This is a genomic window from Emticicia agri, assembly GCF_004168285.1.
Classification (GTDB): domain Bacteria; phylum Bacteroidota; class Bacteroidia; order Cytophagales; family Spirosomataceae; genus Emticicia; species Emticicia agri.
Genome location: NZ_SEWF01000018.1, coordinates 1 through 115,343 on the forward strand (window position 1 = coordinate 1; position 115,343 = coordinate 115,343).

Here is a 115,343-nt window from a genome sequence, read left to right on the forward strand (position 1 = left end):
ACGAGGAGGAGGAAGAAGAAGAGGACGAGGAGGAAGAAGAAGAAGAAGAGTACGACGAGGAGGAGGAAGAGGAATATGACGAGGAGGAAGAAGAAGAAGAAGAAGAAGAGGAATATGACGAGGAGGAAGAAGAAGAAGAGGAATATGACGAGGAAGAAGAAACTCCAAAGAAGAAGAAAAGAAAATAGTTTATATCGTGGAAAACAAACACCGATGCATTTATGGTGTTTGTTTTTTTGCAATAATGACATTGCCATCGTTCGGCTGATTGTTTAAACAGCCGCTGCGACAGCCTGGGGCGCCCAGCCGTTCTCTGAACGGTATCCTATGGGCGGCGTATATAAGCCACCTGTTTTAGTACAAGCGAATGACTATGACCCCTGGGGGTTAGATATTAATAGTTTCCAACAACATAACCAGGATAATTTTAAGTATTCAGGTAAAGAACAATACAAAGAGTTTGGATTAGATTGGTATGACTTCGGGGCGAGGATGTATGATGCTCCCATTGGTAGATGGCATGCAGTTGACCCTTTGGCTGACATATCAAGAAGATTTTCACCCTACGTATATGGGAATAATAATCCTATAAGATTTATTGACCCAAGTGGAATGACATCAGAAGAGGCAAAAGATTTTACTTATTCTGATGGGTATAGTACACAGAGTTACCAGAATAGTTCTGGGGTTGTAGGCGTGAGTGGGAGTTATCAAGATAATGAAAAAGACCCTCCTGGGTTAATTCAACGATTACTGGATTATTTTGGATTCAATATAAAACCTCAATCACAGGAGGAGGCAAAAACTTATGCCGATAGAAGGCAGTCTTTATATGAATTAAACGAAAGAAATGAGAAAGCTAAAGAAAGAATATTAGAAGGGACAGAAAAGTTACCAGTGCTTGGTAGTGCAGCACAGCTAAGTGATGCAATGATGAAAAAAGATGCAACCGGCGTGGTGATAAGCAGTGTGTCTTTTGCCTTGGATGCTACTGGTGGTGGGGGTGTCGCTCCTAAACTTACAAATGGTGGCAAAAAAGTACTTGGAAGTTTAATTAATATGATAGAGATGACCCTATCAGAAGGTGTTTTACAAAGGGGTGGAAAAATTGGCAATCTTAGCGTAGTTGACGACGCCTTAAAAGGCATGAAAATTTTAGAGGTTGCGAACTTGGCAGCCACAGGAGATCAAAAAGCTCAAACAGCAATAAAAATATTAAAACAAGCATCATCTAAGGCCCAAAAATATTAATCATGGAAATAGAAGGACAAATTATAAATGATATTATCGTTAAGCCATCAGAAATAAATGCAAATCTATATAGTAAGGTTTTTATTTGTTTTGATGAATTCATACTTCTGATTCAAGCGGATGATTCAACTGATGAACTGCAATTGAAAAAATTGGACAAGGTGTACTTCAATAACCAAAAGCTGTACGAAAAGTTTAAATCCATAAATGCTGTAGTTGGGAAACAAATTGTTTCATTTTGGTCTTGTAAGAATCAAAAAGGATATTTTGATTGTTTTTGTATCGGATTGGATGAATTTATTCCAACTATTATTTTTACAAGTATCGTATCTCATATTACTATTCGCTTAACTATTTCGTCCTGAAAAAGGTTATTAACTTGAATATTTCATTTTTTAACAAAGCCCATCCAATAAATCACTTATTATTGGGTGGGCTTTAATTTATATGCTTTATTAGACAGTTTGTGTGTAAGTTTCAGAGATAGCTTGGCTTCCCTATAAGTAGGTCATTCGACCGCATGCGTTGGAGCACAAACCAAACCTACCAAGGCAAAATTTACAGTCTCAAACCTATTTATTTATGGCTCAATTAAACAATTTCTCAATTTTTTCAATCAGTACTTCATTGATTCTTACATAAGATTCATGTGTCCAGCCTGCAATGTGAGGGCTGAAAATTACCTTATCCGATTTTATTAACTGGTCAAAAGTTTCTTTCTGTTTCTGATTTAATTGGCTTAGTTTTTCATTTTCCAACACATCAAGGCAAGCACCCTTAATCTTGCCTGAGTTTAACCCCTCTACAATAGCCTCTAAAACCACCACTTCCCCACGAGAAGCATTGACAAAGTAGATATCATTGGCAAATGAATTCAGAAAATTTGAATTTACTAATTGAAAAGTTTCCTTCGTAAGCGGGATATGAAGGCTCAGAATATCAGCTTTATCAAAAATTTCCTTCATGGTAGCCTCTGTGGCGTACGCATCTGAAAAGCCAACTTTATATTTATCATACGCAAGCACCTTACAACCAAAGGCAGAAAGTCGTTTGGCTGTTTCAGCGCCATTATTGCCGTAGCCTATAATACCAACCGTTTTACCCAAGAGTTCGTATCCTCTGTTTTCCTCTCTCAGCCACTTGCCTTCTCTTACCTGTCTGTCGGCTATCAGCAGGTTATTCATTAATACCAGTAACATGCCAATAATATGCTCGGCTACTGCTACCCTGTTGCCCTCATTTGCGGCAAAAACAACAATGCCTCTTTCTTCGGCAACCACTTCGTCAATCAAATCAATGCCGGCTCCTGCCCTACCTATAAATTTTAATTGTGTGGCATTTTTTAGCAATTCGTCGTCAACTCTCGTTTTGCTTCTGATAAGCATGCCTTCATAATTACCTAAAATATCCATAATTTCCTGTCGCTGGATTTTTGGCTGATAATCGGGCACATAACCTATTTTTTCGAGCATGGGCAACAGACTCACGTGCATTTCATCTACTATTAAAACTGAACCCCGGTTGCCGGACGTAATTGTATTCACAGTATTTTTTTTATCGTATGTTTGTCAGTAAATTGCGGCAAAATTACGTTTACAGGTAAAATTGTCCAATATATTTTTAAGAATAAGCGTTGAAAGTTCAAAGATTCTCTTGTTCTGAATGAGCGCATATAATTTAAGCAAGAATTGAAATAATTAAATCAATAGAAAAGTGAGCGAACAACATAAACCTGTGATAGGAATCAGTATTGGTGACTTCAATGGAATAGGCCCGGAAGTAATACTAAAAGCCGTTGGAGGCAATCGTTTAAATAAAATCTGTACTCCTGTTATTTATGGTTCCGGTAAAATCATTAACCGCTATCGCCAGCAATTGGAACTGAAAGACTGGCAGTTTTCTACAATTCAGAAAATTGACCAGGTGAATCATAAGCAGGTAAATGTGCTGAATTGCGTAAACGACCAGAACCTGGAAGTACAACCGGGAAAAATAACACCGGAAGCCGGAAAGGTAGCATTTGAAGCACTAAAAAGAGCCGTAGCCGACCTGAAAGCAGGCAAAATAGATGCGCTCGTAACGGCCCCTATCAACAAGCATAATATTCAGAGTGAAGAATTTAATTTTCCGGGTCATACAGAGTATCTGGCCAAAGAATTTGACACCGAAGATGTATTGATGTTTATGGTAAGCGAGCAACTGAAAATAGGTGTGGTAACCGGACACTTGCCTATTGAACAGGTGAAAAGTAAAATCAGTAAAGAATTAGTTATCAAAAAGATTGAGCAGATTCATACTTCGCTCAAAAGAGATTTTAATATTCAAAAACCCCGTATCGCTGTTTTAGGGTTGAATCCGCACGCCGGAGAAAACGGGCTTTTAGGTAACGAAGAAAAAGAAATCATTCAGCCTGCCTTAAATGAAATCAAGAAAAAAGGCACGCTGGTTTTCGGTCCATTTCCTGCCGATGGTTTCTTTGGTACAGCCGCATGGAAACAATATGATGCTGTGCTGGCCATGTATCACGACCAGGGTTTAATGCCTTTTAAAATGATTGCTTTTGAAAACGGCGTAAACTTCACGGCAGCGCTTCCGAAAGTTCGCACCTCGCCAGACCACGGAACAGCCTATGATATTGCAGGTAAAAATCAGGCTGATGAATCTTCGATGATTGAAGCCATTTATACGGCAATTGATGTGGCCAAAAACCGGGCAGAGTTAAGCGAATTAGAACTGAACTCTCTGAAAAAGAAAACTATTGTTTTAAAAGAAGCAAGTATGGAGGATTAAGTAACAATCCCAACAAAACTTTTACATTTTGTTGGGATTGTTTTAAATTAACTCCAAATCTTCAAAGGGGCTTCTGATATTAGCCAGGTCTATCTGGGCTATCTGGTAATACATAGAGGTTGTCTGCAAGTATTTGTGTCCCAGAATTTCTTTTAGCAGGTGTATATCTATCCCTCTCTCTAAACAATGCACAGCGTAGCTGTGCCTGAGGGTATGAACTGTAGCATTTTTATCAATTTTCGCTTTCATAAGTGCCTGCTGAAATACCAATTGCACACTTCTTGGGCTATAAGGTCGCCCTTTTTCTCCTACAAATAATAATTCTTTCGGATTATGTTTTTCAAAATAAGCCATTAGAATCGGAATCAGTTTTCGGGGTATTTTCAGTTTTCTACCTTTGTCTGTTTTAGACGGCGGAACCATAATAAGCCTCGTGTCCAGATTCAGGTCATTTACTTTCATCACTAAAATATCGCTCAATTTTAGACCCATTGCATAAATAGTTGCCATTAAGGCTTTATGTTTCGGATTATCTAATACGCCTATGATACTTTCTACCTCAATTTCTGTCAGAATCTCCGGTAATGTATCCTCTTTTATTTCGCCAGAGGCCTTAATACCAAGTTTACGCTTGAAAATTACCTCATAGAAAAGTTTTATTGCCTTGCCCGCCTGCTTTGCCGCATCTGTTGTTCCACCTTTTTTTTCACTTAAGTCTAACAGGTAATTTGAAATTAATTCTTCAGTAATTTTACTTTGTGGTAAATCACGGAAGTGATTATAAAAAACAAAAATGGCATTACGGTAAGCAGCAATAGTCTGGGAGTTATATTTCCCTTTTCTTAATATTTCTGTAAATCTCTCAATAAGGTGGGTCACAGTTGCGCAATTTTTAGTTAAAAATAGGATTTAACGAATATTTGTCAATTTGGACTTAAATTAAAAAACAAAGTCACAAATTTTAAATTAAAAAAACTTATTTACGGTCTTTTCTCTAACGAAATTTTAAACTTGGTAAACAAATTGCTATAAAAATTGCAGTTCTTCGGGAATAAAAAGGAAAATTTACTATTTTCAAAACTTTAAAATTATTTAATTAATTCCTTTACCTAATCTATGCTTCTGACATTTATTATTCTGTACCTGTTAGGCACTATGCTTGTGGGGTGGTTTGCATCTAAATTCGTAAAAACAGCGAATGATTTTGCCGTTGCGGGAAGAAAAATGCCAACCTATGTAGTAGCATCAGGGCTTTTTGCTACCTGGTTTGGCTCTGAAACGGTCATGGGTGCTTCTTCAGAATTTATAGAAAATGGTTTAATAGGTGTTATCGAAGACCCGTTTGGGGCATCATTATGTTTATTATTGATTGGCCTTTTCTTTGCACGACCCTTATATAAATTAAATATACTTACTTTCAGCGATTATTTTAGTATCCGATATAATAAAAATGTAGAATGGATTTCAGCACTTTTTCTGATACCCTCCTATTTTAGCTGGATTGCAGCCCAATTAGTAGCATTAGCCATTGTCTTGCAAGCTATTGCCGGAATTCCCTTCATTTATGGTATTCTCATTTGCGCTTCTGTGGTGGTCTTTTATACATACGTAGGGGGTATGTGGTCGGTGGCTATTACTGATACCGTTCAGACAGCTATTATTATTATTGGCTTACTGATTCTGATGGTCGAATTAGTAAGTCAGATTGGTGGCTGGGGACAGATGTTTGCCAGAACACCACCGGATTTTTTCCGGTTTACACCCAAAGAACACTCCTTTGTCAATTGGGTTACTTATTTCGGTGCATGGATTACCATTGGCTGGGGCTCTATACCACAACAAGATGTGTTTCAAAGAGTACTTTCATCAAAATCAGAGAAAGTTGCTGTCAGAGGTGCCTATTGGTCGGCATTTATGTATCTATCTATTGCCTGTATGCCTTTAGTGATTGCCCTGTGCGGTTCTTTAATCTATCCTGACATCAAAGAGGGAGATTCTCAAATGACAATCCCGGCTCTGGTGCTTCGTCATTCGGGCTTGGGCATGCAGATTCTATTTTTTGGAGCCCTGCTTTCTGCTATATTAAGTACTTGCAGCGGAGCTATTTTAGCCCCTGCAACAGTTGTGGGGGAAAATCTCTTAAGACCGCTTTACGGTGAAAAGATTTCTGATAAAAGATTACTTCAGGTTATGCGTTTATCAGTCATTGGCATTACTGTTATCAGCGTAATACTTTCGCTGAATAAATCAGAAATTTATGAATTAGTCGGAGAATCTTCCTCTCTAAGTTTAGTGGCATTATTTACTCCCTTGGTAGCAGGACTATACTGGAAACGGGCAACGGCTTTAGGTGCCATTTTATCAATGGTAGCCGGAACAGGCGTCTGGTTGTATTTAGAGTTTTACCCGACCGAAATTCCGGGCATGATATGGGGTTTGCTGGCAAGTATCACAGGTATGTTAGTAGGTTCGTTCATAAAAAAAGATGATAAAGTATCTGTCAGTTGAGGAATACATAGACCATCAACCGCTGCATCTGCAACAATTGATGCAAAGGCTCAGAGTGTTGATTCTGAAAGCTCATCCTAAAATGCGTGAGCATCTTGAAATCAACACACCAATGTTTACCATCAAACAGCATGTTTGCTATTTTGGTAAAGTGCATCCAACCACAGGGCTTGAACTTTGTTTTCTGAGAGGCTTCCAGCTTTCAAATGAGCAAGGCATAGTAGAGTCTAAAGGCAGAAAATACATACACGGAATAACGTTTGCTAATATAGCCGACTTCAAAAGCAAGGAATCGGCCTTTCTGGAAGTACTTAATGAAGCATTAATCTTAGATGAGATTAATGAAAAGTCTGTCTTTACAGAAATGCTTCAGGCAGCTAAGAAAAAGAAAACCTCATAGATGCTGGGCGGCAATCCAGGCACCTGTCCATGCCGCCTGAAAGTTAAAGCCTCCTGTAACAGCATCAATATTCAATACTTCTCCTGCCATATAAATATCAGGGTATTTTTTTAAAGAAAATTTTTCAAAATCAACTTCAGCTAACTCCACTCCTCCTGCTGTTACAAATTCTTCTTTAAAAGTGCTTTTACCATTGACACTGAATCGGCTTGCAGTCAGTTGCTCTACCAATCTGCTTATATGTTTTTTTCCGGTTTCTGCCCATTTCTGGTATTCACCTATCCCTGATGCTATACAAAGGCTTTTCCACAGTCTGATAGAGAGTCCAAACTCTGCATTAGCCAAAACATTCTTTTTAGGTTGATTGCCAATTTGCTGATGAAGGTGTTGTCTTATCTTTTCAATATCAGTTTTTCCAAGCCAGTTTACGATTACTTCAAAATCATAGTTCAATTCACGCAGTTCTCTGGCCGCCCAGGCCGACAACTTTAAAATAGCCGGTCCCGATAAACCCCAATGCGTAATCAGGATTGCGCCATTTGACGAAAAAGTAGTAAGTATTTTGTTTTTTGCACTACTTAACTGACAAACTACATTTTCAACACTAATTCCCATTAAATCCTGAATCCTTTCGTCTTTGATATTAAAAGTAAAGAGCGATGGTACAGGCGAAACTAAACTCACGCCAAGATTCTCTAAAAGTTTCCATACTGCGGTATCACTTCCAGTGGCAATCATCAATTTTTTAGCCAGGTATTGTCTGTTACCAATGGTATGCAATTGCCATTGTCCGTCTTGTTTTTCAATACTTTCAACACGGGTATTGGTAATAATTTCGATACAGTTTTTCCGACAGGCATCTAAAAAACAATCAATGATGCTCTGCGACGAATTACTTACAGGAAACATTCGTCCATCAGCTTCTTTTTTAATCCTCACTCCTCTGCTTTCAAACCATTCAATGGTATGAGTAGGGTTAAATTGTTGAAAAGGTTGCAGTAATTCCCGATTTCCTCTCGGATAATAGTTCACTAACTGCGTAGGCTCAAAACAGGCATGAGTAACATTGCATCGCCCACCTCCTGAAACCTTTACTTTTTGTAAAACCTCTCTTCCCCGGTCTAAAATAGCAATCTTTAGATTTTTGTTTTTCTCTGCGGCGTTAATCGCCGTAAAAAAGCCTGCTGCTCCACCGCCAACAATAATAAGGTCGTACATAAATAGAATCGGTTTATTGAAATAAGCGCAAAAAAAATCACCTTAGATAGTTATTATCTAAGGTGAAACTGCCTTTACAAAGCAAGCTTATCAGTAGCAGATTTCAAAATGATAGTGATAGATTTTATGAAACCTATCGACAATTTTTAAAATTTGTAAACTGTGCAGAAAAGAAATTAGCAAGTTCCTTAATGGCATCAGGAGGTCTGTTATAGTCAAATACAACTTTATGGCTTTCGCCTGATTTAACTATTTCTATCCACTGGGCACCTCCATCAGCACAATCCGGGCAGCCAATTACCATCGGTAGTTTTCCAAATTCGTCAAAGTCGATTGCGGCTTCCAAATCTGAAATAACCCTGGCTGATACCTTAGCAGAACATTGCTTTTCAGCATTGTTCTTACTATTATCTTTTCCAGTGTATTTTACAGTAGTTCCTATAATTTCTACCGTTGCCTGACAAGTCCCAAAACATTCTCCAAAAAAATAGCCCCCTTTTATGATTATCTCTTGATTCATTATACTGTCTGCCTCTTTATTTGAACAGGCAGTAATAAAGGCCAGTATCACAATTAAATAAAAGAGTTGGCACTTCATCAGTAAAAGGGTTTGAAATTATGGCTTCACATATTTTTCTTCAAAATAAATTCTCTTCTCACGAAGCAACTTCAATAGTGGGGCAATTTCTTTAATATCATCACCAAACTCAAAAGTTACTTTATGTCTCGAATCATTTTTGGTAATTTCTACCCATTCTGCACCGCCATCAGCACAATCAGGACAACCTATTACTTCCTCCAATTTTTTAAATGCTTCAAAATTAACAGTTTTTGATACTGCCGAGATATAATCGGCTGTCAGTTTTTCTGTATAGGTTTTTGGTTCACCACCTTCTGTTCCTCTTCCACCATTCAGGTAAACAGTAAATGCGGCTTCATCATTTACGAGAGTCATTTCTTTTTTACATGGGCCAAGGCACATACCAAAACTTGTACCATATTTAATAACAGTTGCATCTAAACTGGTTAAGTTCTGTTTTTCGTCAGGAATCTGCGATTCTTGTTCACAAGCCATAAAAGAAAATGTGGAAAGAATGATTGCTACAAACAGTTGAATTTTCATTTTATTAATAGATTTTTGCGTTTTGATTTTTCGATTTTATAATTAGGATTCCTTTTAAATTAAAAAGGTTGGAAACATGACTACAAAACAAATACAAATTATAGTCCATGCTGTAAGTGCGACAGAAAAAAGCGTTACTAATACCATAACTTTGTTAGAAGAAGGGGCAACTGTACCGTTTATTGCCCGATACAGAAAAGAAATGACGGGAAGCATGGATGAGGTGCAGATAGCTTCTGTAAAAGACTTATACAGTAAGTTTTCAGAGGCCGATAAACGCAGGGAAGCCATCATTAAATCGATAGAAGAACAGGGCAAAATGACCCCTGAATTACTGAATAAGCTACAAAATGCCTTGTATCTGAATGAGTTAGAAGATTTATATCTGCCTTATAAACAAAAGCGCAAAACCCGTGCAAGCATTGCCATTGAAAAAGGGCTTGAACCATTAGCTAAAATTATTTTTGCCCAGAAAGACCGTAACATTGAAGCTATTGCTGAAAAATACCTTACTGACAAAGTAGAAAGTGTGGAAGATGCTCTACAAGGCGCACGGGATATTATGGCTGAGTGGATTAACGAAGACATTCAGGCAAGAAACAGCATTCGTAAGATTTTTGAAAGAGAATCAATCGTAAGTGCTAAGGTAAAGAAAGGTAAGAAAGAAGAAGGTGCCAAGTATCAGGATTATTTTGAGTTTTCAGAACCATTGTCAAGAATTCCATCTCATCGACTGTTAGCCATCAGACGTGGGGAAGAAGAAGGAATCCTTTCAGTAGATATATCTATTGAAGCAGAAAGAGGAACCGATGCCTTAGACAGAATTTACCTCAGAGGCTTGCCGGAAGCCAAAGAACAGGTGGCCGATGCCATTACAGATGCCTATAACCGCTTATTGAAACCGAGCATTGAAACTGAGTTTTCAAACCTCTCGAAACAGAAGGCAGATAGCGAAGCCATTAAGATATTTGCCGCTAATCTTCGTCAGCTATTATTAGCCTCACCATTAGGACAAAAAAGAGTATTAGCCATAGACCCGGGATTCAGAACAGGCTGTAAAACGGTATGTCTGAACGAGCAAGGTGATTTATTGTATGACACTGTTATTTATCCGATGGATAAAAAGATGGAAGCAGAAGGTGTAATCAAGAAATTGATTTACGATTACAAAATACAGGCCATTGCCATTGGAAATGGCACTGCCAGCCGTGAAACCGAAAGTTTTGTAAAATCCTTGAAGTTAGATAAAATTCAGGTGCATGTGGTTTCAGAACAGGGTGCTTCTATTTATTCAGCTTCTGAAATTGCCCGTGAGGAGTTTCCAAAAAAAGATGTAACTGTAAGGGGCGCTATTTCGATTGGCCGCAGATTAATGGACCCTCTGGCAGAATTAGTAAAAATTGACCCGAAATCTATCGGAGTGGGGCAATATCAACACGACGTTGAACAGAAAATGCTCAAAGAAAGCCTTGATTCAGTCGTAGAAAGTTGTGTAAACCTGGTGGGTGTTGAATTGAACACAGCCAGCAAACACCTATTAAGCTATGTTTCAGGCTTAGGGCCATCTCTTGCACAGAATATTGTAGATTACAGAGCTAAAAATGGAGCTTTTGGTTCAAGAGATGAATTGAAGAAAGTCCCTCGCCTCGGCGCAAAGGCCTTTGAACAAAGCGCAGGTTTCCTGCGGATTAACGGTGCAAAGAACCCTTTGGATAATTCGGCCGTACATCCGGAAACTTATGCGATTGTTGAAAAAATGGCAAAAGATTTAGGTTTGAAAGTAGCTGATTTAGTGAATAATGCCCAGATAAAATCAAAAATCAATCTGAATAATTACGTAACCGCTACCGTAGGTTTACCAACCTTGAATGATATTCTGTCGGAATTGCAAAAGCCTGGCCGTGACCCTCGTGAGGCTTTAGAAGAATTTGAATTTGCCTCTGATGTTCATAAAATAGAAGATTTAAGAGAGGGAATGGTTTTACCAGGCATTGTTACCAACATAACCGCCTTTGGTTGTTTTGTAGATGTAGGCGTCCATCAGGATGGACTGGTGCATGTGTCGCAAATGGCGAACCGTTTCATCAAAGACCCCAATGAGGTAGTAAAAGTACATCAAAAAGTTCAGGTAAAAGTTACAGAAATAGATATTCCAAGAAAGCGGATTGCTTTGAGTATGAAGTTGTAGTTTCTACTTCTCATACAGTTGTGGCTTCAGCCGTATGGCCGAAGCCACTTGCCAGAATGCTATAAATTATTTTTCGTTAAGACGAACTTTTCAAAACTGATTTTTGTAGTATTATGACCAGCAATCATGGGGACGACCGGTTTTGACGGCGTGAGTGGTTGCGAGTAAAAGCATGTCGGGAGTTGGTAGAATCTCCTGTTAAAAATTCTTCCGAACAATAACTGGCAATACTTCGTATGCCATGGCTGCTTAATTCCGGAGTGAATTAACCTTTTAGCCACATTCCGCCTCGGCTAACCTCTGCCGTTGGGGAGTTCGGAGTGTCGAACCGCAGAGGCGATTAAGTGCGGGTAACTTGTACTTAATTAGTATTTAGGTTTCTAAGGAAAAGGCTCGGTATGTCGGACACCTATCTTTTCCCGAAAATCAAGACCGAATAAACATGTAGAAGGCTCGACAAGTGCCATGTTCGGACCAGAGTTCGACTCTCTGCGTCTCCACAAAGTACCTCAAAAGGGTACTTTTTTTTGTTTTTATCACTAAATACAAATGGCTTGCACAGAAAAAAAGAAAGAGATTTTATAAATGATTGGGGAACTGGTTTTAGCAGGGCAGTATATTCTATCAGGTTCTGAGACTCTTAACGCACATCAAGGCAGATTTTTAACATATATAAGTTTTTGAAATGTTTCTTTATTTTAACACAAAAACTCGCTGTTTTAACGAGCTTTTATGTCAATTATCTGATTATGCAATTACAAACGACTCAAATTTAGGAGGAAAATAATCAGCTTTATTCAAGGTTAAGATTTTAGTGAGTATCTTGACAAAATGCTCTTTTTCGGTGGGCTTTAAATAAAATAAATTTGCTTCGGCGTTGAATGATTCTTCTTTCTGACTTAGATAATCAGTACCTGAGTGAGTTACACAGAATAAATTTCTCAATATCTGATTACTTCGAATAGCCTCTAAGTATTCTCTACCTTGGGTAAGACATTCAAGAAAAAGTATATCTGGTAAAAATTTTTCGAGAGTTTGAATATTAGAACGAATAGTTTCTTTACACTCTAAAATTAATAGATTTGATTTGATTGAAGTCATTTTTAGTGAAACGAAAAAAAAGCTGATCGTCTTCATCTTGGTCGATGAGCGCAATGTTTACTAACTGTGCTAACATAATGTTTGAGTGATTAGAGATTTTAACACTATTAGCAGTTAAGAATCAAATGTTATTATAGGAAGGTTTGCGCAAATAAGAAAGTCTGTAAAAGTAGGTCATTTGTTTGGCTAATTCCCAGCTTGAGCAAAATATATTTTTAATGCTAACAATATAACATGAACAGTCAATTATTATTGACCAAACACCTGACAACTTGCTATAGACTAAAAAATCCTGTATTATTGCATCAATCGTTTTCACTATAAATCTGTGTCTAATCAAGGCAAAAACAAAATCATGAAACATTTATTAATCTTCGTATTTACGCTCGTTTCCTTCGTAAGTTTCAGTCAGACCAACGATGAAAAACTGAAAGATATTAAAAGGCTGTTAATTGTAAGCGGTACAGCAAATAATGCCAAAGCAGGAGTTGAGTCAATGGCACAAAGCATGAAAGACAAGGCTGACCAGAATGGTTTACCTGAAGGTTTCTGGGATGAATTTTTAAAGTCTATTAATTATGACGAAGTAGCAGAACTCTATGTGCCTATTTATGATAAAAACTACACACACCAGGAAATTAAAGACATGATTGCCTTTTTTGAAAGCCCTACAGGGAAAAAAATGGTTGAAAAAACACCAGCAATCATAGCAGAATCATCGAATATAGGAAGAGAATGGGGACAAAAATTGGGTATGAAAGTTTACGAAAAAATGACAAAGAAAAATTAAGAAGTTGTTTGAGTTAATCTTATTGAATCAAAAATCGCTCTTTTTTACTTTCAAAATTTAACTCAAACAACTTCTAAGACTATTCCAGTTTAAAACGTAAAAAACCATTCCTCAATGGTTTTTTACGTTTTAACTACTTCGCAAATTATTTAAACTTGCTCTCGTCCAGATTAAAGAATCTTACGGCATTATTAAAGAAAATATCTCTCTTCTGCTCTTCTGACAGGTAATTGGCGCTTTCTATCACATTGATTGAAGTTTCTAAGAGTTTAGGCCATATCATCAGGTCGGTACCATACATGATACGTTTACCGAAACCTGCCTGAATTAAACGTTGCAAATAAGCATGGATTTCTTCTAACGGATAACTCCAGATAAATCCGGCTAAATCTACATATACATAGGCATTAGCCCCCATTAAGGCAATCATTTCGTCTATCATGGGGTATCCTGCGTGCATAACCCAGATTTTTAGTTTAGGATGGCGAGCCAGCATATCTTCTAATAAAAACGGACGTCCCAAAGAGGCACGGTACTTAGGTGCGGTAATATTAGCCATACCATTCCCCCCTGTACCCATGTGGATACCCACCGGAACACCTAATTTTTCGGCCACCCCAAAGTATTCATCTAAACTCATATCGCTTGGAGACATGCCCTGGTATTGAGGAGCTACCTCCCCCATTACCTTATAAAATCCTTTAGACAAGGAGTCTTCAAAAGCCTTTACTGTCATTTCCTTAGGGTTGCTGATTCCTATTGAGGGAATAATTCGGTTAGGTGCAGCCTTGTGCCAATTATGAAGAATAGTAGCATCTCCACTGGCAACCATAATTATATTTAATCGTTCGGCTGTTCCTAAAAGAGCATCCTGCATTTCCTTGTCTGATTTGGCTGCTTTTAAAGGGTCGGCGCATCCGTTACTTAAAAAAGATGGTGCAGGTTGTTTAGGGTCACTCCCCGGCATGTTTTTTAGAAACCACGGACAAAGGTCGTTGGCAAATGCAGGGTTCACTTTCATGGCATGTACGTGTACATCAATAATAGGTAAGTGTTTTTTAGTTTCCTGTGCATGACCCGAAAATGTCAGTGATGCACAGGCAAGCATTATGAACAGTGGCTGAATGTTTAGTTTTTGTCTCATATAGTTAATAATAATCAGATGATTGAAAAGCTAAAATAATCAACAAAAGGTCTTTTCCCAAAAACATTCGACCGAACGGGTTATATTATCTATTATTTAGACAATAATCCTGATTTTACCCGATTACCGGGTTAATAAAAAGGTTTTGAAACTTCTTACCGCCAACAAGCGTTAGGATATTTTAATGGCATCAATAATCAATCTGCCAGTACCCGTATAATTTACAGCCAATGACTTTCGAAGATTTAAATCTGAATAAACCTTTACTCAATGCCCTAAACGATTTAGGCTATACAACTCCTACCACTATCCAGAAAAATGCTTTTTCTGTCATCATGTCAGGGCAGGATGTATGCGGCATAGCACAAACCGGAACTGGTAAAACCTTTGCTTATCTGCTACCGAGTTTAAGACAATATCAGTTCTCGAAAGAAAAGAATCCGCAATTGCTTATTATTGTACCTACCAGAGAGTTGGTAGCACAGGTAGTAGAATCGGTGCAGCAGTTAAGTAAATACATAAACCTGCAAGTAGTTGGGGTATATGGGGGGGTAAATATCAAGCAACAGGTGGCAGAATTAGCTAATGGTGCCGATATACTGGTTGGTACACCCGGCCGATTGATAGATTTACTGGCGATGAATGTGATAAAAACCAAGTCTATCAGGAAACTTGTCATTGATGAAGTAGACGAAATGCTGAACCTCGGGTTTCGTCCGCAATTAGTTAATATTCTGGATTTATTGCCGCAAAAAAGACAAAACCTATTGTTTTCTGCTACCTTGACAGATGAGGTAGAACAGATTATCAAAGACTTTTTCAATCAACCTATCAGAATTGAAGCGGCACCTGCAGGAACCCCATTAGATAATATCTCACAAATAGCTTACCAACTCCCCAATTTTTATACAAAGGTCAATCTATTAGAAACACTATTGGCAAAGCCAGCCGAAACAAGCAAGGTTTTGGTTTTTGTAGCTACCAAACAATTGGCCGACCAATTGTTCGATGAACTTGAAATGGAGTTTGCTTCTCAATTGGGAGTGATTCACTCCAATAAATCACAGAACAATCGTTTCGATACCATCAATAATTTTCAGAATGGCACTTACCGGATTCTGATAGCTACTGATATTGTAGCCAGAGGACTGGATATTTCGGAAGTATCGCACGTCATTAATTTTGATATGCCCGAGGTGCCTGAAAACTATATTCACCGTATTGGTAGAACCGGGAGGCAGGATAAAAAAGGGATTGCCATCAGTTTCTTTACCGATAAAGATGCTGAAATCAGGCAGGCAATTGAAGCCTTAATGAATTATCAGATTCCTGTATCAGCACTACCTGAGCAACTCGAAATATCAGACGAACTGATAGAAGATGAAATGCCGAAGGTTTTTATGAAAGAGCCTGCTTTAAAACGACCTAAAAAAGAAGAGGTCGGACCTGCTTTTCATGAAAAATCCGAGAAAAATAAAAAGGTAAATGTGAGACGAGATTACGAGGCTGAAAAGAAAAGGAAGTATGGTAAATCGTATGAAAAGAGGTCAAGAAACTAAGTATTTCTAACTATCTATAATTTTCTCATACTAAATCTGCGACATTTTAAGTTTTAATATTTAAGTTTGTATGGTTTTACGACAATTAAATATTAAAATAATTATGCAAAGGCGCAATGCGATTAAAAGCTTATCGGTAGCATTCGGAAGTTTGGTAGCACTCCCCTCTTGGGCAACCAACTGGACACCAGAATCTATTGGTAAAATCTCCAAATTAACCTATAATGATGAAGAACTATTGGGCGAAATAGTTGAAACCATCATTCCCGAAACCTCTACCCCGGGTGCAAAATCTTTGAAAGTACACCAGTTTGCCATGCGAATGATTAATGATTGTTATGGCGAAACTCAGCAGAAAACTTTTAAAGATGGCCTTAAAAAGACTGAAGAACTGGCACAACAAACTTATCAGAAATCTTTTGTGGCATTGGATGCTACGCAAAAGAAAGAACTGATTAACAAAATGCTTGACTCTTCAGATAGCACTTCGAAGCAATTTGCTAATATGATTAAACGCCTGACCATTCAGGGGTATACTAACTCTGAATTCTACATGACTAATGTCTTGAGGTTTAATATGGCTCCTGGCTTTTATCATGGTTGTGTGCCTGTAAAAGCTTAACCGAGGTAATTAATTACAATCTATTCAATACTCTATTCTTCAGAAGCTATTATGTCATTTTTAAATATAGATTCAGTCAAAGACCGTACCTTTGACGCAATTGTTATAGGCTCAGGTATTAGCGGTGGCTGGGCAGCCAAAGAATTAACCGGAAAAGGACTTCGCACTTTAGTACTTGAACGTGGTCGTGATGTACGCCACGTAACCGATTACCCAACAACCATGATGCAACCCTGGGAATTTGAGCATTTAGGTCAGATTCCGAAAGCACTCAGAGATGCCAACCCGATTGCCAGCCGTTGCTATGCTTTCAACGAAGACGCTGCACATTTTTTTGTAAAAGACAACGAACATCCTTATATACAAGATAAACCTTTTGACTGGATTCGCGGGTATCAGGTGGGTGGCAAATCATTGATGTGGGCCAGAGGTACACAGCGCTGGTCAGACTATGATTTTACAGGCCCTGCCCGTGATGGTTTTGCCATCGACTGGCCTATCCGTTATGCAGATATTGCTCCGTGGTATAGCTACGTAGAAAAGTTTGCCGGAATTTCAGGCAATAAAGATGGCTTGCCGCAATTGCCCGATGGTGAATTTTTACCTCCGCACGAACAATCGTGTGTAGAAAAACATTTTACCAACGAAATGGCAAAGCATTACAAAGGTGCCCGTCCGGTTATCATTGGCCGTTGTGCCCACTTAACACAGCCTAAACCTATTCATACACAACAAGGTCGTGGACAATGCCAGAACCGTTCCCTCTGCCAGAGAGGTTGCCCGTATGGTGGTTATTTCAGCAGTAACTCTTCTACCCTACCCTGGGCAGCTAAAACAGGTAAACTAACCCTGAAACCTGATTCAGTGGTTCATTCTATCATCTTCGATGAGAAGAAAAATAAGGCAAGTGGCGTGAGGGTAATTGATGCACATACCAAACAAATGACTGAATACTACGCAAGAGTTATTTTTGTGAATGCGGCAACGATTAATTCTAACTTGATTTTATTAAACTCAACTTCTAACCGTTTCCCGAATGGTTTAGGAAATGACAATGGTTTATTAGGTAAATATATTGCCTTCCATAATTTCCGTACTACCATTTCGGCAGAATATGAGGGATTACTGGATAGCAAAACTGAAGGTATCCGTCCGAATGGAAGTTATATTCCTCGTTTCCGAAATTTAGCCAAACAGGAAACCGATTTCTTACGTGGTTATGCCGCCGGATTCAGTGGCAGCCGTATGAATTATACCGATAACAACGGTATTGGTGAAGAATTAAAAAATAACCTGTTCGACAGAAAATACGGCAACTGGCGTGTAGGTTCACACATGATGGGCGAAACCATTCCGAAAGAAAGCAATTTTGTTACTTTAGATAAAGACCAGAAAGATGCCTGGGGTATTCCGTTAATCAGAACATCGGTAGCTTATGATGATAACGATGAGAAAATGATTAAGGATTTTCATGAGCAAATGACTGAAATGTTGACACTTTCAGGCTTCAAAAACATTCAGACACATGATAATCCTAAAAAGGCTCCGGGTCTGGATATTCATGAAATGGGTGGTGTTCGTATGGGAAATGACCCTAAAACCTCATTGCTTGATAAGTGGAATGCCATGCACCACTGCAAAAACGTATTTGTAACCGACGGTGCATGTATGACTTCAAACTCTACACAGAACCCATCGCTTACTTTCATGGCTATCACTGCCAGAGCAGCAGATTATGCGGTAAAAGAATTTAAGAAAGGGAATATTTAATTTGATTAACTCTAACTTGAAAGCCTGATATTCGAAGGAGTATCGGGCTTTTTTATTACCTGATTAGGTAGAGAGGTAATGGTTTACGTTTCACAGGGCTATACAATCTAATTAACGCTTTTAACAAAGTGATTTTAAAGAATAGATTATTGATTCAGCAAGAAAGATTTCTAAAAAATATCCTAATCAGTAATTAGTACCATAGATTCTATATTTGCTACCAGAGTTTAAACAGCGCAGATTTTACCTTTGTATCATTAAATAAATACAATCATGAACAAAGTTGAAGCCGCTATAAAAATGAAATGCCCTCGTTGTCAGGAGGGTGATATGTTCGAAACCAAAAACCCTTTTGTATTAGGCAAAATGACAGCCATGCACAAACATTGCCCGGAATGTCATCTGAAATATGAAAAAGAAGTTGGTTTTTTCTATGGCTCTATGTTTATTAGCTATGCGTTTAATATCGCACTGTTTGTAACAGCAACTGTAGCCTATTACCTTTATTTCGAAAACAGAGTGGACTGGCGTTTATACATTAGCTTATATTTATTATTGACATTTATTTTATTTCCTGTGTTTTATCGCCTGTCTCGTTCGTTATGGTTACAGTTTTTTAATGATTACAAACCTGAATTTAAACAGGCTATTCATTAGTATTCAATGTCTATGAGTCCGGCAAATCATATTCCGATAGTTGATATATGTAATCTGACAGATTTCAGAGATGACGATATTCTGGTGAGCCGATTTGCTGAATACCTGCAGGCACACCATAACCTGATAAAGCCGCATAGACATACTTTTTATCATTTGTTATTATTTACCAAAGGAGGTGGAAGCCACACCATTGATTTCAGTAGCTTTCCGGTGCAACCTTACCAGATATATTTTATGGTACCCGGACAAGTGCATAGCTGGGATTTTGCAGGAGAAGTAGATGGCTATGTTGTCAATTTTTCCACTTCCTTTTTTCAGTCTTTTTTGCTCAGACCCGATTACCTTGAAACCTTCTCATTCTTCAATGGTATTGCAGAAGACAGTGTCGTTAATCTATCAGCAGAACTACAAGTACCTGTTGCAAAGATTTTTGAAGAGATTCTTCAGCATTCTACCCATAACAATACTTTTCGCTGGGATATTGTCAGGGTCTTACTTCTACGGGCTTTTTTAGAAATAGACAAGCACACACATAGCAATAAGCTACCTTCGATTCCTTTCTTCAATTATACCTTACTCAAAAACTTCCAGAAACTGGTTGAGAAGCATTACATCAGTCTGAAAAGACCAATGGATTATGCAGAATTGCTGTATATAACGCCTAATCACCTCAACGCACTATGCAAAGAGCATTTAGGCATCACGGCAGGCGAAGTAATCAGAAACAGGGTCTTATTAGAAGCTAAGCGAATGTTAGTCAATCAAAACCTAAGTATTTCTGAAATTTCCTATACACTCAATTTCAGCGATAATTCCTATTTTACCAAGTTCTTCAAAAAATACGAGCATATCACACCTGAAGATTTCCGCAAAAAAAGTAGCTGAATCAGCTATGATTTATCACTTCTCACAGCCTCTAATCCTACACTATCACCACTCATAGCACAGAATTGTACTTTTATAGGATATTTCAAACAAAATCAAACTTTCTCTGAAAATATTTGGTTCTCTTATTGCAGAACCAAAAAAACTATTTACCTTTGCACCGTTACGCAAAACAGAACATGGACATTATAAAATTAACAGACAGACAATTAGCGCTTATTGAGAAACTCGGCCTTATATTCGAAAACGGTTTACAACCAGCCGCAGCAAGAATAGCAGCTTTATTGTTAGTTTCAGATAAATTAGAATTGACCTTTGATGAAATCCGTGAGCAATTGAATTTAAGCAAAAGTGCTACCAGTAATGCACTGAATTTATTACTTTCAATGGATAGAATCGAATATATTACCAAACCTGGCGATAGAAAACGCTATTTCAAGAGTAATCTGTCAGATTGGAAAGAAAATATGAAGGTTAAATTCTTGGAGTTTGATAAAGTGCATAAAACCATGCGTGAAGTGCTTGACCAGAGACCTCACTCGACTAAAGAGTTTAATCGGGGACTTGAAGATTTCATCAATTTCATGGAGTTTATGAACAGAGAAATTCCGGCTCTTTTCAAGAAGTGGGAACTATCTAAAAAGTAGTTTTTTTTTTGACATCATTGGTTCTTTTAATTCAGAACTAAAAAAATTTAATTAAATCTCAATATAGTACAAAATAATGAAAAAAGTACAAGCATTACCGATAGCAGTATTCCTTTTAATGGTATCGGTTATCACACAAGCGCAAGAACCGAAACCAGTTTTATTCAGTCTGAAAGAAAGCATTGCTTACAGCCTGAAAAACAATCCAAGCAGCACTATCTACAAAAACGAAGTATTGATTGCTAAAGAAAAAAAGACAGAAGCGCTGGCAGGTTATTTACCACAGGTAAATGGAACAGCCACTTTTGACGACAACCTGAAACGTCAGGTAACGGTGCTTCCGGCGGGTGCATTCAGTCCGGAAGAAATCAGAATTCAGTTCGGTAACCAGTACAATACCAATCTGGTAGCACAAGTTGACCAGGTTTTATTTGACAGAACGGTTTCCGTAGCCAAAGAGGCTAATAAAGTAAACACGCTGATTGCTGATTTGAAATTATTGCAGAATAACGAAAACATTATCTATAACACAATTATGGCTTACTACCAGATTCTTACTTATAATGAGCAGGAAAAATTACTGGTAGAAAACCAAAAGAAATACGATGAGTTGTTGAGAATCCTGCAATTACAATACGAAAAAGGTGTAGCCAAGAAAATTGACTACGACCGCATGAAAGTAAGCCAGAACAATATCAAGTCGCAATTAGCATTATTGAAAACCAATAAGGAATTAGCCCTGAATAAATTGAAGTATGCGATGGGTATGGAATTAACCAATAACATAGCCATCAACGATTCATTAGATTATTCAATGCAGGTAAGCATGCCGGTTGGCAATCAGTTAGATACCAAGAATTTGCTTGATTTTAAGATTCAGTCTAACAATATTGCCTTACAGCAATTAGATGTAGAGCGTAAGAGACTGGCCTTCTATCCTACTATGGGAGCTTATGCCCGCTATGGTGCACAAACCTTTGGCAATGAATTTGGCAAATCGTTTGGTAACTGGTTCGATTACTCTTCTATTGGCTTAAAACTGAATATTCCGATTTTTGATGGCAACAGAAAGAAAAGCCAGTTATCGCAAAGCAAGTTAAGTTTATTGAACGCACAGGAAAACTTAAAATTAAGCGAAAGAAACTACGCATTACAATTCCAGAATGCCAATACAGCTTTGTTCCGTTCTTATACCAGTATGAACGACAACAAACAAACGCTTGACCTTGCCGAAGAGATATTGAAAAATACAGGTTTGCAATATCAGAAAGGAACTGCTTCATTGACCGATTTTCTTAACTCAGATTATTCGTACAAAGAAGCACAAAGCAATTACATTTCATCATTATTAAATTTCTTAACCGCACGTGTTGACCTGGAGAAATCGCAAGGAAATCTTTCTACTTATGTCAATCAGTTAAAATAATTTCAGAACATCATTTAAATTAATCGAAGGCTACAAAGCTTTTAATATACAAAACAATGAAAACAAGAATCATCACAATAGCTATTATTATTGGCGTTATAGGTGCCATATCATTTAAACTGGTAGCCAACAAAAAGAAAATTGACGAAAGTAAAAAAGTAGTTGACCGTAGTCAGGTAGCCATATTTGTAACAACCACCAAAGTAGCTTTACTTCCAGTAAGTGGCAATTTATCCTTACCTGCGGTTTTAGAGCCTAAAGAAAAAGCAACGTTAACAGCCAGTACACAAGGCAAAATTGAAATATTGAATATCGAGTTAGGTTCAAGAGTTGCCAAAGGTCAGACTATTGGTACGGTTGATACGAAAATCAAACAAATCAATCTGCAATCAACTGAACTGACAATCAATAAGGCCAAAACAGACTATGAGCGTAACAAAGAATTACTGGCCGGAAATGCAATTAACGAGACTGCGGTTACAGATGCCAAGTTTAATTACGAAAATAATAAAATTCAGGCAGAGCAACTGAAACAACAAATTGCCGATGGCAAAATTATTTCACCTATCAGCGGTATCATCACCGACAAAAAATTAACAGCCGGAGAATATGCCAATATCGGAACCCCTATCGCTTCAATCGTAGATGTAAGTCAGTTAAAAACTGTGGTGTATGTCAACGAAAAAGATGTATATGAATTGAAATTAGGACAATCGGCAAGCATCACTACTGATGTTTATCCTACCAAAACATTCAATGGCCGTATCATTTATATCAGCCCGCAAGGCGACGATAACCACAACTATAAAGTAGATATCTTATTAGCCAATGGCAATTCGGCATTGAAAGCAGGTACTTATGTAAAAGTTGAATTTAACCTGAACAAAAGTGCCAATGCTTTGCAGATTCCTAAAAAGGCTTTAGGCGACGGTATGAAAAACCCTTATGTGTTTGTAGCAGAAGGCAACAAAGCTGTACTACGTAAAATTGTATTGGGCAGAGAAGTAGGCGAAAACGTAGAGGTTTTAAGCGGCTTAAACGAAGGTGAGCAAATCATCACAGAGGGTATCATCAACATTGTAGATGGTAGTAATATTCAAATTGCACCTAATAAATAATCAGAAGCCATGTCAATAACAGAATTATCAATTAAACGACCATTACTGATTACAGTAATTTTCGTTACCCTTATACTCTTCGGTTTTATCAGTTATAAAACATTGAACTATAACTTATTACCGAAATTTGAAACAAACGTGATTATGGTGCAGACTACTTACAGAGGTGCCGCCTCTGACGAAGTAGAAAGTAGTGTAACCAAACCCTTGGAAGAAGCCGTATCGTCTATTGAAGGCGTTGATATGATTTCTTCTTCTTCACAGGAAGGTCTTTCTTTAATTACCGTAACACTGAAATCAGGTTTTAGTGTAATCAATGCCCAACAGGATGCCGAGCGTAAAGTAAACCAGATTAAGGCCAGACTTCCTGAAGATATTGACGACCCGGTTGTATCAAGATTAAGTCTTGACGACCTGCCGATTCTGAAAGTGAGTGCAACCTCAAAAATACCTCAGACCGAATTATATGATTTTATTGATTTGCAGGTAAAACCTTTACTGACAAACGTAGCGGGTGTAGCACAGGTAAATATTATTGGTGGCAACGAGCGTGAGATTGAGGTGTATTTAGACAATGACAAGCTGCAAACCTATAATATTTCATCGGCAATGGTTAATCAGGTCATTGCAAGCAGTGGCGTATCATATCCGGCAGGTAATATTAAAACAGACCAGTCTCGTTTCTCTTTACGTTTAGATGCAAAACTGAAAAAAGTAGAAGACCTCAGAAATCTGGTTATTCGTGAAAATGGGAATGGCAGCCGTATTTTGTTGAAAGATGTAGCTTCAGTAACCGATTCTCAGACAGACCCGAGTACCCTTAACCGGATTAATGGTAAACCGGCAATTGGTATTCAGATTATGAAACAAACCGATGCCAATGCAGTAGAGGTAAGTGCAGGAGCAAAAGCTGCCTTGGCTAAAATCAAGACAAGTTATCCGTCTAAAGATTTCAATTATGAGATTGCCGCTGACCAGTCGATATATACCTTAGCCTCTGCAGATGCTGTAATGCATGACTTATATCTGGCTATTTTTATTGTTGGTATTGTGATGGTGCTTTTCTTACACAGTATCAGAAGTTCATTGTTTGTATTGGTGGCTATTCCATCTGCCATGATACCAACCTTTATTCTGATGTGGGTCTTTGGATTCTCACTTAATCTGATGACACTAATGGCCTTATCATTGGTAGTAGGTATTCTGGTAGATGATAGTATTGTGGTACTGGAGAATATTTACCGACATCTGGAAATGGGTAAAAACAAACGTGAAGCTGCCCTTGAAGGTAGAAATGAGATTGGATTTACAGCGATGGCAATTACCTTGGTTGACGTTGTGGTATTCTTACCTTTAGCTTTGGCAGGTGGGTTAATCGGTAATATCCTGAAAGAATTTTCGCTGGTAATTGTGTTCTCTACCCTGATGAGTTTGTTTGTATCATTTACCTTAACACCTCTATTGGCCTCAAGATGGGGTAAATTAGAGATTCTGAAGAAAAACACGCTTTGGGGGAAACTTAATTTAGGTTTTGAGAGTATTATAGATAATATACGTGATACTTATATCAGTGCTTTGAAATGGTCTTTAGGCCACAAACGCTATGTATTTATAGGCATTATTCTTTTGTTTGTAGCAACTTTCACTCTACTTTCCAAAGGTTTTGTAGGTGCTTCATTCATCGGTAATGCTGACCGTGGTGAGTTATCGATTCAGCTTGACTTAGCCCCAGAAACCCCATTGGTACAAACCAATCAGGCAGTGGCAAAAGTTGAGCAAATGCTCATGGCAAGACCGGAGGTAACCAATGTTTTCTCAAACGTAGGTACACAGGCGTCAGTTATCGGAAACTCATCTAACAGTAACCTGGCTGAGATTACAGTTACGCTGGTAGATAAACACGACCGCAAGATTTCGACAGATGAGTTTGGACAAATCATGCGCGATACGATTTCAAGAATACCGGGTCTAAGTGTGAATATCCAACCGATTACGGCTACCGGTAACGCACAGGCTCCGATTCAGATTGCAGTAAAAGGAACCGTACAGGAAGATGTAGTGAAAGCCGCTGCGATTGTGAAACAGATTGTAAAGAAAGTTCCGGGAACTGACTATGTGAAGTATAGCACCAAAAGCCCTAAAACAGAGGTAGCGATTAATATTGATAGAGATAAAATGTCAAAATTAGGTTTGAGTATTCCAGATGTGGGTTCGGCGGTTCAGATAGCTTTCCAAGGGAACAACAATACCAAGTATAAAGATAAAGGTGAGGAATACGGTATCAATATCATTTTCGATAAATCGGATAAACAGAATATTGAAAGTGTAAGAAACCTGACGCTTCGCAATAGCCGTGGTGCGATTGTAAAACTGACTGACTTTGCCAATATTACAGAAATTGTAGGTCAGTCGATTTTAGAGAGAACAGACCGTTTGAGTTCAATTAAAATTAACTCTGCGGCAGTAGGTCGCCCATCGGGTACTATCAATGAAGATATTAAAAAAGAAATAGCCAAAACAAAATTACCTGAGGGAGTAATTATCGACTACTTAGGTGATGCCAAAAATCAGGGAGATGCTTTCGGCAGTTTAGGTCTGGCAATGGGTATCGGTATCTTGTTAGTATATCTGATTATGATTGCCCTTTACGAAAGTGTCGTGTATCCTTTTGTGGTACTTTTCTCGATACCAGTAGCGATGATTGGAGCCATATTAGCCCTGGCACTGACGATGAACTCGTTCACGATCTTTGCTATCTTAGGTTTGATTATGCTCCTGGGGTTGGTGTGTAAGAATGCGATTTTAATCGTTGACTTTACCAATCACCTGAAAAGTGAGGGTATGGGAGTAAAAGAGGCTTTGATAGAAGCAGGTAAAGAACGTTTACGTCCGATTCTGATGACTACATTGGCCATGATTTTCGGTATGTTGCCAATTGCTTTGGCATCGGGCGCAGGTGCTGAAACCAAAAATGGTATGGCCTGGGTAATTATCGGAGGTCTGACAAGCTCAATGATTTTAACCCTGATTCTTGTTCCTGCCGTATATATGGTGATTGAAGGATGGAGAGTAAAAGTGAACAAATTGTTCAATATCGGCGGAAAGAAAAAAGCTAAAGCTAAAATTGAGGTTGAAACGGTTTAAATGATGTCAAATAATAGTTGAATGAATAAAGCGTGTGGTTTCCACACGCTTTTATTTTTACATTTGCTGAAATTAAAGTTTATCATTCCATACTTATACTTTGATTATTACCAAGGTATTTCACCTACTTCAGGATTGGTTTCTTCACTAAAAAATTTACCTGTAGGACCACTTTCATCAATTAAAGCATATTTAATAATCCGGTTTGCTGCCACGTCAACTTCTCCACCATTAAAATTAGTAAAATCGGTTTTGGTAAGACCAGGACAAACCGCATTTATTTTGAATGGGGTAGCACGCATTTCATAAGCTAAATGAATGGTATACATATTCATAGCGGCTTTTGAGGAGCCATAAACTACATACTTTGCATAATCAAAAGCGGGCCATTCCGGATTACTTTGCAAAGCGAGAGACCCAACACTGGTACTTACATTTACAATTCTTGGTTCAGCAGATTTTTGTAACAAACTAATGAATGTCTGTGTTACCCTTATCACACCATATAAATTGGTATCAAATACTTCTTTATAGGTATCAATGTTTGTTTCAAGTGAGTTTTGGGGAACAATACCACTAATACCTGCATTGTTTATCAGAACATCTAAATGTCCATACTCTTTTTGAATAATGCTATAAGCAGATAAAATAGTTTCAGGCTTGGTAACATCTATTTCTATGGGCCTGATATTTACAAATCCGTTCATGGCTAATTCATTTGCAACTACATTTCCTTTTTCAATATCACGACTTCCTAAATAAACGAAAAAGCCTCTTCTTGAGAGTTGTTTTACTGTTTCTAAGCCAATACCTTTGTTGGCACCTGTAATTAAGACTGATTTCATTTTTACTTTTTTTTAATTAACAATGCAAAATTGTTAAGTATAAGAATGAAATCATTTACCATTTGTTAAAAAGCGATTCAGCGAATGTTTTTCCTTATGCGGCTCAATGATTGTTGCGTAACACCTAAATAGGAAGCAATATAACTTAATGGAATACGGTTAGTAAGTGAAGGATAATTTTCTATAAATTCCAGATAACGAGTAGTAGCATCTTGTGAAATTATCGGCCCTTTTCTGCTTTTTTGATACATACATATGTATACCATCCTGTTTTTAATCTCGTTCCAACCTGATATGGTATAAGAAAGTTCTTCCCATTTTTGTTTAGAAAACACAATGAGAGTGCAATCTGTACAAGCCTGCAAGTATTCTGAAGATACATTGTTCGATTCAAAATTCACATAATCCACCACCAGATTATTTTCAGTAATAAAGCATCGGGTGATTTCATCACCTTTATTATTATAATAACAACCCCTGATGACCCCTTCAACAACAAAACCAACTTGTTTTGGAACCCTCCCTGCTTCAGAAAAATACTCATCTTTCACCAGTTTTTTCTCAATTGCACTTTTTCTGATTAGTTCTATTTGTTGTTTATTCAGGTTACCAAATTGCAAAATATATTCTATCAATTCATTCATAGACGCAAGATATTCATCACAATCCTATATATTTTTACCATTTGTTAAAAATAACAATTATCACTTTTTATACCTTATCAAGATACATTACTATAAGATTTTTGCCTGTTGTACTAATCTTCCACCTGCTTCATCCTCGAAAACGGAAATCCATTACAACCTTTTCTTGGGTTAGCTCTATCCGCAATTTTCACAGCTTCGGCCTGTGCTTCTGTTTGAGCATTATAAGCACTTAAACAAAAACCCCACAAGAATGGACTCATATTCTCAAATGTCATATAATCAATGCGTGTATAAAGACCGCCATCAGCCGGATTATTTTTATCATTTCTGGCAATGAGATATTGTTCCTTTTCATTCCACTTAATGATATGATATTTGGCGTTTGGCTTTTGTGTCCAAAGGGTATCGTTGATAGTATAGGTGATTTTGTAATCATCCATGAAATTGCCTTTCAGCATTTCCGGGGCTTTGGTTTGGGCTTGAAGGTTTGTAATGAATAGCACGAACAGGAAAAGTAAACTTAGTTTTTTCATAAAGTGTATACTTTGTATTAATCAAAATTGAATTGTATTAACAATATTTGGACGGAGATTTGAAAAGCCAGAAAGATATATTAAATTTTGAAAATATTAAATTACAACCTGCTTGATGGCTCTTATTATTTTTCTTATAACCTGGCTAATAAACAGTTATTTTATTGCTCATTTGAAAACGGTCTACTTCGAACGCAAAGCAAGAAAAGCCAATGCCTTGTGGCGTTATAGTGTGATTGCCACAATTGTGATTCCCATTGTTCTTTCATTTGTTGTAGCCTGGTTTTCAACCTAAAGAATAAGATTTCTACTAATTTAGGACACCTGACGTAGAGAAAGGTAGAAATATCTATTAAAATCATTTTATGCTAAAATATCTCTTACAACTTTTCCATGAACATCTGTCAAACGGAATCTTCTTCCCTGAAATTTAAAACTTAATCTTTCGTGGTCTACCCCCATCAGGTGCATCAAAGTAGCCTGAAAGTCATGTACATGAACCGGGTCTTTAATAATATTATAGCTAAAATCATCTGTCTCTCCATAATTAAATCCTGCTTTTACCCCTGCTCCTGCCATCCACATCGTAAAACATCTCGGATGGTGGTCTCTTCCATAATCATCTTTTGTCAATTTACCTTGTGAATAAACTGTGCGACCAAACTCACCACCCCATATAACCAATGTTTCTTCCATAAGTCCTCTTCTCTTCAAATCTAATATGAGTGCTGCGGTTGCCTGATCAACCTGTTTGCATTGGTTTGCTATGCCCTTAGGCAACCCTCCATGCTGATCCCAACCCTGATGATATAATTGCACAAACTTTACATCTTTTTCTATGAGTTTGCGAGCCAACAAACAATTGGCCGCATATGTACCTGTATCTCTGCTATCCGACCCGTATAAATCAAAAACCTCATCAGGTTCTTTTGAAATATCCATTACCTCCGGCACAGAAGTCTGCATCCGGTAAGCCATTTCATACTGCGCAATCCTATTATCCACCTCCGGGTCGCCATACGCTTCGTTTTGTAACTGATTCAGTTTTGATAGATAATCCAGCATTTCTTTTCTATCATTTCCATCATACCCTTCGGGATTATTCAAAAACAAAACAGGGTCTTTGCCTGACCTGAATTGCACTCCCTGATGTTTAGATGGCAAAAAGCCGTTTCCCCACAAACGAGCATATAGAGGTTGGTCTTTGGGCGCATTCTTAGATACCAGCACGATGAAAGTCGGCAGGTTATGATTATCAGAACCTAAACCATAGCTTACCCAGGAACCGATAGAAGGTCTGCCGGGCAACTGATTTCCGGTCTGGAAAAAAGTAATAGCCGGGTCGTGATTGATAGCTTCTGAATAAATAGACTTAATCACACAAAGCTCATCAACAACGCTGGCTGTATGTGGCAACAATTCACTTACCCATGTTTGGCTTTTACCATATTGCTTGAAATTAAATAGAGAAGGCACCATTGGCAAAACGCTTTGGCTTGCACTCATACCTGTTAAACGTTGGCCTTTTCGTACAGAATCCGGCAGATTCAAGCCAGCCAGTTCAACTAATTTTGGTTTATAATCAAAGGTCTCAAACTGAGAAGGGCCACCACTCATAAACAGATAAATTACCCGCTTGGCCTTGGGGGCAAAATGTGGCAATGCTTTAAAAATTTGCTCCTCCAGATTCTGAGGTCTCTCAACCAAAGGTTTGCCATTTTGCCCAAAGATTGCCTTAGACCCCAACAATGAACCCATAGCCAAAGCACCCAGACCCAAAGAAGTTTTGGTCAGAAAAGTACGTCTGTCTAACTGCTTGTTCAACTGATTAAACTCCGGTGTGTTTAATCTGAACTCTTTATGATGGTGGTCTGACATGCTATCGTCTGGTTAAAGTTGCATCAGAATTCATTATTGTACTTGCTACAACGGCATTGGCCGCCACCAACGACTGGTCTGAGGTTTCTGAAACCTGGTATTGTCCGGCACTTAACCAGCCTTTTGCCTTGTCAGGTGAGTTTTTAAATTTGCTTTGTTCAGACTGTTGTAGCTTTACAAGTAAATTCAATTCTTTATCCGATGGTTTTCGTCCGGTCAGTTTTCTATATGCCTGCCTGATGCCCTCTTGTTTATCAGAAGTTTTGTACATCTGCTCCCCTATCACCTTGGCCGCTTCAACAAAAGTCGGGTCATTCAGCGTTACCAAAGCCTGTAAAGGTGTATTGGTTTTCTGACGGCGTACCACACAAAAACTACGGGTAGTGGCATCGAATGTTGCCAGCGTTGGATTGGGTACTGCTCTTTTTGCCACAATATACAAACTTCTTCTATAAACTGTTTCGCCCGAATCTGCCTTGTAATTGGCACTATTAATCTGCCAGAGTCCATCAGGCTGATAGGGTTTGATGCTTGGTCCCCCTATTTTTTTATTGATTAACCCACTCGCTACCAACGCATTATCCCGAATCATTTCGGCAGTCATCCTGAAAACAGGGCCATGCGCTAATAATCGGTTTTCCGGGTCTTTTTCTCTTTGTTCTTTGGTGGCTTTTGAGTCCTGCCTGTAAGTAGCTGACATCACAATCAATTTATTGATTTTCTTTATGTCCCAACCAGATTCTCTGAAATTGACAGCCAACCAGTCTAATAATTGCGGATGGCTCGGCATTTCACCTTGATTACCAAAATCTTCGGTTGATTTCACCAAACCTACTCCAAAGAAATTCTGCCAGAAACGATTAACTGCTACTCTTGCTGTCAACGGATTATCTTCATGGGTAAGCCATTGCGCTAAACCATACCGATTTTTTGGCAGGTTATCAGGAAACTTCAGAATAAAATCAGGTGTGTTTGGAAACACCTCCTCACCCAAAGCATCATAATTTCCACGTTTGAGAATATAAGCTTTTTTACGTTTTGGCATTTCCTGCATCACCATAATCTCTTTTACTTGAGCCATTGAATCTGATAATGCGGTTCTGGTTTGTTTTAAATCTTCTCTGGCCTTTGTCGTAGCAAGCGATATGGCCGAGAAATAATACTCTTTTAATTCGTTTTTATCAGGTTGTTCTAACACATTTTCCCAGCTGGCTTTATCAGCTAATATTTTAAGCTCAAACGGAGTAAGTACTCTGTTATATACCACAATATCATCTACTTTTCCGTTTGTAAAACCAAATCCACGCCACCAGGCACCCACCTGTAACCCGGGTTGAGGAGACCCTCTCAGCAAAATATCTTTGGTAAGCTGGTCCATCCCTGTTTCCATCAGCAACTCTCTTCCGTTCTGATACAAGCGAAAGCCATTAGCTTTAGATGAACCATCGTAAGTCATGGTCAGTTGAATCCAGTTTTCACGGGTAACCGCTTGTTTGGTAATTCGAGTGATGGCATTGGAAGGCGCCGTATGCGCCATATTAATTTCAAGCCTGTCGTTTTTCAGATATAAATGGAAACCTCTGAAATTATACAACCTTTCTGCCTGACTTTTATGAATAATAACGCCCTCTTTTAAATCTTTCGGGATATATACCCACAGACCCACTGTAAAAGGCTCCGATTTTCTGAACACTCCCACACCATTCAAATCGAGGTAATTATCGCCGTCCATCACCATTGCCTTCCCCTTGTCTCTTTTCTCAAAAATAGGCTTGTCTCCTTCTGCTCCCGACTCCCGTTTCATACTGCCAACCTGTTTGCGATTAATAGCATTTTTCAAAGTGCCGTCGTCGAAACTATATTGTGCTAATAAGCCCGCCTGTGGTATTTTTTCTTTCGTCAGCTTTTTATATGCACCCGTTTTCAGCCAGTTTTCAAAATCAGGGGTAGCAGTCAATTTAGTTTTCTCCACTATACTTTCCTGCTGTTTTATCTGATTATTAATAAAGCCAATTATTTTTTCCTGTTCCTGTGTGGGCAATAGTAACGTTGGTGATGGCAAAGCATCATCCCATGAAATCTGTCCGGCTTCTCGCACATTATTGAAAAAGCTAAAGAGTTCATAGTAATTTTTCTGTGAAATAGGGTCGTATTTATGGTCGTGACATTTGGCACAACTTACCGAAAGTCCTAAGAAAGCATCACCAAAGGTATTCGTCCGGTCAACTACGTATTCAGTCTGAAATTCTTCTTCAATAATTCCTCCCTCCATATTCTGCTGATGATTGCGATTGAAAGCCGTGGCAATAATCATATCTTTGGTGGGTTTGGGCATCAGGTCACCTGCCAGTTGCTGATGAATAAACTGCTTGTACGACATGTTTTTATTAAAAGCATTAATCACCCAATCACGGTAGGGCGACATATCTCTTAATCTATCCACCGTATAGCCATGAGAATCGGCAAAGCGGGCTAAGTCTAACCAGTCAACTGCCATTTTTTCGCCATAATGCGACGATGCCAACAACCTATCGACCTGCTTTTCATAAGCATCGGCGCTATGGTCCTTCAGAAAAACATCTATCTCCTGTAAGGTAGGCGGTAGCCCTGTGAGGTCAAGAGATAATCTTCGTAGGAGTAATTCCTTTTCGGCTTCTTTGGCAGGTGAAAGTTTTTCTTCTTCGAGTTTAGCCAGAATAAAATGGTCAATAGGATTCTTTACCCACTTTTCATTTTTTACATCAGGCAAATCGGGTTTTTCGGGTTTGATAAATGCCCAGTGCTGTTGATATTCGGCTCCGTCTTCTATCCACTTCACTAATACCGCCTTTTCTCTGGCACTTAGTTTCAGGTGCGAATCCGGCGTGGGCATCATGTAGTCTGCCTTATTTGATAAGATTCTATAAAAAACTTCGCTATTTTTCAGACTTCCAGGGTCTATTGCTACCTTATCCGGGTTTTCAGGAAGATTGGCATACGCAAATTCTGCAAAATCAAGTCTTAACCCGGCTTTTTGCTTGGCTTTATCAGGTCCGTGGCAGGCAAAGCATTTATCAGAAAGAATAGGTTTTACATGCAGATTATAGTCAAGTTTGTCTGGCAGTTCCTCATAAGCAACAGCTACTTCTTCAGGCAAATCAGGTTTACAGGAAAACAACAACAGATTTGCCGCCAATACCAAAAATAAAGATAGATTGGGTACCTTCATGGTAGCGATAAAATTAAACCTTACAAATATAAAGTTTAGCTTATTTAAACGCTATTGAAAAATTGATAAAGGTTAAAAACAAAGTACAAAATTTATTTATAGGTTGAAAATTATTTCAAACATTAATAGTAAGATTCTGAAGTAGTTAAAGCACTTTTGGCTCATTCAAAGTAAATAAATATTACCAATTGCTTTTAATCCTTCAGTTAAACCCTCATATAATCAGGGGTCCAGTTTTTGATTGATTGTTTGATTTCTTTTGCCGAAAGGTTAATGGCGGCGGCTTCTTCAATTAACTCAGGTAGTTCTTCATCAGAAGCAAATCGTAAGGCTAATAGTTGTTTCAAAGTAAGTTTATGTTCTATCAGTTCCAGTCTTTTTTTAGTCAATAAATAATAGCGAAAACGCAACTCTAACCTCACAATTCTATCCTGATTTATTAAAGCATAATGCTGGCGAAGCATATAAGAAAGCCAGATTACCAGAAAAACCACACTGCTCATCACTATCCAGATTAATTGTTGTTCCTGATATTGGCTACTGAAATAAATACATAACCCCATCAGAAAGCCTGCAACCGGATAAAAGATAAAATGATGCAGCGGATAATATCTTACATGGTTTTGATAATTCTGTTTTTCCATATTTAATTGATTGACTAATGAACGGTTGAAACTTTAACCAAAGGTAAAAAAAAGAGTATTTACTCAAACCTTATTTGAATAAATACTCTTCCTAAATGACAGACAACCTTAAAATTTAATTACCTCCCAATAGGCGGGTTTAGGTTTAAGCTCTGTATCAAATAATAAAGGATAATCTTTTCTGCCCGGAAAAGGGAATGAATCTAACCAGGTAGATTTATCAGATAGATTCCAGAATGTAACCCCGGTAAGTTGACCTCTATGCTTACGGAAAACCTCAAACAGTTTCTTGTATTGTTCGGTTTGTTTCTGTTGGATTTCAGGAGGGAAAGACGTAATATCTGTTGGCTTTTTTTCCCTGCGCTCATGTTCTTTTACATATACCGATACATCTAATTCGGTTATTTGTACCTGCAAACCTAAAGAAGCAAATTTACTGATTGATTCGTCAAGTTCCTGCGCAGTAGGCTCATACACAGACCAATGCCCCTGCAAACCTACGCCATGAATAGATACACCTTTCTCTTTCAGTTTTTTAACCAACTGATAAATCCGGTCACGCTTTGAGGCATTTTCGGTATTATAGTCATTGTAAAAAAGCAAAGCATCCGGGTCAGCTGCGTGGGCATATTCAAATGCTTTTTCTATATAATCCTCCCCAATGATTTCGTAAAATTTCGATTTCCTGTATATTTCATCACCTTTATCGGGTACTGCTTCATTGACAACATCCCATGCATACAGTTTACCTTTATAGCGGCTTACCACATCAGTAATGTGTTGCTTCATGCGAGCCAATAATTCTTCTCGGGTAACCTGTTGCTCATTTTTAGTAAAGAACCACTTAGGTGTCTGATTATGCCAGCAAAGGGTATGCCCTCTCACTTTCAAGCCGTTTTTCTGTGCAAATTCCACAATTTTGTCGGCAGGTTCCCAATTATAACGATTTTCTTCTGGATGGATAGGACCCATTTTCATTGCATTTTCAGGGGTCATGCTATTAAAGTGCTGTACTATCAAAGTCGATTCAGCACCGGGCTCCATCATTCTGGGATTTACGGCTACACCTATCAGAAAATAATCTTTATAATAATCTTTCAAGCCCTTTTCCTGTGCCTGCAAAAAAGCTACTGAAAGAAGAAAGATGAATAAACCGGAATATATTTTTTTCATTTTGCTTTTATTTATAGGCATCAACCGTAACTATAGTACCATCAGGGTTATATTTCAGTTCAGCTACTTTTATATTTCTTAAATGTGTTTGTCCGGATAATTGTACGTCATGATAAAACAAATACCATTTCCCTTTGAACTCCACAATAGAATGGTGATTTGTCCACCCCTCAACAGGTTTCAGCACGACTCCTTTGTAGGTAAAAGGGCCATAAGGACTGTCTCCTATGCCATAACAGATAAAATGCGTATCGCCTGTTGAGTATGAAAAATAATATTTGCCATTATAGTTATGAACCCAAGCCGCTTCAAAGAAGCGTTTATCATTATTGCCTTCCAAAAATGTCTTTCCGTTTTCATCAACAAGTTTCACATCTTTGGGGGCTTCAGCAAAACTTAACATATTATTGCTCATTTTGGCTACTTTAGGTAACAAAGCTTCTTCGTTAGCCGTTCTTAGTTTAGCATTCGCATCGTACGAGCCACTTGCCCATCTCTGCAATTGACCACCCCAGATACCCCCATAATACATATAGTAGCTGCCGTCAGTGTCTTTAAATACACAGGGGTCAATACTAAAACTCCCGTCAATCGGTTTGCTTTCGGCTTTAAAGGGTCCTTCAGGCTTTTTGCTTGTGGCCACCCCGATTCTGAAAATATCCTGTTTGTCTTTTACCGGAAAATAAAGGTAATAAGTGCCATTTTTATAAGCAGCATCGGGTGCCCACAACTGACGGCCTGCCCAGCTGATATTTTTAATATCTAATGCCACCCCGTGGTCAGTAACTTTGCCTGTTGGACTATCCATTGATAAAATATGATAATCTTTCATATCGAAATGACTACCGTTATCGTCCTGTTTTATGCCTGACTCAATATCATGTGAAGGATAAATATAAATTCTGCCATTAAAAACATGTGCAGATGGGTCAGCAGTATAAATATGACTTACCAATGGCTGTGATATGGGTTGTTTTTTTCCCTGAGCAGCACCTGCAACTGCCGCAAATAGTGAGACCGAAAGTAAGATGAGTTTTTTATGGGTAAAGCAATACATTTGTCTGATAAATTATGGTGATAAAAAATTATTAGTGTTCGAACTGCTGCATAGTGCATGAGAGATTAAATCCGGTACATGGTTAAACCCTGATACAATACTAATTAGTCTCTTATTAAAATCCTACGGAGTTTCCTCCATCTACCGGCAAAGATGCCCCTGTAATGTATCTGGCGCCTTCTGATGCCAAAAATACTGCTGCCCAGCCCACATCATCAGGCTTGCCGAATTTGCCCATTGGCGTGCGATTCAATGCCTTGTTCATCCGGTCGGGGTCGCTACTCATAGCGGTCTGCATCATAGCTGTTTCTATAAAACCAGGAGCAATGGCATTAATACGGACATTGTATTTTGAAAACTCAGAAGCCAATACTTTTACCATACCCTCAACCCCAGATTTTGATGCCGCATAGGCAACCACACGGTCGATTCCATAGTAGGCGGCCATTGATGAAATCATCAGGATAGAACCATTCCTACGTTCAATCATGCGTCTGGCACAAGCTCTGGTTAAGGCAAATACTGCATTGAGGTTCGTATGCACAATTCGCTGGAAGTCTTCATCTGATACCTCCAAAGCAGGTTTTTTCATATTGATTCCGGCATTGTTTACCAGAATATCAATCGGTCCGATATGTGTTTCAATATGTGCAACTAACCCTTCTAATAAACTTAGTTCGGTTACATCATTTACCACATATTGCGCTGACTCTCCCAATGCTTCTACCGATTCGGCAAGTGCATGTTCCCGCCTTCCGGTAATCACCACTCTGGCGCCTGCCTCAATCATACACTGGGCTATATTAAAACCAATTCCACTCCCTCCTCCGGTTATCAATGCTAATTTACCTTCTAACGAAAACACGTTTTTTTTCAGATGAGCAGCTTCGTGGCCGTTCAGTTTTTGTTCTCCAATCATCTTAAATGGTATATTTCTACTAATTTTTTAACTTCGTCCAGACTTCGTGCGGGTGGAACTAATGGTGCCGGAATCGGCATTTTTGCATAGGTAATAAAATATAAAACACAGGCATCTCGCCACCATAATGCCTCCTTCTCCTGTATTTTCAACCGACCTTGCACGTTTTCAAATGTTTCGGTATCAATCTCATTTTTCAGGCTCTCCCAGTTGGTTTGCATTTTTCTTACCTGTTCAACGCCATCATAATACCTGAAACACAGTTCGTCCCAGAGTGTTCTTCCTGTACTCAGTTTCTTTGTCCAGGGTACATGATGAAACCATAACAAATAGTTTAAATCGCATTCGTCAGCATTACCCCATTGCTTTCGCACTTCGGGTTTATACAGACTTAAAGCATTACTTACTTTTCCGGTTCTGTCAAAACCTAAACCGACTGAATCGGCTCTGTGGTAATAGACCGATGTCCAGTCTGGTCTTCCGCTTTTAGCCAGCCAGGGTTCAGGCCCATAGTGGTGCCCCTCGCCCATCATATGTGCTGTACCTAACGGATAAGTGTAGCTGATATAAACGGGTAATGACTGCATCATTAGGGTATTAATTTTGTCTTGTGCAGTTTTGTTTTTTGTCAGGGTCATGGCAATCCATTCGGCAGCTATCTGCTCCGACGACAGGTTATAATCCCAGGCTAATCTGCCGAAAGCATACCAGTTGGCCTGATTAAACGGGTGGGCGGTCCAGTTTACATCTGACCCTGTATTGGCTACGCCTGCCATCAATGAGTTTTGATGCGACTCTAAACTACCATCAATTACTCTGGCAACAGTTGACCCCTTCCCTTGTGCGTAGGTATCACTATCCAGACACTCTTTAAACATGGGGGCAAGATAGGTCAGGTGCGTCGATTGCCCTAAATACTCCTGCGTAATCTGAAACTCCATACCCAAAGTAGTTTTAGGAAATGCCCCAAACATCGGATGAAAAGGCTCACGTGGCATAAAATCAATAGGGCCATTTTTCACCTGAACAATCACTTTCGGGTCGAAAGTACCATCTAATGGTTTAAACTGGTCGTATCCTTCTTTAAAACGGTCGCCATTGGGGTCGGCTTTATATACAAACGCGCGCCAGATTACAATACCCTTAAATGGGCGCATGGCTTCAGCCAACATATTAGCACCGTCTGCATGTGTACGACCATAATCCTGTGGCCCCGGCTGTCCCTCCGAATTGGCCTTTACCAAAAAACCACCAAAATCATGAATATATTCATGAATCTCTTTTGTTTTATCGTTCCACCATTTTCGTACTTCAGGGTCAAGCGGGTCAGACGTTTTTAAACCGCCCAAGGTTCGTGGCGAAGCAAAATTGACAGAAATAAATACACTGATGCCATACGGTCGTAATACATCTGCTACTGCTTTTATTTTTTCAAGGTATTCAGGCGTCAGAAATCTTGAACTGGCATTCACATTATTAATAGAGGTTGCATTGATACCAATAGATGCATTGGCTCTGGCGTATTGAATATACCTCGGGTCAATTCTAAAAGGCAGTTCCGTCCATTTCCACATAGAAGACCCAGCGTAACCTCGTTCTACTGTACCATTGGCATTGTCCCAGTGATTAAGCATACGGATTTTTACCTTCGGATTATTGGTAATGGCAATTTTACTGATATTTTTTCCCGTCTGTATATTTCTTAATAACTCAAATGCTCCATACAATACCCCCGACGGTGTTTTTGCACTGATTACAATATTTCCTTTTAGATGATTGATAGCAAAACCATCATCGGCTAAATTCTGCACACTGGCACCATCTGAGTTTACTTCAAGAACAATACCGCCTGTTTTACCGCTTATATTTCTCAGAAACGATACTTTTTTACCTAAAAGCCCCTCAAATCCCAACTGTAATTCATTAGCTGCTGTGGCAACAATTGGTGAATCATGTGTGAATGAAATATATTTTGTAAGGGCAATATAGCTTTCTCTTTGTTGAGTATCTTTCAGTAAATCATATTTAAGCCATAACCGGGAACCATCGTCAGCAAATGTATTACAAGAAATAATCCATAAGACTAAAATTAATTTTCTAAACATATATTGAGGTTTTGTTTAATTTATCAATCATTCTCTACGATTTTACTACTCCTACTAAACCTTCCCTTTTCTCCGGATTCGTTTTTGTATTTTCTGAAATACTATTCAGTAAAATTATACAAGTTCTTCTGCTCTTTCAATCGCCATTTCCAATCCTCTCAATTCTGCTAACCCTTTCAGACGGCCAATAGCCGAATAGCCCGGATATGTCTTTTTATGCAAATCGTCTAAAATCTGGTGTCCATGGTCTGGCCTCATCGGAATATCCCAGTCAGCTTTATCGTCCTTTTTCCTTTTACGGGTTTCGACTACGATGGCTTTTATTACTTCATACATGTCCACATCGCCTACCAGATGAGCCGCTTCATGGAAATTCAATGGATTCTCTTCTCTTTTGGTAGTTCTTAAATGCAGAAAGTGAATCCTATCGCCAAACCTTTCAATCATTCCTGCTAAATCGTTATCTTCTCTTATGCCCAATGAGCCTGTACAAAAAGTAATCCCATTGTTTCTGATATTACACGCCTCCATCAATTGTTTTAAATCGTTTTCCGTACTTACAACCCGTGGCAAACCTAACAATGGCTTCGGGGGGTCATCGGGGTGAATACATAGATTAATGCCTACTTCTTGTGCCACCGGGGCAACCTGTTTTATAAAATAGTAAAGATTTTCCCTTAATTCTTTGTCGCCGATAGTTTTATAATTATCTAATAACCCTTGAAAAGTATGCAAATCAAAGGCTTCTTCTGAGCCGGGCAAGCCTAATAAAACCGTATTTGTTAAAGTAGCAATTTCTTCGGCCGACATCTGATTCATTCTGTTCAGTGATTTTATCTGCACTTCGTTTGTATAATCTTTTACAGCGCCGGGGCGTTTCAGAATATACAAATCAAAAAGCGCAAAATCTTCCCAGACAAACCGCAGGGCTTTACCACCATCAGGCATTTCGTAACTTAAATTTGTTCTTGACCAGTCTAACACTGGCATGAAATTATAGCAAACCGTATGGATACCACATTCAGCCAGATTCTGTAATGAAATTTTATAGTTCTCAATTAGCTGGTCTCTGCCCGGCAAACCTTTTTTGATGTCTTCATGCACCGGAAGGCTTTCTACAACCAACCAATGCAAAGGCACAAACTGAGCGTTATCTGCCTCAATCAGTCTCTTTCTTTCTTCAATCGCCTCAACAGACCATACTTCACCTACAGGAATCTGGTGCAGAGCTGTTACCACACCCGTGCAACCTGCCTGCCGAATATCCATTAATGAAACCGGGTCTTTTGGCCCAAACCATCGCATTGTGTGAATCATACTTGTTAATTTCCTATTTATAACTTATAATCCTTTATGACTTATTTTTTATCTGTTCTAAACGGTGAAGCAGGTAACCCTTCTCTGTTATATAAATTGGCTGTATCGGGATTATCAGCCCAGGCATATCTGATGGCTACCGGATTGGGAATATGCTCATTCCAGACCTCAATTTTGTTTCCTTTGATTCGGGCTTTTGCCCAGACAAATTTCTTATCAGCCCCTGCTATTGCAAAATGTTTTAACTCGTCTCCACCTTTTGCCATTAGCCCGCTGCCAGTATTCGAAAAACTCAGAATAATTTTATGTTTTTTCACTTTCATTGATTCATAAGTAGGCCCTGAAAATACGATATTTTTATCTTGATATGCCAGTTTCTCAGCCGCTAATGCCAATCGTTGGCCTACAGTTTCTTTGTTCAACGGATGAATATCATTCCATTCACCACTATCAATAATGGTGGCCATTGCTGTTTCAGGCACACCCAATGTCTCCGACTGCGCTTCTCTTAGCTCTGCCCATTTACTTTCTGAGGGTAAATCTTTAGGCTCCATAAAATTTGCTAACTGTACAAACAGGAACGGAAAACTACCCTGATTCCATTTCTGCCGCCAGTTCATAATCATAGTCGAAAAAAGCAGATGATAATCATCGGGCTTATCTGCATTCGATTCCCCCTGATACCATATTACGCCCTTGATTCTATAGTTAATCAGAGGAGCTATCATGCCATTGTATAGTCCTACAGGCTTGTACTGGAAAAACGTAGTAGCAGGCAACGGCTCTGAAGCTCCCCCTAATTTATATTGCCAGTTTCCTTTTAAATCTATTACTTCATTGCCTACAATAATCTGATAATTTTTATCTTTAATAAAACCGCCTTTACCTGAGGTATTGATTACCCGGGCTACAATAATATTTTTACCGGGCTTTAGTATATCCTTGGCAATTTCGTACCTCCGTGGTGGATATTGGTAACCAATTGTACCTACAAACTTGCCATTTACATACACTGAATCGCTATCTACAATGCGCCCTAAATAGAATTTAGCCACTTTTCCGGTCATCGACTCCGGCACTTCTATTTCTTTTCTGAACCATACTACCCCGTTGGTATTTTTTAGCCCGGCATCTTCCCAGAAGTTTGGCAGGGTCATGGTTGGCCATGCCGAAGCATCGTAATCATTTTCAAACCATTTCTTAGGTCCGTTCATGCCTGCATCATTCTTCCTGAGATTTGAATACCATTGGCTGGTAATAGCTCCCTCGGTTCTGCGGACTTGATTCACATACGCACTGTCTTTTACCTGTCGGGTTAAAGACAGATATTGGGGAAATGCTTTTAATCCATCTTCGCTAATCCATGCTTCTACCGGAGTGCCGCCCACACTTGCATTAATTAATCCGATAGGCACTTGGTATTTATCAAAAAGTTTTCTGGCAAAAAAATAGCCTGTTGCCGTAAACCGCATGATGTTTTCAGGTGTGGCGGCCTCCCATTTACCCGACTGAAAATCTTCGAGTGGTTGATTAAAGTTGTAACGTGTGGGTATAAAAAAATGGCGGATTAATGGATTATTTGTTTTTGCAATTACATCAGCATATTTTTCTTTCACACGTTCCATTGGCAAAACCATATTTGATTGCCCGGAGCAAACCCATACCTCACCCAATAAAATATCTTTAACTTTAAGTTGATTTTCGCCTGAAATCGTCATTTCATAAGGACCTCCGGCTTTTTTAGTTAAAATCGTAAGCTGCCATTTACCATCAGTAGCAGTTTTTGTATGGTAAGTCTGATTATTGAATTGAAGTGTAATTGCTTCTCCTGCTTTTGCCCAGCCCCATAGTTGAACTTTGGCATTTTGCTGCAAAACCATGCCATCACTGACTAATCGGGGTAGTTTGACTTCACTATATGCCGGAAGAGTAATGAGTAATAACGCCGTAAAAATAATCCTATCTATAAATTTCATAACAGCCTGAATTAATAAAACATCAGAAAAAATGAGGGCGGCGAATACTACCACCCACCATTATAACTAAAAAACAAAATGTATGAAAATAAGCGTTGTGATACCGAATGTTTCTATACTTTTTTCATTCTTTTATTTTTCGTAAAATCACTAAATTTTTCATACTTTCGGTTGTTTTGTTTTGATTGGTTTTCTGAGCAAGACAATGCTTGTCAATCAGGCATGTTTTTAAAAGTCAGTTGTGTTGCAGCACAACTGGCTTTTTGTTTTTACAGGTATTGTTTCATCATAGTTTCCCTTTTTCAAGGGTTTAATTCTTATACTGAAAACAGAAATTAGTGGTTAAGTAATTCTATAAAAAATACAATTGTAGTAGTAGTTCCATTTACCGGGTATTTTACTCAGGTAAGTGTTACCGTATTAATACCATGAGAATATTAGGTTATTTTTTTGTATTAAAAAAAGATTCTACTGTCTAATTTTATCAAAATTCATATAAAACCTATCGGTGTCGTTTTCGGAAACGTTTCCGATAGTTTATTAAAAGTTGTAATATTCATGAAATTTCACAAAATTGTCTCAGAATTGGTAACTGTTAGTAGCAGACAAAATCACCGAAAGCAAAACCCTATATATTAAAAAAACATAATTTCAGATGACAACATGTATAAAATGCGGCAATGTAGAAAATGTAGTCCGTTCGGGCTTTGTGAGAGGAAAACAACGAATGTTTTGCAAAGCCTGCAACCTATATTTTACCATTACGCCACATAATCATCTGACGACTAAAAAACCGCATCAGACAACCATTATCGACATTGCCAAAGTGCTGGGCATTTCTCCCTCTACTGTTTCAAGGGCATTGAATAACAGTACCGAAATCAATGAAAATACCCGCCAGGAAATTTTAAGAGTAGCCAACGAATTAGATTATCGCCCCAATTTTCTGGCACAAAGCCTGAACAGAGGCGAAACCCATACCATCGGCGTAATTATTCCTGATATTCAACGGCCTTTCTTTGCAGGTGTGGTGGCAGGCATTCAGAAAGTGGCTACGGAAGCAGGGTATCGGGTCATGATTTGTCAGTCTAACGAGTCGCATCATACCGAAACACTTAATGTACAGGCTTTGGTAACAAGCCGGGTAGATGGGCTTCTTATCAGCCATTCAAAAGAAACCAATTCGTTTGAACACGTAAAGCTACAACTGAAAAAAGGGTTGCCGATAGTCCACTTTGATAGAGTATGCAATGAAGTTGACACGGCTAAAGTAATTCAGGAAGATTTTTCAGGAGGCTTTGCTTTGATTGAACACCTGATTTCACAAGGGTATAAAAGAATAGCCATATTGGCAGGGCCTGCTGATTTGCTGATTAGCAAAACCCGTATTGATGGCTATAAAGCTGCGCTTGAAAAACATGGAATTGAGGTTGACGAAGACCTGATTTACCATAGCAATTTCAGTAAAGAGGAATCAGTAAAGGCATTAGACTACTGGCTGAGTTTACCACAAAAACCTGACAGTATTTTTACAATTCATTATGCCAACGGCATTGAAATGATAATGGCTTTGAAAGAACGGAATGTAAGAATACCAGAAGAAATAGGCATTGTTGCATTTGGTGACGAGTTGATAGCTTCGTTAATTGAGCCTTCATTAACTACTTTTCATCAGTTTCCTTTTAAAATAGGTGAAACCGCCGCAGGCATACTTATAGAAAATATCATCAATAAAGAGTCTTTTGTGCCTTATACAAAAGTCATTGAGGGTGAACTGATTATCAGAAAATCTTCCTTGAAAACAAACAGGAAATACAATCAGCAAGCCTAAACCTTAAACATACGTTTTGGTTCCGGCATAATTATCACTGAATTCTTTGGGTGTATAGCCGTGTTTTTTCTTAAAAATACGATAATCTTTGGAAAAACCCTATGAAATTCTAATACAATTCCATAGGGTCTTCTACTATCCTGAGGTTCTCATTAAAACTATTGATATAGGCCATATCCTGCTCACTGATTTCAAAATCAAACACATCGAAATTCTCTTTGAGGCGGTCCAAATTAGATGATTTAGGTATGGTAGAAACACCCAATTGTAAAGCCCAGCGTAAAATAATCTGTGCAGGAGTTTTCTTGTACTTCTCCGCCATACTTAATAATTTAGGGTCTGACATTCGCTGACCTCTTACCAAAGGAGAATACGCTTGTAGTTGAATTTTCCGTTCTTTACAATAGTTCAGTAAATCTTCCAGATACAGATACGGACTGAATTCTACCTGATTCACCATCGGAATTTCCGTAGCTTCAATTTGCAGTTCTTCCAGAAACGGAATCAGATAATTGGCTACCCCAATAGCTTTTATCCTACCCTCATGGTACAGCCTTTCCAATGCTTTCCATGTAAACTTTCTGGTAAATTTAATAGGCCAGTGTACCAGATAAAGGTCCACATAGTCCAGGTTCAGCTTCTGTAAACTCACATCAAATGCTTTAAGAGTTTTCTCATACCCCTGGTCAGTATTATTTACTTTTGTTGTAATAAAGAGGTCGTTTCTGTTTATCCCACTCTGTCGTACTGCATTACCAATTTCCGCTTCGTTTCTATACATACTGGCAGTATCAATCAGACGGTAACCTGTTTCCAACGCCCATAATACAGCCTGTTCGGCCTCTTGCTTATACATGTCATATACGCCAAGTCCCAGTAATGGCATCTGTACACCATTGCTGAGACTTGTCATTAACTGTTGATTTTGCATATTTACCAGTTTTTCAATCCTAAAAGTTTTTCGCCTAATTCGTTTAACTCTGCTGTCTCATATTTTGTTTGTTCCCATTTACGTGGGTCGCCCGGAAACGCATAACCCTCCGGCGCAATACGGTCTTTCCATGAGTTGATACGCCACTGACGCAACTCTTCGTTGTCTTCCTCGGCAGGCATCATAGAAATATACTGGGCAATCCGTACTTTATCTTCCGACCGATTGGGTCTGATACCATGCGGCTGACTGCTATTAAAAATCATTAAATCTCCTGCCTCTAATTTTACTTTTACAAATTTATCTTCAAATCCGGTTGTATCGGGTTTAAAGCGGTTTCTGTCTTCGGGCTGGGTCAACTTCCAGGTATCATAAGTACGGAATAACTCAGGGATACACTGAAACCCACCCATATTTTCGTCAGTCTGGTCGGCTAAGGCCAATACCCCTTGTACATTCTGTGGTTTGGTTTCAGGGTCATAATCCCAGTGAATGAAACCTTTAAACTGGTCTTGTGGCCGTAGCGGAAAATTGAGATTGGCTCTGTCAATGGTTACCCAGAGTTTTTCTGTACCCCATATATCCACAAAAGCATCATATACCCTTTGCATTTGTCGGTTATTCCATAAGTGCTGATTGTTATACACTTCTACCATACCACTTCCGGTCAGTTCTTTCATCTGCATTTCGGCACGTGGAGCGGTGTACCAGGTTTCCTTGTTTTCAGGGTCTTTTTCTTCAAATTCCCAGATAAATCTGGCGGTTTCTAAGGCTTGTTCTCTCGGTACTGCATTTTTAATAATAATATAGCCATTATGAATCCAGAAATTCCAGTCTTCTTCACTCAAAACCCTCAATGGCTTTCCGTTAGAACGGTCATTTAATTTGATTGAACTACTGGTGGCAGTAGAGGGATTACCCGGAATATCTTTATGTGCATCGTTTTGTTTCGGAGCAGTTACTGCCATTGTCGGAGCCATCGTAGGCATCATGGTCTGTTGTTTAAGTTCCATATTTTATTATATTTTGAATTAAAATAATGATACAAACTTACAGCGTTTTACCTGCGATTTTCTACTCCAATAATTACCATTTTTTGAACAATATTGACATTTAATTCATATATTTATCAGCGTATTGAAAATAACAGACAAAATTACATGCGAATGAGCACGATGCTGGTTAGAAGTCAGTTACGAAAAATATGAAATTGCATTTCGAAGAATTTACGCCTGACTCAGACAGTTCGTTCAGGCTAATTATCAACCCAAGGCTGAATGATGTTTTTTACTGGCATTTTCATCCTGAATTTGAATTGGTGTATATCGAGGGAGCTAATGGCACCCGTCATGTAGGCGAACATATTTCCAGATTTGAAGGAAGCGATTTAGTTTTTATCGGGTCTTATATCCCTCATCTTAATTTTGATTATGGTGTAAAAACCGAATGTGAAAAAGTAGTTGTACAAATCAGGCAAGACTTTTTAGGAAATGCTTTTGCTAACATTCCTGAATTATCTGCCGTTTATCAGCTTTTTGAACAAGCCAAACATGGCATTGCCTTTGGCAGTAACACCAAATTACTGCTCAAAAAAAGGCTCAAAAATCTAAAAAATCTGGGGCATTTCGAACAGTTTTTAGAAATCCTGAGCATTTTTCAGGTACTTGCCCAAAGTAATGAAATGATTTTACTCCATCCCAAACCTGTAGAAAACCAGCATAATAAAAAAGAGCAGGAACGTCTGAAACGCATCTACCATTTCATTGATTTGCGGTATAAGGAAAAGATTGAAATTGAGGAGGTAGCAGCCCTGACAAATCTAAATAAATCGGCCTTTTGTCGATATTTTAAAAAAATAACCAGACTCACCTTTGTTGAATTTCTCAACTATTACCGCATCAACCAGGCACAGAAACTTTTGCTTTTAGATAAGAACGTAACTGAAGCCTGTTTTGGGTGCGGTTTTGAAAGTCTCTCCTATTTTAACCGCACATTCAGGAAAGTAACAGGCGAAAATCCTTTGAGTTTTAAGAAGAAGTTTTTGAGCGAAAAATAATAGTTGGTCAAAACTTCACTCAATTAATACGTTTATATATTTTTGCATAATTGACTAAAAAACTAAATGAAAAAACCTATCCTATTAATTATTTTAATAATTGCTGTTGTTGTATATCCTGCCTTTTCTCAACGAATCTTTAAAGATGTTGCTCAGGGAACTGATAATGCAAGAGTTTTTAGTTCTGGCTCGTTTATATCTGGCGATACCCTATTTTTTGTTGCTTCAAACATCAATACATGGGGATATAATTTTAAATACTACCAAACGAACGGAACTCCTGCAGCTACCAAAAAATTACGCTATAAGCCGGAAATTGAACATCATAATTTTGGACAAGGTAGCCTTTTTTATAAATTTAATAACACAATTTATGGGCTTAATCATGGTATTCTCTTTAAGATAAAGGGTGATTCACTTCAGCACATTAAAGGTATAGGTACGAATTTTCTGATGAATTTCTTTGAACTGAATAATGAACTGCATTTTCTGATCTGTAATTGGTCAGAAAATAAATTTCAATTCTGGAAAATCAGTATTTTAAACGAAGAGCCGATATTATACCATTATATTGATGTGCCAGATTCTTTTTCAACCCAAGATGGATTTTATTTGAATAATAAATATTATCACGGCTTAGCGACACCTTCTGGAAATTATTTGATATCTACTGATGGAACAGCCAGCGGAACATATCTGATTCAAAATAAGAATTTTGGGTTATATAATTATCAGAAAATAGGCAATAAAATATACTATCCCCGTGAAAATACTGGTCCAAATTGGTATAGGCTTAAACTCTGGCGAACACAGGCAGATAGCGCCAGTACCATAAAAGTATTGAAAGCTATTGATGCTGACACAAACTATTCGGTATACAATTTATTTAAGTTTAATAATGACTTGTATTTCACATCAAGTTGTAATAATCAATATCGAATAAGTAAGTTGGATACAACTACTCTGGACGTTTCTCATATTTCAAACTCTCTTAATGGTGTAAACGAGACTATTGTAAAAAACAACAAAATACATTATTATACCTGGCAATATAATACATTGAACTTTTATGAAAACAGTGGAAGTATTGCATCTGAAAATCTTTTATTTACTATACCCGATCAGGGGTCTTCTCAAATAAAATTTTTTATCGGAAATACTAACTATTATGTAAGTCAACAGGTTCAATCTGCTAACGGTTTTGAAGATGAGGTTACTTATTGGGTATATGATGGTTTAATACTGAAAAAAATAAACGACTTGAAACCTGCTTTAGCTACAGGGCTCTTTATGAATGCTGTGGGAGTGGTTGGTAATATTTTTTATTTCAGTGCTTCTGATGGGCAGCATGGGTACGAGCTCTGGCGGACTGACGGAACTGCGGCAGGCACTCACATACTAAAAGATATCAATGAAAACCCGGCTTCATCTTTGGCCAAACCTTTGTTTAGTGTCGGGAATTATCTGTATTTTATGGCTGATGACATTTCTCATGGCAATGAACTATGGCGAACTGATGGCACAAATACAAGTCTTTATGCTGATTTGAATAGTTCAATTCAAAATAATTCACATGTAGCAAGCTCAGATTTTAGATGCAGTGTAATATATGGTAGTTCATATATTGCCGATCTTAATTTTAAATTCTATCAGTTTACACCAGACGGTAATATGAAAAGCCTTGATTTTCTACCCATTTATTATTTATCAATACCGCATGAATACAAGAATCTACTCTATTTTATGGGGAATGATGGGAATCTTTGGAGTACCGATTGTACCATTGCAGGCACAAAGAAAGCAGTTCATTTAGATTCAACCGGGTATGGAACAGGATTCTCAGGTATAAGTGATTTAATAAAAGTTGATAGCTTATTGTATTTCACTTCTAATAATGGATCAATACTCTGGCGAACAAACGGCAAAAAAAACGGCACAGTAAAACTGTTTAGTTTTGCCACAGGCCTTACGGGTAGTGTTTATCCGAATTATTTAATTCCTTACGCAAGTGATAGAATATTTTATTTCCAACGATTATCCGATTATAGTACTTCAAACTATGAACTTTGGGCGAGTGATGGTACAATAGCTGGAACACGTAAATTACCTGCTGACAACCTCTTTAGGGTAATGGGTACCCTTAATAATAGAATATATTTTATTGCTAACTCATCATTTGACCTTTGGCAAAGTGACGGAACATTAGCAGGGACACAGCAGTTTGACGAGCGTTTTTTTTCAGGTGCTATGCGATTAAGAGATAAACTCTATTTATTGAGACCAGAAGGCTATAATCTTGAATATTTCGAAATAGATAAAAATAATACCATTCAATATTTAAACATGGTAGAGGCACCAACAAATCTGCACAATACTTCTTTTTCAGATTTCTATAAATTAGATGAGCGATTTATACTAAATATCATAAAGGATACGGATACCAGAGAGGATCATTTTTATATAACAGATGGTAACAAAGAAAATATAAAGAAAGCCTTTGTTCTGAAAAAATCCAATCCGATTGTAGGTGATTATGAGTTTATTCTTCACAAAAATAAATTTTACTTTTCTGCCACAGACACCCTGAAAGGCCAGGAACTCTGGATATGGGATTTTGAATGCCCTGACGGTTATACCATCAGAGATGCCATTACAAAAGATTCCACCATTATTTATGGTAAAAATATCTGGGGGCAGAGTAGCATCAGTAACAATAAAACGGTTACCTACGATGCTAAAAATGGTATTACTCTCCAACCGGGTTTTGAGGCGCCCAAAGGTGCGGTGTTTAAAACAAAACTCGTTGGTTGTGCTAATAATACATCTAATACTATTGAAGACAATAACCTAAATACAAACGAGCCTTTAGTAAAAATCAATACTGCTACCACTTATCCTCAATTAATGGATTTCCTTTATTATTTCCCGAATAAAGCATTGAAAGAGATTTATGAAAGAGCCCAGCAAAACAAATCATTGCCCATAAGTTGGGAGATTGTAACCGAAAAAGATATTTATCGATTGGATTTAAAAATCGGCTTTAATACCATTAAAGGATTTTTACCTAAAATGAAATAAACCTGATCAAACAACCTGATTTAACTGACTAAAAACCTGAATGAAAAAAACTATCCTATTATTTGCTCTCATAATTGGCAGCTTATATCCTGCCTTTTCTCAACGGGTTCTTAAAGACATAGCACAAGGAACTGATAATGCTTATGTTTTTCAAGGAGGTTCGTTTTCCTCGGGAGATACACTTTTTTTCAGAGCCAACGATACTAAAGATGGTAATTATGCATATTACATTACTAATGGGCAATCTGGCTCTATAAAAAAAATATCTACCAACGAATTTAACCACAGAAATTTTTCAAATCCACCTACATCTTACAAGTTCAAAAACTCCAATTATCTATATCTTCAAGGTAATTTATACCAGATTAAAAATGACTCGACCTATTTGGTAAAATACGTTTATTATGGTTACGAGTTTAATTTTTTAGGTTTTTTTCAACTAAATAACCAGCTATACTTTTTAATTCATGATAGAAACGGTAATGCCCTTGACTACTGGAAAACTGATGGCACAGAAGCAGGTACCAGTTTGCAGAAGAAGATAATTATGCCTGACAGAATTCAATATCCCGGGCAAGGATTTTATCTAAATAATAAATATTATCATTCATTCTACGATGGGTCTATAAACTTTTTTGTTACTGATGGTACTATAAGCGGCACCACCACATTCAAAAATAATAGAGTTAGCATGTATGGATACGAAGTAGTCAATAATGATATGTATTTTCAACGTTCTGATGCAGGAGATTACAGAATTAAGCTCTGGAAATCTAAAGGTGACAGTCTAAGTACACAAAAAGTCGTTTCTGAAATTGATGGCGACACAAATTATTCTGTGCATATTCCGTTTAAATTTGCTAATGAACTGTATTTTATTTCCTTTAGTAATGGGCAAATAAGAATCAGTAAATTTAATTCCACTACCTCTGAAGTTAATCATGTTACGAACACTTTAATTAATTTACAGAATTATATCTTAATCAATGCTCAGAAATTTTATTACGCTGATATAAGCCCGGATTATAATTCTATTAATTTTTATGAAAATAATGGAAGTCTTGAATCAAACACTTTTCGCTTTTCTATTCCTCAGAATTATAATGATTTGTTTAATTATTACAGTAGTGGCAATAAGCTTTATATCTGTCAGCAAAAAAGAATTGCAGTTAACAATGTGAATGAATTTGCAGGAGATGCTATTTATTGGGTATTTGACGGAAACACTGTAAAGAAAATTTCTGATTTAGCACCAGGCCTTGCATTTGGAAGTTACAATAATGCTGTAGGGGTAGTAAATGATATTTTTTACTTTAGTGCATCTGACGGGCAACATGGCTATGAATTATGGCGTACTGATGGAACTGCTGCCGGTACTTTTATGGTGAAAGATATAAATACACAAATAGCCTCATCTAATCCGAGATTGATGTTTGGCCTTGGAGATTATGTGTATTTCACGGCAGACGATATCTCACATGGAAACGAAGTATGGAGAACCAATGGCTCTACTACTTCATTGTATGCAGAGTTTGATGGAAGTAATACTAATAGCCACGTTTTAGATACCGAATTTCATAACAAAGCAAAATTTAAAAACAATTATATCGCTAACCTGAGTAATAAATTCGTTGAATTTACTCCTACTGGAACACTTAAATTATTAAGTGCATTACCTATCCGTTCCTCCTCGACACAGGTGGAGTTCAACGACTCTTTGTATTTCTGCGGTTCTGACGGAAATCTCTGGAAATCTGATGCCACATTTTTAAATCCTAAATTAGCCGTTTATTTAGATTCATTGAATAACGGGACAGGTAATTATGGTGTTTTTGGGATAACAAAGGTAGATACCATGTTATTCTTTATCTCCAATGACTTTTCAACCTTATGGAAAACAAATGGCAAAAAATCAGGAACAGTAAAACTATTCCAAGCACAACCTGACCAATTACCCGGTACAAGTCTTAACAGTGGAATTAAGATATGGCCCATGCAGAAAAAAATACTTTTTGAAAAGTATAATTATGGCGAACCAGGTAACGCATATGAACTATGGGTAAGCGATGGAACCACAAATGGTACAAAAAAATTATTAACTCCACTCGGGTATAATTCATTGGGCGTTTATAATGATAAATTATACTTTATAAATAATGGAACTTTGTGGTGTAGTAATGGAACCAGCGCCGGTACACAACACATTGACAACCGTAATTTTGCCGCCGGAAAACAATTGAAAGACAAGTTTTATCTGACCATAAATACTGGGAGCGGAATTGACTATTATGAGCTTGATAAAAATAATCAGATAAAACATTTAATTACTATTGATAATGTGGTGAATGATTTCCCCTATGGTACGGGTAAATTCTTTAATATTGACGACAGGTATTTATTAACTCATGTTTCAACCCCCACTCACCTGCATTTTTATATTACGGACGGTAACAAAGAAAACTTTAAGAAAGTATTAGTTCTTAAAAGTACCACTGTAAGTGAAGATGAAGACAAATTTTTATATCACAATAAGAAAATATACTTTTCTGCCACAGACACCCTGAAAGGCCAGGAACTCTGGATATGGGATTTTGAATGCCCTGACGGTTATACCATCAGAGATGCCATTACAAAAGATTCCACCATTATTTATGGTAAAAATATCTGGGGGCAGAGTAGCATCAGTAACAATAAAACGGTTACCTACGATGCTAAAAATGGTATTACTCTCCAACCGGGTTTTGAGGCGCCCAAAGGTGCGGTGTTTAAAACAAAACTCGTTGGTTGTGCTAATAATACATCTAATACTATTGAAGACAATAACCTAAATACAAACGAGCCTTTAGTAAAAATCAATACTGCTACCACTTATCCTCAATTAATGGATTTCCTTTATTATTTCCCGAATAAAGCATTGAAAGAGATTTATGAAAGAGCCCAGCAAAACAAATCATTGCCCATAAGTTGGGAGATTGTAACCGAAAAAGATATTTATCGATTGGATTTAAAAATCGGAACAAGTGTTTTGAAGGGCTGGCTACCTAAAAAAAATTAGCACTATCGATGTTTAGTGAGTTTAAAAGATTGTATTTTTATTGCTTTACTTGACAACTCACTAAACATCACCTTATTTCATGAAAAAACTCGTGCCTGTGCTGGCCGTCTTTATGTTTTCTTTCACGCTTGGTTATGCGCAATCAACATCTACTAAAAGAAATTTAAAGCCCTCTGACGTTTACCGCTTACAGAATATAAGCGACCCACAGATTTCGCCTGATGGCAATTGGGTGTCTTATACACTTTCTTCTGTTGACTCTATAAAAAATAAGCGGAATGCCGATATCTGGATGGTATCGTGGGATGGGAAAGAATCTATCCAGTTAACCTATAGCCCCGATGGTGAATCTCAGGGACGATGGAGTCCTGATGGAAAATATTTTTCGTTTGTATCGGCAAGAAACGGACTAACAAGCAGCCAGATATGGCTGATGGACAGAAGAGGCGGAGAAGCTAAACAATTAACAGACTTGAAAAAAGGCGATCTAACAGACTATGCCTGGTCGCCGGACGGCAAAAAGATTGCGCTGGTTATCAAAAGTCCTGCCGATACCTCTAAAAACAAAACACCTAAACCGATTGTATTGGATAGATTTCAGTTTAAACAGGATGTGGAGGGATATCTGACTAAGAAACCTGTGCATTTATATCTGTATGACATTGCTACCAAAAAAATTGATACACTAACCAAAGGTAATTTTGATGAGACGAATCCGAAATGGTCGCCGGATGGTGGTCAGATTGCCTTCATCAGTAACCGTACTGAAGACCCTGATAGAAATGAAAACTCGGATATATGGGTAATTGATGCCAAACCGAATGCCAAAATGAAACAACTCACCACCTGGACAGGTAGAGATGGTTCTATGGAATGGAGCCCTGACGGGAAGCGAATTACGTACTTAAGAAGTACCTCTTCTGAAAACTATATCATGTACGACCAGTCTATTCTATGTACTATTTCAAAAGATGGTGGTGAACCTACCTTATTGAGTAAAGCATTGGACAGACCAGTAACAGCCCCCAGATGGTCGAAAGACGGAAACAGTATTTACGCACTTGTAGCCGATGACCGGATAAGATACATTGCCCAGTTTACTATTGCTGATGGTAAAATGAACAAAATTCTGAGTGGAAATAAATCATTTAATACGTTAGAAAGGCATCCATCAGGTAATTTTCTGACTACCATGAGTGACCCACAGACACCCTTGGAGATTTATGCCTTAGAGAACAATGTACCCCGAAGATTAACGAAGCACCACGAAGATTTTGTTTCAAAATTATCGTTGGCTACCGTAGAGGGGTTTACCTCTAAAAGCAAAGACGGCACCAGTGTTTCAAACATACTCTACCGACCTGCCAATGCCAGCAAAACAGAGAAATTGCCTACTATTTTTATGATACATGGAGGTCCGGTAGCTCAGGATGAATTTAGTTTCGACCTTACCCGTCAGATGTTGTCAGGTGCAGGATATAATGTAGTAGCTGTCAACTACAGAGGTTCAACCGGACGTGGATTGGATTTCTGCAAAGCTATATGGGCTGACTGGGGAAATAAAGAGGTGATTGACATTTTAGGTGCAGCAGATTATGTGGTACAGAATGGCATAGCCGATGCCGATAAACTTGGCATTGGTGGTTGGAGTTATGGCGGTATCCTGACAGACTATACCATTGCAACTGATACCCGCTTTAAAGCGGCTTCAAGTGGTGCAGGTGTAGCCATGATTTCTTCACTCTATGGTGTTGACCAGTATATTCTGCAATATGAAAACGAATTAGGCTCACCCTGGAAAAATTTTGATAAATATGTGTCGCTCTCCTATCCATTCTTAAAGGCAGACCGCATTAAAACGCCGACCCAGTTTATGGTAGGCGAAAGTGATTTTAATGTACCGTCAGTTGGGAGCGAACAGATGTATCAGGCTTTCAGGTCTTTGGGTATTCCAACTGAACTGATTATCTATCCCGGACAGTTTCATGGAATTACAAATCCGAGTTTCCAGAAAGACCGTTTCGAGCGATATATAAGTTGGTTTAATAAGTATCTGAAAAAATAGGTTTTACCAATCAGTATAAACTAAAGGATTTGGGTTGAATCTCGAAGCCTTTAGTTTTTAATAGAGATGTCTTCATTATATTCACCAAAAAGTTCGATAAGTTTCTTTTGCCTGAACTCAAAAATATCAGCCAACTGACGTTCGACAAACAAACTATTAGCGATATTACCCAGAAACCAGAGAGGAAGTTTATAATGCACAATATCTTCCATCAATACGCCATTCTGAATTTCTTTTAGTTTATGCTGGTGATGCCAGAATGTATAAGGGCCAAAGCGTTGTTCGTCTACAAAATAATCGGGTTCTTGTACATGGGTTATCTCAGTACACCATTTTAACGGAATACCTAAGACGGGTTTTACAATATAGGTAATAATTTGTCCCGCATACATTTCTGAACCGTGGTGTAGTGAGGTCATTTCAAAACCCATATAAGCGGGCGTTATAACTTTAAGATTAGCTGGTGCCGAAAGAAATTTCCAGGCTTGTGATACAGTTAAGGGCAGTTTTTGAGTACGATGCAAGGTGTGCATTGATGCGTATAATGGTTTTATAACATTAACATCTGAAGGTACAGGATTGTTTCAGGTAAAGAACCTGCTGACGTTTTAAATAGCACCTATACTCTATAAGCGCACAATTCTACGCCAACTAAGATGTACTATTTTAGCAGGTCAGGCTCTTTACCGATAACATTCCATTATCTCAACTCTCCAGTCAGTACTTTTACATTTTTCCTGGTACCTCCACGCAAAAGATTCACCGTAACATATTGATTAATCAATTCATCGTTCAGTATCTTATGCAAATCATCTACCGAAGAAATGGGCTTTTCATTCAAACCTACAATAATATCACCCCGGTGAAGCTCACTATTATGGGCGTTGGCATCAGCAATTACCTCGCTGATATATACACCCGTGCGAGTAGTTAATTTATTATAACCAATCATTCTTTCGCTCAGGTTTACTACTTGCCCTGCAATACCTAATTGTGCTCTTTTTACTTTACCCTCTAAAATCAGTTTTCCAGCCACATATTTGGTCAGATTTGCTGAAACTGCAAAACAGATACCTTGTGCGGCAGCAATCACGGCTGTATTTACCCCGATAATTTCACCAAAAGAATTAACTAAAGGCCCGCCCGAATTACCCGGATTCAAAGAAGCATCGGTCTGAATTACATCATCAATCATTCTTCCGGTTTCGCTTCTTAATGTTCTACCCAAAGCACTTACCACACCTGCCGTTACGGTATATTGAAAACCCAAAGGATTACCAATAGCGATAGCTATCTGTCCGACTTTCAGTTTATCCGAATCGCTGAACCGTAAAGGCTTCAATGAATCGGCATAGATTTTTAATACCGCAATATCGGTATAAGGGTCAGTCCCTATAATGGTTGCTTCAAAGACTCTCCCATCCATCAATCCTACTTCTACTCTTTCGGCATTGCTCACCACATGATTATTGGTAATAACAAATCCATCGCTCGAAATAATAAAACCTGAACCACCCGCTTCCTGCGGTTGTCTCAATCGCTGATTCTGGTTTTGAATAGTTTTTTTCAAAACTTTAATCTGCACTACCGAATTACTGGCTTTTTCTACTACTTGCGTAATGGTGTGGGAATAAGCGTCTAAAATCTGCTCATCATTCGATGACTGTTGTATAGAATTGTCTTCAGTAGCTGAAGACGACAAAAAAGATAACATTTTTTCTCCTTTTTTAATAGTTATAAGCAAATTGTCAAGAAGTTTGCCAATACATTTTTACTGACAAAATGGCTGAAACATTCAAGACAGGAATCATTACCTGCATACTAATCTCATAAAGCTAAAAAGCTCCTGACATTTTTTCAATAGGTGAACATCTTTTTTCAGAAAAACTCTAATCAAGCATTTTTGCACTCCTTTCAATGTATCGACAAAAGCCAAATTCACAGCTATTCAGCTGCGATAGCACAGTGTGGCATACTACGCACCAAAGACCTGGTTGATTGGGAACGTTTGCCTGATTTAAAACCCCCTCTCCGCAACACAGAAATGTGGTACTGCACCCTGAATTTGTGAATGGGAAATATACACTTTATACACGTTCTCAAGATGTTTTATTGAAGCAGGAACCGGAGGGAGCATTGGCTTAGGCTTTACCGATTCGATGGAAAATGCAGTGGCTGAAAAAGAATATATCATTGACGAAAAACGCTATCATACCGTTTATGAAGTAAAAAACGGACAAGGCCCGGCTCCTTTGAAAACGCCATAAGGCTGGTTACATCTGTTACATGGCGTAAGAAATACAGCCGACGGATTACGTTATGTATTATATATGTTTATGACCAACCTTTATGACTTAACAAAGGTGATTCATAAATTTGCAGGATATTTCAAAGCCCCCGCACCGAACGTGTGGGAGACGTGTCTCATGTAGCGTTCTCTAATGGCTATATTTTAGATGAAGACGGCACAGTTTTTATCTAATAAGCCTCGTCGGATACACGTATGCACGTAGCCACCGGAGCATAAAAAAATTAATAGACTACTGTAGAAACCTGAATAGGATTATTGAAAAAAAATTAGTTTATTCGAAGACATCAAAGCTGATTAATGCCTGATTATCAAGAGTATATACATTATCTTTTATAATACCCTAATCAACCCAATCATCTTTTACCAATGGATTTGAAAACATTTCGCAGCGAAGTAGAGAAAGAATTAGACAACATTCTGAATTATTGGCTTAATCATAGTATCGACCAGGAAAATGGTGGTTTTTATGGAAAAATCACAGCCGACGATAAGATTATTACCGATGCCGAAAAAGGGTTGGTTCTAAACAGTCGGATTCTCTGGACATTCTCTTCGGCTTATATTCATCAGCCTAAAACTATTTATAAAGAAACAGCCAAGCGAGCCTATGAATATCTGCTGGCGCATTTCTGGGACTCAAAAAACAGTGGAGGTTACTGGTCGGTTGACTATCAAGGGAATCCTAAAGAAACCCATAAGCAAATCTATGGACAAGGCTTTATGTTATATGGTTTTTCTGAATACTATCGGGCATTTCATGACAAACACGCATTAGACAAAGCCATTGAATTGTTTCAGATTCTTGAACATGTGGCTTTTGATAAGAAACATGGAGGGTATTATGAGGTAACTACTGCCGACTGGAAAATTATGCAAGATAAGGTGATTACGCAAGGCAAAGAAGACCAGAAAAAATCAATGAATACGCATCTGCATATCATTGAGCCTTATACCAATCTATACAGAGTCTGGAAAAATGAACATCTTGCTAAACAAATCAAAGGACTGTTAAAAGATTTTACCGAACATATTGTAGATAAACAAACCCATACCCAACACCTGTTCTTTGCCGACGACTGGACAGTAAAATCGGATATTGTCTCCTTTGGGCATGATATTGAATCATCGTGGTTATTGGTTGAAGCCGCAGAGGTTTTAGGTGATAAAAAGCGGCTGGAAGAAATAAAAAAAATAGCTGTGCAGATTGCCAAAGCCTCAGAAAAAGGGCTGGATACCGATGGCGGCATGTTCAACGAGCAGGATGCCCATCATCTGAACAAAGAAAAACACTGGTGGGTACAGGCAGAAGCGATGGTTGGTTTTCTGAATGCTTATGAAATATCAAAACAAAAATCGTTTTTAGACCATGCGCTGGCAAGTTGGGAATTCATCAAAAAATCTCTGGTAACGCCAAGTGGCGAATGGTACTGGGGTTTAGATGGCAATAACCAACCCATGAAACGGCATGACAAAGCCGGATTCTGGAAATGCCCCTATCACAACGCCCGTGCCTGTATGGAAGTTATCAGAAGATTGTCGTAAGAGATTGTATAAAAAGTAATAACTTTAAGGCATAAAACTTATTCAACCTCCTTTAATGTACCTCGCCATGAAACGATGTGTATCGGTTCTGCTGCTTCTATCATTTCACACAGCAGCATTTGCCCAATTAAAATTAGCTCGGTTATTTTCCGACCACGTGGTTGTGCAACGCCAGAAACCTATTCCGGTATGGGGTTGGGCAGCACCAAACGAAAATGTAAAAGTAGCCTTAGGCAACCAGTCTCAATCAGCAAAGGCTGATGCTTCAGGTAAGTGGATGGTTCGCTTCTCACCTATGGAAGCCGGAGGCCCTCACCAATTGACTGCTACGGCCAAATCGGGCAATCTGACTATCAATGACATTCTGATTGGTGAAGTATGGCTCTGTTCAGGGCAATCGAATATGGAATGGCCGGTGGCACAGGCAAACAATTATATTGAAGAAAAGAAAGATGCCGATTACCCGCAAATCAGACAGTTTTATGTAGCGCATGAGGTAAGCATGACACCCCAGACAGACCTGAAATCAGGCGAATGGAAAATCTGTTCACCGAAAACTGTTGGCAATTTCACAGCCGTAGGATTCTTTTTTGCCCGTGAGTTGTATCAGAAACTGAACATTCCTATTGGTTTGCTTCACTCTTCCTGGGGTGGGTCTCAGATAGAAGGGTGGATTAGCCGTGAAGCTATGCTGACTGATGACGAACTGAAATCTTATGCGCAAAGCCTGCCTGACAACTGGGCTGATGCCGATGCCATACACGACAAAAAAACCATGAAAACCTTGCTTGGTACCGAAATTGCGCCAACCATAGCCGATGAAAAGAAATACACCGAAGCCAATTATGATTTCTCAAAATGGTTAAGTGTCGGAAATCCATTAGGACAATGGGACTGGAAAGGTGTCTGGATGTTCCGGGGGAATGGGTATATGGGGCGTACAGTTGATATGCCTGCTGATATGGTCACTAAAGAAACTACTTTAGGTTTAGGCATTCAGGATAGCCAGAATGAAATCTACATCAACGGCAAACTGGTGTACGAAGGTGCAGAAAAAGGCACTCGTAAAATCCGTATTCCGGCTAATACCTGGAAAGCAGGTAATAACCAGTTGATGATAAAATTCGGTAAAATGATTAATCCGTCATGGTATGGACTGGGACTGATGGGCGGAGCAGATGATTTATTCGTAAGCGCCGGAACTGATAAAATCAGTCTGGCTAATGGCTGGAAAATTATGCCTTCATTTGCCGATGCACACGAATACCTTCATTCAAGTAATAATTTAGGAACAACTATTTACAATTCAATGATTGCGCCCTTAGTACCTTTTGCCATCAGAGGGGCTTTATGGTATCAGGGTGAAAGTAATGCCTCAAGAGCCTATCAATACAGAAAGAGTTTTCCGCTTATGATTAATGACTGGCGTAAACAGTGGAAAGATGATTTTTCATTCTATTTTGTTCAGTTGTCGAGTTACGGCGATTACCAGAATAGTAATCAGGGCAGTAACTGGGGCGAATTAAGAGAAGCCCAGACGATGACTTTGAGCCTGCCCAAAACTGGAATGGCAGTAACAACTGATGTGGGTAATCCAAAGGATATTCATCCTACCAACAAGCAGGACGTAGGACATCGGCTGGCAGTAAATGCACTAAAATTTGATTATGGACAAGAAGTACTGCCTTCAGGGCCTCTATTTGAGTCTGTAACCTTTGAGGACAACAAAGCCATACTTTCTTTTAAATATACAGGCAAAGGATTAATAGCAAAAGACAAATTCGGTTATCTGAAAGGTTTTGAAATTGCAGACGATAATCAGGCATTTTACTATGCCAAAGCCGACATTGTTGGTGATAAAGTAGTGGTTTATCATCCGAAAGGTTTAAAGCCCGTGGCAGTGAGATATGGCTGGGCTGATGCACCCGAAGATGCCAATTTATTTAATATAGATGGTTTACCAGCCAGCCCTTTCCGAACAGATACCTGGAAAGGACTGACTGTTGGAAAAAAATTTGAATAACCCTAAAAAAAGTTTACATGACCTATCTGGCAAACCCTTCCCGTTATGAACAAATGACTTACCGTAGATGTGGCAGAAGCGGCTTAAAATTACCTGCCATATCTTTAGGACTCTGGCATAATTTCGGCGGAGTTGATGTATTTGAAAACTATCGTGCCATTTTACGCACTGCTTTTGATAATGGCATTACCCATTTCGATTTAGCCAACAATTATGGTCCGCCTCCTGGTTCGGCAGAAGAAAATTTCGGAGTTTTAATGAAGAAAGACTTTGCTCCCTACCGTGACGAACTGATAATATCATCTAAAGCAGGTTATCTGATGTGGCAAGGGCCTTATGGTGAATGGGGTTCAAAAAAATACCTCATTGCAAGCCTCGACCAGAGCCTGAAACGCATGGGGCTGGATTATGTCGATATATTTTACCATCACCGCCCTGACCCTGATACGCCTTTAGAAGAAACCATGTCGGCATTGGATTTAATTGTAAGGCAGGGTAAAGCCCTATATGTGGGCATCTCAAACTATCAGGAAGAAGAGGCAGCTAAAGCCATTGAAATACTAAGCCGATTAGGAACACCTTGCCTGATACACCAACCCAAATACTCTATGTTTGAGCGTTGGGTAGAAGGAGGTTTATTAGATGTTTTAGGTGAAAATGGCGTAGGTTGTATTCCTTTCTCACCTCTGGCACAAGGTTTATTAACAGATAAATACCTGAAAGGGATTCCGGCAGATTCAAGAGCAGCCAAACCTCATGGGTACTTACAAGAAAATCAGGTGAGTGAAGGCGTTATTGCTAAAATTCAGCAATTAAATACCCTGGCATTAGACCGCAACCAGACACTGGCACAAATGGCATTGGCGTGGTTATTAAAAGATTACAGAGTTACGTCGGTATTGATTGGGGCAAGCCGGGTTTCGCAGTTAGAAGACTCGTTGAAATGCTTGCATAACTTAGATTTCACACATGATGAACTCCAAAAAATAGAACATATTCTACAAGGCTAATAAGAATAAATTTCAAGTATAATCATGCTGTATTGTTTTATTGCCATACTTTCTGATAATTAAAATAAGTGTGGCTTTATTTTTCAAAACTCTATTCCGATGAAACTACTATTCAACTTAAAAAAAATCTTTTTGCAGACTATAGCATTTCTCTCACTACAACAATTATTTGCCCAGAATGAAAATATCCGGCTAAATCAGGTTGGTTTCTATCCAGATGCTTCCAAAGTGGCGGTATGGGTTGGCGAACTGCAAAGTGATTTTGAAGTGATTAAACAGAATAAGAAAAAAGTGGTTTTCAAAGGGAAACTTTCAAACCAGCGAACAAACGCTATTTCTCAGAAAACTACCCAGCTTGCAGATTTTTCAGCCTTGCACAAGCCCGGCAAATACTATATTTCTATTGGCAACAAAGGGTTCTCCTACTCTTTTGAAATCAAAAAAGATATTCACAGAGAAGCCGCAAAAGCCTCGCTGAAAGGATTTTACTACCAAAGAGTTTCCACAGACTTACCTGAAAAATATGCAGGTAAATGGCATAGAGCAGCAGGCCACCGAGATGATAAGGTACTATTACACCCATCTGCTGCAAGTAAAGAACGCCCTGAAAATACCCTGATTTCTTCAACCAAGGGTTGGTACGATGCAGGTGATTATAACAAGTACATCGTTAACTCAGGCATTACGATGGCGACTTTGTTTTCTTTGTACGAAGATTACCCGGAATACTGTAAGGATTTTGAAATCAACATTCCTGAAAGTAAAAATGGTATTCCTGACTTATTAGATGAAGCCCTTTGGAATTTAAGATGGATGCTCACCATGCAAGACCCTAATGATGGTGGCGTTTACCATAAATTGACCAATCCTTCATTTGATGGAATGGTGATGCCCGATAAGGCCATCAAGCCACGCTATGTAGTACAGAAAAGTATTACGGCTACGCTTGATTTTGCCGCCGTAATGGCACAATCTAACAGAATTTTTAAGGCTTATGAAAAACAATTACCCGGTTTGGCAGATTCTTGCCTTATCGCAGCTAAAAAAGCCTGGGCATGGGCAAAGGCTAATCCAAAAGCCTTATATCTTCAAAATGAAATCAACAAACAATTTGACCCTGATGTAGTAACAGGCGAGTATGGAGACAGAAATAGTGCCGACGAATGGATATGGGCAGCCATAGAACTATGGATTACTACAAAAGACGACAGCTATGCTGAACAGACTGACCTTTTTCCTGACAAAAATCTGCCATTACCCACCTGGAGCCAGGTTCGGATGCTTGGATATTATAGTTTAATTCGTTCAGAAAAACTATTGACACCCAAAAGTAAACAAGCTTTACCTGCTTTGAAAAAGATGCTTACCGATTTTGCTGATGGCTTGCTTGCAGGCGTTGACCAGCAGGCCTATCACACAGTAATGGGCAAAACTGCCAGAGATTATATGTGGGGTAGTAGTTCTCATGCGGCTAATCAGGGAATTGCATTATTGCAGGCTTATCAAATCACTTCCGACAAAAAATACCTTATAGGGGCATTGGGCAATTTAGATTATCTATTAGGCCGGAATGCCGTTGGCTATTCGTTTCTGACAGGCTTTGGGTCTAAGCAGGTAATGCACCCACATCACCGTCCGTCAGAAGCTGATGGCATTGTTGAGCCTGTTCCGGGTCTACTGTCAGGAGGGCCGAATCCTGGTCAGCAGGATAAATGTACTACTTATACCACTAAAATTGCAGATGAGTCGTTTACAGATGATGTTTGCTCTTATGCGTCTAACGAGATTGCCATTAACTGGAATGCCCCTATGGTCTATCTGACAGCAGCTATTGAAGCATTACAGAAGAAATTCTGAATTTTGCCATTAGCTAAAATTCAGAAACTGTTTGAGTTAAATTTTGAAAATAAAAAAGATTGATTTTTATTTCAAGACAAGGTTTAAAAACCGGAGTTTAGCAACGCTAAATGAGCGGACGCCGCGCGGGATTTTTAAAGCGTAGTATTGAATAAAAATCGACTTTTTTAATTCAACAAGATTAACTCAAACAGTTTCTTAGTTTCATCCTTTGTTAAATACTCTATCTTTGAATAATTTTATTTTTACGAAATTATACTTAGACAGATGGAGAAACAACAAATGATTCTGATTGCCGGCCCATACCGTTCAGGCACCAATGATGACCCTGTACTAATTGAAAAAAATGTTCATTTGATGAACGAAATGGCATTAGAAGTTTATAGAAAAGGTCATTTACCTGTTTTAGGCGAATGGTTTGCTTTACCATTGATTGCTATTGCAGGTTCACAGCAAATGGGTGATGAGATTTTTAATCAGATTTTTCATCCGGTTGCCGTTGATTTAATTAGTTTCTGCACGGCTGTACTTCGGGTTGGAGGCGCATCAAAAGGAGCTGACGAAATGATAAAAACCGGACAGGAAAAAGGAAAAACTATCTACTATAATCTCAATGAAATTCCGAATTTGAATAATTGAGTGATTGTATAAATGAGTGATTAATAAAAAACTTTAATCATTATCTGACCTTAAACTATCAACCTGATGAAATATTCTCTATTCTTTCTACTTTTCTGCTATGCACTTATCAGTGTCAGTCAGGAATCTCTTAAACCTATTGAAGCTAAAATTTATCATTGGGCAGATGCACCTGTCAATAAAAAAGAAAATATGGAGCAGCGACCATTAGTTGAAGGAAGCTCTGTCGCATTTAAACATATTAAAATCCACGCTACCACCGTTTATCCGCATCAGTCGCCTCATCCAAGTCATAAGCATGACGAAGAAGAGATGATTATTGTAAAAGAAGGTGAATTAACTGTAACGATTGAGGGCAAAACGCAAACCTTAGGTGCAGGCAGTGTAGCCTTAATGATGTCAGGCGAAGAACATGGGTTTGAGAATAAGGGCAATAGCAATGTTACCTATTATGTCATGCGCTATGAATCGAGAGAACCCAAAAACGTAGAAAGAGGTAAAAAGGCAGGTGGTTCATTTATGATTAACTGGAATGACATTCCTTTTCAGGCGCATGACAAAGGCGGTATCAGAAAGTTTTTTGATAAACCCACTTCTATGGCCAAGCGTTTTGAAATGCATGTTACCACCTTAAAAGAAGGGTTAGAAAGTCACCCGCCCCATGTACATAAAGCCGCTGAGATTCTGTTACCTATTGATAATATAGCCGAGGAACATATTGCCGGAACATGGATAAAAGCAGGTATCGGCGATATTATCTTTTTAGAATCGAATGTGCCTCATGCCATCAGAAATATCGGTCAAGGTACTGTTACCTACTTTGCTTTTCAGTTTGAATAAAAAACAAAGCCCTTGGCAAATGCCAAAGGCCTGTATGAAACATATCTACTTTATGATTGGGTTAATTATTCAAAACCTAATTTTGTCTTTCCGTTTTTTGCTTCCGGGCTTGACATAAACAAATTCCAGAGCAATCCGGTACGATGGTTTTCAATCATACAGATAATCGGCCCCTGGTCGATAGCTAAAAATGAATCGGCAATCCAGATATTTGTCAGATTAAAAGCATCGGCAAAACCATAGTTTTTCCAGATTTTATCTCCTAATTTATAATAGAAGAAGCGCAAAGCTGCCATTGATTCATTAGGCGTATAAGGCATTGCTGATAAAGCAGCCGTTGGACTGATTACCCCTAAATCTTCAGTTGGTGAGTGGGCAGCATAACCTGTATTGGTATCGCTGGCTGTTAATCCCCAGCAATTAGGTCCATAGCCGTTAAACTTTTTCGGGTTAGCCACACAATAGCCATAATTAACTTTGGTATGCGCCACGTTCTGCTCCCAGTAATTGGCATATTTATCTTTCAGATTGCGTGGGTCTAAACCTAAAAACGAATAATGCGAGAAAAACAAAGGCCCGCCATAATCAAATCCTAATGGTAGTACGGTACCATAGTAAGTTCTTCCATTCTTCATTTTTCCGTTGTCTGCCCAGCCATTGTCATATACTTCTTTAGAAATCGGGTGAGTTGGCGAAGCTGCCGCTAAAAAATAGGTAATCAGACATTCGTTCCAGCCACGAATCTGGTGATTCATTTTCCATTCAACAGTGGGCGACCAATGCCAGTAAAGCACCTTTTCTCCACCTTTGGTGAACCAATCCCACTCTACTGCCTCCCATAATTCATTGATTTCTTTTCTTAATCTGGTTTCTTCAACATTACCTAAAGTGAAGTACTGACGAACCGTTAATAAACCTTGTATGAGGTAGGCGGTTTCTACCAAATCAGCTCCATTATCATTTGCACTAAAAGGAACAGTTGCTCCGGTAGCTCCATTCAACCAGTGCGGGAATACCCCATGATAACTTTTGGCTGTATTTTTCAGAAAACCTGTAATTTTCAACATTCTGTCCAGACCTTCTTTGCGGGTAATAAACCCGCGTTCAATAGCTACCGGAATGGTCATCACACCAAACCCTGAACCACCGGAAGTAACGATATCGCCCGATGTATTACGCTCACGGGCCAATCCAGACACCGGATGACCAAAATCCCAGAAATACTTAAAAGTTTGTCGCTGAACCAGCGTCAACAATTCATCATCACTGATACGAGGGAATTTATCCGTTGTATCCACCTGCGTTGTCATGCCTACTTTAATAGTAGTATTCAATAAAGTCTTGTTTTTTGATACCAATTCCGGATTAACCGTTAAATCGTATTGGGTAATACTCTTCAAGGGTTGTTGCGGACTAATGCTAACCGAACTGTCAAGGTTTGAAAATGACAGATTTAAAGGTACTTTAACCGATGAGTTTTTTTCCTGCAAAGTGATATTTGTCTGAGCGGATTCTTTATTCAAAGGAGCAGAAAAGGAAATATCAACTTTGGGCAGCAAATTAAGGTTATTCACGTTAAACCCTGCAGGCTGACTGCCGTTAACCGCCACAGTTCTGAAAAAAAACTGTTCCGGTTCAACAATGTCCTGGGTTTTACATGAAAACAGTACTATAATTAATGTAACACCCAAATGGAGGATTTTCATGCCTGAATTTTTTAAAATTAGAGAATAAAAAAGCACCCACCCACAAGGATAGGTGCTTTGGTGATAGTTTAAAACGACAGAAGATTATCTTCCTGCCATTTCTAATTGATAAAGTGAATTGATGTCGCCATCAGAAAGTGCTTTGTTAAACACACGGATTTCATCTACCATACCCGTCATAGGCACCTGCCATGCTTCAGCAGTTCCGCCTGAAACGTTTGTACCCCAGGCACCGATAATCGCTTTGGTTGGTGTAGTGAAATTCAATGGTCCTGTTGTGCCTCTTGCTTCCCATTCAGGGTTCGAGATTTTTACACCATTGGCATAAATTTTAAACATCGATGTAGCCCCGTCCCATGTCATTACGATATGTGTCCATTTACCACCAAACAAGGCTGCTTGAACCCCACCTTTGGTAGGCTCATTTCTTGAATCCTGCCAAGAGTCGTTTCCAGCTACTTTAGTTACCACCAGACCTTTGATTACTAAAGTGTCACTTGTAGCTTTTCTCCAACCTGTTTCAGCCATTAAGTTGATATTTCCTGCCCATTCATTCGGACGAGTCAATGTAAAAAACGATGCCGGATTAGTACCGTTATTTTTCACATTTACCCACATACTGATGGTGGCATTTGGCAAACTATTCAAAGCTGTAATGGCATCATAGGACAAATACCCTGAAGTGAAGTTTGCGGCTTGTCCTTTAGGTCCACCTGAAGCAAAGGTTACATTCTGAGACTTTGAAGGCATGGCTCCTGATTTAGCTTCTTTGCCATCACCATTAAGCCCCCAGTAAGCCACGAGGTTTGATGCGGCCACTTCATCTGCATTGTTGAATCCTCCGATTGGTGGAAGAGAAACCGCATCTTCTTTACACGAAACCATAATACTACCCGCCACTATCAACGCAGCAAAAATTCCCAATGAAACTTTCTTTGTTTTCATAATTAAAAAAATTAGTAAATAAATTTGTAAGTATTTCTGTTAACTGATTGCATTAATAACCACTATTTTGCGTCAGTTTTCCGCCACTTAACTCAATCTGTAGTGAAGGAATCGGTAATAATTCATTTTTACCTGCCACAAAATTTTTACCGGAAGCCCTTAGCACACTGGCTGCCCGGCCTGTACGTACCAAATCAAAAAATCTGTCATGCTCCATAGCTAATTCAATGTGGCGCTCCTGCCAAACTGCCTCTCTTATGTCGGACTGAGAACCAACGGTCAGTGCTTTTAAACCTGCACGCTGGCGAATCCTGTTCAGGTTTGCAATAGCTTCGGCAGGTTTACCCAATTCGTTGGCTGCTTCTGCATTTATCAACAATACCTCTGCAAAACGCAGTAAATGAATATTCTTCTGTTTTTTATCACGGTTTCCTAAATAATTCTCTACATTTTTATTCTCAGAATGGTAGGCTTTATAATTATAACGAAGATTCTGTACTGAATCTGCGCTTGGAATACGGAAACCATCAAATAGTACGGTACCTGTATATTTACCGCTATTGTCAATAAAAATGATTGTGGCATTTTTTCTTAAATCTCCGGCCTCATAAGCATTCACGAGACTTTGTGAAGGATTATTAAAACCCCAACCCAGGTCAGTCCAGCCACCCTTACCACCCACACGCGGTCCCTGAAACATTGAATAAGCATTTACACCAAAATCTGTGTTATTAAATTGTCCGGTTTGTACCTCAAAAATGGCCTCACGACTGTTGTCTCCTGCTTGTCGCCAGATAGTAGCATAGTCTGCAATCAAATCATACTGTCCCGAGTTCATCACCTCTTTGGTCAGGTCATAAGCTTTCTGCCATTCTTTGCGATACATATATACTTTAGCTAACAATGCCTGCGCGGTACCTTTGGCAATTCTTCCGGCACCTGTCTGGCTACGAACAGGCAGGTTTGTTACACCATATTGTAAATCTTCAATAATCTGCTGATAAATTTCTTCGGCAGTTGCTCTGGTCTGAAACACAGGGTCAACGTTGGCATCGCTGGCATCTTTCGGTACACGTAATATTTTTGGTACTCCACCAAACCACCTTACCAGATTGAAATAATAATAGCCTCTGATTACCCTTATTTCTCCCATCAACCGATTTTTGGTAGCATCGTCCAGCGTTGATTGTGCAACTATTACCAAAGCATTATTCACTTTAGCAATTCCATTATAATGACCTGCCCAAAGCGCTTGTACCAAAATATTGGTTGAGGTAACTGAAAAATCATCAATAACACCTACCGTTCCTTGCTGGTCAGTAGTAGTACTGCCTTTATCAGAATCATCAGAAATGATAGTGGTGGCTGTTACAAAAGACAATCCGTGCACATCGCCTTCTGAGCCGAAAGCTTCGCCTGTCATTAAACTATTATATACGCCTACAACCAGGTTTTGCGCCAGATTCGGGTCAGTTTCAGCAGTTGGTTTGCCTTGCAGAGGTACTTCCAGAAAATCGCTGCTACATGAGCTCGCCCATAAAAGCACAAACGCTGAAACACTGATTTTGAAAATATTTTTTTTCATCGATTTCATAATTAAAATTCGCTAATGATTAAAACCCGACATTCAATCCAAAGGCTAATGTTTTAGAAGTTGGATACGCATTCAATTCAATCCCCGCTTTTGTTGGGTCTCCCGGTAATTCAGGAGTAAATCCAGAATATTTTTTAAATGTGAAATAATTTTGTGCAGTTACATACACTCTGGCAGAAGCAATCTTCAGTTTGCTCAGCAATGTTGGCGAAAGGTTATACCCCAAAGCAATATTATTGATACGGATAAAATCGCCCGATTCAACAAAGTAGGTAGAAGCAGGCAGGTTACCCGAGTTAGCAGCAGGCTCACTATTTATGCCACTTCCTCTTGACCAACGTTCGTAAGCCATAGACGACTCAACATTATCATATAACCCTTGTCTGAACGCCCTTTTACCATTATACACCTTGTTACCAAAGTTGCCATAGGCATCAACACTCAAATCGAAGTCTTTATAGGTAAATCCGGCATTGAGCCCGAAAAAGGCTTTAGGTTGATAGGAACCTACAAAAACACGGTCATTATCATCAATTTTACCATCACCATTTGTATCCTGATATTTGAAATCTCCGGCTGAGGCACTTGGCTGAATCACCTGTCCGTTTGAACCTTTATAGGCAGCTACCTCATCATCAGTCTGGAAAACGCCTAAAACCTGCAATACATAAAAACTACCAACGGGCTGTCCGTTATCGGTTTTAGTAGTATATTGTTGCGATGCGCCTATACCGCCGTCTATAATCGGTTGACCACCATTCAGACCTATCACAGAGTTTTTATTGAAAGTGATATTCCCTCCTACTCTGTAACTCATGTCTTCATTAATTTTATCCCGCCAGTTCAATGCGGCTTCAAATCCGGTGTTTCTGATAGAAGCAGCATTAGTCAATACTACGCCATCTTTATCACCTGTTACCGATGGTACTTTTACATTAATCAACAGGTCTTTAGATTTTTTATCATAGAACCCAAACTCTCCCTGCAATTTTCCGTTCATAATACTAAAATCCAATCCTAAATCTGCCTCTTCTGTGGTTTCCCATTTCAGGTTCGGGTCTTTGATTTGTGTAATAGCTGAACCCAAAGTAGCTACACCTCCACCAAATGGATAAGCCAGATTTGGCTCAACTGTTACAATATAGCCATCAGAACTGATTCTGTCATTCCCCACACGTCCCCAGCTTGCACGCAGTTTAATAGTCTGAAACAATGATTGTCCTTTCAGAAACTCTTCATTAGTCAGTATCCAACCTGCCCCGAACGATGGAAAGTAACCCCAACGGTTAGCCGGAGGGAATCTTGAACTTCCATCGGCACGCATCGTAGCCGTAAACAGGTACTTATCATTATAATTATAATTTAAACGACTGATGTAAGAATTTCTTGCCCACTTGTCGCCCTCGCCTGAGTTGGTAGAGGTATTAGCATTACCCGTGTTGATATACCAGAGATTTTTAGAGGCTGGTACGTCTCTTCTAAACGCCGAAAATTTACTTTGCGTATATTGCTCGGCTGTTGTACCTACCATTACATTTAAGGTATGCTTGCCAAAAGTCTTGTTATAAGTAAAGGTGTTATCCCAGACCCACCGGAAAATATTTTCGTTTGTTACGGTCAGATTACTATTCGGATTACGCTGATTTCCACCTGCTAAAATAAAAGTAGTCTGGTCGTTATTAAACTGGTAGTTGTACTCACGTGCATTTCTGAAATTCAAATCCCCTCCTATACTACTACGAAATGTCAATGATTTAATCGGATTAAATTCCAGATACCCCGATGATTGTAAGCGATTAAGTACTGTATAATCATCGTTATTATTAATATCCAATACGGCATTACCCACATTCTGAAAGAGCGAAGTATTGCCATATTTACCATCTTTCATGGCTTCAATTGTCGGCGCGGCTCTATAGGCATTATTGTATGCGGCATTCAGATTTACGTTCTGGTCACGACTATTCGTAAAAGAAGTAGTAAGACCTACTCTCAGTTTTTCGTGAAGTGTAAAATCATCGTTTAAACGGGCAGTAAAGCGTCTGAAATTATTTTTAATAATAATTCCTTCATCGCCCAAGTAGCCAAGGCTTAAATAATGTTTTGATTTATCAGAACCTCCTGAGATAGAAAGGTTATGATTCTGCATAAAAGCCTCTCTTAAAATCTCACCATACCAATCTGTTGAAATGGTTCCTGCAGGAAAGGGTTGTCCGCCACTGGCTGCACTTACATAGTTGGCATATTCTGCGGCATTAGCCATTTTTACCAGATTAGCCGCCGAACGCATCCCTATCTGGGTGTTGTAATTCACCACCATTTTGCCCGATACTCCTTTTTTGGTGGTAATAATTACTACACCATTAGCACCACGAGACCCATAAATAGCCGTAGCCGAAGCATCTTTCAGAATATCAATATTGGTAATATCTGCGGTATTTACATTGCTGATGTCGTCGGTTAATACCCCATCAACCACAAAAAGTGTGGCTGTACCAGCCAGCGCAGTACCTGTACCACGAATGCGGATATTGGGAGAACTACCCGGACGACCGCTACTGATAATCTGTACCCCTGCCACCTTGCCCTGAATGGCCTGTGTTGGGGTCATAACAGGTTGTTTTACTAATTCTTCACCTTTTACACTTGAGGTAGCACCCGTTACATCTACTTTACGTTGCGAGCCATAGCCTATCACCACTACCTGCTCCAATTCATTAGTGGCCTCTTCAAGTCCGATAGTTAGTTCGGTCTGACTATTGACCGCTACTTCTTTATTTGAATAACCAATAAAAGAAACCACAAGCGTAGCATTGGGTAAAGCATTGATACTAAAGTTTCCTTCAAAGTCGGCTACCGTTCCGGTATTAGTATCCTTTATCCTGATAGAAGCCCCCGGAATACCTTCTTTTGTCTTCTGGTCTATTACTTTTCCTGAAATTTTAGATTGAGCAAAAGCAAGAGAACAACTGAGCAAGAGAAGCAAAACGCTTACGCTTCTTTTCATTGAACTGTTAAGAGAATTTTTATTCATACGGTAATTTACGAGAGTACAGAAATTGTTTTGTTGTGTTGTTTACATTAAAATACAGCGAATCAGAAACCAGAGAATTGATTGGGTCGGTACATCATTCCCTGAGTTTATCAAGCAAACATTCAGAAGAATATAAATAACTATCTGTAAAGTAATAATGTTTAAAAAACAGACTTTATTGAAATAAACAAAGATTTTATTTAATTTATCCGGCACAAAGTACAGGTTTTTAAAAACATTATCCTAAAAAACTGCCACATCAATACTACATCATTTTGCCTGTTTTATAGGTTTTTTCGTTATTTTTACCACATCATTAAAAAAAACAGCTCATTAAACACTTGCTCTTTAAAAAATTGAATAAAATTCTTAGCTGCTGGCTGCTTGTGCTACTTTGGAATATTTCCTATTCGCAAAGACTGGCAGATTTGTGCCAACCAGACTTATTCAATTACTCACACCAGATTTATAAAGCCCATCGGCAGAACTGGGGTATTGCCCAGAACCCCGTGAACAGGTTCATGTATTTTGCAAACTCTAAAGGCCTATTAGAGTTTGACGGAACTCAATGGACAACCTATGAGCTACCTGCCAAACAAATTGTGAGGTCGGTTATCTGTGATAAAACCGGAAGGATTTACACAGGTGCTCTGGGTGAATTCGGGTATTGGGACAAATCGGCTGACGGCTCGCTTTCCTATCATTCGCTGAAACCCCTTATCAAAGAAAGCCAGTTTAATCAGGAAGAAATCTGGCATATCGTAGAAACCTCAAACGGCATTATTTTTCAGTCGTTTGCTTATATGTTTCTTCTTCAGAACAATACTGTTAAAAAACTACCTACACCCGGTAATATCCTTTTTGCTTTCGATGTAAATGGTCGCTATTTTCTGGAAGTACTCGAAAAAGGCTTGTACGAAATCATCAATAATCAGTTTGTTTTTGTTCAGAACAGTGAATTTCTAAAAAATGAGTCTGTACACACCATTTTACCTACCAATGATATTTCAGGTTTTCTTGTCGGCACCAGTAAAGGAATATATATCTATAATGGCAGTAGCTTTAAGCCTTTCAATCAGCAATTGCAGTTGTTTGTTCAGCAAAACCAGCTCAATGGTGGCGTAAGGCTTACCAATGGAGGTTATGTATTCGGCACCATACTAAATGGTATGGTCATTACAGATGCACAGGGTACTATTACTAATAATTTCAACCAGAAGAATGGTTTACAGAATAATACAGTGCTTTCGTTACAGAGCGATGAAAAGGGAAATGTGTGGTTGGGCTTAGACAAAGGTATCTCTATGATAGCATTAAGTTCGCCTTTTAAATACTTTGAAGACATTGAAGGAGAATTAGGAACGGTGTTCGACGCAGCTATTTTTCAGAATAAATTATACCTGGCTACCAATCATGGGGTATTTTATACCTTGTTAGATGGGCGTAACCGACAATTCAGTCTGGTTGCCAATACACAAAGCCAGACCTGGGATTTAGAAGTAATTGACAACCAATTGTTGTGCGGGCATAACAATGGCACTTTCAGGATTGATAACCTGAAAGCCACTCCTATCTCTACTATTACAGGTGGTTTAGTTATCAAGCCTTTGAAAAACTACCCTAATCATCTGATACAAGGTACTTATACCAAATTGTGTATTTACCAGAAAGATAAATCAGGTAAATGGGTTTTCTCACATACAATTGATAACTTTTCGGCTCCTATTAAGCAATTAGAAGAAAATGAAAATGGCGAAATTTTTATCAATACTTTAAACAATGGCATTTTCAGGTTACAATTATCTGCCGACTTACGGAAGATTGACAAACAAACAGCCATTCAGCAGGATTTTGTCCCTAAAAATCTGACAAGAATCCGAAATAAAATTGTAGTAACCAGTAATAAAGGTGTTTTGGAATACCATGACAATAGTCAGACTTTCCAGCCGATAGTGGCACTTAAAAACCATACGAATATTCAGAAAATATTTACTATAAGCGATAATGAACAATGGTATCTAAAAAACAATGGTTCGTTCGGAATGGTGTCGCCACAAAATGTCTGGTTAGAATTACCTTTAAAAAAAGACACCTGGGTAAGCGATTATGAAAACTTAAAAGTATTTGGCTCTACATTTCTTTTTTGCAAAGAAAACGGCTTTACCATTCTTGACCGCAACAGCATTCTGAACCTTTTAGGGGTAAAAGGCAGAAAACCTATTATCAGAAGTGTAAAAGTAGAAAACCACCCGGAGTTATCTCATTTTTTTACAGACAACTCTACTCCACAAAATATGACATTTAAGTATAACCAGAACACTTTACTTTTTACTTTCAGCTCTACCGACTATACCTCTTCGGTCAAATTCAGTTATTGGTTAGAGAACAATATGATGAGGTGGTCAGAGTTTTCGGAAAATTATGAAAAAGAGTTTAACAACCTGTCTCCCGGCTCATATACCCTTCATTTACTCACCAATACAAGTGATGCCGAAACTGTACTTCATTTTATCATTAATGACCCCTGGTACTGGAATCCCTGGAGCAAGACGCTGTATCTGTTATTGTTCATAGGTATCTATTATTATTTATACAAACTGCACCTGAAAAGGTTGAAAGACCAGAATCAGCAACTGGTAAAAGAGAAAGAAGAAGAATTAAAACGACAACAGGAAAAAAGTAAGCAGGAAATTATTACGCTACGTAATGAGCAATTAGAGCAGGATATTATCCGCAAATCCGAAGAGTTGGCTAATTCTACTATGCAATTGATAAAAAAGAATGAATTGTTGCAACAGTTAAAAGCAGAAAGTCAGGAATTAGAGGGAAATATCAAAGCCGGTTCACTCAACCATATTATTAAGTTAATTGATAATAATATTTCATCAGGCCATGACTGGCAGGTATTTGAACAGAACTTCAATCGGGTGCATGAAGAGTTTTTCAAAAAGCTATTAGAACGTTATCCTGATTTATCACCGGGTGATTTAAGGCTCTCTGCTTATTTGCGCATGAACCTTTCGTCAAAAGAAATTGCCCAGTTATTAAATATTACTTACAGAAGCGTGGAATTGAAGCGATACCGACTCAGGAAAAAACTGAATCTGGAAACAGAAGAGAATTTAGTAGAATGGCTGATTGGAGAGTTTTGATAGAAAAGTGCCTAACTCTAATCTTAAAGATAGGCACTTTTCTATATCTATAAATCTTTATTGATTCCTATAAACTTTTCCGTCTTTCATTACAAAAGTCAGCTTCTTTTCAATTACCGTTACATCTTGTTGCGGGTCTCCATCAATGGCAATTATATCAGCCCATTTTCCTACTGCAATAGAGCCTGCTTTGTCTTTAATACCTATCAAATCAGCCGCATTGATAGTAGCAGCCTGTATAGCCTGAATAGGTGTAAGGCCATATTTTACCATATAAAAGAACTGCTTAGCATTATCTCCATGCGGATATACGCCCGAATCAGTACCATAAGCAACTTTTACACCTGCTTTGACAGCTTTCTGAAAATTCTCTCTTTGAACCCTACCCACCAGTTTTTCTTTGTCAATAATTTTTTGAGGAACACCCATTTTCGAATATTCTGACAGAATATAATCATCGTTATATATATCAGCCACCAGATAAGTGCCTTTTTCTTTCATCAGGCGAATTCCTTCATCATTCAGGAAACTTCCATGTTCAATTGAGGATACACCCGCCTTAACTGCCATATTAATTCCTTCTGCACCATGTGCATGTGCGGCCACTTTTTTACCCCACAATTTTGCTTCTTCCACAATAGCATTCATTTCTTCTTGTGAATACTGTGGTGCCCCTACTGATTCTTCTTCTGTTAAAACTCCGGCTGTTGCGCCAAACTTGATTAAATCAGCGCCATATTTAATATTCTTACGCACCATTTTCCTTACGCCATCTACCCCATCAGCCACACCAGATTCCTGCTGAAAATGGACATAAGGAGAAAAACCTGTTAAATCTCCGTGGCTTCCGGTTGCTCCTATAAAAAATCCGGCCACATATAATCTTGGCCCTTCTACCTTGCCTGAATTAATGGCATTGCGTAAAGCAATATCGATATATTCGCTGGCTCCTACATCACGGCAAGTAGTGAAACCTGCCTGCAAAGTCCGTTTGGCATAGATATGTGCGGTTATGGCTACATCAATCGGAGATTTACGAAATAAGTCTTCCATATAATTTTCCGGCTGAAAAGTGATATGCGTATGGCAATCTATCAAACCCGGTAAAACCGTTTTTTTACTTAAATCTATTACCTGTGCGTTAGCAGGGATTCTTACATTACCTCCTACTTCGGTTATCAGATTATCTTTGATAAGAATTACCTGATTATCGAAAAAGATTCCTTTTTCACTATCGAATAATTTACCTGCTTTGATAGCAGTAATTTTTTCCTGAGCAAAAGCATAAGTACAAATAATACTTAATAAAACACAAAGGAAATTTTTCATGAGTTCAGCAGGTATAAATGATGGTTAATTGATTGATAGTTAAAATCAACTTTTAAGATAAACTCTCAACTCTCAGCGTTACGGCACGCTTGTGGGCTTCCAGCGATTCTGCTTCGGCCATTAATTCAACCGTTTTACTGATGTTTTTAATCCCTGTTTCTGATATTTCCTGAAAGGTTATTTTTTTTACAAAGCTATCTAAGGATACTCCACTATAAGCCCGGGCATAACCGTTGGTAGGCAAGGTATGATTAGTACCTGAAGCATAATCGCCACACGATTCAGGGGTATAATTGCCTAAGAACACCGACCCTGCATTCACAATTTTTTCGGCTACTTCTGCATAATTCTCAACAGATAGAATCAAATGCTCGGGTGCATAATCATTAATGAGGTCAATACACTCTTTTTCGCTTTCCAACAAAATAATTTTTGAGTTTTCGATAGCCTGTGCTGCCAGTTCTTTTCTGGGTAAACGATTCAGTTGCCCGGATACAGCCAAATTAACAGCAGAAACCAGTTTCTTACTCGTAGTTACTAATAGTACCTGACTATCGGCTCCATGTTCGGCCTGTGAAAGTAAATCGGAAGCGACAAAAGACGGAACAGCTGTATCATCGGCCATTACGGCTACTTCTGATGGCCCAGCAGGCATATCAATGGCTACGCCCTCTTTACTCAATAATTGTTTGGCCGCCGTAACATACTGATTTCCCGGCCCGAATATTTTATAAACCTGTGGTATAGTTTCTGTGCCATAAGCCATAGCGGCTATGGCCTGTGCCCCTCCTACCCTGAAAACCTGCGTTACACCTACCAGTTTGGCGGCATAGTAAATAGCAGGGTGATTGCTTGGTGAACATAGAATTACTTCCTGACATCCGGCAATTTGGGCTGGTACGCCCAACATCAGCACCGTTGAAAAAAGTGGGGCTGTGCCACCGGGAATATAAAATCCTACTTTCTGAATCCCTACGTTTTTTCTCCAGCATTTAATGCCCGGCATGGTTTCAATCACCTGAGGTTCTTGCTGCTGGGCTGCATGAAAGGTATATATATTATGGTAGGCCTGTTTTATAGCCGTTCGCAGTTCTTCTGATAGTTGTTGTTCGGCTGCATCAATTTCAGATTGAGATACCTGAATAGTCTCTAAAGTAACCTTATCAAATTTCAGCGCAAATTCTTTGAGTGCCTGATCGCCTTCTGCTTTTACTTTGGCCAGAATCGGCTGTACTTTCTGTTCAATAGCTGCCATCTCCTGTACAGGTCGTGCCAGTAATTGTTTCCACTCAATGCGTGGAGGAAAAGAAACTATTTTCATTTATCGAATAATTTTCAGTTTTTCAACCAGTTGCGCCGATACGCTTTCGGCATATACCCCATACGCATTTATTAAAACACCTTTGATATTCTCTGACGTTGATGAGATAGCGTACACAATTACTTCATCATCAGGGTTGGTTTCTCCTTCAAAGCGATATACCTCATCAATCTGAAATTCGTCAGGTTGCAGACTCGTATGGTTGGTGTGGCAATACAATACTTCGTCTTTCAGATTAAAATTATGGTCATAGCCCTTGCCTACTAAAGCATTTATGGCATCTGCGGAGGTGTCATAGGTAGTCATGGGAACAATAATTTTGTGTTAATAAATCATTTTTTCGATCGGAATCACCAAAATACCTTCTGCACCTGCCGCACGAATCGCTTCAATATTTTCCCAGAACTGATTTTCTTCCAGTACCGAATGAATAGAACTCCAGCCTGGCATAGCCAAAGGCACAATGGTTGGGCTCTTCATGCCGGGAATCATATTGATAATATCGTTCAGTTTTTCATTAGGCGCATTCAGCAGAATGTATTTGTAATTCTGAGCAGTTTGTACTGCTCTTATTCTGAATAACAATTTATTAAGCGTTTCGTGCTTTTCTTTAGCTAATTTTTTATTAGCAATCAGAATAGCTTCCGAACGAAAAATAGCCTCAACCTCTTTCAGTCCATTACTCAGCAGCGTACTCCCCGAACTCACAATATCACAAACCCCGTCGGCAAGGCCAATGCTTGGCGCAATTTCAACCGAGCCACTGATTTCATGTATCTCAGCTTTTACACCCTTGCTTTTCAGGAAATTGCCCAGAATACGCGGGTAAGAAGTAGCAATGCTTTTACCCTGAAAATCGTCGATGCCGCTGTATTCTACGCCACGCGGTACGGCGATAGATAAACGGCATTTAGAAAAACCTAACCGATAGGTTACATCAGCCTTCCGGTTTGACTCCACAAATACATTCTCGCCTACAATTCCTATATCGGCAACGCCATCTTCTACGTAGCCCGGAATATCATCATCTCGTAAAAAAAGAAACTCTGCGGGGAAGTTGGAAGAGGAGGTTTTGAGTTTGCCTGTACCACTCTCGAATTTAATACCACATTCTTTAAAAAGTCCAAATGAGTCTTCGCTTAATCTTCCTGATTTTTGTAGGGCTATACGTAAAATTGAATCTTTATTTAACATTTATTTGCGGTTTCAATGAAAAGTCTGCAAAAATACGTTATGGAACGGTTTTTGCAAAGAGATTACTTAGTATAAAAAAAAAGTTGCATTTTTAATATTAATTTAACTTGAAACTTTTTGGTTTATACAGTAACTTTACCTCGTCGTTAAGAGTTTCCAAAACTATCCTAAACACTAAAGTACATCTAATAATCTATGAGACAACCGGTACAACTCAGTTACCGTTCATCCCGTGCGGTAACCCACGCTAAAACCAAAAAGGTAATTTCAGTAATCATCATTGCATCAATCTGTTTGTTAGCAATATTTTTCTGATTCTAAGTGAGTGAAACTGTAGAGCACATAATCGAAAAATTATGTGCTCTTTTTGTAAAATGCCCTCTCTTTCGGCTAACTTAGCACCCGATTTTTTTACTCTTATCCTTACATTCTAAACTGACACTTCATGAAGAAAATTCTCTTTCTTGTGCTATGCTCCTTTGCGGCATTTGCACAAGCCGACTACGTGAAACAAAATTACAATAAGTACGAATACAAGATACCCATGAGAGATGGCACCAAGCTACACACAGCCGTGTATGTGCCAAAAAATGCTTCTGAAACGGTTAAGTACCCGATTATGATGCAAAGAACCTGTTACAGTGTAGCTCCTTACGGCGAAGACAAATATCCGTTCCGGTTAGGTCCTTCTACTTTTTTAATGAAAGATAAATACATTTTTGTGTATCAAGATGTAAGAGGCCGTTGGATGTCGGAAGGTACATGGACAAATATGACACCTAATAATCCGGGAAATGACGATAAAACAGCACCTGATGAAAGTTCGGATACGTATGATACTATTGAGTGGCTGCTGAAAAATGTCAATTATAATACAGGTAAAGTCGGACAATGGGGGATCTCCTATCCGGGTTTTTATACAGTAGCAGGAGCGGTTGATGCGCACCCAGCCTTGAAAGCATCTTCGCCGCAAGCCCCGGTTAGTGATTTCTTTTTTGATGATTTCCATCATAATGGTGCTTTTATTCAGGCGTATCTGTTTACCTTCCCCGTATTCGGTATTCAGCACTCTGGCCCTACCTCTAAAGAATGGTACGCCAGCCAGATGATAAATACCAGTAATATGCGTGATGGCTACCAGTTTCAGTTAGACTTAGGCCCTTTAAAAAACGTACAGAAATATTACAAAGATAATTTTTACTGGCAGGAAACCGTTGACCACCCCAACTATGACCAGTTCTGGCAAAAAAGAAGCATACTACCTCACCTGAAAAATGTAAACCACGCCGTTATGACCGTGGGTGGCTGGTTTGATGCTGAAGATTTATACGGCCCGTTGAATGTTTACAAGAAACTGGAAAAGAATAATCCGGATACTTATAATACCCTCGTAATGGGGCCGTTTGGGCATGGCCGATGGTCAGCTGAAACAGGTCATACTTTACATAGTAATGTTTATTTCGGAGATAGTATCGCTACTTTCTATCAGAAGAATATCGAAGCACAGTTTTTTACGCACTTTCTGAAAGGACCAGCAGACGGCAAAACAGGCTTACCAGATGCTTACTTGTTTGATACAGGCGCTAAAGAATGGAAACAATTTGACAAATGGCCGTCAGCCTCTGCTCAGAAATTGACTTTTTATCTGAATAGTGATGGCAAACTTGACCAGACAAAACCTGCCAAAGTATCTGCCAGCACTTATATAAGCGACCCTAAAAAACCAGTACCTTACAGCGAAGACTTAACATCCATGACCGGTTTTACGCCTTTCAATTATATGTCAGAAGACCAACGTTTTGCGGCTAAAAGACCCGATGTACTGGTATTTGAAACAGATGTATTGACAGAAGATATAACTTTGGGCGGTGAGATTTTTGCCAAATTAAAAGTAAGCACCACTGGAAGCGACGCCGACTGGGTTGTAAAACTGATAGACGTGTATCCGGCCAACGAGCCTAATCACCCTTATATGCCAGATAAAAAAATGATGATGGCTAATTATCACCAGATGGTACGCAGTGAGGTTTTAAGAGGTAGATTCAGAAATAGTTTTGAAAAACCGGAGGCTACTGTACCTAATAAAGTAACAACTATTAATTTCCAGCTACAAGATGTATTGCATACTTTCAAAAAGGGGCATAAAATACAAATTCAGGTGCAAAGTACCTGGTTCCCTTTAATTGACCGTAATCCGCAGAAGTTTGTACCTAATATTTTCAAAGCCGACGAAGCAGATTTTATCAAAGCCACCCATAAAGTTTACTCTGATTCTAAAATCGAAGTAGAGGTGTTAAAATAATTTTTGATGGAAAATAAAATTTTTAGCACAAATGCTACCGCCTGATAATTTCTGGCATGGGTTTTGGTATTACTTAGTTACCTATACGAAACGATTGAGGAGATGCGAAAAGGTAACTAATCTATCTTGAAAATATTATGATTATATATTAAAAATTTTATTACTCCAACCGACACTCTTCAATTGTCGATGGGTAAGATTCATCGTGTATTAAACAAAAAAATCGCCGCATATTGTGGCGATTTTTTTTATAGCCATTCATGATTTAACTATTAAGGCAAATCAGAAATTACTTATTTCTGTTGGTTAAGTGTCATTCCTGATTTTCAGAAACGCTGGCATAACATTTTAGGATAGGATTTGTTAAAATACAAATTAAACTAAAATGACACAATGATTGAGAATAACAATGCGTTGGCTGGCAAATTGCCTAAAACGCCTTATCCGGAATTAAAAAAACTGCAGCCACTGGTTGGTAAATGGAAAATCTCGGGCGATGATGGATTACAGGCAACGTCTACCTTTGAGTGGATGGAAGGAGGCTTCTTTCTGGTTCATCATTTTGACCTCATACAAGGAGAAGAACGGCATAAGGGAGTAGAATACATTGGTTTTGATGAAAATACACAAACACTAAGGTCAAGGCTAATGGATATAGACGGAAGTAATTTTTCTTATACTTATGATATAGAGGGCCATACCATGTGGTATTGGTTTGGCGATAGAGGTTCTAATAATTACAGTAAGTCTGTTTTTACAGAAGATTTTAAATCTTATGAAGGAAAATGGCGATGGCCAATGCCGGATGGTTCAACCGGAGGATACAGTTTCAAGGCCGAACGTATGGATTGAATAGTAATACACATGAGTTATCCCGAATTCTGATTGAGAGATGAACAAAATAATGTGGCCAAATAATTAGAGATGGCTAACCTAATTAGGTAGATCGGTATCGAAGCATTTTGGTACCGATTTCCTGTTCTAAGACACCATTTTTTTAAAGATCAACATGATTTATGCGAAAACCAGCTTGCTCTTTCATCATCATTAAAACGGCTCTTGCCTGTAATGGGCAAAATGGCAAATTGCCCATATCGTTTATCCACTGACTTAGCTGATGTGTCTTTTTAAATTCTGTGATTTTGTCGGCATCAAAGGTATTAACAGCCGACAAAATCATTTTTGAGGTTGTACCCATCAAAGTATTGACAAAATCAAGAAGCGCATTGGGTTTCGGCTGCCGGACAGAGAGATGACTGATAAGAGAAAGAACAATATAGCTAAGAGTTTTCTTCACATGAGCCATTCATTTAGGTTGAGTCTGCAAAAGTATTAAATTAACACCCTGACTGATACACAGGGCAAAAAAATAAATATTTTTCTTGCACTCCTGTTGCATGGGTTTGTTCCCTACATTTGTTGCATGAATCGGTTTGCTAACATATTTATGAGTTTTTACCTGCTTTTTTTAGCTTGTATGCCTTGTCATGATACGGCTGCAAGTGTAGTAGAAGCCGCTCAAACCATAGTGTGTAGCCATTCTGATTCTCAGGCTTGCCACGGAGACGATTCAGATTTGTGTTCACCCCTTTGTAGCTGTGCCTGCTGTGGTACTATAATGATTTCGCCCTATTTGGCACAAGTACCTGTTTTTAAGGATGCCTATGCTAAAGTAACTTTCGCTTACGAAATCAAAGATACCTCCAATTTTATTTTCTTGCGCTGGCAACCGCCACAATCAGTTTAATACGACTTATTGACGCATCGACCGGAAGAACCCGGTTGATTAATAGTGCTTGCTTTTATCAGTAAGCCTTAAAGTTTATTGTATTAACAAAATTATGGCAAATGAACCGAATCATCTTAGTATATATATTTATTCTGATTACACACCTCAGTTTTGCACAAAACCAACCTGCAATTATTGTAAAAGACAGCAAAACAAAAGAGCCTTTGATTGGCGCAACAGTTACCATTAAAGGAACAAGAATTGGCGGAACAACGGACATTGAAGGCAAAATCAGTCTGAAAAGCGTTGCAAATGGCGAACGAACCATTCTTGTTTCATTTATTAGCTATACAAATGCCGAACAGAAAATCACTTTCCCGGTTAGTTCAGACATAGAGGTACTGTTGGAGAGTGCTCATGAAGAATTAGAAGAAGTAGTGGTTACTACTACCCGTATCAGTCGTAATATTGAAAATATTCCTACCCGTATTGAGGCTATATCCTTAGAAGAAATTGATGAAAAAGCCAATATGCGACCCAATAATGTATCTATGATTCTGCATGAAAGCACAGGCATACAGGTACAGCAGACCAGCTATACATCGGCTAATCAGAGTATCAGGATTCAAGGGCTTGACGGAAAATACACCCAGATTCTGAAAGATGGTTTTCCGACTTTCGGTGGGTTTTCGAGTGGATTAAGTTTGTTGGACATTCCGCCTTTAGACCTTCGTCAGGTAGAAATCATCAAGGGTTCGGCTTCTACACTTTACGGTGGTGGGGCTATTGCAGGGGTTGTTAATTTTATTTCTAAAGAGCCGAGGGAAAAACAGGAGTTTTCTGCGATTATTAACCAGACAAGTACCGGAGGAGGAACTAATTTCAGTGCATTTTCGGCCAAGCGAAATAATAAAATTGGCTACTCTGTACTGGTTTCGGGTACAATTCAGAAACCTTATGATGTGGACAAAGACGACTTTACTGAAATTCCGAAGAACCGGGATTTAAACATTAACCCACGTCTATTTGTCTATTTCAGTGATAAGACCAAACTGATAGCTGGCAATTCGACTACTTTTCAGAATCGTTTCGGGGGTGATGTATTCGTGATTAATGGGAAAGCCGACAGTCAGCATACTTATTTCGAAAAAAACGAATCGGTGCGCAATATTTCAACCTTGCAGTTGAGTAATCAGATTTCTGAAAACAAACAGTTTGTTTTTAAGCAAAGTTTCAGTGTTTTCGACAGGCAAATTAAAGTTCCCGGATATAATTTCAGAGGTTTGCAAACCAATGCTTATACCGACTTTTCTTTTATATCGCACAAAAACAATCATGACATTGTGATAGGTGCCAACCTGATTTTTGACGATTTCAAGGAAAAAGAAAGCCTGAAACCACGCACTGAAAATAATTTTATTGCAGGTGCCTATATACAGGATAACTGGGATATAACAGAAAAATTTCTGATGGAAGGCGGATTCAGGCTTGACTATGCCAAACGATATGACGTTTTTCCTTTACCCCGATTCTCGGCCTTATATAAAATTTCAGAGCATTGGAGTAGCCGCCTGGGTGGTGGATTAGGCTATAAATTGCCGACCATGTTTACGGAAGCTACCGAAACATTGGCCTTTCAGAATGTGCTGGCAATTAACACCCAGGCAAAAGCTGAAAAATCGTATGGAAGTACTTTTGACTTTAACTACCAGAATACTTTCGGCGATAATTTCAGTATTACAGCTAACCAAATGTTCTTTTTTACCCGGATTAACGAACCTCTGGTGCTCAGAACAAATGCCATTGGTGAGCTTTATTTTGAAAATGCTGCAAAGCCTGTATTGTCAAGAGGTTTTGAAACAAATCTGAGGTTTACCTTTGCCGACTGGGTGAAGTTTTTTGTTGGCTATACCTTTACCGATGCCAAAGCTACTTATAAAAACACCAATCAGACAGTTCCTTTATTGCCTAAAAACAAAGTAAATATGGCACTACTGGCTGAGAAGCACCGTAATTTCAAGGTTGGCTTAGAGGGATATTATTCAGGCAGACAGGTATTAAGCGATGGCCGCTTAACCCCGCAATACTGGGAGTTTGGCTTATTTTTAGAGAAAACTTTTGGTAAAATCACCGTATTTGCCAATGCTGAAAACTTTACAGATACCCGACAAAATCGCTTTGAAAAAGTGGTATTCGATGCCCACAACTCTCCTAAGTTTAATGAGGTTTATACACACACAGAAGGGCGTTCATTCAACGGGGGAATTAAGATAAAGTTGTAAATGTTAATTAATAATGGTTTCTAAAATGATACATATATGAAACATGACCACGACCATGAACATCTGCATAAGCATCCACCGGGTGTCAATACAGACCCTAATCATGTGCATACTTATGATGAGCAAGGGCAAATGACTTGCTGTTCTTTGGAAGAGAAAATTTATACACAAGCCCATGCTAAAGATTTGCTGGTTCCGAAAGGAGCTGCAAAAAAAGCGCATAAAAATTATAGTGAATGTTGCGCTCATGAGGCAGAGCAGGAACATACACACGACCCTGAACATGACCACAATAATGAACATGGTGGAGCCGTAGGTTGGAAACAATACCTCCCTGCTATTATCAGCCTTGCTATGTTATTGGTGGGTATTGCATTAGATAATTATATTGTCAATAGTTTCTTTAATAGCTATATCCGATTGGCATGGTACCTGATTGCGTATTATCCGGTAGGTTTTCCGGTAATGCAAGAGGCGTGGGAGGCCATCAGACGAAAAGAAATTTTCACTGAATTTACCTTAATGGTAATGGCTACTATCGGTGCTTTTGTGATAGGCGAATACCCAGAGGGTGTGGCAGTAATGCTGTTCTATGCCGTGGGAGAATTATTCCAGAGTATGGCGGTGAACAGAGCTAAAAATAATATAAAAGCATTGCTTGATATTCGTCCTGCTTCGGCCAGTGTTTTAAGAAACAAAACCTATCAGGAAGTAAAACCTGAAGAAGTACAGATTGGCGAAACAATTCAGATTAAAGCAGGTGAAAAAGTACCATTAGATGGAGAAATGCTCAGTGAAAGCAGTAGTTTCAATACTGCCGCTCTTACAGGAGAAAGTAAACCTAAAACCATTATGAAAGGTGAGCCGGTACTGGCCGGAATGTTGAATCTGGAAAAAGTGATTGAGTTGAAAGTCAGCAAAAAGTTTGCTGACAGTTCTTTAGCCCGTATTCTTGACATGGTACAGAATGCCACCACAAGAAAAGCCAAAACCGAACTGCTCATTCGGAAATTTGCCAGAATATATACACCTGTTGTATTTTTTCTTGCATTAGCAGTAATTCTGTTCCCAGCGCTTTTTGTTGAAAATTATGTTTTCAATGATTGGCTGTACCGGGGGTTGATTTTCTTGGTTATATCATGCCCTTGTGCATTGGTCATTTCTATTCCTCTCGGTTATTTTGGTGGTATCGGAGCAGCCTCTCGCAATGGTATCCTGTTTAAAGGCTCCAATTACCTCGACCTCATAACCAAAGTAAATACAGTGGTAATGGACAAAACAGGTACCCTGACTAAAGGCGTATTCAAGGTACAGAACATGGTTACCGAAAACCTGAATAAAGAAGAATTTATAAAACTGGCAGCAGCACTGGAAAGTAAATCAACTCACCCGATAGCCAAGGCCATTGCCCAATATGCCTCTGGTAAAAAGACACTCTTGGTTTCCGATATTGAAGAGATTTCAGGGCATGGGCTAAAAGGGAATGTTGACGGCAAAGAAGTTCTGGCGGGTAATCTTAAATTGTTACAGAAATTCAGTATAGGCTACGATAAAGCATTAGAGCAAATTGTAGAAACAATTGTAGTAGTAGCTATTGATGGAAAATATGCAGGTTATATTATTATTGCAGATGAGATAAAAGAAGATGCCGTTGAGGCAATTAAACAATTGCATAAAAATGGAATAACCCAGACCATTATGCTCAGTGGTGATAAAACTTCTATTACCCAAAAAGTAGCTAAAACCATTGGTATTGATACAGCTTTCGGAGATTTATTACCGGAACATAAGGTAGAAAAAGTTGAAGAGTTACGGAAAGACCCAACAAAGGTAACTGCATTTGTAGGCGATGGTATTAATGATGCTCCTGTATTAGCACTCAGCGATGTAGGTATTGCAATGGGCGCAATGGGTAGCGATGCCGCCATTGAAACAGCCGATGTGGTGATTCAAACCGACCAGCCATCTAAAATTGCAACGGCTATCAGGATAGGTAAAGCCACAAAAAACATTGTTATTCAGAATATAGTACTGGCATTTGTGGTAAAGGTAATTGTACTGCTATTGGGTGCAGGCGGAGTAGCCACAATGTGGGAGGCAGTATTTGCCGATGTAGGCGTAGCCCTCTTAGCGATTCTCAACGCAGTCAGGGTTCAGCGAATGACATTTTAAAAATCTTAGGAGATTTAAACCCGAGGTAGTTCACAAACGAACTACCTCTTTTTCATTTATAGGAGTTCATCTCCTACAGTTTTGTAATACTTACACATAAAAATATAGCCTATTAGCTTCCACATCTTCTGCTAAAATTGTACATTTAGGTTCTTTAGTTGCATTCAGGCAATAAAACAACAAAATCATGCAGGAGACCCTATCCAGACAAAAGTTTCTTCAATATACTGCCGCTGCAGGAGCCGCCTTTCTACTCTCGTCTTTAGAAAGCTTTGCTGCTAAAAAAGAAGATAAAAAATTAAAAGTGGCTGTTATTGGTTGTGGCAATGTCAGCAACCGCTATTTACCTCAATTACTATCATCTCCGGTAATAGAAGTTGTGAGCCTGTGCGATATAAAGCCGCAAAGAGCCGTTGACCAGAATACCCAATATAAAGTCAATGCAAAAACCTACGGCAATATTGACGATATGCTGGCAGGTGTACCCTTTGATATGATGGTAACACTGACCGATATGCAGGCACATGGCGACCTGAACAAAAAAGCATTATTGGCAGGCAAGCACGTATGGAGCGAAAAACCGATGGCAAACACCTATGCCGAAGGAAAGGCATTGCTTGAATTAGCCAAAAGAAAGAAACTCCGAATCTGGGGAGCACCAGCAGTAGTGAACAGCCCTCAGTTTGCTTTTATGAGCAAAACCATTCAGGAGGGTAAATTGGGCAGAATTGCCTCTGCTCATGGTCAATACGGGCATACAGGCCCTACCTGGAGTGCTTTCTTTTATGAAAAAGGAGGCGGCAGTATGCCTGACCTTGGGGTATATAATATGGCTACCCTAACAGGTTTATTGGGTCCGGCCAGAAGTATAATGGCCATGACCAGCATTGTGAACCCAGAAAGAAATGTGGACGACAAAGGCAAAATAAAAGTAGAGGCAGAAGACAATGCCCATATATTGCTCGAACACGACAAAGGTATTATCTCACACGTGATGTGTGGGTTCAATTACTTTGACCCTCACGGACATGAAGCAGGAGCACAAAGCCTACATTCTATCCAGATTTTTGGAGACTATGGCAATATGCGTTTGATTGGCTATGACTGGGAAACCAATGGCGTTATATTAGATACCTCATGGACCGAACCTCCGTTATTAACAGCAACTGACAAAGGAGGTTATGAATGGCAGGAAGGGGCAAGAGTGGTAGGCGAAAGTCTGGTAAAAGGCATTGAACCCCGTATTAATGTAGAACACGCTTTGCACGTCTTAGAAATCATAGAGGCTGCGAGGAAATCTTCTGCTACCGGAATGAAAATTAAATTAACCAGCACCTTTAAATGGCCAATGGTTTGATGAATTTAGTGATTGAATGAATGAGCGATTGAGTAATTATTCTTAAAAGGGATTTACGCTTGCAATATGTAGTAATTTGTTTAGTCTTTAATTTCAAAAAAATAATCACTCAATCACTCAATCACTCAATAATTCCACACATATATAGTTAAATAGCAGAAAGTAAATTACTTTTGGATAAAAATGTTGCTTGCTTATGAAACACATACTTTTTTTTATATTTTCCTTTTTTAGCCTTACCACTTTTGCCCAGAGTTTAACTGAAGACCAGGTCAAAAAATACCTTGACGCCCTACAAAAAGAAACCATTATTTCAGAGTTTGGTAAAGATGGATTCCTGAAAGCCATAGCCAAAGACAACCCCGCCATCAAGCAACGTTTATCAGGAATACCCTTTGGCGGATTAAATAAACTTCCTGATTCCGTATTTAAATCAAGAGCAGCTATATTAGGGTATATAGGTCTTTTTGAAGTCATTCGTAATGTAGGCTCAGCAGCAGATGAGTTGGTTCAACTCCGTGAAATGGCTGAAAGAATCTTAGGTGAAAGTATGTATTTCAAGCCTGATATTGAAGGCGAAGTAAATGCCAAGAATCCTATTTCTTTTTTAGCTTTAGAACAGAACCTGAAACCCTCTAAAGAAAACTACCTGCTATTAGCCGATAAACTGAGAGCAATTCAACTGATAGATAAGAGAGTGTATGATGAATTGCTACAATGGCTCGAAAAAGACCGTATTAAACTCATTAACGATTTTGGATTCTTTATTTATGCCGCCAGACAAACCTGGTTTTACGATAATTATGCTGCTCAGAAAGCCCTTCAAATCAGTTTCATAGATAGTTTACAGGCAACAGGCATGTTAGCCAAAGAAAAGGCAGAAATGCTTAAAAATTCTTATACACCTTTTGAAATAAAAAGCAAAATAGACATCCTGTCTTTGTGCAACAATGTAGTGGTTATTCCGAATGAACAAGGGAATTTCACACGGGAAGAAATCTACAAGAATCTTTTCAGTGAAATAAAAAACAAACTACTGCCGGAGTTTGCCTTTAGCAATTTTTCAGTAAAAGAGATTAACAAAACTCAAACAAGCCCTTCGTTGAACGGACCAATGGGTCTGGGAATCAATAATCCTTTCAATAAAGACAAAAAATCTTATCGCCTGCAATATACGGTTGATGGTCTTAACTATGCGCAAAAAGCAGATACTGACTTTTCCTGGCTGAAATCCCTCAATAAAATTATTCCTCCAGATATACACATCGACTCTACTATTATCCAATCTTATGCAGTGGTTCTGTCACCGCTCATTGGAATTGCCATTAAAGATTTTCGATCAATCAATGATTATCTGATAGACAAAAAATCGAATAAAAGGCTCATTATTGTAGCCAATGATATAAACCCTTTAATCCCTGTCAGAGATGCAAGAAAAGCATTAGCACTGGTAGATAGTGTGCAAAGCCTTGCTTTTAAATCAGGTTTTCAGGATAATGCTTATGTAGGCATGCTATTGGGTTTAGAAAAACCGGATTTTTCGAAAAAATTCAGTCGGGAAAACCTTACTGCTATCATCAAAGACTTTCAGGAAAATGATATTTTGCCGGCTGACAACCAGGAATCCATAGAAAAAGCCATTGTTGATTTCAGATTTGAGTCTGAAAACAGAAGTAATGTCAAAAGAAGTCTTTTATTGAGTTTTCCGGCTATTATTGCCCAGACCGACTTTGACCAGAAAAATGAAACTGAAAAGATAAACGCATTTAAAACATTCATCGCTGAACTGACACGCGTTTCCCGTGGGCAATTTAAACCAGAAAAGGTTACTGATAATTTTGAAAACGAATTATCCAAAAGCATAGAAAAAGACCGCAATCTGGTAATGAGTTTCAGACTCAAAGATAAAAAATATGAGTACAAGCAAGAAATACCTAAAATTGACAAAGAACTAATAGAAGCGCAAAAAGGTCTGAAAAAAAACAACTATCTCGACTTTGATAATTTATATCTGAACGAATATCAAATCATTGAACTGATTAACGCAGCCTTGGAAGAAAACAAGATTGATGGTACTTTTTATAAAATCGCCAGAAATCCTAATTACCTTGATTATACAAACCGGAGCAATTACATTTTTCTGACTAAGAAACAGTACGATTACATTGAGAATAACCATCATGAGATATTCAGTGAGCCTGCTTCTGAAAACGCCTACCACTCTTATCAGTCGCAGATAGCGGCATTCAGTACAGAAGAATTTGCAGATGCATTGCAAAGAGAAAATATGCTGACCGAAGAAGCCAGAAAAACACTCGATTTGAAAAAAAGCAAAGAACCATCTGACATCTTGAAAGTAAGTTCTCAAGCGGTGCTGATTGATATGAACGAATTGACAGGCAAAAATGAAACTGAAGTTTATACCTATATTCTTAATAAATTCGGTGCTAAACTATTGCCTGATGCCAGATTTACAGAAATTAATTATAAAAAGGCCAGAGAATCATCTGAATCAAACGAATACGGTGAATATCGGGTATCATTAAAAATCAATGGTAAACCTTATGAGCAAACACTTTATGTTTCAATGCCCAAGTTAATTCAGAATGCCCTCGATTCGCTTAAAAATGAAAAATCTCAATATTTTCCGGGAATAGGTGAAAATCAGTTTAAAACCATAAATGATTATCTGACCGACACCGCCTCTCCGCATAGATTGGTTATTGTATGTGATTACCGAAGCCCGATGCTTTCATTTGTGCTATTTGATAGTACACAGGCAAATCTGGTTGCAGAAACACTACCCAATAATTATGTTGATTTTGGCATGTATGACCGTGAGTTCAGTCGTGATAGCTTGCAGAATACACTTTTTGAATTTGGCCGCTTAGGATTTATTGAGCCAATGAATGAAGCACAGAAAGAAGATTTCATTCTGAAATTCCGACGTTCACCTGTTTCAAGCAAATTATTGCTCGAAACGCTTCCAAAAGTTATTGCGAAAAGCAATATGTGGGAGTTAGACTATTATAGAGATGTCTATAAAGCATTGATTGATTCACTAAAAACCATAGCCAAAGGACAATTTAATCCGCTGAAAATAGAAGACAATTTTCAGAAAATGCTAAAAAAAGGCGAAAACAACGACAGAACCTTCAAGTATAGTTTCGAACTGAACAATAAAAAATATAGCGAAAGTCAGTTTATCAAAGGTATTCCTAAGACAAAAAATAAAGACAACCAGCCAGAGTACGATTATTTTGAGTTTGATACAGCCAAGCTGATTGAATTAGTAAATAAATCTTTAGCAGAGCAAAATTCTGACCATACCTTTTATGAATTATCGGGTAGTGATGACGACGAACTCACAGGGCCTCAGTTTATTTTCTTATCAGCCAAACAATATCGCTGGATAAAAATAAAGTACCCTGAGATTTTTGAAAACTACGAAGACACCCGAATGTATGATTCTGATAAAATAGAAGATACAAATAAAAATTAGGCACTAACTATATTGTCTATTAAACATAACACTTATTACGACCTATGAAAAAAAGCCTTTCTATTGCCCTGCTATCGCTGGGTATTTTTCTGGTTGCCGCAGCCATTCAAAAAAATTATACGCCCGATAACGAAAATTATACCGAATGGAATGAATATCTGGGAGGTCCTGACCGGAATCATTACACCACCTTAGACCAGATTAAACCTGAGAATGTTCAGAACCTGAAAGTAGCCTGGAGCTATGCAACGCCTGACTCGGGACAAATGCAGGTAAATCCCATTATCGTTGATGGCGTATTGTATGGTGTAACTTCATCAGTACAGGCTTTTGCTTTAGATGCTGCTACTGGTAAGGAAATCTGGCGATTTGGTGATAAACTAAAAAACTTTGCCAGTACCAGCCGTGGGGTTGCCTACTGGAGCAATGGCGATGACAAAAGAATTTTGCACACCATAGGCGAATATTTGTACGCAATTGATGCTACCACAGGAAAATCAATTCCCTCATTCGGCGACAATGGTCGGGTAGATTTGCACACAGGTTTGCCTGAAATAGCCCGAAAGAAATTTATTATTTCCAATACGCCAGGAACTGTCTTTGAAGATTTGATAGTAATGCCTGTAAGGCTCTCGGAAGGGGCTGATGCCGCACCGGGAGACATCAGAGCGTTTAATGTAAAAACAGGAAAACTGGCATGGACTTTCCATACCATCCCCTACCCTAACGAACCCGGTTATAATACCTGGCCGAAAGAAGCGTATAAAAATACAGAAGTAGGTGCGGCCAATAACTGGGCGGGAATGGCGGTTGACAGAAAACGAGGCATAATCTATGTTCCGACGGGTTCGGCAGGATATGATTTTTATGGTGGCAAGCGCGTGGGTAAAAACCTGTATGCCAATTGCCTTTTAGCCCTGAATGCCAGGACTGGTAAACTGCTCTGGCATTTCCAGACTACGCATCATGATTTGTGGGACAGAGATTTGCCAGCCCCACCCAACCTGATTACGGTTAAGCATAATGGTAAAATGGTAGATGCAGTAGCACAGACAAGCAAACAGGGATATGTGTATCTGTTCGACAGAGTAACCGGAAAACCTTTGTTCCCGATTCAGGAAATTCCGGCACCTAAGTCAGACCTTGCCGGAGAAGTTGCCTGGCCTACCCAGCCCGTTCCAACCAAACCTGCTCCCTATGCTCGTCAGGCACATACCTTAACGGAAAACGACATCAGTCCCTATGCCGAAGACCGTGAGGAATTATTGAAAAAATTCAGAACTTATAAACGAAACAGATTTGCTGCGCCAAGTAAAGAAGGTACGGTTATACTACCCGGCTTTGATGGTGGTGCCGAATGGGGAGGTGCTGCTGCCGACCCAAAAGAAGGCATTTTATATGTGAACAGCAATGAAATGGCATGGATACTAACCATGAAAGAAACCCCTAAACAAGACGTATTGGCAGGACTTAGCACCGGTGAACGAATTTATGCCACTTCTTGTGTGGCTTGCCACGGAGCAGATAGAAAAGGTAACAGCAAGAGTGGTTATCCTACTTTAATAGACATAGAAAAACGTCGGGATAAGGCTTTTGTAACACAGATTATCAGTAGTGGTAAAGGCATGATGCCCGGATTTACTACCCTAAGTGCCTCAGAAAAACAGGCGGTTGTGGCCTTTTTGTTTGGTGAAGAAAAGAAAGAGGTAGGTGCATCTAATAACGCAGGATTTAAGAACCCTTATCTGCCTTATGTAAGCACAGGATACAATAAGTTTTTAGACAGCAAAGGCTTACCTGCCATTTCGCCTCCGTGGGGTACTTTAAATGCAATTGATTTGAATACGGGTGAATATCTCTGGAAAATTCCTTTCGGCGAATATGAATCCTTAACCAAAAAAGGGATTCCAACTACTGGTTCAGAAAATTATGGTGGCCCTGTTGTAACAGCCAATGGCTTATTGTTTATTGCAGCAACGAAAGACGAAAAATTCAGGGTATTTAATAAACGAACAGGTGCATTATTGTGGGAGACCAAACTTCCTGCGGCGGCTTTTGCCACTCCGGCAACTTATCAGGTTAACGGAAAACAATATATTGTACTTGCTTGCGGTGGAACCAAACTGGGGGCAAAAAAAGGCAATCAATATGTAGCATTTGCTTTACCTTAAAATTATTAAGGTGCCCTCCGCTTAGCGCAGGGCATCTTAATAATTTTACCTAATGTCTTATTTCTTAGATTCGTTTGAAATAACGTTACCGTTACTACTGGCAGCCAATGTATTTTTTATTTCTCTTACCTCAGCCTGAAGGCTTTGGTTTTCTTTAATTAACTTCTCAATCATGGCTTGTTGCTCCTGCATGGCTTTAATCATGGGTGCCATCAGGTCGTTATATCTTACAGCCAGATAACCATTATCATCTTTTTTCAGCAATCCCATATTGTCTTTTCTGAAATCAACTAAAGTTTGCTCTAAATCTTGTGCAATTAAGCCCATTTCAACACTTTTAGATTTATCATTTTTACGCACATACTGTACAGGTTTCAAAGATTTAATAAAATCTATTCCTAATGGAAGTGATTGAATCTGCTCTTTCCATCTTTTATCAGAAGTAACTGTCCAAGCTACCTGTATCTCAGCATCAGTGATAGCATTATTTCCCATACGTATCTGGTTGTTGCCTGATGCAATCGGAACATTAGCACTTGAACCAATTATTATATTATTAGAACCCGAAGTAAGGTTTGAACCTGCACTATTACCAATGGTGATATTCTGACTACCCGAATTAATATTTCCGCCTGAATAGCTTCCTACAGAGGTATTTGAGTTACCTGTGGTAACACTTGATAAGCTATAATGTCCTAATGCTGTATTAGCTGCCCCTTGAAAATTTGCATGTAAAGTATAACTTCCAACACCTACGTTGTTTAGAGCTAAAGCATTTGAATATAGAGCCTGAAATCCAACTGCTATATTATTTTGCCCGCTAGTATTGAGAAACATAGCCTGACTACCCACCACAGTATTATAAGTACCGCTGTTATTTGCAGCAATGGTACTTCCTCTTAAGGCCTGATAACCAACAGCTGTATTGAAGCCACTTGACTCAGATGCACTACTATATCCATAAGCCATAGCAGATGACCCTACAACCGTATTATAATGTTGTGCTACACTACCTGTCATAGCTCCGGTTCCAATCGCCACATTATTTTTTCCTATCTTGTTATCCTCCATTGACTGATAGCCACTAGCCGTATTATTATGACCTGATGTATTATTAAACATAGAATAATATCCAACAGCTGTATTGGCGGCTCCACCCGTATTGTAGTAAAGTGCCCGGCTTCCGATCGCAGTATTATAAGAACTTCCGTTACTGAAGTATAAAGTCTTACTACCAACAGAGGTATTGTCATGTCCTCCGTCATTAGAATATAAGGCCCATGCTCCCAAAGCCGCATTATCAACTCCTGTTTTGTTTGCAAATAAAACATAACGCCCAACCCCTACATTGTCGGCAGCAGTAGTAGCGGCATTGAGTGCGTATTCTCCAATACCAACAATTCCTATTCCAGTGGTAACATTCATCAAACTATTATAGCCAATTCCGGTATTACCTTGCCCTGTTGAATTATTAGTCAGTGCCTGACTACCCACAGCAGTATTCCGACTTCCTGAGGAGTTATCAAAAAGAGCAGATAACCCAATGGCAACGTTCTGGCTTCCGTTAGCATTGGTAGATTTTAATGCCTGAGAACCCAGAGCAGTATTTGTCTGATTGACATTAGGGTTTATATTTTTTCCGACTATACCTAAAGGTGAAATTGTAATGCCACCATTTACAGCTTCTTCTACATACACTTGAGCCTGTAATTGCCCACAGGCCAAAAAACATAAAAGACTAAAGACAGATAAAAGATTTTTCATGGTCATTATTTTTGGTAAAATTTGAACGGATTTATTTTATAATAAAAATACCTATCAAAGAAACACGAACTATAAAAATGGCAATAAATCTGACTTTTTTTTTACTAAATGGTAAAATAATCGTACCCTTGTCAACCAACAACTAACCTTACAATATATACGCAAAACAAAAAACAGCAGTAAGCAATGGCTTACTACTGTCTGACTATTCAATTTAACCCAATTAATTTGTGTCTTTACTGGGGTTCAATTGACACTATTTTTCTGCGTTTGTTCCGTTTTTTGGCTCATTACTGATTGACGCTAAAATTTGGTTTACCTGTACCATTCGGTTCTGTAAACTTCTGTTTTCCAGTGTTAGTTTTTCAATCATTGCCTGCTGTTCTTGCAAAGCTTTAATTATGGGTGCTAACAGGTCATTATAACGTACTGATAAAAAACCTGCTTCATCTTTTTTTAATAAACCCAGATTTTTTAATCCTGTCTCATCTAATGTCCGTTCCAGGTCCTGAGCTATCAATCCCAATTCAACACTTCTTAACTTGTCATTTTTACGTACATATTCCACAGGTTTCAATGATTTGATAAAGTCAATGCCTAATTTGAGTGGTTGAATATTCTCTTTCCATCTTTTGTCCGAAGTAATAGTCCAGGCAACCTGTATGCCTGCAAAACCAATATCCTGATTTCCTAACCTGATCTGGTCATCTGCAAAATTTGACGGCAGGAGTGCTCCATTGCCAATAGCAATATTATTTGATCCTGTACTGAGGCCAGACCCTGCACTATTACCAATCACTACATTATTGCTGCCTGTACTTATGCTATTGCCCGCATAACTTCCAACAGCTGTATTGTTACTACCATTGGTTACATTCTCTAAAGCAGTATGGCCGAGTGCCGTATTTGAATTACCGAAACTATTGGCATGCAGCGTATTATAACCCATTGCTATATTATTAATACCGACAGTATTGGCAATTAAGGATTCATAACCAACAGCCACATTATTCTGTCCGTTAGTATTGTTATACAAAGCTTTGAATCCCAAACCCATATTATTCACACCGGCATTATTGGAAAATAAAGCTAAATTGCCAATAGCTACATTATTTTCTCCGATTGTATTGGCATTCAGACTTCTATACCCTACTGCAACATTATTATCTCCTTTAGTATTAGCTGACAATGACTCAAATCCAATTCCTACATTATTACTGCCAGTTTCATTCAAATACAGGGCTTTGCCTCCTACGCCAACATTATAACCTCCTGATGAATTACTAAACATAACATTACTTCCTAAAGCAGTATTATAGATTCCTGTGTTTGACACTATATTTCCTCTTAGAGCAGAATATCCCACTGCGGTATTATATCCGTCTTGTGGATTTGTTCCACTATACTCGCTCGACATAGCAAAGGCACCGATGGCCGTATCAAAACTTCTCGCACGGCTGTTGTACAATGCTGCTATACCAATTGCTACATTATAAGTTCCTGTCTGATTATAGAACATTGAATGATAGCCGTTGGCAGTATTATTACTACCATAAGAATTATTATGTAAGGACTGATACCCCATAGCTGTATTTGCGGAACCTTGAATATTTAACTGCATGGATTTGCTTCCGACAACCGTATTAAAAACACTTATCCCACTATTGCTAAGTGTGTGGCTTCCAATAGCAGTATTATTTGAACCCATATTATTATTCCTTAAAGAATTTTCACCAATAGCCACATTATCCGACCCACCGGTGTCTGCAAACTGGCTATATCTCCCTATGGCTATATTAAATGCTCCTGTGGCCATATTATACATGGCTTGCTCTCCGATTGCTATCAGATAATTAGCTTGGGTCGATTTAAGCAAAGCATCTTTCCCGATACCAACATTCCCACTTCCTGAGATATTACCAAAAAGTGCATTCCTGCCTATTGCAGTATTCTGTTGCCCCGAAACATTATTAAATAATGAAGAAACTCCAATAGCGGTATTTCCGGGGCCTGTTGTATTACTGGTTAATGCCTGTGTACCTACTGCGGTATTTCCGGAAGCAGAGATATTTGAGAAAAGCGCTGAAAGTCCGATAGCCACATTAAGTGCCCCGGTATTATTTGATTTAAGGGACTGAGCACCTAAAGAGGTATTTGTATCATTCCCTCCGGGATTACCGTTTTTACCTCTGATCCCCTTTGGAGAAATAGTTATTGACCCATCATTTACTTCTTCTATATATATCTGTGCCAGTGAGTTTCCGGAAACAAAAAGGCAATAGAATGCCATTGCAAAGAATAGTCTTTTCATGTTTTGATTTGCCTGAAATGTGTATAATAAATAGATTTTTATGCGTTGCAAAGCATATAATTAGGAAGAAAACCTCCGGATTTTACCTAACGACCGATTCTGTCTTAGGTTCTGTTTTTACTCTTGTCTTATTGTTACTTCCGGTAATTGCATTTTTTATTTCTTTCACCTCTGCCCTGAGGTTATAGTTGTCTTCTGTCAATTTATTAATCATTACCTGTTGCTCTTGCATGGCTTTAATTATGGGTGCCAATAAATCGTTGTAACGTACAGATAAATAACCATTATCGTCTTTTTTCAGAAGTCCCATATTCTTTCTGCCAAAATCGTTCAGCGTTTGTTCCAGATCCTGTGCAATTAAGCCCATTTCCGTACTTTTCGATTTATCCTTGCCTCTGACATACTGAACAGGTTTCAGAGAGTTGATAAAGTCCATGCCCAATTGCAAAGGTTGAATCTGCTCTTTCCATCTTCTGTCTGAGGTAATTGTCCAGGCTACTTGTATGCCTGCAAAACCAATATCCTGATTTCCTAATCTTATCTGGTCATTGCCTGCATTTAAAGGCAATAAAGCGCCATTTCCTATCGCTATATTATTAGAACCCGTAGTAAGACCACTACCTGCGCTATTCCCGATAACCACATTATTTGAACCAGAAGTAATACTATTGCCCGCATAGCTCCCGACGGCAGTATTAGAACTACCATTCGTAACAAGAGTCAGAGCCGTATGCCCAAGTGCAGTATTTGAGCTACCGAAATTATTGGCACGCAAACTCTGGTAGCCCATAGCTACATTATTAATTCCAACTGTATTGGCAAGTAATGATTCGTAACCAACTGCTACATTGTTTTCGCCATTCGTATTAGCCGTTAAGGTTTTAAACCCTAAAGCTACGTTATTTACCCCTATACCATTTGACAGAAGCGCCTGAGTACCCAGTGCCGTATTATACTCTCCGCTGGTATTATTGGCTAATGCCGCATAACCAATACCTATGTTATGATTGCCTGAAGTATTTAATTTTAAAGACCAGTGTCCTACGCCCACATTATGGCTACCTAATATATTTGCTTGTAAGGCTTCATAACCAACAGCTACGTTATTGTTTCCATTCAGGTTGGTAGTCAGCGCATTGGCACCTACTGCTACGTTGTTACTTCCGGTTGTATTCTGGGTCATGGCATTACCACCTATAGCCGTATTATTAGCCCCTGAATTATTAGAATCCTCACTCCCGCCTCTCAGGGCTTCAAAACCCACTGCCGTATTATAAGTAGAACTAGGAGTAGCTATTCTATAGGTATTTGCCATTGCATAGGCTCCAACAGCGGTATTAAAACTACTTGATACATTCCCTTCCATTGCCGTATAACCCAATGCTACATTATAGGTTCCGGTAGTATTACTATGCATGGCTTGAAACCCGGTAGCCGTATTGAAACTACCACGATTCAATCGCAAAGCGTCATTTCCCAGTGCGGTATTGGCATTTCCAATAATGTTGCTAAACAGCGCATCTACTCCTATAGCCAGATTTTGTTGTGCATCAGTGCTGTTGGTCATCGCATTTGCCCCAATAGCAATATTACGAAACCCTGACGTTAAAGAAAATAAAGCTCTGTCACCAATACCTATCTGACCAACTGAGGAGGTAATTTTTGTTAACGCATTAGTTCCGATACCAATATTGCCGATTCCGTCTGTCACATTTAATAATGCCTTACTACCCACCGCAACATTTCCTATGCCTCTGGTACTTTCAAATAATGCTTGATTACCAATAGCTACATTATCAAGGCTCGTAAGGCTATTTTTTAATGCCTGACTACCCACCGCAGTATTTCTACTACCAGAGGTATTGGCAAAAAGTGCTGATAAACCTATGGCTACGTTGAGGCTGCCATTGGCATTGGTTGATTTGAGTGCTTGTGCACCTAAAGAGGTATTGGTGTCATTGCCACCGGGGTTTCCGTTTTTACCCCTGATACCCTGCGGAGAAATAGTTACAGACCCATTCGTGACCTCCTCAATGTAAATCTGTGCGAAGGTGTTTTCTGTAAAAAAAAGGCAATAGCATGCCAATGTAAAGAATAGTCTTTTCATGGTTTTTAATTTGCACTAAGAAGTGTATTATGTGTTGATTGTTGTTTACTTACGAAGCAAAAGTATAAACAATACCAAAAAGTAGGGAAGAAAATCTCCGAATTTTACCTATCGGTCGATTCTTTAGATTTTTACCCCTAAAAGTCTGAAAATCAAGAAGATGTATGGCTTTCAATCAGGCATTGGGTAGTCTAGAGTTTCAGCTATGCCGTTTCCGGTAATGGTAGGGAGAGCCATTGATATAATATCTAACCAATAGCCAAATTACTGCCTGAAAATTATTGTCTAACGACGCCGTAGTCCGGGCAACCATTACAGATACAGCAAAATAGCGTAATTATTTCTCGTTTCATAGCCATAAAGGTTTTGTGTGGGAAACATTAATTACACCCTCTTGCTTCAGCCCGAAAAGTATTATTTCCGTTTGAGTCATTATCCGGGGCAGCAGATACTGTAAAACCGGGGCTAAGTACTACAGCTTTTCCGGCAAAATAATTAACACTTCTGCCAAATTTTAAAGTATGATAGGCTTCAATATATTGTGTAGCATGATACGTATAAGTGGGCGAATAAGTATACTGGTTAAATGTGGCACCGGTTGGGCAGGGTTTAAAATAAAAAAGTTCGTTGCCGCTGGTACCATTATCTGCCGCAAAAAACAAGTTTCCGCCCATTTCAAACAATTGAGTCGGGTTGGCATCATGAGATTCAGAGGCGCCGTTCTGAAATAAATCATATACCAATACAGTACCTCCTTCGGTTCCATCGGTCTTCCATAATTCTCTGCCGAATTTGGGATGATAAGCACTGAAATAAAGAGTATTGCCTACCACACAGAAATTTGAAGGGCTGCTTCCAACGGCTCCTTCCAATATGTCTTTTACCATAAACGTGCCTTCGGGGGTACCATCAGACCTCCATAATTCCTGCCCGTTTACCCCATCATTGGCCGAAAAAAACAGGTAGTTATTAAATTTAATCAAGTTATTAATGTTAGAAGATACGCTTCCCGGTCGTATATCCTTTATTATTTCTGTACTATTCGGTGTTCCATCAGTCTTCCAGAGTTCCTCTCCATTCGGCCCATCATTGGCAGTAAAATAAAGCCTGTCATTCACCGGAGTAAAATTACCGGGCTCACTGCTATTTGAACCTGACCGGATGTCTTTCAGTAATGCTAATGAAGTACCGTCAAGTATAAATATTTCAGCTCCGGTTGATGCTGTATTTACCTTCACATAAAGTTCCGAATTGGTTTTGGCAATGGCTCCTTCAGCGGCATTGATGGTGTAAGCAGAACTGTAAGGAACAGGGTTTGTTCCTGCACTTGAGCCATCTGACTTAAATAACTGATAAGCTGAAGATGAAATAGCAAAGAAATAAAGATGGCTACCAAATTCTATCAGATGATTAGGATAACTGTTTCCTCCTGCATTGATATTCTTTACCTGAACTGTACCGAGTTCTGTTCCATCTGATTTCCAGAGCTCTCTGTCACCGAGGTTGGTAGCAGCAAAATAAAAAAAGTTTCCTACCTTGGTCAGTTCGGCCGGATTACTGTTATTCTGTACACCTCCTCCTGCTGTGCCTGTATAAATATCCTTAACCAGCGATATGTTTGTCCCATCAGACATCCATAGCTCTCTGCCATTATATTGTTTACCCTGAAAATACATTTTATTATTAAATGCCAGAAAGTCTGAAACTTCTTGTACGCCAAGGCCTTGCAAATTGAAATTGGAATTACCTGTATTTACCACAAAAAGCTGGGTACTATATTGGTCGGTTGCATTCAGAAAAAGAAAATTATTCAATTTTGCCAGATTATTAGGGTTGGCATCGAAATTATTAGGTTTTACATCTTTCACCATCACTGCGGCAGAGGTTCCTGTTTTTTTCCATAATTCATACCCAGCTACCCCATTGGTAGCAGTAAAATAAACAGTTGAACCATCAACCGAAAAATTATTAGGGAAACCGCTATATATACCCGGTCTCAGGTCATCTTCCAGAAGTGTTCCGGCGGGAGTGCCGTTGGTAGTCCAGAGTTCTTCACCATGTTCATACTCCTTGGCTACAAAGTAAACACTGCCATCTGCCAACCCAAAAAACCTGAAATTTGTAGTCTGATTGTCATACCTCTCAAATTTCTTCAGCAAGATTGTGCCTCCTGCTGTGCCATTTGATTTATAAATCGTGAATTCATCTTCATAATCAACAAAATACAGACTACCATTAACTTTAGTCAGATAATAGGCATCCCGATTAGATATCTGTTGGGTTCCAGCTGCTGTACCATCTGATTTATAGAAACTATCCATAGCCGAAAAATAGATCAGCCCGTTTAATTCAGTCAGATACCCTGGGCTACTTCCATATTCTCCTTCATTTAAGTCAACCACCAATACAGTACCTACTACCGAGCCATTTGATTTCCAGAGTTCTACCCCCGTAACCCCATCAGAAGCATTAAAGAACAAAGTATTACCGGAAAACACATAACTATAAATTGAGAAAACAAATTCTTTCAACATCAGGGTACCTGCTTCTGTACCATTGGTTTTCCATAATTGTTCGGTATTATTCGTATAGTTGGTTACTGTAAAATATAGAATATTACCGCCTGATATAATTTTGGTAACACTACTATTGGCAGAAAAAGTTTTTACCATGACTGTACCTGCTGCTGTACCGTCAGACTTCCACAATTGACTATTATTGTAAACCGAAAAATACAGGGTACTACCAAATGCAGTTAAATTAAGCGGCAGACTACTTTCGGAGGATGGAGCAATGTCTTTTACAATGGTAGTACCTGCTGCAGTACCGTTCGATTTCCATAATTCATAGCCTGTATTGTAGTCAAAGGCAATAAAAAACAAGGTATTACCCGCTTTAGTGAGCTCTCTGAGGTTACTACTTCCTCCCAGCGGATTGATGTCTTTTACTATAGCTGTACCAGCCGCTGTACCGTCAGATTTCCAGAGTTCTTGCCCTGAAATACCATCATCAGCACGAAAATACACGGTGCTACCAATAATCACCAGTTGCTCATTGGCATTATAATTATTGCCTTTAAGGTCTGAAATAAGCACAGGGGTTTGGGCACATACCCCATAACAGAAAAATAAGGTAAGAATAAAAGTTTTTTTCATGGCTTAGTATAATTCCGAAGAATGACCTAATTTACTAATAGTCAGGCTAATAGTAAAATTAAAATTATACTAATATAACCGTTGGATAAAATATTCAGAAACATTTTATCGAATAATTATTCATTTATTTATTAAAAGGTAAGCTAATACAGAACTGGACAAACAATTGACTTACAGTCATTTACCTTTGAGTATATGGCTGACAATTTTCTCGGAGCTAAGATTGATGTCTCTTAAAATACCCGTAAGCGGCAGGTTAAAGCCTACAAAGTATAGTCCACTATATGATTCTTCATTAAACCACATGGCTTTGGGGTATCCTCTTTCGTTCAATATAGGTGCTATATCGGTTACAATCTCTTCTAAACGGGCATGGTAACCTGTTGCCATGACGATGGCATCTACGGGCAATTTTTTGCCATTTTTAAAGATAACCTCGTGGTCTGTCAGTATTTCAATATCAGGCATTACGGTTATATTTCCGGCCTTGATTTGTGCCAGTGTACCCACATCAATTACTGCTACTTTACCAAGTGTGCGTAATTGCTCGGAAGGTGCCAGAGGCGAAATAGGAATGCCCGTTCCTTCTACAGCTTTTAACACTAATTTCTTGAAAAGCCGGGCAATAAAATCATAGACGGTATTACCAAAGCGGATAAAAAAAATAGCCAGACTCTGGGTAGAACGTCCCTTAAATTCTCTTTTTACAATATTGACAGGATTGCGTATAGACACAAAGGCTTTTGCTCCACTTTCATATAAATCAAGCGCTATTTCGGCACCTGAGTTTCCGTATCCTACTACTAATACATTTTTATTTTTGTAGGGTTTGCCATTTTTGTATTTCTCCGAATGTATTATCTCGCCTTTAAAATTTCCCTGCCCTTTCAGGGTTGGGTATTTAGGTACACGGTTGTACCCCGTAGCTATCAATACATTTTTAGCTTCATAGACTTTATCTTTTGTTTTCACTACCCAAAGGTCTCCGCTTTTTCGGACAGCGGTAACTTCCTGATTGAAAATAGGCTTGATGTTGAAATAGTCAGCATACTGGTCGATGTAAGCTATGTACTGATTTTTGGGTATAAAGGTCGGATAATCCTTCGGAAAGGGTAAATGTGGCAATGCTGAATACTTTTTGTCGGTATGTAGATGCAGGCGGTCGTAATGATTTCTCCAGGCACTACCTACGCTATCTGTCTTTTCTAAAATCTCAAATGGTATGCCTGCTTTACGTAGCCTGCCAGCTACAGAAAGCCCTGATGGGCCTGCACCAATAATCAAATTTTCAATAATTGCCATGAATCATCAAATGGTTTTGGTGGAAAGTGTAATCGTAAACGATATTCAAATCCCGCATGGCATTAATCAAAGATAACTGCCTGAAACCTTTCAGATGTTCCACTTTGATTGAAGCCGCTATCAGAATTTTATTCTCTAATAAATATTGCCTTTTGGTTCCTTTCAATAAAGGCACATCGGGTGTCAGCCAGTCTTTTCCATCAAAAAAAGCAACATTGGCAAAAGTAGCATCAGTCAAGCAGCCGTAATGGGTAATAATGGCATCATTAGCCCCCGGGTTTTCTGACAATACTTGCTGAAACTGACTTCTGTCTTCAAATTTGTAAGGATAAGTAATACCCGGATTTTCAATTAGCTGAATGATTGCAGGATGGCTGAACCTATACTCGAAAAAATCTATTTTTTCTATCTCGTTTTTATAACTTACGCGGCATCTGTACATACCCTCTTCTACCCAATCAGGTATCTGAATTTGTTCAGCTAATTCTATCTTTTCATCAATCCCTAACAAATCCCTGCGGCTTTGCTCCATGCGTTGGTTATGGCAGGCAAGATTGTACAGTTTTCGGTTTTGTAACCGTATGGTCTCGAACAATAGGGACATATATTTTCTGAATCATTTCTTCATACTCTTTTTCGGCTATGCTGTTGGCGGTAATTCCTCCCCCACTTTTAAAGGTCAGACTTCCATCAGTCTTTTGCTCAATGAACCGAATCATTACACCCGAATCAAGGCTTTTTCCATCGAAAACACCAAATATACCCGAATAAAAACCTCTTTTACTGGTTTGTCCCCCAACCCTTACATAAGTTTCCTGCTCTGCTTTCTGAATAATTTCTACAGTTTTAGCTTTCGGTGCACCCGTTATTGACCCTGCGGGCAACATGCTGAAAAGGATTTCCCCTAAGTTATCACGCCAGTTGCCGGGCAGTAATCCACTTATCTGTGAACTTACCTGTAAAAGCTGTGTTTTGTTCTGGGTCTTAATGGTATCAATATACCTGAACTTCTCTACCCAAACTTTTTCTGCCACGCTGCTTAAATCATTCCTGATTAAGTCCACAATGGTTGTATGTTCATACAATTCCTTCCGGTCGTTTAACAGAATGTCCTCAGCATTGGGTATCGAAGCATCAATAGTTCCTTTCATCGGAAATGATGAAATCTTGCCCGTTTCATTAATCTGCACGAAAATCTCCGGCGAAAAACAAACAAACCGATCTTCCCACCAAAGCTTATATTTTGCCTGGCTCTGCCTGAAAACCTCTGACAAACTGATATTTAAATCAACAGGTGTTTCACAGGTTAAATTAGTCAAAAAACTATTACCCTGAAAAATATTCTTCTGCACATAATCAAACCCTTTTTTATATTGCGCAAAAGCTAATGGGTACTTTTCCAGCTTTACTTCCTTGCCCTCTCCACTTCCCTGCCCTCTTTCAATACTAACATTTGTCTTTCCGTTTACCCAGAATTTAAGTTCTCTTTCATCAATGCTATCAAGCGGTTCCACCACACAATTCTCTCCCTGAAAGTCGACTATAAACAAAAACGGGGTACTTTCAGCCGAGAAATGATTAAATTTTGAGATTGCTCTCTGTCTATTAATTTTCACTTTTAAAAGCGTTATTATAACATTTAGACGATTCTGACTGCAAAAGTATTAATAGTTTTGTTTATTAAGGCAAAATTATCAAATTCGCAATATCATTAACCAAACATCACAAACCTATCCATGAAGAAAATCCTTCTCAGTTTTTTCATTCTACTCATCAACATTCAAGCATTTTCACAAGTTACATTTCCCCGCAATGGCGTTTATGATGAACGTCCGGGTCAGTATGCTTTCAAAAATGCAACCATCGTGGTTGATGCACAGACTGTACTCGAAAATGCCATGATTTATATCAAAAATGGCGTAATCGAATCAGTTGGTAAAGACTTAAAAGTTCCGAACGGAACGGTAGTTTATGACCTTAAAGGTAAAAGAATTTACCCAGGTCTGATTGATATTTATTCAGATTACGGCATGCCCGAAATCGTTCGTCCACAAGGTGGTCGTGGTGGATTTGGTGGTGGTCAATTGGAAAGCAGCAAAAAAGGTGCCTATGACTGGAACCAGGCAGTAAAACCGGAAGTGGACGCCGCCAAAGAATTTAAAGCCAATGCACAAAAAGCCGAAGAAATGAGAAAAATCGGTTTCGGTGCCGCAGGCGTTCATATTGCTGATGGGATTGTGCGTGGCACAGGCGCATTGGTTGCTTTGGGTGATGGTAAAGAACATGAGCTTTTAATGAAAGAAAAATCTTCGGCACATTACTCACTGAACAAAGGTACTTCTACACAAACTTATCCGGTTTCTATGATGGGTTCTGTGGCTTTACTTCGTCAGACATATTACGATGCCGAATGGTATAAAAAAGGTGGCAATAAAGAAGAAAGAAACCTTTCGTTAGAGGCATTTAATGAAATGCAGGGTTTAGCGCAAATTTATGAAGCTACTGATAAATTAGCTGTATTGAGAGGGGATAAAATCGGGAAAGAATTTGGAGTTCAGTATATTTTTAAAGGCATTGGTGATGAATATCAACGCCTTGACGAAATTAAAGCATTAGGCAGCTCATTGATTTTGCCTCTGAACTTCCCGACGGCTTATGATGTTGAAGACCCGTTTGATGCCTCACAGGTTTCACTGACAGAAATGAAACACTGGGAAATGGCTCCTTACAATGCCGGATATGTAGCCAAAGCAGGCATTAACTTTGCCTTGACTACCAATGGACTCAGAAACAAAGCTGATTTCTGGACAAGCCTTAGAAAAGCCATTGAAAATGGTCTGCCAGAAAACAAAGCCCTTGAAGCCTTAACAAGTGCCCCTGCTAAATTATTGAAAGTAGATAACATGTTAGGTAGCCTCAAAAAAGGTATGGTTGCCAACTTCATTATTACTTCTGACAATCTTTTCAGTAAAGACAATGTGATTTATGAAAACTGGATTCAGGGTAAAAGATATATCATCAGCGACATGAATGTAACTGATGTAAGAGGGGTTTACGACTTAACAGTTGGTGATAAGACAGGCCTGAAACTGAATATCTCTGGTAAAATTGATAAACCCGAGTATCAGGTATTAGCCAATGATACAGTGAAAATTGCCACTAAAGTTACCAGATTATCGGACTTATTTACTATCACTACTAAATTAGAAAGAAGAGACCCGAATGATACGCGTTTGAGTGGGTATTATGATGGTAAAAATATCAAAGGTGAAGGCGTATTACCTGATGGCAGACAAGTAAAATGGTCGGCAATCTATAAAGAGGCAGCGAAAGAAACAGCCAAAAAAGATACCACTAAACCAAAAACTACCGAAATAGGTAAGGTACTCTTTCCTTTCACAGCGTATGGCAGCGAAACCAAGCCTCAGCAGGAAACCCTTCTGATTAAAAACGCTACGGTATGGACCAACGAAAAAGAAGGCATTGTACAAAATACAGACGTGCTGCTTCAGAATGGTAAAATTGCTCAGGTTGGCAAAAACCTTTCAGCTCCGGCAGGTGCTAAAACAATTGATGGCACTGGTAAACACCTGACCAACGGTATTTTTGACGAACATTCGCATATTGCTTTATTTTCTATCAACGAGGTTCAGAGTGTATCTGCCGAAGTTCGTCAGGAAGATGTGGTAAATTCAGAAGACATCAATATTTACCGCCAGTTGGCAGGTGGAGTTACTTCGTCTCAGTTATTGCACGGCTCGGCTGACTGTATCGGCGGTCAATCAGCTTTGATTAAACTGAAATGGGGTGAAAATCCAAACAACCTTTTAATTAAAGGTGCTGATGGTTTTATCAAATTTGCTTTGGGCGAAAACGTAAAACAAGGGAACAGTGCACAACAAACTACCCGTTTCCCTGCTACTCGTATGGGTGTAGAACAAATATACATGGACGCATTCCAAAGAGCTTCTGAGTATGAAAAAGCATGGAAAACCTACAACGGGCTGTCTAATAAAAACGGCGTAACGCCTCCTAAAAAAGACCTTGAGTTAGATGCACTGGTTGAAATCCTGAATAAAAAGCGTTTTATCACTTGTCACTCTTACGTACAGTCTGAAATTAATATGATGATGAAAGTGGCTGAGGCTTTCAATTTCAACATCAATACGTTTACCCATATTTTAGAAGGGTATAAATTAGCTGACAAAATGAAAAATCATGGAGTAGCCGCTTCTACTTTTTCTGACTGGTGGGCGTATAAGATGGAGGTAAAAGAGGCAATTCCTTACAATGCGGCAATTTTAACTAAAATGGGTGTAAATACTGCCATTAACTCAGATGATGCCGAAATGGCTCGCCGCTTGAATCAGGAAGCTGCCAAAACTGTATTATATGGTGGTGTGTCAGAAGAAGATGCCTGGAAAATGGTAACGCTGAACCCTGCTAAAATGCTACACTTAGACAACCGTTTAGGCAGTATCAAAGTAGGTAAAGATGCTGACATTGTACTCTGGAACAATAATCCGCTTTCTATTTATGCACGCCCTGAAAAAACAATTGTTGATGGTACTGTCTATTTTGATGTAGAAAAAGACGAGCAAATGCACCAGAGCGTAGCAAAAGAACGTAACCGATTAATGTTAAAAATGTTGGCTGAAAAATCGGCAGGAAATCCGACACAAAGACCAATGCCACGTCGTAACCTGCAAATTCACTGTGATACTATCATGGAAATGGGTGTAACCGAAAACCGTGGTGAATCAAGTGAAATAATGATGGATTCAGACCATTCAGACAAAAAATAAGCATTAATCAAAGTAATTACAGTTCAAAACAAGATTTCAAATGAAAAAATATATAACAGTTCTTGGGTTAGCATTACTCAGCTTCGGAATGAAAGCCCAGAATCAGGCACCTGCGCAACCACAAGCCCGACCTATCGCACTGGTTGGTGGTACTATCCATGTGGGCGATGGTAAAATTATTCAGAATGGCACCATTGTATTCGACAAAGGTGTGATTACAGGTATTGGTGATGCGTCTCTTAGTTATGATAAAGCTGCTACAGAAACCATCAATGTAGCTGGCAAATCAGTTTATCCGGGTATTATTGCTCCTTCTGCTTTGGCAGGTCTGGTAGAAATTGCCTCGGTAAGAGCCACTTTAGATAATCAGGAAACAGGACAGTTTAACCCTCATGTGCGAGCCCTGATTGCTCACAATACAGACTCTGAGGTAATTCCTACCTTACGTGGCAATGGTATCCTGATTGGACAAAGCACACCGGAAGGTGGTATTATTTCAGGCACATCGGCTATTATGGAATATGATGGCTGGAACTGGGAAGATGCCGCTTTGAAAAAAGATGATGGTGTTTGGTTAAATTATCCGGCATTGGTAAGCCGTCAGTTCAGTTTCGAAGAATTGAAGTTTACGATTAAGAAAAATGAGAAATACATGGAGCAAAAAAACGAGTTGGCTCAACTTTTCTCAGAAGGACTGGCTTATGCCGAAATCAGCAATCCTAATCCAAAAAATGCACAATTAGAGGCATTAAAAGGATTATATGACGGCTCAAAACAATTATTTATCCGTGTCAATAGCGGTAAAGAAATCATTGAGGCAGTAAAATTGGCGAAACAATACAAAATTTCAAAAATTGTAGTGGTAGGTGGCGAAGAAGCAGAATTGGCGATTGATTTTCTAAAAGAAAACAATATTCCGGTAATTGTAAACGGTACACACCGCTTGCCCAATACAGTTGACGATGATGTGTGGAATCCGTACAAATTGCCCAATGTATTAATGAAGGCTGGTTTAACCGTAGGGATGTACTATACCGAAGAATTCTGGCGTACCCGTAACCTGCCTTTCGTGGCCGGAACAGCCGCTGCTTTTGGCATGGCACAAGAAGATGCCTTGAAAATGATTACACTCAACAATGCTAAAATTCTTGGCATTGATAAACAGGTAGGCTCGTTAGAATTAGGTAAACTGGCAACTATTGTCGTATCAGCAGGAGATATTTTAGATATGCGTACAAGCAAAGTAGAGCACGCATTTATCAGAGGCAAGAAAATAGACCTTGACGATAAGCAAAAAAGGTTGTATAAAAAGTATGTCGGCAAATATGGCCTGACAGAAAAGTAAAATATCGTTTATACTCAAAAAAGGATTGTGAAGAAATTTACAATCCTTTTTTGTTTTCAGGAATTGAGAAAATAGTAATTTTGATAAACCTCAAGAAATCAACCTAAAGAATACAGTAAAACCATCTTTTCAACCTATGAAAAAATTACTCCTTTCAATTTCTGCTATCACTACTGTAGTAGGCTCATTACTTCTGAACTCCTGTTCAACTTCACAAAAAGAAGAAGCCTTTAACCCCAAATTCAAACTGACTCCTGCCGAAAAAATCACTTTCAATTCATTTGTAGATTGCAATATGGCTGAGGTCTGGGTAGGCGATACATTCAGAATTTTTCCGGGTAAGTACGGTGAAGACCCCCTGTGGGGATATGCCAAAGACCTGAAATATGCCGATGGCAAAAATGCCGATGAAGTATTTAAAAGTACTAAAGAAAACTTCCGTTCACCTATTATGCCTCTCAACGCTCCTATCGGACAAGAGGGGTTACATGGAGCCGTGTGGTTTGAAACAGTTTATCAATCACCTAAAGATGCTTCAGGCAAAACGCTGTATTCGGTGTATCATAATGAGAATTATCCGCAGACGCTTCCTTATGATGCAAAAAGCGGACAAGGCTATAAGAAAGACAAATGGCCGCAAGGGTTAACAGGTGAGACAAGTCCGGCTGCTGTTTGCAGAATTGGTATCATGAAATCGGTTGACGGTGGTAAAAGCTGGGAAAACAGAGGACTATTTATTGAAGACCTTAATCCAAGAATGATTTTGAAACCTCATAATAGTTCTAATACTTTTGCCGGAGGTGTAGGTGACCCATCAGCCGTAGCAAGTGGCGACTACTTATATTTGTTCTATGGTGAATATGGATATCCGGGTGAGTATAAGGAAGCTACTTATGACGCTAAAACCGAATGGGGCGGACAATGTATCAGTATTGCCAGAATAGCTTTAGCCGATTTAGATAATCCGGTTGGAAAAGCTAAACGATGGGACGGCAATGGGTTCAATGCTCCGCATAATGGCATCGGCAAACCGGTTTCTTCTTTGCAGATACCCATAGAACAAGGCGGTGGCCCTGCCTCTGCACCTGTTACCGGCTTTCATTGGGGTCCATCAGTCAGTTGGAACACCTACCTTAATTGTTGGGTGATGATGATGGGAAAAACCGAAGGTAAATCTTGGAAAGGAGATAAAGTCTATATTTCATTCAATAAAAATGCAGACCTTACGGCAGGAACAAATTCGCAGGAATGGACAAAACCTCAATTGGTATTTGATAAGCCGGGATACATTTTATGGTACCCATCTTTACAACCTTTGAATACCGAAGAGGATATTAAAGATAAAAATACATGTCTGAAATTGGGTAAAAAAGCAAGATTTTTCGTAAAGCGTATCAAACCCGGGGATGATTCATACGCTTCCGAACATATTATTGAATTTGAAAAATAATGTATCACGATTTTTCAAATCGTCCTTTTTTTATGACTTGAAAAGTCGGAAACACTACTTCTTAAAAACCACCCATACAGCCAGAAATATCAGCCCGAAACCTACCAGATAATTCCATTTGAGAGGTTCTTTTAAATATAATACGGCAAATACCATAAAGACTACAAGCGTGATAGCCTCCTGAATGGTTTTCAGTTGAAAAGCATTAAACTGTCCGTACCCCAGCCTATTGGCAGGTACCATAAATACATATTCAAAAAATGCAATTCCCCAACTGATTAAAATGGCCTTCCAGATTGGCATATCAGGCTTTTTTAGATGTCCATACCAGGCAAAGGTCATAAATGTATTAGAAACGATTAGCAACAGAATTGTTCGCATGGGCAAAATTTAAAAATTGGATTCGTATTGATTTAGATTTGTTGTTAATTTGTACATTGATTTATGCAAAAACGAAAACTTTGTCTTTCTAAGATAAAACTGAGCAAAAATATGGCATAAATCTCAATTGCCTAATAAAAAACACGAAATGAAGATAGGAATTATAGGTTTGGGAGATATGGGAAAAATGTTTGCCCGATTATGGGCAAAAGCAGGTTTTCAGGTTTTTGGTTGTGACCTCCCACAAAATCAGGATAGTTTACAAAATGAGTTAAGTCCATTTGGAATAGAAATATTAAAAGACGGTATTGCCGTATCTCGCCTGTGTGATTTTATCCTATACTCAGTTGAGGCTGAAAATATTGAAAAAGTAGTAGCACAATGTGGGGGCTCGACAAAATTTGGTGCTATTGTAGCCGGACAAACTTCTGTAAAAACGCCCGAAATAGCTGCTTTTGAAAAATACCTGCCAAAAGATACACAAATAGTTACCTGCCATGCTTTATACGGGCCGGGTGTAAATCCTGAAACACAGACGCTGGTTGTGATTAATCACAGGGCGAGTAATCAGGCTTTTGATGAGGCCGTTGGTATTTTCAGCAAAATCGGTTCAATCATTCATCAATTAAAAGATTTCCACGAGCATGATAAAATGATGGCCGATATACAAGCCATTACCCATGTTGGTTTTGAAAGTATTGGTACGGCCTGTATGCACCGGAAAGTATATCCGTGGGAAAACCCGCTTCACCCAAATGGCCTGGATAATGTAAAATTTCTGATGACTTTGCGTATTTACAGCTATAAATTTCACGTGTATTCAGGTTTAGCCTTGTTAAATCCTTATGCCCGAAAAGATGTAAGGAAATACGCCAGTGTAGAAGCTGAATTGTTTGAAATGATGATTGAGGAAGACGAAAAGAGATTCCGTAAACGTTTATATGCCGCTCGTGACCATGTTTTTAAAGACAGGAATGAAACCTTGATGCTCGATGATAAAATCATGAGTGAATTCAGCCTGAGTCAGGATACAGGCCATAAACCTAATT

82 protein-coding genes and 1 other RNA gene (1 of these 83 running past the window's edge) are annotated in these 115,343 nt (G+C 38.8%); 43 read left to right on the forward strand and 40 right to left on the reverse strand.

The window, feature by feature from the left end; translation table 11 throughout:
• From EWM59_RS27635 to EWM59_RS13425, 3 genes are all read left to right on the forward strand, one after another.
• Positions 1-188 (forward strand): hypothetical protein (locus tag EWM59_RS27635; RefSeq protein WP_207219981.1); only part of this gene is annotated, 188 nt, incomplete at its 5' end.
• Positions 189-327: 139 nt separating this feature from the next.
• Positions 328-1,251, forward strand: coding sequence for an RHS repeat domain-containing protein (locus EWM59_RS13420; RefSeq protein ID WP_130021494.1), 924 nt, complete (start codon positions 328-330; stop codon positions 1,249-1,251).
• 2 nt (positions 1,252-1,253) lie between these two features.
• The gene (locus tag EWM59_RS13425; RefSeq protein ID WP_130021495.1) at positions 1,254-1,616 is read left to right on the forward strand and encodes a DUF6334 family protein; all 363 of its coding nucleotides are present in this window, start codon (positions 1,254-1,256) and stop codon (positions 1,614-1,616) included.
• Positions 1,617-1,838: 222 nt separating this feature from the next.
• On the opposite strand, the gene EWM59_RS13430 is transcribed toward EWM59_RS13425, so the two are convergent.
• Positions 1,839-2,795, reverse strand: coding sequence for an NAD(P)-dependent oxidoreductase (locus EWM59_RS13430; RefSeq protein ID WP_262709276.1), 957 nt, complete (start codon positions 2,793-2,795; stop codon positions 1,839-1,841).
• Positions 2,796-2,964: 169 nt separating this feature from the next.
• Between EWM59_RS13430 and pdxA the strand changes: the two genes are divergently transcribed.
• Positions 2,965-4,041 carry a 4-hydroxythreonine-4-phosphate dehydrogenase PdxA gene (gene pdxA / locus EWM59_RS13435; RefSeq protein ID WP_130021496.1) on the forward strand — a complete coding sequence of 359 codons (1,077 nt, stop codon included), beginning with the start codon at positions 2,965-2,967 and terminating at the stop codon, positions 4,039-4,041.
• Positions 4,042-4,083: 42 nt separating this feature from the next.
• Here pdxA and EWM59_RS13440 read toward each other — a convergent pair whose 3' ends face one another.
• Positions 4,084-4,920 (reverse strand): tyrosine-type recombinase/integrase, encoded by an 837-nt coding sequence (locus tag EWM59_RS13440; protein ID WP_130021497.1) that lies wholly within the window; start codon positions 4,918-4,920, stop codon positions 4,084-4,086.
• A gap of 237 nt (positions 4,921-5,157) precedes the next feature.
• Between EWM59_RS13440 and EWM59_RS13445 the strand changes: the two genes are divergently transcribed.
• Both EWM59_RS13445 and EWM59_RS13450 read left to right on the forward strand, forming a co-directional pair.
• On the forward strand, positions 5,158-6,549 hold the full coding sequence (locus EWM59_RS13445) for a high affinity choline transporter 1 (protein WP_130021498.1): 1,392 nt from the start codon (positions 5,158-5,160) through the stop codon (positions 6,547-6,549).
• Positions 6,527-6,949, forward strand: coding sequence for a DUF1801 domain-containing protein (locus EWM59_RS13450; protein WP_130021499.1), 423 nt, complete (start codon positions 6,527-6,529; stop codon positions 6,947-6,949). Before EWM59_RS13445 ends, EWM59_RS13450 begins: the two co-directional genes overlap by 23 nt.
• Here the strand turns inward: EWM59_RS13450 and EWM59_RS13455 are convergent.
• The 3 genes from EWM59_RS13455 to EWM59_RS13465 form a co-directional block, all read right to left on the reverse strand.
• On the reverse strand, positions 6,944-8,167 hold the full coding sequence (locus EWM59_RS13455; RefSeq protein WP_207219982.1) for a BaiN/RdsA family NAD(P)/FAD-dependent oxidoreductase: 1,224 nt from the start codon (positions 8,165-8,167) through the stop codon (positions 6,944-6,946). The genes EWM59_RS13450 and EWM59_RS13455 overlap by 6 nt on opposite strands.
• Positions 8,168-8,300: 133 nt before the next feature.
• Positions 8,301-8,687 (reverse strand): hypothetical protein, encoded by a 387-nt coding sequence (locus EWM59_RS13460; RefSeq protein WP_165372175.1) that lies wholly within the window; start codon positions 8,685-8,687, stop codon positions 8,301-8,303.
• Between the two features lie 96 nt (positions 8,688-8,783).
• Positions 8,784-9,290 (reverse strand): hypothetical protein, encoded by a 507-nt coding sequence (locus EWM59_RS13465; RefSeq protein ID WP_130021502.1) that lies wholly within the window; start codon positions 9,288-9,290, stop codon positions 8,784-8,786.
• A gap of 76 nt (positions 9,291-9,366) precedes the next feature.
• Here EWM59_RS13465 and EWM59_RS13470 point away from each other — a divergent pair, with 76 nt between their 5' ends.
• Together EWM59_RS13470 and ssrA are read left to right on the forward strand one after the other, a co-directional pair.
• A complete protein-coding gene (locus EWM59_RS13470; protein WP_130021503.1) occupies positions 9,367-11,478 on the forward strand; it encodes a Tex family protein in 2,112 nt (703 codons plus the stop codon).
• Between the two features lie 128 nt (positions 11,479-11,606).
• Positions 11,607-11,981: a transfer-messenger RNA gene (ssrA, locus tag EWM59_RS13475) on the forward strand.
• A gap of 244 nt (positions 11,982-12,225) precedes the next feature.
• On the opposite strand, the gene EWM59_RS13480 is transcribed toward ssrA, so the two are convergent.
• The gene (locus EWM59_RS13480) at positions 12,226-12,579 is read right to left on the reverse strand and encodes a hypothetical protein (RefSeq protein WP_130021504.1); all 354 of its coding nucleotides are present in this window, start codon (positions 12,577-12,579) and stop codon (positions 12,226-12,228) included.
• Positions 12,580-12,934: 355 nt separating this feature from the next.
• Here EWM59_RS13480 and EWM59_RS13485 point away from each other — a divergent pair, with 355 nt between their 5' ends.
• Complete coding sequence (locus tag EWM59_RS13485) at positions 12,935-13,369, forward strand: DUF2059 domain-containing protein (protein ID WP_130021505.1); 435 nt, start codon at positions 12,935-12,937, stop codon at positions 13,367-13,369.
• 145 nt (positions 13,370-13,514) lie between these two features.
• On the opposite strand, the gene EWM59_RS13490 is transcribed toward EWM59_RS13485, so the two are convergent.
• Positions 13,515-14,513: an amidohydrolase family protein gene (locus tag EWM59_RS13490; protein WP_130021506.1), complete on the reverse strand. Its 999-nt coding sequence runs from the start codon at positions 14,511-14,513 to the stop codon at positions 13,515-13,517.
• Between the two features lie 230 nt (positions 14,514-14,743).
• Between EWM59_RS13490 and EWM59_RS13495 the strand changes: the two genes are divergently transcribed.
• The 9 genes from EWM59_RS13495 (at position 14,744) to EWM59_RS13535 (ending at position 26,344) form a co-directional block, all read left to right on the forward strand.
• The gene (locus EWM59_RS13495) at positions 14,744-16,072 is read left to right on the forward strand and encodes a DEAD/DEAH box helicase (RefSeq protein ID WP_130021507.1); all 1,329 of its coding nucleotides are present in this window, start codon (positions 14,744-14,746) and stop codon (positions 16,070-16,072) included.
• Between the two features lie 103 nt (positions 16,073-16,175).
• Entirely contained in the window at positions 16,176-16,694 is a 519-nt protein-coding gene (locus EWM59_RS13500) for a gluconate 2-dehydrogenase subunit 3 family protein (protein ID WP_130021508.1), read from the forward strand.
• Positions 16,695-16,745: 51 nt separating this feature from the next.
• Positions 16,746-18,464 carry a GMC oxidoreductase gene (locus tag EWM59_RS13505; RefSeq protein ID WP_130021509.1) on the forward strand — a complete coding sequence of 573 codons (1,719 nt, stop codon included), beginning with the start codon at positions 16,746-16,748 and terminating at the stop codon, positions 18,462-18,464.
• A gap of 273 nt (positions 18,465-18,737) precedes the next feature.
• Positions 18,738-19,121: a DUF983 domain-containing protein gene (locus EWM59_RS13510; protein WP_130021510.1), complete on the forward strand. Its 384-nt coding sequence runs from the start codon at positions 18,738-18,740 to the stop codon at positions 19,119-19,121.
• Positions 19,122-19,133: 12 nt separating this feature from the next.
• Positions 19,134-20,009, forward strand: coding sequence for an AraC family transcriptional regulator (locus tag EWM59_RS13515; protein ID WP_130021511.1), 876 nt, complete (start codon positions 19,134-19,136; stop codon positions 20,007-20,009).
• A 179-nt stretch (positions 20,010-20,188) separates the two neighbouring features.
• On the forward strand, positions 20,189-20,656 hold the full coding sequence (locus EWM59_RS13520; RefSeq protein ID WP_130021512.1) for a GbsR/MarR family transcriptional regulator: 468 nt from the start codon (positions 20,189-20,191) through the stop codon (positions 20,654-20,656).
• Between the two features lie 76 nt (positions 20,657-20,732).
• On the forward strand, positions 20,733-22,082 hold the full coding sequence (locus EWM59_RS13525; protein ID WP_130021513.1) for a TolC family protein: 1,350 nt from the start codon (positions 20,733-20,735) through the stop codon (positions 22,080-22,082).
• Between the two features lie 56 nt (positions 22,083-22,138).
• Positions 22,139-23,200, forward strand: coding sequence for an efflux RND transporter periplasmic adaptor subunit (locus EWM59_RS13530; protein WP_130021514.1), 1,062 nt, complete (start codon positions 22,139-22,141; stop codon positions 23,198-23,200).
• Between the two features lie 9 nt (positions 23,201-23,209).
• Positions 23,210-26,344: an efflux RND transporter permease subunit gene (locus EWM59_RS13535; RefSeq protein ID WP_130021515.1), complete on the forward strand. Its 3,135-nt coding sequence runs from the start codon at positions 23,210-23,212 to the stop codon at positions 26,342-26,344.
• Between the two features lie 107 nt (positions 26,345-26,451).
• Here EWM59_RS13535 and EWM59_RS13540 read toward each other — a convergent pair whose 3' ends face one another.
• The 3 genes from EWM59_RS13540 to EWM59_RS13550 all read right to left on the reverse strand — a co-directional run bounded on the left by EWM59_RS13540 (position 26,452) and on the right by EWM59_RS13550 (position 28,369).
• The gene (locus tag EWM59_RS13540; protein WP_130021516.1) at positions 26,452-27,189 is read right to left on the reverse strand and encodes an SDR family oxidoreductase; all 738 of its coding nucleotides are present in this window, start codon (positions 27,187-27,189) and stop codon (positions 26,452-26,454) included.
• 77 nt (positions 27,190-27,266) lie between these two features.
• Positions 27,267-27,833, reverse strand: a complete 567-nt coding sequence (locus tag EWM59_RS13545) for a Crp/Fnr family transcriptional regulator (RefSeq protein WP_130021517.1) — start codon at positions 27,831-27,833, stop codon at positions 27,267-27,269.
• Positions 27,834-27,946: 113 nt separating this feature from the next.
• A complete protein-coding gene (locus tag EWM59_RS13550) occupies positions 27,947-28,369 on the reverse strand; it encodes a hypothetical protein (RefSeq protein WP_130021518.1) in 423 nt (140 codons plus the stop codon).
• Between the two features lie 115 nt (positions 28,370-28,484).
• Here EWM59_RS13550 and EWM59_RS13555 point away from each other — a divergent pair, with 115 nt between their 5' ends.
• Positions 28,485-28,664: a hypothetical protein gene (locus EWM59_RS13555; protein ID WP_130021519.1), complete on the forward strand. Its 180-nt coding sequence runs from the start codon at positions 28,485-28,487 to the stop codon at positions 28,662-28,664.
• Between the two features lie 68 nt (positions 28,665-28,732).
• On the opposite strand, the gene EWM59_RS13560 is transcribed toward EWM59_RS13555, so the two are convergent.
• From EWM59_RS13560 to EWM59_RS13600, 9 genes are all read right to left on the reverse strand, one after another.
• Positions 28,733-30,247: a DUF1501 domain-containing protein gene (locus EWM59_RS13560; protein WP_130021520.1), complete on the reverse strand. Its 1,515-nt coding sequence runs from the start codon at positions 30,245-30,247 to the stop codon at positions 28,733-28,735.
• Position 30,248: 1 nt separating this feature from the next.
• Positions 30,249-33,455, reverse strand: a complete 3,207-nt coding sequence (locus tag EWM59_RS13565) for a DUF1553 domain-containing protein (RefSeq protein ID WP_130021521.1) — start codon at positions 33,453-33,455, stop codon at positions 30,249-30,251.
• Between the two features lie 206 nt (positions 33,456-33,661).
• The gene (locus EWM59_RS13570) at positions 33,662-34,099 is read right to left on the reverse strand and encodes a DUF6526 family protein (RefSeq protein WP_130021522.1); all 438 of its coding nucleotides are present in this window, start codon (positions 34,097-34,099) and stop codon (positions 33,662-33,664) included.
• A gap of 108 nt (positions 34,100-34,207) precedes the next feature.
• Positions 34,208-35,272, reverse strand: coding sequence for an endo-1,4-beta-xylanase (locus EWM59_RS13575; protein WP_130021523.1), 1,065 nt, complete (start codon positions 35,270-35,272; stop codon positions 34,208-34,210).
• A gap of 7 nt (positions 35,273-35,279) precedes the next feature.
• Positions 35,280-36,329, reverse strand: a complete 1,050-nt coding sequence (locus EWM59_RS13580; protein ID WP_130021524.1) for a glycoside hydrolase family 43 protein — start codon at positions 36,327-36,329, stop codon at positions 35,280-35,282.
• Between the two features lie 115 nt (positions 36,330-36,444).
• Positions 36,445-37,248 carry an SDR family NAD(P)-dependent oxidoreductase gene (locus tag EWM59_RS13585; protein ID WP_207219983.1) on the reverse strand — a complete coding sequence of 268 codons (804 nt, stop codon included), beginning with the start codon at positions 37,246-37,248 and terminating at the stop codon, positions 36,445-36,447.
• A complete protein-coding gene (locus EWM59_RS13590) occupies positions 37,245-39,353 on the reverse strand; it encodes an alpha-glucuronidase family glycosyl hydrolase (protein ID WP_130021525.1) in 2,109 nt (702 codons plus the stop codon). Before EWM59_RS13590 ends, EWM59_RS13585 begins: the two co-directional genes overlap by 4 nt.
• Before the next feature lie 114 nt (positions 39,354-39,467).
• Entirely contained in the window at positions 39,468-40,670 is a 1,203-nt protein-coding gene (gene uxuA / locus EWM59_RS13595; protein WP_229239359.1) for a mannonate dehydratase, read from the reverse strand.
• Positions 40,671-40,711: 41 nt separating this feature from the next.
• Positions 40,712-42,646, reverse strand: a complete 1,935-nt coding sequence (locus EWM59_RS13600) for a sialate O-acetylesterase (protein ID WP_130021526.1) — start codon at positions 42,644-42,646, stop codon at positions 40,712-40,714.
• Positions 42,647-43,301: 655 nt separating this feature from the next.
• On the opposite strand from EWM59_RS13600, the gene EWM59_RS13605 reads away from it, so the two are divergent.
• Positions 43,302-44,477 carry a LacI family DNA-binding transcriptional regulator gene (locus tag EWM59_RS13605; RefSeq protein WP_130021527.1) on the forward strand — a complete coding sequence of 392 codons (1,176 nt, stop codon included), beginning with the start codon at positions 43,302-43,304 and terminating at the stop codon, positions 44,475-44,477.
• A 109-nt stretch (positions 44,478-44,586) separates the two neighbouring features.
• Here EWM59_RS13605 and EWM59_RS13610 read toward each other — a convergent pair whose 3' ends face one another.
• Entirely contained in the window at positions 44,587-45,408 is an 822-nt protein-coding gene (locus EWM59_RS13610; RefSeq protein ID WP_130021528.1) for an aldo/keto reductase, read from the reverse strand.
• Between the two features lie 2 nt (positions 45,409-45,410).
• Positions 45,411-46,421 (reverse strand): phytanoyl-CoA dioxygenase family protein, encoded by a 1,011-nt coding sequence (locus tag EWM59_RS13615; RefSeq protein ID WP_130021529.1) that lies wholly within the window; start codon positions 46,419-46,421, stop codon positions 45,411-45,413.
• Positions 46,422-46,612: 191 nt separating this feature from the next.
• Here EWM59_RS13615 and EWM59_RS13620 point away from each other — a divergent pair, with 191 nt between their 5' ends.
• The 4 genes from EWM59_RS13620 to EWM59_RS13635 all read left to right on the forward strand — a co-directional run bounded on the left by EWM59_RS13620 (position 46,613) and on the right by EWM59_RS13635 (position 55,662).
• Positions 46,613-47,464, forward strand: a complete 852-nt coding sequence (locus tag EWM59_RS13620) for a helix-turn-helix domain-containing protein (RefSeq protein WP_130021530.1) — start codon at positions 46,613-46,615, stop codon at positions 47,462-47,464.
• Positions 47,465-47,530: 66 nt separating this feature from the next.
• Positions 47,531-50,542, forward strand: coding sequence for a 3-coathanger stack domain-containing protein (locus EWM59_RS13625; RefSeq protein ID WP_130021531.1), 3,012 nt, complete (start codon positions 47,531-47,533; stop codon positions 50,540-50,542).
• Positions 50,543-50,582: 40 nt separating this feature from the next.
• On the forward strand, positions 50,583-53,597 hold the full coding sequence (locus EWM59_RS13630; protein WP_130021532.1) for an ELWxxDGT repeat protein: 3,015 nt from the start codon (positions 50,583-50,585) through the stop codon (positions 53,595-53,597).
• A 79-nt stretch (positions 53,598-53,676) separates the two neighbouring features.
• Positions 53,677-55,662, forward strand: a complete 1,986-nt coding sequence (locus EWM59_RS13635; RefSeq protein WP_130021533.1) for a S9 family peptidase — start codon at positions 53,677-53,679, stop codon at positions 55,660-55,662.
• Positions 55,663-55,712: 50 nt separating this feature from the next.
• Here EWM59_RS13635 and EWM59_RS13640 read toward each other — a convergent pair whose 3' ends face one another.
• Both EWM59_RS13640 and EWM59_RS13645 read right to left on the reverse strand, forming a co-directional pair.
• Positions 55,713-56,195 carry an SRPBCC family protein gene (locus tag EWM59_RS13640; protein WP_130021534.1) on the reverse strand — a complete coding sequence of 161 codons (483 nt, stop codon included), beginning with the start codon at positions 56,193-56,195 and terminating at the stop codon, positions 55,713-55,715.
• Between the two features lie 167 nt (positions 56,196-56,362).
• Complete coding sequence (locus EWM59_RS13645) at positions 56,363-57,376, reverse strand: S1C family serine protease (protein WP_130021535.1); 1,014 nt, start codon at positions 57,374-57,376, stop codon at positions 56,363-56,365.
• Positions 57,377-58,339: 963 nt separating this feature from the next.
• Here EWM59_RS13645 and EWM59_RS13655 point away from each other — a divergent pair.
• The 6 genes from EWM59_RS13655 (at position 58,340) to EWM59_RS13680 (ending at position 65,884) form a co-directional block, all read left to right on the forward strand.
• A complete protein-coding gene (locus EWM59_RS13655) occupies positions 58,340-59,515 on the forward strand; it encodes an AGE family epimerase/isomerase (RefSeq protein WP_130021536.1) in 1,176 nt (391 codons plus the stop codon).
• 67 nt (positions 59,516-59,582) lie between these two features.
• Entirely contained in the window at positions 59,583-61,538 is a 1,956-nt protein-coding gene (locus tag EWM59_RS13660) for a sialate O-acetylesterase (protein WP_130021537.1), read from the forward strand.
• A 17-nt stretch (positions 61,539-61,555) separates the two neighbouring features.
• Entirely contained in the window at positions 61,556-62,548 is a 993-nt protein-coding gene (mgrA, locus tag EWM59_RS13665; protein ID WP_130021538.1) for an L-glyceraldehyde 3-phosphate reductase, read from the forward strand.
• A 99-nt stretch (positions 62,549-62,647) separates the two neighbouring features.
• The gene (locus EWM59_RS13670; protein WP_130021539.1) at positions 62,648-64,405 is read left to right on the forward strand and encodes a glycoside hydrolase family 9 protein; all 1,758 of its coding nucleotides are present in this window, start codon (positions 62,648-62,650) and stop codon (positions 64,403-64,405) included.
• Positions 64,406-64,672: 267 nt separating this feature from the next.
• Positions 64,673-65,044 carry a DUF4406 domain-containing protein gene (locus EWM59_RS13675; RefSeq protein ID WP_130021540.1) on the forward strand — a complete coding sequence of 124 codons (372 nt, stop codon included), beginning with the start codon at positions 64,673-64,675 and terminating at the stop codon, positions 65,042-65,044.
• A 66-nt stretch (positions 65,045-65,110) separates the two neighbouring features.
• Positions 65,111-65,884: a cupin domain-containing protein gene (locus EWM59_RS13680; RefSeq protein WP_130021541.1), complete on the forward strand. Its 774-nt coding sequence runs from the start codon at positions 65,111-65,113 to the stop codon at positions 65,882-65,884.
• A gap of 65 nt (positions 65,885-65,949) precedes the next feature.
• Here the strand turns inward: EWM59_RS13680 and EWM59_RS13685 are convergent, their stop codons facing one another.
• The 4 genes from EWM59_RS13685 to EWM59_RS13700 all read right to left on the reverse strand — a co-directional run bounded on the left by EWM59_RS13685 (position 65,950) and on the right by EWM59_RS13700 (position 73,136).
• On the reverse strand, positions 65,950-67,590 hold the full coding sequence (locus EWM59_RS13685) for a glucoamylase family protein (protein ID WP_130021542.1): 1,641 nt from the start codon (positions 67,588-67,590) through the stop codon (positions 65,950-65,952).
• Positions 67,591-67,674: 84 nt separating this feature from the next.
• On the reverse strand, positions 67,675-68,535 hold the full coding sequence (locus EWM59_RS13690; RefSeq protein ID WP_130021543.1) for a LamG domain-containing protein: 861 nt from the start codon (positions 68,533-68,535) through the stop codon (positions 67,675-67,677).
• Between the two features lie 52 nt (positions 68,536-68,587).
• On the reverse strand, positions 68,588-70,120 hold the full coding sequence (locus EWM59_RS13695) for a RagB/SusD family nutrient uptake outer membrane protein (RefSeq protein WP_207219984.1): 1,533 nt from the start codon (positions 70,118-70,120) through the stop codon (positions 68,588-68,590).
• A gap of 28 nt (positions 70,121-70,148) precedes the next feature.
• On the reverse strand, positions 70,149-73,136 hold the full coding sequence (locus tag EWM59_RS13700) for a SusC/RagA family TonB-linked outer membrane protein (protein WP_165372176.1): 2,988 nt from the start codon (positions 73,134-73,136) through the stop codon (positions 70,149-70,151).
• Between the two features lie 383 nt (positions 73,137-73,519).
• Here EWM59_RS13700 and EWM59_RS13705 point away from each other — a divergent pair, with 383 nt between their 5' ends.
• Positions 73,520-76,315 carry a helix-turn-helix and ligand-binding sensor domain-containing protein gene (locus EWM59_RS13705; RefSeq protein WP_130021546.1) on the forward strand — a complete coding sequence of 932 codons (2,796 nt, stop codon included), beginning with the start codon at positions 73,520-73,522 and terminating at the stop codon, positions 76,313-76,315.
• Between the two features lie 57 nt (positions 76,316-76,372).
• Here the strand turns inward: EWM59_RS13705 and EWM59_RS13710 are convergent, their stop codons facing one another.
• From EWM59_RS13710 to hisG, 4 genes are read right to left on the reverse strand one after another with little or no spacing between them, the layout of a single operon-like run.
• Positions 76,373-77,644 carry a Xaa-Pro dipeptidase gene (locus tag EWM59_RS13710; protein ID WP_130021547.1) on the reverse strand — a complete coding sequence of 424 codons (1,272 nt, stop codon included), beginning with the start codon at positions 77,642-77,644 and terminating at the stop codon, positions 76,373-76,375.
• 52 nt (positions 77,645-77,696) lie between these two features.
• A complete protein-coding gene (hisD, locus tag EWM59_RS13715) occupies positions 77,697-78,965 on the reverse strand; it encodes a histidinol dehydrogenase (RefSeq protein ID WP_130021548.1) in 1,269 nt (422 codons plus the stop codon).
• Positions 78,966-79,271: a phosphoribosylpyrophosphate synthetase gene (locus EWM59_RS13720; protein WP_130021549.1), complete on the reverse strand. Its 306-nt coding sequence runs from the start codon at positions 79,269-79,271 to the stop codon at positions 78,966-78,968.
• An 18-nt stretch (positions 79,272-79,289) separates the two neighbouring features.
• On the reverse strand, positions 79,290-80,159 hold the full coding sequence (gene hisG, locus EWM59_RS13725; protein ID WP_130021550.1) for an ATP phosphoribosyltransferase: 870 nt from the start codon (positions 80,157-80,159) through the stop codon (positions 79,290-79,292).
• Positions 80,160-80,604: 445 nt separating this feature from the next.
• Between hisG and EWM59_RS13730 the strand changes: the two genes are divergently transcribed.
• Together EWM59_RS13730 and EWM59_RS13735 are read left to right on the forward strand one after the other, a co-directional pair.
• Positions 80,605-82,461 (forward strand): CocE/NonD family hydrolase, encoded by a 1,857-nt coding sequence (locus EWM59_RS13730; protein ID WP_130021551.1) that lies wholly within the window; start codon positions 80,605-80,607, stop codon positions 82,459-82,461.
• Positions 82,462-82,854: 393 nt separating this feature from the next.
• Positions 82,855-83,313 (forward strand): hypothetical protein, encoded by a 459-nt coding sequence (locus tag EWM59_RS13735; RefSeq protein ID WP_130021552.1) that lies wholly within the window; start codon positions 82,855-82,857, stop codon positions 83,311-83,313.
• 145 nt (positions 83,314-83,458) lie between these two features.
• Here the strand turns inward: EWM59_RS13735 and EWM59_RS13740 are convergent, their stop codons facing one another.
• The gene (locus EWM59_RS13740; protein ID WP_207219985.1) at positions 83,459-83,767 is read right to left on the reverse strand and encodes a hypothetical protein; all 309 of its coding nucleotides are present in this window, start codon (positions 83,765-83,767) and stop codon (positions 83,459-83,461) included.
• A 141-nt stretch (positions 83,768-83,908) separates the two neighbouring features.
• Here EWM59_RS13740 and EWM59_RS13745 point away from each other — a divergent pair, with 141 nt between their 5' ends.
• The 6 genes from EWM59_RS13745 (at position 83,909) to EWM59_RS13770 (ending at position 95,674) form a co-directional block, all read left to right on the forward strand.
• Positions 83,909-84,208 (forward strand): DUF6660 family protein, encoded by a 300-nt coding sequence (locus tag EWM59_RS13745; RefSeq protein WP_130021553.1) that lies wholly within the window; start codon positions 83,909-83,911, stop codon positions 84,206-84,208.
• 101 nt (positions 84,209-84,309) lie between these two features.
• Positions 84,310-86,472, forward strand: a complete 2,163-nt coding sequence (locus EWM59_RS13750; protein WP_130021554.1) for a TonB-dependent receptor — start codon at positions 84,310-84,312, stop codon at positions 86,470-86,472.
• Positions 86,473-86,508: 36 nt separating this feature from the next.
• Complete coding sequence (locus EWM59_RS13755; RefSeq protein ID WP_130021555.1) at positions 86,509-88,644, forward strand: heavy metal translocating P-type ATPase; 2,136 nt, start codon at positions 86,509-86,511, stop codon at positions 88,642-88,644.
• Between the two features lie 187 nt (positions 88,645-88,831).
• Positions 88,832-90,001, forward strand: a complete 1,170-nt coding sequence (locus EWM59_RS13760) for a Gfo/Idh/MocA family protein (RefSeq protein WP_130021556.1) — start codon at positions 88,832-88,834, stop codon at positions 89,999-90,001.
• 196 nt (positions 90,002-90,197) lie between these two features.
• Positions 90,198-93,503, forward strand: coding sequence for a hypothetical protein (locus EWM59_RS13765; RefSeq protein WP_130021557.1), 3,306 nt, complete (start codon positions 90,198-90,200; stop codon positions 93,501-93,503).
• A gap of 44 nt (positions 93,504-93,547) precedes the next feature.
• Positions 93,548-95,674 carry an outer membrane protein assembly factor BamB family protein gene (locus tag EWM59_RS13770; RefSeq protein ID WP_130021558.1) on the forward strand — a complete coding sequence of 709 codons (2,127 nt, stop codon included), beginning with the start codon at positions 93,548-93,550 and terminating at the stop codon, positions 95,672-95,674.
• Positions 95,675-95,731: 57 nt separating this feature from the next.
• Here the strand turns inward: EWM59_RS13770 and EWM59_RS13775 are convergent, their stop codons facing one another.
• From EWM59_RS13775 to EWM59_RS13805, 7 genes are all read right to left on the reverse strand, one after another.
• Entirely contained in the window at positions 95,732-97,438 is a 1,707-nt protein-coding gene (locus EWM59_RS13775) for a tail fiber domain-containing protein (protein WP_165372177.1), read from the reverse strand.
• 256 nt (positions 97,439-97,694) lie between these two features.
• On the reverse strand, positions 97,695-99,749 hold the full coding sequence (locus EWM59_RS13780) for a tail fiber domain-containing protein (RefSeq protein ID WP_130021560.1): 2,055 nt from the start codon (positions 99,747-99,749) through the stop codon (positions 97,695-97,697).
• 82 nt (positions 99,750-99,831) lie between these two features.
• The gene (locus EWM59_RS13785) at positions 99,832-101,856 is read right to left on the reverse strand and encodes a tail fiber domain-containing protein (RefSeq protein ID WP_130021561.1); all 2,025 of its coding nucleotides are present in this window, start codon (positions 101,854-101,856) and stop codon (positions 99,832-99,834) included.
• 380 nt (positions 101,857-102,236) lie between these two features.
• Positions 102,237-105,011 (reverse strand): ELWxxDGT repeat protein, encoded by a 2,775-nt coding sequence (locus tag EWM59_RS13790; protein WP_130021562.1) that lies wholly within the window; start codon positions 105,009-105,011, stop codon positions 102,237-102,239.
• A 177-nt stretch (positions 105,012-105,188) separates the two neighbouring features.
• The gene (locus tag EWM59_RS13795) at positions 105,189-106,313 is read right to left on the reverse strand and encodes a flavin-containing monooxygenase (RefSeq protein ID WP_229239360.1); all 1,125 of its coding nucleotides are present in this window, start codon (positions 106,311-106,313) and stop codon (positions 105,189-105,191) included.
• Positions 106,300-106,845, reverse strand: a complete 546-nt coding sequence (locus tag EWM59_RS13800; RefSeq protein WP_165372178.1) for an aminotransferase class IV — start codon at positions 106,843-106,845, stop codon at positions 106,300-106,302. The genes EWM59_RS13795 and EWM59_RS13800 overlap by 14 nt, the downstream gene beginning before the upstream one ends.
• A gap of 7 nt (positions 106,846-106,852) precedes the next feature.
• The gene (locus tag EWM59_RS13805; protein ID WP_130021564.1) at positions 106,853-107,929 is read right to left on the reverse strand and encodes an aminodeoxychorismate synthase component I; all 1,077 of its coding nucleotides are present in this window, start codon (positions 107,927-107,929) and stop codon (positions 106,853-106,855) included.
• 120 nt (positions 107,930-108,049) lie between these two features.
• Between EWM59_RS13805 and EWM59_RS13810 the strand changes: the two genes are divergently transcribed.
• From EWM59_RS13810 to EWM59_RS13820, 3 genes are all read left to right on the forward strand, one after another.
• Positions 108,050-111,118, forward strand: a complete 3,069-nt coding sequence (locus tag EWM59_RS13810; protein WP_130021565.1) for an amidohydrolase family protein — start codon at positions 108,050-108,052, stop codon at positions 111,116-111,118.
• 40 nt (positions 111,119-111,158) lie between these two features.
• Positions 111,159-112,463 (forward strand): amidohydrolase family protein, encoded by a 1,305-nt coding sequence (locus EWM59_RS13815; protein ID WP_130021566.1) that lies wholly within the window; start codon positions 111,159-111,161, stop codon positions 112,461-112,463.
• 136 nt (positions 112,464-112,599) lie between these two features.
• A complete protein-coding gene (locus tag EWM59_RS13820) occupies positions 112,600-113,913 on the forward strand; it encodes a glycoside hydrolase family 183 protein (RefSeq protein ID WP_130021567.1) in 1,314 nt (437 codons plus the stop codon).
• 54 nt (positions 113,914-113,967) lie between these two features.
• On the opposite strand, the gene EWM59_RS13825 is transcribed toward EWM59_RS13820, so the two are convergent.
• Positions 113,968-114,294: a DMT family protein gene (locus tag EWM59_RS13825; RefSeq protein ID WP_130021568.1), complete on the reverse strand. Its 327-nt coding sequence runs from the start codon at positions 114,292-114,294 to the stop codon at positions 113,968-113,970.
• A 148-nt stretch (positions 114,295-114,442) separates the two neighbouring features.
• On the opposite strand from EWM59_RS13825, the gene EWM59_RS13830 reads away from it, so the two are divergent.
• On the forward strand, positions 114,443-115,343 hold the 5' portion of the coding sequence (locus EWM59_RS13830) for a prephenate dehydrogenase (RefSeq protein ID WP_130021569.1). The gene runs 356 nt beyond the window's last position; the window shows 901 of its 1,257 coding nt (coding positions 1-901); it begins with the start codon at positions 114,443-114,445; the stop codon falls past the right edge of the window.

Bases quoted from the DNA above. Each gene is read 5' to 3' on its own strand.
- EWM59_RS13420 (WP_130021494.1), top strand. From the start codon at position 328: ATGGGCGGCGTATATAAGCCACCTGTTTTAGTACAAGCGAATGACTAT.
- EWM59_RS13425 (WP_130021495.1), top strand. From the start codon at position 1,254: ATGGAAATAGAAGGACAAATTATAAATGATATTATCGTTAAGCCATCA.
- EWM59_RS13445 (WP_130021498.1), top strand. From the start codon at position 5,158: ATGCTTCTGACATTTATTATTCTGTACCTGTTAGGCACTATGCTTGTG.
- EWM59_RS13450 (WP_130021499.1), top strand. From the start codon at position 6,527: ATGATAAAGTATCTGTCAGTTGAGGAATACATAGACCATCAACCGCTG.
- EWM59_RS13455 (WP_207219982.1), bottom strand. From the start codon at position 8,167: ATGTACGACCTTATTATTGTTGGCGGTGGAGCAGCAGGCTTTTTTACG.
- EWM59_RS13460 (WP_165372175.1), bottom strand. From the start codon at position 8,687: ATGAATCAAGAGATAATCATAAAAGGGGGCTATTTTTTTGGAGAATGT.
- EWM59_RS13465 (WP_130021502.1), bottom strand. From the start codon at position 9,290: ATGAAAATTCAACTGTTTGTAGCAATCATTCTTTCCACATTTTCTTTT.
- EWM59_RS13470 (WP_130021503.1), top strand. From the start codon at position 9,367: ATGACTACAAAACAAATACAAATTATAGTCCATGCTGTAAGTGCGACA.
- EWM59_RS13480 (WP_130021504.1), bottom strand. From the start codon at position 12,579: ATGACTTCAATCAAATCAAATCTATTAATTTTAGAGTGTAAAGAAACT.
- EWM59_RS13485 (WP_130021505.1), top strand. From the start codon at position 12,935: ATGAAACATTTATTAATCTTCGTATTTACGCTCGTTTCCTTCGTAAGT.
- EWM59_RS13490 (WP_130021506.1), bottom strand. From the start codon at position 14,513: ATGAGACAAAAACTAAACATTCAGCCACTGTTCATAATGCTTGCCTGT.
- EWM59_RS13495 (WP_130021507.1), top strand. From the start codon at position 14,744: ATGACTTTCGAAGATTTAAATCTGAATAAACCTTTACTCAATGCCCTA.
- EWM59_RS13500 (WP_130021508.1), top strand. From the start codon at position 16,176: ATGCAAAGGCGCAATGCGATTAAAAGCTTATCGGTAGCATTCGGAAGT.
- EWM59_RS13505 (WP_130021509.1), top strand. From the start codon at position 16,746: ATGTCATTTTTAAATATAGATTCAGTCAAAGACCGTACCTTTGACGCA.
- EWM59_RS13510 (WP_130021510.1), top strand. From the start codon at position 18,738: ATGAACAAAGTTGAAGCCGCTATAAAAATGAAATGCCCTCGTTGTCAG.
- EWM59_RS13515 (WP_130021511.1), top strand. From the start codon at position 19,134: ATGAGTCCGGCAAATCATATTCCGATAGTTGATATATGTAATCTGACA.
- EWM59_RS13520 (WP_130021512.1), top strand. From the start codon at position 20,189: ATGGACATTATAAAATTAACAGACAGACAATTAGCGCTTATTGAGAAA.
- EWM59_RS13525 (WP_130021513.1), top strand. From the start codon at position 20,733: ATGAAAAAAGTACAAGCATTACCGATAGCAGTATTCCTTTTAATGGTA.
- EWM59_RS13530 (WP_130021514.1), top strand. From the start codon at position 22,139: ATGAAAACAAGAATCATCACAATAGCTATTATTATTGGCGTTATAGGT.
- EWM59_RS13535 (WP_130021515.1), top strand. From the start codon at position 23,210: ATGTCAATAACAGAATTATCAATTAAACGACCATTACTGATTACAGTA.
- EWM59_RS13540 (WP_130021516.1), bottom strand. From the start codon at position 27,189: ATGAAATCAGTCTTAATTACAGGTGCCAACAAAGGTATTGGCTTAGAA.
- EWM59_RS13545 (WP_130021517.1), bottom strand. From the start codon at position 27,833: ATGAATGAATTGATAGAATATATTTTGCAATTTGGTAACCTGAATAAA.
- EWM59_RS13550 (WP_130021518.1), bottom strand. From the start codon at position 28,369: ATGAAAAAACTAAGTTTACTTTTCCTGTTCGTGCTATTCATTACAAAC.
- EWM59_RS13555 (WP_130021519.1), top strand. From the start codon at position 28,485: ATGGCTCTTATTATTTTTCTTATAACCTGGCTAATAAACAGTTATTTT.
- EWM59_RS13560 (WP_130021520.1), bottom strand. From the start codon at position 30,247: ATGTCAGACCACCATCATAAAGAGTTCAGATTAAACACACCGGAGTTT.
- EWM59_RS13565 (WP_130021521.1), bottom strand. From the start codon at position 33,455: ATGAAGGTACCCAATCTATCTTTATTTTTGGTATTGGCGGCAAATCTG.
- EWM59_RS13570 (WP_130021522.1), bottom strand. From the start codon at position 34,099: ATGGAAAAACAGAATTATCAAAACCATGTAAGATATTATCCGCTGCAT.
- EWM59_RS13575 (WP_130021523.1), bottom strand. From the start codon at position 35,272: ATGAAAAAAATATATTCCGGTTTATTCATCTTTCTTCTTTCAGTAGCT.
- EWM59_RS13580 (WP_130021524.1), bottom strand. From the start codon at position 36,329: ATGTATTGCTTTACCCATAAAAAACTCATCTTACTTTCGGTCTCACTA.
- EWM59_RS13585 (WP_207219983.1), bottom strand. From the start codon at position 37,248: ATGATTGGAGAACAAAAACTGAACGGCCACGAAGCTGCTCATCTGAAA.
- EWM59_RS13590 (WP_130021525.1), bottom strand. From the start codon at position 39,353: ATGTTTAGAAAATTAATTTTAGTCTTATGGATTATTTCTTGTAATACA.
- uxuA (WP_229239359.1), bottom strand. From the start codon at position 40,670: ATGATTCACACAATGCGATGGTTTGGGCCAAAAGACCCGGTTTCATTA.
- EWM59_RS13600 (WP_130021526.1), bottom strand. From the start codon at position 42,646: ATGAAATTTATAGATAGGATTATTTTTACGGCGTTATTACTCATTACT.
- EWM59_RS13605 (WP_130021527.1), top strand. From the start codon at position 43,302: ATGACAACATGTATAAAATGCGGCAATGTAGAAAATGTAGTCCGTTCG.
- EWM59_RS13610 (WP_130021528.1), bottom strand. From the start codon at position 45,408: ATGCAAAATCAACAGTTAATGACAAGTCTCAGCAATGGTGTACAGATG.
- EWM59_RS13615 (WP_130021529.1), bottom strand. From the start codon at position 46,421: ATGGAACTTAAACAACAGACCATGATGCCTACGATGGCTCCGACAATG.
- EWM59_RS13620 (WP_130021530.1), top strand. From the start codon at position 46,613: ATGAAATTGCATTTCGAAGAATTTACGCCTGACTCAGACAGTTCGTTC.
- EWM59_RS13625 (WP_130021531.1), top strand. From the start codon at position 47,531: ATGAAAAAACCTATCCTATTAATTATTTTAATAATTGCTGTTGTTGTA.
- EWM59_RS13630 (WP_130021532.1), top strand. From the start codon at position 50,583: ATGAAAAAAACTATCCTATTATTTGCTCTCATAATTGGCAGCTTATAT.
- EWM59_RS13635 (WP_130021533.1), top strand. From the start codon at position 53,677: ATGAAAAAACTCGTGCCTGTGCTGGCCGTCTTTATGTTTTCTTTCACG.
- EWM59_RS13640 (WP_130021534.1), bottom strand. From the start codon at position 56,195: ATGCACACCTTGCATCGTACTCAAAAACTGCCCTTAACTGTATCACAA.
- EWM59_RS13645 (WP_130021535.1), bottom strand. From the start codon at position 57,376: ATGTTATCTTTTTTGTCGTCTTCAGCTACTGAAGACAATTCTATACAA.
- EWM59_RS13655 (WP_130021536.1), top strand. From the start codon at position 58,340: ATGGATTTGAAAACATTTCGCAGCGAAGTAGAGAAAGAATTAGACAAC.
- EWM59_RS13660 (WP_130021537.1), top strand. From the start codon at position 59,583: ATGAAACGATGTGTATCGGTTCTGCTGCTTCTATCATTTCACACAGCA.
- mgrA (WP_130021538.1), top strand. From the start codon at position 61,556: ATGACCTATCTGGCAAACCCTTCCCGTTATGAACAAATGACTTACCGT.
- EWM59_RS13670 (WP_130021539.1), top strand. From the start codon at position 62,648: ATGAAACTACTATTCAACTTAAAAAAAATCTTTTTGCAGACTATAGCA.
- EWM59_RS13675 (WP_130021540.1), top strand. From the start codon at position 64,673: ATGGAGAAACAACAAATGATTCTGATTGCCGGCCCATACCGTTCAGGC.
- EWM59_RS13680 (WP_130021541.1), top strand. From the start codon at position 65,111: ATGAAATATTCTCTATTCTTTCTACTTTTCTGCTATGCACTTATCAGT.
- EWM59_RS13685 (WP_130021542.1), bottom strand. From the start codon at position 67,590: ATGAAAATCCTCCATTTGGGTGTTACATTAATTATAGTACTGTTTTCA.
- EWM59_RS13690 (WP_130021543.1), bottom strand. From the start codon at position 68,535: ATGAAAACAAAGAAAGTTTCATTGGGAATTTTTGCTGCGTTGATAGTG.
- EWM59_RS13695 (WP_207219984.1), bottom strand. From the start codon at position 70,120: ATGAAAAAAAATATTTTCAAAATCAGTGTTTCAGCGTTTGTGCTTTTA.
- EWM59_RS13700 (WP_165372176.1), bottom strand. From the start codon at position 73,136: ATGAAAAGAAGCGTAAGCGTTTTGCTTCTCTTGCTCAGTTGTTCTCTT.
- EWM59_RS13710 (WP_130021547.1), bottom strand. From the start codon at position 77,644: ATGAAAAATTTCCTTTGTGTTTTATTAAGTATTATTTGTACTTATGCT.
- hisD (WP_130021548.1), bottom strand. From the start codon at position 78,965: ATGAAAATAGTTTCTTTTCCTCCACGCATTGAGTGGAAACAATTACTG.
- EWM59_RS13720 (WP_130021549.1), bottom strand. From the start codon at position 79,271: ATGACTACCTATGACACCTCCGCAGATGCCATAAATGCTTTAGTAGGC.
- hisG (WP_130021550.1), bottom strand. From the start codon at position 80,159: ATGTTAAATAAAGATTCAATTTTACGTATAGCCCTACAAAAATCAGGA.
- EWM59_RS13730 (WP_130021551.1), top strand. From the start codon at position 80,605: ATGAAGAAAATTCTCTTTCTTGTGCTATGCTCCTTTGCGGCATTTGCA.
- EWM59_RS13735 (WP_130021552.1), top strand. From the start codon at position 82,855: ATGATTGAGAATAACAATGCGTTGGCTGGCAAATTGCCTAAAACGCCT.
- EWM59_RS13740 (WP_207219985.1), bottom strand. From the start codon at position 83,767: ATGGCTCATGTGAAGAAAACTCTTAGCTATATTGTTCTTTCTCTTATC.
- EWM59_RS13745 (WP_130021553.1), top strand. From the start codon at position 83,909: ATGAGTTTTTACCTGCTTTTTTTAGCTTGTATGCCTTGTCATGATACG.
- EWM59_RS13750 (WP_130021554.1), top strand. From the start codon at position 84,310: ATGAACCGAATCATCTTAGTATATATATTTATTCTGATTACACACCTC.
- EWM59_RS13755 (WP_130021555.1), top strand. From the start codon at position 86,509: ATGAAACATGACCACGACCATGAACATCTGCATAAGCATCCACCGGGT.
- EWM59_RS13760 (WP_130021556.1), top strand. From the start codon at position 88,832: ATGCAGGAGACCCTATCCAGACAAAAGTTTCTTCAATATACTGCCGCT.
- EWM59_RS13765 (WP_130021557.1), top strand. From the start codon at position 90,198: ATGAAACACATACTTTTTTTTATATTTTCCTTTTTTAGCCTTACCACT.
- EWM59_RS13770 (WP_130021558.1), top strand. From the start codon at position 93,548: ATGAAAAAAAGCCTTTCTATTGCCCTGCTATCGCTGGGTATTTTTCTG.
- EWM59_RS13775 (WP_165372177.1), bottom strand. From the start codon at position 97,438: ATGAAAAATCTTTTATCTGTCTTTAGTCTTTTATGTTTTTTGGCCTGT.
- EWM59_RS13780 (WP_130021560.1), bottom strand. From the start codon at position 99,749: ATGAAAAGACTATTCTTTGCAATGGCATTCTATTGCCTTTTTGTTTCC.
- EWM59_RS13785 (WP_130021561.1), bottom strand. From the start codon at position 101,856: ATGAAAAGACTATTCTTTACATTGGCATGCTATTGCCTTTTTTTTACA.
- EWM59_RS13790 (WP_130021562.1), bottom strand. From the start codon at position 105,011: ATGAAAAAAACTTTTATTCTTACCTTATTTTTCTGTTATGGGGTATGT.
- EWM59_RS13795 (WP_229239360.1), bottom strand. From the start codon at position 106,313: ATGGCAATTATTGAAAATTTGATTATTGGTGCAGGCCCATCAGGGCTT.
- EWM59_RS13800 (WP_165372178.1), bottom strand. From the start codon at position 106,845: ATGGAGCAAAGCCGCAGGGATTTGTTAGGGATTGATGAAAAGATAGAA.
- EWM59_RS13810 (WP_130021565.1), top strand. From the start codon at position 108,050: ATGAAGAAAATCCTTCTCAGTTTTTTCATTCTACTCATCAACATTCAA.
- EWM59_RS13815 (WP_130021566.1), top strand. From the start codon at position 111,159: ATGAAAAAATATATAACAGTTCTTGGGTTAGCATTACTCAGCTTCGGA.
- EWM59_RS13820 (WP_130021567.1), top strand. From the start codon at position 112,600: ATGAAAAAATTACTCCTTTCAATTTCTGCTATCACTACTGTAGTAGGC.
- EWM59_RS13825 (WP_130021568.1), bottom strand. From the start codon at position 114,294: ATGCGAACAATTCTGTTGCTAATCGTTTCTAATACATTTATGACCTTT.